The 114,673-nt window shown below is 44.2% G+C and carries 125 protein-coding genes and 4 tRNA genes (1 of these 129 cut by a window edge); 57 read left to right on the top strand and 72 right to left on the bottom strand.

Features of this window, described 5'->3' with window-relative positions:
• Positions 1-463, top strand: partial view of an ATP-dependent DNA ligase gene (locus tag NWE95_06625; protein ID MCW4003567.1) — the 3' end only. Its footprint begins 1,310 nt before the window's first position; the window shows 463 of its 1,773 coding nt (coding positions 1,311-1,773); its start codon lies off the left edge, out of view; the stop codon is at positions 461-463.
• A 56-nt stretch (positions 464-519) separates the two neighbouring features.
• Positions 520-1,137, top strand: coding sequence for a hypothetical protein (locus tag NWE95_06620; GenBank protein ID MCW4003566.1), 618 nt, complete (start codon positions 520-522; stop codon positions 1,135-1,137).
• A 2-nt stretch (positions 1,138-1,139) separates the two neighbouring features.
• Here NWE95_06620 and trxA read toward each other — a convergent pair whose 3' ends face one another.
• The 3 genes from trxA to NWE95_06605 all read right to left on the bottom strand — a co-directional run bounded on the left by trxA (position 1,140) and on the right by NWE95_06605 (position 2,603).
• Positions 1,140-1,463, bottom strand: coding sequence for a thioredoxin (gene trxA, locus NWE95_06615; GenBank protein MCW4003565.1), 324 nt, complete (start codon positions 1,461-1,463; stop codon positions 1,140-1,142).
• A 104-nt stretch (positions 1,464-1,567) separates the two neighbouring features.
• Positions 1,568-2,068 carry a hypothetical protein gene (locus NWE95_06610; GenBank protein ID MCW4003564.1) on the bottom strand — a complete coding sequence of 167 codons (501 nt, stop codon included), beginning with the start codon at positions 2,066-2,068 and terminating at the stop codon, positions 1,568-1,570.
• A gap of 94 nt (positions 2,069-2,162) precedes the next feature.
• Complete coding sequence (locus NWE95_06605) at positions 2,163-2,603, bottom strand: ribbon-helix-helix domain-containing protein (GenBank protein MCW4003563.1); 441 nt, start codon at positions 2,601-2,603, stop codon at positions 2,163-2,165.
• Between the two features lie 84 nt (positions 2,604-2,687).
• Between NWE95_06605 and NWE95_06600 the strand changes: the two genes are divergently transcribed.
• Positions 2,688-2,915 carry a hypothetical protein gene (locus NWE95_06600; GenBank protein ID MCW4003562.1) on the top strand — a complete coding sequence of 76 codons (228 nt, stop codon included), beginning with the start codon at positions 2,688-2,690 and terminating at the stop codon, positions 2,913-2,915.
• Here the strand turns inward: NWE95_06600 and NWE95_06595 are convergent.
• Complete coding sequence (locus tag NWE95_06595) at positions 2,912-3,292, bottom strand: MscL family protein (GenBank protein ID MCW4003561.1); 381 nt, start codon at positions 3,290-3,292, stop codon at positions 2,912-2,914. The genes NWE95_06600 and NWE95_06595 overlap by 4 nt on opposite strands.
• A gap of 164 nt (positions 3,293-3,456) precedes the next feature.
• Here NWE95_06595 and NWE95_06590 point away from each other — a divergent pair, with 164 nt between their 5' ends.
• Positions 3,457-4,584 (top strand): YihY/virulence factor BrkB family protein, encoded by a 1,128-nt coding sequence (locus NWE95_06590; protein ID MCW4003560.1) that lies wholly within the window; start codon positions 3,457-3,459, stop codon positions 4,582-4,584.
• A 214-nt stretch (positions 4,585-4,798) separates the two neighbouring features.
• Here NWE95_06590 and NWE95_06585 read toward each other — a convergent pair.
• Positions 4,799-4,876: transfer RNA gene (locus tag NWE95_06585), tRNA-Ile, on the bottom strand.
• Between the two features lie 98 nt (positions 4,877-4,974).
• On the opposite strand from NWE95_06585, the gene NWE95_06580 reads away from it, so the two are divergent.
• The 3 genes from NWE95_06580 (at position 4,975) to NWE95_06570 (ending at position 9,744) form a co-directional block, all read left to right on the top strand.
• A tRNA-Arg gene (locus NWE95_06580) sits at positions 4,975-5,050 on the top strand.
• A gap of 284 nt (positions 5,051-5,334) precedes the next feature.
• On the top strand, positions 5,335-6,861 hold the full coding sequence (locus tag NWE95_06575; GenBank protein MCW4003559.1) for a hypothetical protein: 1,527 nt from the start codon (positions 5,335-5,337) through the stop codon (positions 6,859-6,861).
• Between the two features lie 165 nt (positions 6,862-7,026).
• Positions 7,027-9,744, top strand: a complete 2,718-nt coding sequence (locus NWE95_06570; GenBank protein ID MCW4003558.1) for an HAD-IC family P-type ATPase — start codon at positions 7,027-7,029, stop codon at positions 9,742-9,744.
• Here the strand turns inward: NWE95_06570 and NWE95_06565 are convergent, their stop codons facing one another.
• From NWE95_06565 to NWE95_06520, 10 genes are all read right to left on the bottom strand, one after another.
• Positions 9,745-10,152 carry an NUDIX hydrolase gene (locus NWE95_06565; protein ID MCW4003557.1) on the bottom strand — a complete coding sequence of 136 codons (408 nt, stop codon included), beginning with the start codon at positions 10,150-10,152 and terminating at the stop codon, positions 9,745-9,747.
• 14 nt (positions 10,153-10,166) lie between these two features.
• Positions 10,167-10,976 (bottom strand): metal ABC transporter permease, encoded by an 810-nt coding sequence (locus NWE95_06560; protein MCW4003556.1) that lies wholly within the window; start codon positions 10,974-10,976, stop codon positions 10,167-10,169.
• Positions 10,951-11,655, bottom strand: a complete 705-nt coding sequence (locus NWE95_06555; GenBank protein MCW4003555.1) for a metal ABC transporter ATP-binding protein — start codon at positions 11,653-11,655, stop codon at positions 10,951-10,953. The genes NWE95_06560 and NWE95_06555 overlap by 26 nt, the downstream gene beginning before the upstream one ends.
• Positions 11,656-11,745: 90 nt before the next feature.
• A complete protein-coding gene (locus NWE95_06550) occupies positions 11,746-13,383 on the bottom strand; it encodes a hypothetical protein (protein ID MCW4003554.1) in 1,638 nt (545 codons plus the stop codon).
• Between the two features lie 51 nt (positions 13,384-13,434).
• Positions 13,435-14,775, bottom strand: a complete 1,341-nt coding sequence (locus NWE95_06545) for an Nre family DNA repair protein (GenBank protein MCW4003553.1) — start codon at positions 14,773-14,775, stop codon at positions 13,435-13,437.
• 139 nt (positions 14,776-14,914) lie between these two features.
• Entirely contained in the window at positions 14,915-15,115 is a 201-nt protein-coding gene (locus NWE95_06540) for a hypothetical protein (GenBank protein MCW4003552.1), read from the bottom strand.
• A gap of 98 nt (positions 15,116-15,213) precedes the next feature.
• Positions 15,214-15,291 (bottom strand) — tRNA-Asp (locus tag NWE95_06535).
• Between the two features lie 105 nt (positions 15,292-15,396).
• Entirely contained in the window at positions 15,397-16,641 is a 1,245-nt protein-coding gene (locus NWE95_06530; GenBank protein MCW4003551.1) for a DUF4407 domain-containing protein, read from the bottom strand.
• A gap of 39 nt (positions 16,642-16,680) precedes the next feature.
• On the bottom strand, positions 16,681-17,169 hold the full coding sequence (locus tag NWE95_06525) for a pyridoxamine 5'-phosphate oxidase family protein (protein MCW4003550.1): 489 nt from the start codon (positions 17,167-17,169) through the stop codon (positions 16,681-16,683).
• Positions 17,170-17,203: 34 nt separating this feature from the next.
• Entirely contained in the window at positions 17,204-17,731 is a 528-nt protein-coding gene (locus tag NWE95_06520) for a hypothetical protein (GenBank protein ID MCW4003549.1), read from the bottom strand.
• Here NWE95_06520 and NWE95_06515 point away from each other — a divergent pair.
• The 3 genes from NWE95_06515 to NWE95_06505 all read left to right on the top strand — a co-directional run bounded on the left by NWE95_06515 (position 17,715) and on the right by NWE95_06505 (position 20,150).
• The gene (locus tag NWE95_06515) at positions 17,715-17,993 is read left to right on the top strand and encodes a hypothetical protein (GenBank protein MCW4003548.1); all 279 of its coding nucleotides are present in this window, start codon (positions 17,715-17,717) and stop codon (positions 17,991-17,993) included. The two genes, NWE95_06520 and NWE95_06515, sit on opposite strands and share 17 nt — an antisense overlap.
• A gap of 85 nt (positions 17,994-18,078) precedes the next feature.
• Positions 18,079-19,092 carry a hypothetical protein gene (locus tag NWE95_06510; GenBank protein ID MCW4003547.1) on the top strand — a complete coding sequence of 338 codons (1,014 nt, stop codon included), beginning with the start codon at positions 18,079-18,081 and terminating at the stop codon, positions 19,090-19,092.
• A complete protein-coding gene (locus tag NWE95_06505) occupies positions 19,080-20,150 on the top strand; it encodes a nucleotidyltransferase domain-containing protein (GenBank protein ID MCW4003546.1) in 1,071 nt (356 codons plus the stop codon). Before NWE95_06510 ends, NWE95_06505 begins: the two co-directional genes overlap by 13 nt.
• Here NWE95_06505 and NWE95_06500 read toward each other — a convergent pair.
• Positions 20,147-21,169, bottom strand: coding sequence for a hypothetical protein (locus tag NWE95_06500; GenBank protein MCW4003545.1), 1,023 nt, complete (start codon positions 21,167-21,169; stop codon positions 20,147-20,149). The genes NWE95_06505 and NWE95_06500 overlap by 4 nt on opposite strands.
• Before the next feature lie 117 nt (positions 21,170-21,286).
• Here NWE95_06500 and NWE95_06495 point away from each other — a divergent pair, with 117 nt between their 5' ends.
• The 3 genes from NWE95_06495 to dnaK all read left to right on the top strand — a co-directional run bounded on the left by NWE95_06495 (position 21,287) and on the right by dnaK (position 24,740).
• Complete coding sequence (locus NWE95_06495) at positions 21,287-22,189, top strand: triphosphoribosyl-dephospho-CoA synthase (GenBank protein MCW4003544.1); 903 nt, start codon at positions 21,287-21,289, stop codon at positions 22,187-22,189.
• A gap of 120 nt (positions 22,190-22,309) precedes the next feature.
• Positions 22,310-22,858 (top strand): nucleotide exchange factor GrpE, encoded by a 549-nt coding sequence (locus NWE95_06490; protein ID MCW4003543.1) that lies wholly within the window; start codon positions 22,310-22,312, stop codon positions 22,856-22,858.
• Positions 22,851-24,740, top strand: a complete 1,890-nt coding sequence (dnaK, locus tag NWE95_06485) for a molecular chaperone DnaK (GenBank protein ID MCW4003542.1) — start codon at positions 22,851-22,853, stop codon at positions 24,738-24,740. Before NWE95_06490 ends, dnaK begins: the two co-directional genes overlap by 8 nt.
• A gap of 474 nt (positions 24,741-25,214) precedes the next feature.
• On the opposite strand, the gene NWE95_06480 is transcribed toward dnaK, so the two are convergent.
• Entirely contained in the window at positions 25,215-26,969 is a 1,755-nt protein-coding gene (locus NWE95_06480) for an ATP-binding protein (GenBank protein ID MCW4003541.1), read from the bottom strand.
• A gap of 262 nt (positions 26,970-27,231) precedes the next feature.
• Between NWE95_06480 and NWE95_06475 the strand changes: the two genes are divergently transcribed.
• Positions 27,232-28,761, top strand: a complete 1,530-nt coding sequence (locus NWE95_06475) for a phenylalanine--tRNA ligase subunit alpha (GenBank protein ID MCW4003540.1) — start codon at positions 27,232-27,234, stop codon at positions 28,759-28,761.
• A 1-nt stretch (position 28,762) separates the two neighbouring features.
• Complete coding sequence (gene pheT, locus NWE95_06470) at positions 28,763-30,484, top strand: phenylalanine--tRNA ligase subunit beta (protein MCW4003539.1); 1,722 nt, start codon at positions 28,763-28,765, stop codon at positions 30,482-30,484.
• Between the two features lie 3 nt (positions 30,485-30,487).
• Here the strand turns inward: pheT and NWE95_06465 are convergent, their stop codons facing one another.
• Complete coding sequence (locus NWE95_06465) at positions 30,488-30,673, bottom strand: hypothetical protein (protein MCW4003538.1); 186 nt, start codon at positions 30,671-30,673, stop codon at positions 30,488-30,490.
• Between the two features lie 304 nt (positions 30,674-30,977).
• Here NWE95_06465 and nadA point away from each other — a divergent pair, with 304 nt between their 5' ends.
• Positions 30,978-31,883: a quinolinate synthase NadA gene (gene nadA / locus NWE95_06460; protein MCW4003537.1), complete on the top strand. Its 906-nt coding sequence runs from the start codon at positions 30,978-30,980 to the stop codon at positions 31,881-31,883.
• Here the strand turns inward: nadA and nikR are convergent.
• Positions 31,880-32,287 (bottom strand): nickel-responsive transcriptional regulator NikR, encoded by a 408-nt coding sequence (gene nikR, locus NWE95_06455; GenBank protein ID MCW4003536.1) that lies wholly within the window; start codon positions 32,285-32,287, stop codon positions 31,880-31,882. The genes nadA and nikR overlap by 4 nt on opposite strands.
• 134 nt (positions 32,288-32,421) lie before the next feature.
• Here nikR and NWE95_06450 point away from each other — a divergent pair, with 134 nt between their 5' ends.
• The 3 genes from NWE95_06450 to glnA all read left to right on the top strand — a co-directional run bounded on the left by NWE95_06450 (position 32,422) and on the right by glnA (position 35,359).
• Positions 32,422-33,309 (top strand): RsmB/NOP family class I SAM-dependent RNA methyltransferase, encoded by an 888-nt coding sequence (locus NWE95_06450; protein ID MCW4003535.1) that lies wholly within the window; start codon positions 32,422-32,424, stop codon positions 33,307-33,309.
• On the top strand, positions 33,306-33,779 hold the full coding sequence (locus NWE95_06445) for a hypothetical protein (GenBank protein ID MCW4003534.1): 474 nt from the start codon (positions 33,306-33,308) through the stop codon (positions 33,777-33,779). The genes NWE95_06450 and NWE95_06445 overlap by 4 nt, the downstream gene beginning before the upstream one ends.
• A gap of 215 nt (positions 33,780-33,994) precedes the next feature.
• The gene (glnA, locus tag NWE95_06440) at positions 33,995-35,359 is read left to right on the top strand and encodes a type I glutamate--ammonia ligase (protein MCW4003533.1); all 1,365 of its coding nucleotides are present in this window, start codon (positions 33,995-33,997) and stop codon (positions 35,357-35,359) included.
• Positions 35,360-35,404: 45 nt separating this feature from the next.
• On the opposite strand, the gene hisS is transcribed toward glnA, so the two are convergent.
• Positions 35,405-36,679: a histidine--tRNA ligase gene (gene hisS, locus NWE95_06435; GenBank protein ID MCW4003532.1), complete on the bottom strand. Its 1,275-nt coding sequence runs from the start codon at positions 36,677-36,679 to the stop codon at positions 35,405-35,407.
• 182 nt (positions 36,680-36,861) lie between these two features.
• Here hisS and NWE95_06430 point away from each other — a divergent pair, with 182 nt between their 5' ends.
• Positions 36,862-37,968 carry a tryptophan--tRNA ligase gene (locus NWE95_06430; GenBank protein MCW4003531.1) on the top strand — a complete coding sequence of 369 codons (1,107 nt, stop codon included), beginning with the start codon at positions 36,862-36,864 and terminating at the stop codon, positions 37,966-37,968.
• Positions 37,969-37,979: 11 nt separating this feature from the next.
• Here the strand turns inward: NWE95_06430 and NWE95_06425 are convergent, their stop codons facing one another.
• The 3 genes from NWE95_06425 to NWE95_06415 all read right to left on the bottom strand — a co-directional run bounded on the left by NWE95_06425 (position 37,980) and on the right by NWE95_06415 (position 39,065).
• Complete coding sequence (locus NWE95_06425; GenBank protein MCW4003530.1) at positions 37,980-38,540, bottom strand: hypothetical protein; 561 nt, start codon at positions 38,538-38,540, stop codon at positions 37,980-37,982.
• A gap of 71 nt (positions 38,541-38,611) precedes the next feature.
• Positions 38,612-38,842: a hypothetical protein gene (locus tag NWE95_06420; protein ID MCW4003529.1), complete on the bottom strand. Its 231-nt coding sequence runs from the start codon at positions 38,840-38,842 to the stop codon at positions 38,612-38,614.
• A gap of 40 nt (positions 38,843-38,882) precedes the next feature.
• Positions 38,883-39,065 carry a hypothetical protein gene (locus NWE95_06415; GenBank protein MCW4003528.1) on the bottom strand — a complete coding sequence of 61 codons (183 nt, stop codon included), beginning with the start codon at positions 39,063-39,065 and terminating at the stop codon, positions 38,883-38,885.
• A 612-nt stretch (positions 39,066-39,677) separates the two neighbouring features.
• Here NWE95_06415 and NWE95_06410 point away from each other — a divergent pair.
• Positions 39,678-40,196, top strand: coding sequence for a hypothetical protein (locus NWE95_06410; protein ID MCW4003527.1), 519 nt, complete (start codon positions 39,678-39,680; stop codon positions 40,194-40,196).
• Between the two features lie 69 nt (positions 40,197-40,265).
• On the opposite strand, the gene NWE95_06405 is transcribed toward NWE95_06410, so the two are convergent.
• Entirely contained in the window at positions 40,266-41,099 is an 834-nt protein-coding gene (locus NWE95_06405) for a winged helix-turn-helix transcriptional regulator (GenBank protein ID MCW4003526.1), read from the bottom strand.
• An 80-nt stretch (positions 41,100-41,179) separates the two neighbouring features.
• Here NWE95_06405 and NWE95_06400 point away from each other — a divergent pair, with 80 nt between their 5' ends.
• From NWE95_06400 to NWE95_06365, 8 genes are all read left to right on the top strand, one after another.
• Complete coding sequence (locus tag NWE95_06400) at positions 41,180-42,160, top strand: cobalamin-binding protein (GenBank protein ID MCW4003525.1); 981 nt, start codon at positions 41,180-41,182, stop codon at positions 42,158-42,160.
• A gap of 10 nt (positions 42,161-42,170) precedes the next feature.
• Positions 42,171-43,250 carry an iron chelate uptake ABC transporter family permease subunit gene (locus NWE95_06395; GenBank protein MCW4003524.1) on the top strand — a complete coding sequence of 360 codons (1,080 nt, stop codon included), beginning with the start codon at positions 42,171-42,173 and terminating at the stop codon, positions 43,248-43,250.
• A 9-nt stretch (positions 43,251-43,259) separates the two neighbouring features.
• Positions 43,260-44,615 carry an ABC transporter ATP-binding protein gene (locus NWE95_06390; protein ID MCW4003523.1) on the top strand — a complete coding sequence of 452 codons (1,356 nt, stop codon included), beginning with the start codon at positions 43,260-43,262 and terminating at the stop codon, positions 44,613-44,615.
• A gap of 98 nt (positions 44,616-44,713) precedes the next feature.
• A complete protein-coding gene (locus tag NWE95_06385; protein MCW4003522.1) occupies positions 44,714-45,403 on the top strand; it encodes an energy-coupling factor ABC transporter permease in 690 nt (229 codons plus the stop codon).
• A complete protein-coding gene (locus NWE95_06380; protein MCW4003521.1) occupies positions 45,400-45,690 on the top strand; it encodes an energy-coupling factor ABC transporter substrate-binding protein in 291 nt (96 codons plus the stop codon). The genes NWE95_06385 and NWE95_06380 overlap by 4 nt, the downstream gene beginning before the upstream one ends.
• A 24-nt stretch (positions 45,691-45,714) precedes the next feature.
• Positions 45,715-46,515: a cobalt ECF transporter T component CbiQ gene (cbiQ, locus tag NWE95_06375; GenBank protein MCW4003520.1), complete on the top strand. Its 801-nt coding sequence runs from the start codon at positions 45,715-45,717 to the stop codon at positions 46,513-46,515.
• 4 nt (positions 46,516-46,519) lie between these two features.
• Entirely contained in the window at positions 46,520-47,362 is an 843-nt protein-coding gene (locus NWE95_06370) for an ATP-binding cassette domain-containing protein (protein ID MCW4003519.1), read from the top strand.
• 3 nt (positions 47,363-47,365) lie between these two features.
• Positions 47,366-48,073, top strand: coding sequence for a nickel/cobalt transporter (locus NWE95_06365; protein MCW4003518.1), 708 nt, complete (start codon positions 47,366-47,368; stop codon positions 48,071-48,073).
• Between the two features lie 12 nt (positions 48,074-48,085).
• Here NWE95_06365 and cobJ read toward each other — a convergent pair whose 3' ends face one another.
• The 9 genes from cobJ to hemA are packed head-to-tail and all read right to left on the bottom strand — an operon-like array spanning position 48,086 to position 56,181.
• On the bottom strand, positions 48,086-48,817 hold the full coding sequence (gene cobJ / locus NWE95_06360; protein MCW4003517.1) for a precorrin-3B C(17)-methyltransferase: 732 nt from the start codon (positions 48,815-48,817) through the stop codon (positions 48,086-48,088).
• Entirely contained in the window at positions 48,814-49,899 is a 1,086-nt protein-coding gene (locus tag NWE95_06355) for a cobalt-precorrin 5A hydrolase (GenBank protein MCW4003516.1), read from the bottom strand. Before NWE95_06355 ends, cobJ begins: the two co-directional genes overlap by 4 nt.
• Positions 49,889-50,665 (bottom strand): precorrin-4 C(11)-methyltransferase, encoded by a 777-nt coding sequence (cobM, locus tag NWE95_06350; protein ID MCW4003515.1) that lies wholly within the window; start codon positions 50,663-50,665, stop codon positions 49,889-49,891. The genes NWE95_06355 and cobM overlap by 11 nt, the downstream gene beginning before the upstream one ends.
• Entirely contained in the window at positions 50,662-51,432 is a 771-nt protein-coding gene (gene cobI / locus NWE95_06345) for a precorrin-2 C(20)-methyltransferase (protein ID MCW4003514.1), read from the bottom strand. Before cobI ends, cobM begins: the two co-directional genes overlap by 4 nt.
• 1 nt (position 51,433) lies before the next feature.
• Complete coding sequence (cbiT, locus tag NWE95_06340; protein MCW4003513.1) at positions 51,434-52,051, bottom strand: precorrin-6Y C5,15-methyltransferase (decarboxylating) subunit CbiT; 618 nt, start codon at positions 52,049-52,051, stop codon at positions 51,434-51,436.
• Between the two features lie 7 nt (positions 52,052-52,058).
• Entirely contained in the window at positions 52,059-52,727 is a 669-nt protein-coding gene (gene cbiE / locus NWE95_06335; GenBank protein ID MCW4003512.1) for a precorrin-6y C5,15-methyltransferase (decarboxylating) subunit CbiE, read from the bottom strand.
• Positions 52,709-53,809, bottom strand: coding sequence for a cobalt-precorrin-5B (C(1))-methyltransferase CbiD (gene cbiD / locus NWE95_06330; GenBank protein MCW4003511.1), 1,101 nt, complete (start codon positions 53,807-53,809; stop codon positions 52,709-52,711). Before cbiD ends, cbiE begins: the two co-directional genes overlap by 19 nt.
• Positions 53,810-53,821: 12 nt before the next feature.
• Complete coding sequence (gene cfbA / locus NWE95_06325) at positions 53,822-54,895, bottom strand: sirohydrochlorin nickelochelatase (GenBank protein ID MCW4003510.1); 1,074 nt, start codon at positions 54,893-54,895, stop codon at positions 53,822-53,824.
• Complete coding sequence (gene hemA, locus NWE95_06320) at positions 54,883-56,181, bottom strand: glutamyl-tRNA reductase (GenBank protein MCW4003509.1); 1,299 nt, start codon at positions 56,179-56,181, stop codon at positions 54,883-54,885. The genes cfbA and hemA overlap by 13 nt, the downstream gene beginning before the upstream one ends.
• Before the next feature lie 63 nt (positions 56,182-56,244).
• Between hemA and NWE95_06315 the strand changes: the two genes are divergently transcribed.
• The 7 genes from NWE95_06315 to NWE95_06285 are packed head-to-tail and all read left to right on the top strand — an operon-like array spanning position 56,245 to position 63,218.
• Positions 56,245-57,813: an AAA family ATPase gene (locus NWE95_06315; protein MCW4003508.1), complete on the top strand. Its 1,569-nt coding sequence runs from the start codon at positions 56,245-56,247 to the stop codon at positions 57,811-57,813.
• Positions 57,804-58,460 carry a bifunctional precorrin-2 dehydrogenase/sirohydrochlorin ferrochelatase gene (locus NWE95_06310; GenBank protein ID MCW4003507.1) on the top strand — a complete coding sequence of 219 codons (657 nt, stop codon included), beginning with the start codon at positions 57,804-57,806 and terminating at the stop codon, positions 58,458-58,460. Before NWE95_06315 ends, NWE95_06310 begins: the two co-directional genes overlap by 10 nt.
• The gene (hemB, locus tag NWE95_06305; GenBank protein MCW4003506.1) at positions 58,457-59,437 is read left to right on the top strand and encodes a porphobilinogen synthase; all 981 of its coding nucleotides are present in this window, start codon (positions 58,457-58,459) and stop codon (positions 59,435-59,437) included. Before NWE95_06310 ends, hemB begins: the two co-directional genes overlap by 4 nt.
• Entirely contained in the window at positions 59,419-60,726 is a 1,308-nt protein-coding gene (gene hemL, locus NWE95_06300; protein ID MCW4003505.1) for a glutamate-1-semialdehyde 2,1-aminomutase, read from the top strand. The genes hemB and hemL overlap by 19 nt, the downstream gene beginning before the upstream one ends.
• Positions 60,727-60,737: 11 nt before the next feature.
• Positions 60,738-61,667, top strand: a complete 930-nt coding sequence (gene hemC, locus NWE95_06295; protein ID MCW4003504.1) for a hydroxymethylbilane synthase — start codon at positions 60,738-60,740, stop codon at positions 61,665-61,667.
• Positions 61,654-62,409 carry a uroporphyrinogen-III C-methyltransferase gene (cobA, locus tag NWE95_06290; protein ID MCW4003503.1) on the top strand — a complete coding sequence of 252 codons (756 nt, stop codon included), beginning with the start codon at positions 61,654-61,656 and terminating at the stop codon, positions 62,407-62,409. Before hemC ends, cobA begins: the two co-directional genes overlap by 14 nt.
• Complete coding sequence (locus NWE95_06285; protein ID MCW4003502.1) at positions 62,385-63,218, top strand: uroporphyrinogen-III synthase; 834 nt, start codon at positions 62,385-62,387, stop codon at positions 63,216-63,218. Before cobA ends, NWE95_06285 begins: the two co-directional genes overlap by 25 nt.
• On the opposite strand, the gene NWE95_06280 is transcribed toward NWE95_06285, so the two are convergent.
• Positions 63,215-63,988: a hypothetical protein gene (locus NWE95_06280; GenBank protein ID MCW4003501.1), complete on the bottom strand. Its 774-nt coding sequence runs from the start codon at positions 63,986-63,988 to the stop codon at positions 63,215-63,217. The genes NWE95_06285 and NWE95_06280 overlap by 4 nt on opposite strands.
• A 199-nt stretch (positions 63,989-64,187) precedes the next feature.
• Here NWE95_06280 and rnhB point away from each other — a divergent pair, with 199 nt between their 5' ends.
• The 5 genes from rnhB (at position 64,188) to NWE95_06255 (ending at position 70,363) form a co-directional block, all read left to right on the top strand.
• Complete coding sequence (rnhB, locus tag NWE95_06275; protein ID MCW4003500.1) at positions 64,188-64,850, top strand: ribonuclease HII; 663 nt, start codon at positions 64,188-64,190, stop codon at positions 64,848-64,850.
• Positions 64,851-64,951: 101 nt separating this feature from the next.
• Positions 64,952-66,634, top strand: a complete 1,683-nt coding sequence (locus NWE95_06270; GenBank protein MCW4003499.1) for a CBS domain-containing protein — start codon at positions 64,952-64,954, stop codon at positions 66,632-66,634.
• Between the two features lie 81 nt (positions 66,635-66,715).
• Positions 66,716-67,396, top strand: a complete 681-nt coding sequence (gene tpiA / locus NWE95_06265; protein ID MCW4003498.1) for a triose-phosphate isomerase — start codon at positions 66,716-66,718, stop codon at positions 67,394-67,396.
• A gap of 13 nt (positions 67,397-67,409) precedes the next feature.
• Positions 67,410-68,291, top strand: a complete 882-nt coding sequence (locus tag NWE95_06260) for an ARMT1-like domain-containing protein (protein MCW4003497.1) — start codon at positions 67,410-67,412, stop codon at positions 68,289-68,291.
• Positions 68,288-70,363 (top strand): glycogen debranching enzyme N-terminal domain-containing protein, encoded by a 2,076-nt coding sequence (locus NWE95_06255; GenBank protein MCW4003496.1) that lies wholly within the window; start codon positions 68,288-68,290, stop codon positions 70,361-70,363. Before NWE95_06260 ends, NWE95_06255 begins: the two co-directional genes overlap by 4 nt.
• On the opposite strand, the gene galT is transcribed toward NWE95_06255, so the two are convergent.
• Entirely contained in the window at positions 70,360-71,400 is a 1,041-nt protein-coding gene (gene galT, locus NWE95_06250) for a galactose-1-phosphate uridylyltransferase (GenBank protein MCW4003495.1), read from the bottom strand. The two genes, NWE95_06255 and galT, sit on opposite strands and share 4 nt — an antisense overlap.
• 144 nt (positions 71,401-71,544) lie before the next feature.
• On the opposite strand from galT, the gene NWE95_06245 reads away from it, so the two are divergent.
• Positions 71,545-73,152, top strand: a complete 1,608-nt coding sequence (locus NWE95_06245; protein MCW4003494.1) for a glycosyltransferase family 39 protein — start codon at positions 71,545-71,547, stop codon at positions 73,150-73,152.
• A 141-nt stretch (positions 73,153-73,293) separates the two neighbouring features.
• Here the strand turns inward: NWE95_06245 and NWE95_06240 are convergent, their stop codons facing one another.
• From NWE95_06240 to NWE95_06190, 11 genes are all read right to left on the bottom strand, one after another.
• Positions 73,294-73,470, bottom strand: a complete 177-nt coding sequence (locus NWE95_06240) for a hypothetical protein (protein ID MCW4003493.1) — start codon at positions 73,468-73,470, stop codon at positions 73,294-73,296.
• Positions 73,471-73,479: 9 nt separating this feature from the next.
• Entirely contained in the window at positions 73,480-76,512 is a 3,033-nt protein-coding gene (gene ileS, locus NWE95_06235) for an isoleucine--tRNA ligase (protein MCW4003492.1), read from the bottom strand.
• An 822-nt stretch (positions 76,513-77,334) separates the two neighbouring features.
• A complete protein-coding gene (locus tag NWE95_06230) occupies positions 77,335-77,511 on the bottom strand; it encodes a hypothetical protein (protein ID MCW4003491.1) in 177 nt (58 codons plus the stop codon).
• The gene (locus NWE95_06225) at positions 77,508-77,843 is read right to left on the bottom strand and encodes a ribbon-helix-helix domain-containing protein (protein ID MCW4003490.1); all 336 of its coding nucleotides are present in this window, start codon (positions 77,841-77,843) and stop codon (positions 77,508-77,510) included. The genes NWE95_06230 and NWE95_06225 overlap by 4 nt, the downstream gene beginning before the upstream one ends.
• Positions 77,844-78,769: 926 nt before the next feature.
• A complete protein-coding gene (locus NWE95_06220; protein ID MCW4003489.1) occupies positions 78,770-79,969 on the bottom strand; it encodes a hypothetical protein in 1,200 nt (399 codons plus the stop codon).
• 4 nt (positions 79,970-79,973) lie between these two features.
• Positions 79,974-81,248, bottom strand: a complete 1,275-nt coding sequence (locus NWE95_06215; GenBank protein ID MCW4003488.1) for a hypothetical protein — start codon at positions 81,246-81,248, stop codon at positions 79,974-79,976.
• A 91-nt stretch (positions 81,249-81,339) separates the two neighbouring features.
• Positions 81,340-81,522, bottom strand: a complete 183-nt coding sequence (locus NWE95_06210) for a hypothetical protein (GenBank protein MCW4003487.1) — start codon at positions 81,520-81,522, stop codon at positions 81,340-81,342.
• Between the two features lie 75 nt (positions 81,523-81,597).
• Entirely contained in the window at positions 81,598-81,768 is a 171-nt protein-coding gene (locus NWE95_06205; protein MCW4003486.1) for a hypothetical protein, read from the bottom strand.
• Positions 81,759-82,331 (bottom strand): hypothetical protein, encoded by a 573-nt coding sequence (locus NWE95_06200; protein MCW4003485.1) that lies wholly within the window; start codon positions 82,329-82,331, stop codon positions 81,759-81,761. Before NWE95_06200 ends, NWE95_06205 begins: the two co-directional genes overlap by 10 nt.
• Positions 82,332-82,352: 21 nt before the next feature.
• Positions 82,353-83,030 carry a cohesin domain-containing protein gene (locus NWE95_06195; GenBank protein MCW4003484.1) on the bottom strand — a complete coding sequence of 226 codons (678 nt, stop codon included), beginning with the start codon at positions 83,028-83,030 and terminating at the stop codon, positions 82,353-82,355.
• Entirely contained in the window at positions 83,027-83,950 is a 924-nt protein-coding gene (locus tag NWE95_06190) for a hypothetical protein (GenBank protein ID MCW4003483.1), read from the bottom strand. The genes NWE95_06195 and NWE95_06190 overlap by 4 nt, the downstream gene beginning before the upstream one ends.
• Before the next feature lie 300 nt (positions 83,951-84,250).
• Between NWE95_06190 and NWE95_06185 the strand changes: the two genes are divergently transcribed.
• From NWE95_06185 to NWE95_06165, 5 genes are all read left to right on the top strand, one after another.
• Positions 84,251-85,051: a hypothetical protein gene (locus NWE95_06185; protein MCW4003482.1), complete on the top strand. Its 801-nt coding sequence runs from the start codon at positions 84,251-84,253 to the stop codon at positions 85,049-85,051.
• Positions 85,052-85,083: 32 nt separating this feature from the next.
• Positions 85,084-85,311: a hypothetical protein gene (locus tag NWE95_06180; protein MCW4003481.1), complete on the top strand. Its 228-nt coding sequence runs from the start codon at positions 85,084-85,086 to the stop codon at positions 85,309-85,311.
• 91 nt (positions 85,312-85,402) lie between these two features.
• Complete coding sequence (locus NWE95_06175; protein ID MCW4003480.1) at positions 85,403-86,479, top strand: flippase-like domain-containing protein; 1,077 nt, start codon at positions 85,403-85,405, stop codon at positions 86,477-86,479.
• A gap of 211 nt (positions 86,480-86,690) precedes the next feature.
• Positions 86,691-86,939 (top strand): hypothetical protein, encoded by a 249-nt coding sequence (locus tag NWE95_06170; GenBank protein MCW4003479.1) that lies wholly within the window; start codon positions 86,691-86,693, stop codon positions 86,937-86,939.
• Positions 86,936-87,403 carry a hypothetical protein gene (locus NWE95_06165; protein MCW4003478.1) on the top strand — a complete coding sequence of 156 codons (468 nt, stop codon included), beginning with the start codon at positions 86,936-86,938 and terminating at the stop codon, positions 87,401-87,403. The genes NWE95_06170 and NWE95_06165 overlap by 4 nt, the downstream gene beginning before the upstream one ends.
• Before the next feature lie 121 nt (positions 87,404-87,524).
• Here NWE95_06165 and NWE95_06160 read toward each other — a convergent pair.
• Positions 87,525-87,678 (bottom strand) — tRNA-Tyr (locus tag NWE95_06160).
• 135 nt (positions 87,679-87,813) lie between these two features.
• Between NWE95_06160 and NWE95_06155 the strand changes: the two genes are divergently transcribed.
• A complete protein-coding gene (locus tag NWE95_06155; GenBank protein ID MCW4003477.1) occupies positions 87,814-88,770 on the top strand; it encodes a 6-phosphofructokinase in 957 nt (318 codons plus the stop codon).
• A 21-nt stretch (positions 88,771-88,791) separates the two neighbouring features.
• Here the strand turns inward: NWE95_06155 and NWE95_06150 are convergent, their stop codons facing one another.
• Positions 88,792-90,030, bottom strand: coding sequence for a glycosyltransferase family 4 protein (locus NWE95_06150; GenBank protein ID MCW4003476.1), 1,239 nt, complete (start codon positions 90,028-90,030; stop codon positions 88,792-88,794).
• A gap of 123 nt (positions 90,031-90,153) precedes the next feature.
• On the opposite strand from NWE95_06150, the gene NWE95_06145 reads away from it, so the two are divergent.
• Positions 90,154-90,432: a hypothetical protein gene (locus NWE95_06145; protein ID MCW4003475.1), complete on the top strand. Its 279-nt coding sequence runs from the start codon at positions 90,154-90,156 to the stop codon at positions 90,430-90,432.
• A 100-nt stretch (positions 90,433-90,532) separates the two neighbouring features.
• Here the strand turns inward: NWE95_06145 and NWE95_06140 are convergent, their stop codons facing one another.
• From NWE95_06140 to NWE95_06125, 4 genes are all read right to left on the bottom strand, one after another.
• Positions 90,533-90,880, bottom strand: coding sequence for a zinc-ribbon domain-containing protein (locus NWE95_06140; GenBank protein ID MCW4003474.1), 348 nt, complete (start codon positions 90,878-90,880; stop codon positions 90,533-90,535).
• 181 nt (positions 90,881-91,061) lie between these two features.
• Positions 91,062-91,487: a type II toxin-antitoxin system VapC family toxin gene (locus tag NWE95_06135; protein ID MCW4003473.1), complete on the bottom strand. Its 426-nt coding sequence runs from the start codon at positions 91,485-91,487 to the stop codon at positions 91,062-91,064.
• On the bottom strand, positions 91,488-91,721 hold the full coding sequence (locus NWE95_06130) for an AbrB/MazE/SpoVT family DNA-binding domain-containing protein (GenBank protein MCW4003472.1): 234 nt from the start codon (positions 91,719-91,721) through the stop codon (positions 91,488-91,490).
• A gap of 135 nt (positions 91,722-91,856) precedes the next feature.
• Complete coding sequence (locus tag NWE95_06125) at positions 91,857-93,218, bottom strand: NAD(P)/FAD-dependent oxidoreductase (protein ID MCW4003471.1); 1,362 nt, start codon at positions 93,216-93,218, stop codon at positions 91,857-91,859.
• A gap of 104 nt (positions 93,219-93,322) precedes the next feature.
• On the opposite strand from NWE95_06125, the gene NWE95_06120 reads away from it, so the two are divergent.
• Complete coding sequence (locus NWE95_06120) at positions 93,323-93,751, top strand: helix-turn-helix transcriptional regulator (protein MCW4003470.1); 429 nt, start codon at positions 93,323-93,325, stop codon at positions 93,749-93,751.
• 3 nt (positions 93,752-93,754) lie between these two features.
• Here the strand turns inward: NWE95_06120 and NWE95_06115 are convergent, their stop codons facing one another.
• On the bottom strand, positions 93,755-94,264 hold the full coding sequence (locus NWE95_06115; GenBank protein MCW4003469.1) for an Lrp/AsnC family transcriptional regulator: 510 nt from the start codon (positions 94,262-94,264) through the stop codon (positions 93,755-93,757).
• A 121-nt stretch (positions 94,265-94,385) separates the two neighbouring features.
• On the opposite strand from NWE95_06115, the gene NWE95_06110 reads away from it, so the two are divergent.
• The 4 genes from NWE95_06110 (at position 94,386) to NWE95_06095 (ending at position 98,417) form a co-directional block, all read left to right on the top strand.
• On the top strand, positions 94,386-95,363 hold the full coding sequence (locus NWE95_06110) for an asparagine synthetase A (protein ID MCW4003468.1): 978 nt from the start codon (positions 94,386-94,388) through the stop codon (positions 95,361-95,363).
• Between the two features lie 17 nt (positions 95,364-95,380).
• Positions 95,381-97,276 carry a phosphoenolpyruvate carboxykinase (GTP) gene (locus tag NWE95_06105; protein ID MCW4003467.1) on the top strand — a complete coding sequence of 632 codons (1,896 nt, stop codon included), beginning with the start codon at positions 95,381-95,383 and terminating at the stop codon, positions 97,274-97,276.
• A 139-nt stretch (positions 97,277-97,415) separates the two neighbouring features.
• Complete coding sequence (locus NWE95_06100) at positions 97,416-97,655, top strand: hypothetical protein (protein MCW4003466.1); 240 nt, start codon at positions 97,416-97,418, stop codon at positions 97,653-97,655.
• A gap of 81 nt (positions 97,656-97,736) precedes the next feature.
• Positions 97,737-98,417 carry an MBL fold metallo-hydrolase gene (locus NWE95_06095; protein MCW4003465.1) on the top strand — a complete coding sequence of 227 codons (681 nt, stop codon included), beginning with the start codon at positions 97,737-97,739 and terminating at the stop codon, positions 98,415-98,417.
• On the opposite strand, the gene NWE95_06090 is transcribed toward NWE95_06095, so the two are convergent.
• Complete coding sequence (locus NWE95_06090) at positions 98,418-99,407, bottom strand: zinc metalloprotease HtpX (protein ID MCW4003464.1); 990 nt, start codon at positions 99,405-99,407, stop codon at positions 98,418-98,420. It lies immediately after the preceding gene.
• A 74-nt stretch (positions 99,408-99,481) separates the two neighbouring features.
• A complete protein-coding gene (locus NWE95_06085) occupies positions 99,482-100,267 on the bottom strand; it encodes a class I SAM-dependent methyltransferase (protein MCW4003463.1) in 786 nt (261 codons plus the stop codon).
• A 666-nt stretch (positions 100,268-100,933) separates the two neighbouring features.
• Here NWE95_06085 and NWE95_06080 point away from each other — a divergent pair.
• Positions 100,934-101,623 carry a DUF120 domain-containing protein gene (locus tag NWE95_06080; protein ID MCW4003462.1) on the top strand — a complete coding sequence of 230 codons (690 nt, stop codon included), beginning with the start codon at positions 100,934-100,936 and terminating at the stop codon, positions 101,621-101,623.
• Here NWE95_06080 and NWE95_06075 read toward each other — a convergent pair whose 3' ends face one another.
• Genes NWE95_06075 through dph5 form a run of 4 tightly spaced genes read right to left on the bottom strand, consistent with a single transcriptional unit; the run spans position 101,624 to position 103,739 of the window.
• Entirely contained in the window at positions 101,624-102,229 is a 606-nt protein-coding gene (locus NWE95_06075) for a rhomboid family intramembrane serine protease (protein MCW4003461.1), read from the bottom strand. It lies immediately after the preceding gene.
• Positions 102,230-102,241: 12 nt separating this feature from the next.
• On the bottom strand, positions 102,242-102,694 hold the full coding sequence (locus NWE95_06070; GenBank protein ID MCW4003460.1) for an FAD synthase: 453 nt from the start codon (positions 102,692-102,694) through the stop codon (positions 102,242-102,244).
• On the bottom strand, positions 102,673-102,945 hold the full coding sequence (locus NWE95_06065; GenBank protein MCW4003459.1) for a DUF357 domain-containing protein: 273 nt from the start codon (positions 102,943-102,945) through the stop codon (positions 102,673-102,675). The genes NWE95_06070 and NWE95_06065 overlap by 22 nt, the downstream gene beginning before the upstream one ends.
• Positions 102,942-103,739: a diphthine synthase gene (gene dph5, locus NWE95_06060; protein ID MCW4003458.1), complete on the bottom strand. Its 798-nt coding sequence runs from the start codon at positions 103,737-103,739 to the stop codon at positions 102,942-102,944. Before dph5 ends, NWE95_06065 begins: the two co-directional genes overlap by 4 nt.
• Before the next feature lie 91 nt (positions 103,740-103,830).
• On the opposite strand from dph5, the gene NWE95_06055 reads away from it, so the two are divergent.
• Positions 103,831-104,847, top strand: a complete 1,017-nt coding sequence (locus tag NWE95_06055; protein ID MCW4003457.1) for an ABC transporter ATP-binding protein — start codon at positions 103,831-103,833, stop codon at positions 104,845-104,847.
• 4 nt (positions 104,848-104,851) lie between these two features.
• Positions 104,852-105,646: an ABC transporter permease gene (locus tag NWE95_06050; GenBank protein ID MCW4003456.1), complete on the top strand. Its 795-nt coding sequence runs from the start codon at positions 104,852-104,854 to the stop codon at positions 105,644-105,646.
• Positions 105,647-106,042: 396 nt separating this feature from the next.
• Here NWE95_06050 and NWE95_06045 read toward each other — a convergent pair whose 3' ends face one another.
• The 13 genes from NWE95_06045 to NWE95_05985 form a co-directional block, all read right to left on the bottom strand.
• On the bottom strand, positions 106,043-106,357 hold the full coding sequence (locus NWE95_06045) for a hypothetical protein (GenBank protein MCW4003455.1): 315 nt from the start codon (positions 106,355-106,357) through the stop codon (positions 106,043-106,045).
• A gap of 39 nt (positions 106,358-106,396) precedes the next feature.
• Positions 106,397-107,050 carry a hypothetical protein gene (locus tag NWE95_06040; GenBank protein ID MCW4003454.1) on the bottom strand — a complete coding sequence of 218 codons (654 nt, stop codon included), beginning with the start codon at positions 107,048-107,050 and terminating at the stop codon, positions 106,397-106,399.
• Between the two features lie 87 nt (positions 107,051-107,137).
• Positions 107,138-107,305, bottom strand: coding sequence for a hypothetical protein (locus NWE95_06035; protein ID MCW4003453.1), 168 nt, complete (start codon positions 107,303-107,305; stop codon positions 107,138-107,140).
• 12 nt (positions 107,306-107,317) lie between these two features.
• Positions 107,318-108,904, bottom strand: a complete 1,587-nt coding sequence (locus tag NWE95_06030) for a hypothetical protein (GenBank protein ID MCW4003452.1) — start codon at positions 108,902-108,904, stop codon at positions 107,318-107,320.
• A gap of 1 nt (position 108,905) precedes the next feature.
• A complete protein-coding gene (locus NWE95_06025; protein MCW4003451.1) occupies positions 108,906-109,448 on the bottom strand; it encodes a hypothetical protein in 543 nt (180 codons plus the stop codon).
• Positions 109,445-109,813 carry an HK97 gp10 family phage protein gene (locus tag NWE95_06020; protein ID MCW4003450.1) on the bottom strand — a complete coding sequence of 123 codons (369 nt, stop codon included), beginning with the start codon at positions 109,811-109,813 and terminating at the stop codon, positions 109,445-109,447. The genes NWE95_06025 and NWE95_06020 overlap by 4 nt, the downstream gene beginning before the upstream one ends.
• 51 nt (positions 109,814-109,864) lie before the next feature.
• Positions 109,865-110,338: a hypothetical protein gene (locus NWE95_06015; protein ID MCW4003449.1), complete on the bottom strand. Its 474-nt coding sequence runs from the start codon at positions 110,336-110,338 to the stop codon at positions 109,865-109,867.
• Complete coding sequence (locus NWE95_06010; protein ID MCW4003448.1) at positions 110,319-110,513, bottom strand: hypothetical protein; 195 nt, start codon at positions 110,511-110,513, stop codon at positions 110,319-110,321. Before NWE95_06010 ends, NWE95_06015 begins: the two co-directional genes overlap by 20 nt.
• Positions 110,514-110,525: 12 nt before the next feature.
• Complete coding sequence (locus NWE95_06005; GenBank protein ID MCW4003447.1) at positions 110,526-111,383, bottom strand: phage tail tube protein; 858 nt, start codon at positions 111,381-111,383, stop codon at positions 110,526-110,528.
• A 5-nt stretch (positions 111,384-111,388) separates the two neighbouring features.
• Complete coding sequence (locus NWE95_06000) at positions 111,389-112,360, bottom strand: hypothetical protein (GenBank protein MCW4003446.1); 972 nt, start codon at positions 112,358-112,360, stop codon at positions 111,389-111,391.
• Entirely contained in the window at positions 112,357-113,772 is a 1,416-nt protein-coding gene (locus NWE95_05995) for a hypothetical protein (protein MCW4003445.1), read from the bottom strand. The genes NWE95_06000 and NWE95_05995 overlap by 4 nt, the downstream gene beginning before the upstream one ends.
• 3 nt (positions 113,773-113,775) lie before the next feature.
• Positions 113,776-114,129, bottom strand: a complete 354-nt coding sequence (locus tag NWE95_05990) for a hypothetical protein (protein ID MCW4003444.1) — start codon at positions 114,127-114,129, stop codon at positions 113,776-113,778.
• Between the two features lie 164 nt (positions 114,130-114,293).
• Positions 114,294-114,485, bottom strand: a complete 192-nt coding sequence (locus tag NWE95_05985; GenBank protein ID MCW4003443.1) for a hypothetical protein — start codon at positions 114,483-114,485, stop codon at positions 114,294-114,296.
• Positions 114,486-114,673: the final 188 nt, after the last annotated feature.

Raw genomic sequence — 114,673 nt, 5'->3', positions numbered from 1 at the left:
CGTAGACTTGGTCGTAGTCGGAGCTTTCCACGGCAGAGGCAAACGTGCAGGAGCATACGGCGCCTTACTGTTGGCAACTTATAATGATGAAGCAGACACGTTTGAAACCGTAACCAAATGCGGCACAGGCTTCACCGACAAAGACTTAGCAACACTCTACGAAATGCTACAAAAGCATGTGGTTCCACGAAAAAACAGTCGGGTAAAATCAACGCTGGAAGCAGACGTATGGTTCGAGCCAGCCGTGGTCTTGGAGATTCTTGGCGCAGAAGTAACCTTAAGTCCCATCCACATGAGCGCCATGGACTCCATCCGCAAGGGAAGCGGCTTAGCAATACGTTTCCCACGTTTCACAGGCAAATACCGTACCGATAAAGCACCTGAAGATGCAACTACATCAAAAGAAATAGTCGAAATGTACCGTGGGCAACTAAAGAAAATCGGCGAATCACCAACGGCGTAAGGAAAAGCTAAAACTGATAAATACCAACTGCCTAAGTAAATGGCGGGTGCGATTGCTTGGCTCAAGACTCAGAAAAAATGAAATCAATCATAGCCTTCAAGAAACGTCTCGAAGAACAACTCGAAAAATTAACTACAGAAACCAAGGACGTTCAAGCTTCTCTTGATGTTGTTAACGCTATTTTGCTAGAAAAGGGCTTCAAACGCGGAGACATAAAAGAAATCCCTGAGGAAGCGCCAGTTCCCAAGGAGGTCGTATTGCCCAAACCGACGCCTGAACCGCCCAAGCCAGCTATTGTGCAACCGCATGTACCTGAATATGACAGCATCATACCACTCAAAACCATGAGCGATGAGCCCCTAGCGATTATGTACTTTGATAAGCAGTCTATACACGTATTGCCTGACGAGACCAAAAACTTCAACGTAAACACACCGCCCTTCAGCAATTTTTTGGTTGAGAAAGTCTTCGCTAAAATGCAGGAAAAAGACGCTGAACTAGTCCGCATGGGACAGCTGTCAACGGAAAAGATGTTTTCTTACAGCATCGTCCGAGAAGCCGACCATATAAGAGAAATAGTCATAAAAAACGTAGATGAAGAACGCCTGAAGGAACTCAAATCAAGCATACGCTGGACATTAGAGAAGATGTATGAAAAAATGAAAAGCGCATAAGCTTACTCATGCTTCTTTAAGGTCTCGATGATTCTGCCTTTGGCGCACAAACCCACAAGTCTTTCGGCTTCTTGTCCATCTTTGAAAATTATCATCGTTGGTATGCTAAAGACTTGAAATCGCTCAGCAGCCTCAGGGTTCTCGTCAACATCAAGCTTGCCGACTAAGACTCTTCCGTTTAACTCTTTTGCTAATTCCTCAATGGTTGGCGCAAGCGCTCTGCATGGACCACACCAGCCAGCCCAAAAATCAACCAAAACTAGCTTGTTTTTCTGAATTGTTTCATCGAAATTTGAATCGGTTACATGAAAAGGTTGGATACTCATACTATAATTGTCTCCTTATTGACGATATATTAGGTTAATTTTGCTCTGATATAAAGTGTTCGAGAAAATAGCGAACATGCACTTGTACCATTCGCTTACTTGTTTTAGGATTGTGTTTTCTTTTTTCTTACGTAAACAACAGCTACCATAGTTAAAGCAACCATGAGCACAACAAGAACGGTCACTGTGAGTTCAGGGATAACAATTTGAGTGTTTCCACGCATCGTTGCAGCATGAAAACTACAGTAGTAAGTGAATTGTCCTGTTCTGTCAGGAGTAAACTGGTAAGTAACTGTTGAAGTGAACGTGGGCGAACGCGGCTCACCACTATCTATTGCGCCGTTGCCATTGTAATCTACGTAGAAATCATGAACATTGCCATCAACACTAATCAAAGTAAGGCTTACGGGCACGCCTTGTGTAAAGGTAATCTGTGGACCTGGAATACTCATCGACTGCTGAGTGAGCCCCCAACCTTGAGTAGCCGAACCATACAGAGTGATATTTTGCGTTTGACCCCCTTGCGCAGCAACACAACCAAGTGAAGCCAAACAAACAGCAAACAACAAAACAACTATACAAACAGATAACAATTTAACCGACAAACTTCAAATCTCCCTAACAAAAAATTAGGTCACTGAGCATTTAACCTTTGTGATTATCTAAGTGAAGTAACTAGACCTTTAATTTTTGCACCAGCTATTTATGGCGTGCTTTTCTTTCATAATCTTCTTTCTGCTTAAGCAGTTCCTGATGCTTCTGCAACAAATTGCGAATTTGCTGATTAATGAAGTCATCAACACTCAAAAACTCGGTGCCTAAATCGTTTAGTGCTTGCTGAAGCCTGTCGTATTCCTCCTTTGGGATTTCCACGTAGACGTACTGGTCTTTTACAAAGCGCAGCTGTGTGCGGATTGCATCGCGTATGAATTCTTCGCGGCTTGTATAGCCTAGATGACGGTTTGCTTCAACAAAATTCTGAGTTTCATTCAAAAGTTCAGGAGGCAAAGAAATGCTTGTGGAAAGCAGATTTTCAATTGCATCGGTGTATGTTTGCATTTTCATGGTTTGCGCGGTTATTTCGCCCAGCATAGCGGTTAGTTTTTGGTGCGCATCATCCGAAATGCGGAGGGTTTTCATGAGTTAACGACCGTTATTTACTGTGTATAGCAAAGCTAATAAAGCTTTTCTGTATAACAAATATACACAGCATAAGAGGTTTACATGATGAAGCACAACATAAGCATAACCATGGACCAAAAACTCTTCCGAGAACTAGAAAACATACGCGGCAGAGAAAAACGAAGCACCTTCATCGAGCACCTAATCATTTTAGGCTTAAGAAACTACGCTAACGCAAACCAGAAAAAAACAGTGAGGACCACCGAGACAGCAGCAACGATGTTGCCCTTAGCCTCAGCAGTCCAGAGCCGTGAATCTGTGAATTCTTAGTCGAGCTTCCACCTTTTAGCAACTTTTACAACAAGGAACATTACGAGAGCCACTATGAGGAATGTCACCAGTGCTACTAGAAAGTCTCCTATACCAAACACTTGCTCCATCACTGTCACTGAGTAAGTGGCGAGGTCTGACATGCCGGGAATCGCTAAGCCTATGAGCGGCATAATGAAGTCTTTGACAAGTGCCTGAACTAGCGCGCCGAGGTACAAGCCTAAGACGAATGCGATGGCTAAGCCCAGAATCTTGTATTTGGATAAGAAGTCTTTGAATTCGTTCCATAACCCCTGCGGCGGTTGTGGCGGTGGTGCTTTCTCTACGGCTTCCCTAATTTTCCTAAGTTCTTCTAACATCTCATCTTCTTTAGTCATTTGAAAACCCCAAGTATCTAATTTCAAGCCATCAGCTTATAAGCATATGGTTGCATAGTAATCGTGGGCTCTTCTAGAGTTTATGTTTGCTCGTTTGACAAAAACAAGCCATATTGAAAAACATCAAAACTAACTTTAAACCTCTAAACGACAGCGGGATCTGAATGAACAAAAGAGAACTCTATACCCTTTTCAAAACATCCTTAAAGGAATGGCAAGAAGACAACGCAGTTTTAAGAGCTGGCGCTCTAACGTTTTTCATAATCTTACCTCTGCCTACCTTACTGCTACTGGTTATAGGCATATTTGCCCAGTTTTACGGTGAAGCACAAGCAATACAAATCATTGTTCAACAAATAGCCGCCGTCGCAGGACCAGCCGTCGCAGACTTATTTCGCGAACTAATCACAAGCACAGGATCACCCTTCACTTCCGTTTTCTCATCAATAGTTGTTATCGGGTTTTCTATTGGAGGAGCGATTGGCGCATTTTCAGTTTTACGCGATACGATGGATCGCATATGGGACGTAAGAGCCCCCAAAGGCTTATCATTGTGGACTAGGATAAGACAGAAAATTTTTCCATTCATCATTGTTTCCGCACTTGGGTTAATTGTGATTGCTTGGACTGGGATTGCTAGTCGATTGTTTAATTTGATAACATTGTATTCAATCAATGATACTCTGACGATAGTAGCGCTAACTGTAGCTGAGGCTCTTCTGTCGTTTGGTGTTTCCACGCTTTTATTGGCGATAATTTACAAGATGATTCCGCAAGCAACAGTTCACTGGCATGACGTAGGAGTAGCCGCTGTTGTGACTGGTATCGCATTTACAGTTGCCAACTACATCTTTGGAAGTTACATTCAAACTTTCCCAATCACAACCGTCGCAGGCGCCGCTGGCTCATTGCTGATAATTCTGCTTTGGATTTTTGTTCTAAACCAGATAGTGCTCTTTGGAGCTGAAGTGTCGAAAACTTATGCAACAACAGCTGGTGTTCATGCAAAGCAGCACTTACCTTCTGCTGTCAAGAACATAATTGAGCCAATAACAAGAGCAGGGCAAGCAATTGAGCAAGCAACAAAGGGTCCAGTTGAGTCGACCACGAAATCCGAGGACAAAAAAGAAACATCAGAGCAAGTTTTGCCTGCACCTGAAACTCCAGCGAGCGAAGAAGCAAAACAAGAACCACAATCACCGCCAGAACACCCTGAAGACCATCAACATGGAAGCGTTGAGGTAAAAATCAAGGTTAAACTTCCCCCAAAGGAGCAACCAGAAGAAGAATAAGATGGTATGCAAGCCGGATTTGAAACGGCGACCTTTGGCGCGTCAAACTTAAAACCTTAAGCGCTTTCTGCTGCTTGTACTGCTTCCACAACCAACAAGCAACCCGTCGCAGGCGCAGACACAAAAAAGCAACGCCCAAAAAACCCCGCTGGAAGATGATGAGCAAGGGAGCCACTTTCTTCTTCTACTACTAGAAAAAACAAAACCAAAACAATGGTGGGCCGAGCCGGATTTGAACCGGCGACCTTTCGATTATCAGTCGAACGCTCCAGCCGTGCTGAGCTACCGGCCCACGTTATAGGACACAACACTAATATTATGTTGCTTTATAAGAATTTTCATAAATCCTTTAATGCAACACCATTGTTTGTGTTGTCAAGAGTTGGAATTGGGCTCGTAGCCTAGCACGGATTAAGGTGTCGGCCTTCGGAGCCGGAGATCGTGGGTTCAAATCCCACCGGGCCCGCTTAATTACCAAAATATGTGCTTAGGGTTCTATGTTCTAAATTTTTAGACCGGGAACAAAATGATTAAACTTTAACTATGCAAAATTGTGTTCGCTCTTGTTATCTTTGCTTCGCTTGCCTGATTTTTGGTCTTGGAAAAATATGTTAATTTGCCTTCTCAAAAATGCTTATCTTCAAAGCAAGCCCTAATTGACAGGTGAGGTATAACTCGTTATGCAACTTTTGACGTTGCCTTGCGGCTTTGCTCCGTATGTATTAACGAAGGTTAAAGGGTGACTGACGGATGGTAACGCTTCTTGAGTTAGTGGCTCCTTTGTTCATGGTATCAATCGGCATCTTACTAGGCGCAATATTCAAATCGTTGCCGTTAAAATCGCTTAAATTAAGAACTATCGCCCTCGCCGTTTTTGCCGCAATCGCGGGAGTTGGGCTTGCCATTCCAGCTTTTGTCTTCAGTAACAGTCTCACTTACATTTTATTCTTCGATGATTTTTCTTTGGGGCTTCAAAGTCTGCCCTTTTTCAACACTTTGGGCGCTGGCGCTCCGTTTGCAGCAGCCACAATTTTGATTGCTCTTTTCGAGGTGGATTTAGCTTTAGGTTTTGGATTGGCAGTAAAGATTGATGAATTTAAAATTAAACGGCTAAAGAAAAAGGAACTAGAACCAGTGGAACCCACCAAGGAAAAAGTTGTTGGCGTAATTTCAAGCAACGGCAGTAGTCAACTGAGGAATGTTCTTGTGTCAGCAAAAAGTATAGACTTGGAAACAGCAGTTTTCGCTGACGAGCAAGTCTTACGTAAAGATGAACAGAGCATGATGGAACTGTTCCTTTACGGAAAAATCAGTGAAATCGTGCCCATAGTTGACTCCGCAAGACCCGAAGGGTACTTCTTTGACGGCATCCCACAACTTGATTGGGACACAAAACGGTCAAGACAAGCACTCGACTCCCTTGTTCGAAAAGGCTATCTTAAAGCTGAACTCGTGGACAAAATTATCGTTTGCATGGCATGCAACTCAGCGAATGTCAGAATCAAAAAACTATGCCCAGAATGCCTCTCACTTAGACTTCGCAAAGAAGGACTCATAGAACACTTCACCTGCGGAACAGTAGATAGGCAAGCAGCCTTTGAAACCGTAAACGGCGACTTGGCATGTCCAAAATGCAAGGCTAAACTCCAACTTGTCGGGTCAGATTACCGCATATTGCCGCCTGCTTATGCTTGTCTAGCATGCAATGTTCGAAGCAATGAACCGTTGCTTGTCGTTAAATGCGACGACTGTGGTGCAACAGCTCAACTCGACGAAGAACCAGAAGTGCTCCTCTACAAATATGTCAGTAACCCTGATTTGCCAATGCAAGAAGTGCAACAAATAAAGCCTGTAGAGGTCTGCGCTAACTTCTTTAAATCATTAGGATACACCATTGTTGCACCAGCATTCGTAAGCGGACGGTCAGGAAACCAGCACCTATTTGACATCCTAATCTTGGGAAGAGTCGGATGGATAGAACCCTACGACCCCACCGCCGCCAAAACTGCCATACGCAAAGACAACGGCACGACGGTTGCTCAAATATTGATTTCAAGCAAACCAATTGATGTCGAAGAAATAACCCGAATTTACGGCATGATCAATGACATTGACTGTGACGCACTAATATTTGCCATCCCAGGCGTGACTGAAAACGCAAGAAATTATGCGTCAACTTACAACATGAAGATAAGCGAAGGGAAAACTATCGAGGAGGCTCTGGCAAACTCCAAAATACCTAAGGAGACACCCAGAGCCAGTGACAAAAAAGCTTAACGCCTCCCTTTTGGTTTGGGTAGCAAACTATGTGTGCATGTACCTACACAATTTTTCTATTACAAACTAAAAATCACTAAAGTCAAGTGTGTTTGAAAGCCACTCTATATATTGGATGAGCGCATACTTTCTGTAGTCAAATATTAGAAAAAGTTGGGTTAGATTTTGAGCGAAAACTCATGGCATAGTCAAGATGCTGAAGAAGTTTTCAAGCGTCTAGGTACAAGTCCAGACGGCTTAGAAAAATCTCAGGCAGCTGAACGATTAAGAGACTATGGCTTGAATGAGTTAGAAGCAGAAAAGAAAACAAGCAAATTGGCTCTGCTTGCTCAAAAAATTAAAAATCCAATAATTTTAGTTTTAATAGTTGCAGCTGTTATTTCTTTAGCGATTGAGCATTACTACGATGCACTGGTCATTCTTATTGTTATCATTGTTGACATGACTATTGGTTTTATCCAAGAATTCAAAGCCGAGGCGGCATTGGAAGCTTTAAAATCAATATCTGCTCCCGAAGCCGACGTTATTCGAGACGGCAGTGAGTTAAGAGTAAAAGCCAAGGAGATAGTTCCAGGCGATATCATACTGATAGATGCTGGAACCAAGGTTCCAGCGGATGCTCGTCTCTTTGAGAGTGTAAATCTTGAAACTGATGAATCAATGCTCACTGGTGAGTCGACTACTGTTACGAAAACAAGCAGTAGGCTCGATAAGGATTTGCCTATTGAAGATAGGAGCAACATGGTCTTCTCTGGGACTCTTGTTACGCATGGCAGAGGCAAGGCAGTTGTTGTTTCTACTGGGATGAAAACACAAATTGGAAAAATCGCTACTTTACTCAAGGAGACGGAAAAATCGCAAACGCCGATTCAACGAAGAACTTTGGATTTAGGCAAGAAACTGACTCTCATAGCTATTGGAGCCAGTGCTTTTACGTTTATTTTCGGAGTTATTAGGGGTTTTAGCTTTATTGAGACTTTTTTGTTTGTTTTAGCCACGGCAGTGTCAGCCATTCCTCAAGGATTGCCAATTGTTGTTACGATAACTCTAGCTATTGGTGTTCGTCGGATGGCTAAACGCAACGCTATAATTAGGAAGCTACAAGCTGTGGATACTTTAGGTTCAGCCACGGTTATATGCACTGACAAAACAGGAACTTTAACAACTAATCAAATGACCGTGCGAAAGATACTGCAAGATGACAGTATTCTGGAAGTGACGGGGGCTGGTTTTAATCCTGAAGGCGAAATTCGTTTAAACAATTCACCAGTAAATGTAGCAGAAGATAACACGCTCAAGTTACTGCTCCAAGCAGCCACACTGTGTAATGACGCTAGATTAAGACACTATGAAAGCAACGGTGAAAAAAGGTGGGAAATATTTGGCGACCCAACTGAAGGCGCACTGATTGTAGCATCAGCAAAAGTAAACATGCACAAAGAAGCGCTTGAGGAAGAACAACCACGAATAGACGAGATACCGTTTGATGCAAAAGAAAGATACATGGCAACTTTTCATCAAGCAAAAGAGGGCAAAGTAAAAGTCTATGTTAAGGGTGCACCAGAAACCATCTTAGAATTATGTTCAGAAACACTCCAAAAAGATGGGAGCACTAAAAAATTACAAGATAAGGAGAAAGTTATAGAAGTAAATAAGCAGATGGCAAGCGAAGCGCTCCGTGTTTTGGCGTTAGCTTACCAAAGTATACAACCTGAAAAAATTGAAAACACCAAACAAAAAATAAAGAATAAGTCAGCAAAACTGGTTTTTCTAGGCCTCATGGGCATGATAGACCCGCCGAGACCTGAAGCCAAGATAGCGGTGCAACTTTGTAAGAGAGCAGGCATCAGGGTTGTTATGGCTACAGGAGACCAAAAGCTTACCGCCCAAGCCATAGCCAAAGAACTCGGTATTCTGGAAAAAGATGAAAAAGTGCTTACAGGCACTGAGTTAGATGCCCTTAGTGATGAAGAGCTAGACAAAATTATTGACGTAACCGCGGTTTTCTCAAGGGTCTCTCCCAGCCACAAACACAGAATAGTGGAGGCTCTAAAGCGTAACGGGCATATTGTTGCAATGACTGGCGATGGAGTTAATGATGCTCCTGCTTTAAAAGCGGCAGAAATTGGTATAGCAATGGGCATCACGGGTACTGATGTGACTAAAGAAACAGCTGACATGATTTTAACAGATGATAATTTCGCAAGTATAGTTAACGCTGTTGAAGAAGGGCGCGTGGTTTTTGAGAACATTAGAAAAGTAGTGAAGTACCTAGTTTCCACAAGTGCTGGAGAAATCTTGACGATTCTTGGTGCACTGATATTTTTGCCAGGTGCACCTTTAATTTTCACGCCAGTCCAGATATTGTGGGTAAACCTTGTGACCGATGGCCTACTAGACAAAGTTCTAGCTATGGAACCAAAAGAAGAAGACGTCATGGATGAACCCCCAAGAAATCCTAACGAAAAAATCATTAACCGTGAAATAATGATAAACACAATTTATGTTGGCGTTTTAATGGCAGTGGGAACCCTGTGGGTTTTCTCCACAGCGTTAAGTAGTGGCGAGTTTGCAAGGGCTCAAACATTAGCATTCACAACTATTGCTATGTTTCAGGTATTTAACGCCATCAATTGCAGGTCGAGAGGAAAATCAGTCTTTACAATCGGTCTGTTTACAAACAAATACCTTATAGTCTCAATTACCGTATCGGTGGCTTTGCAAGTGCTCGCAACAATCTTGCCCCCGTTACAGATTGCCTTAGGTACGGTACCTCTTTCAATTTGGGACTGGTTAATAATACTCTTGGTTTCAAGCTCGATTTTTATCGGTGATGAAATTAGAAAACTAGTTCAGAGAAAATATAAAGCGATGAGAGCATGATTAGCTTTTCAGGTAATCACGAATCATTTGGTCATGTTCAAAAGCCAAGGGCGTCGGCAACTCGTTTAAGCTAAAGAGCTTGATTTCCAAGATTTCGCCCTCTTGTTTTTTGATGTCTCCACCCACAGGTTTAACCAAAAAGCATTTTGGGTAATACTCGTATTCCACCTCATCTTTAACGCCCTTCTCAACGTATTCGCCGATTTTGCGCACGATGGCAACATCAAGACCCGTCTCCTCCTTGACCTCTCTGATGATGGTTTGTTCAATAGTTTCGCCTGGGTCCATTCTGCCGCCAGGCAGAGCCCAGTACCCCTTGAAGGGTATGGTGTTTCGTTTAATTAGCAGAATCTTGTTTTTATCAAAAGGTATTATGGCGGTTGATGTTTTACCCGTGTACCTCTTCATTTGCCATGGCACCTTCAGGTTGATAGTTTCTTTCTCCAATTTATTAATACTGTGACTGCAAAAATGCCTATGCCTACAAAAACTACAATCGGACCTGGAAGCTGGCCAAGATAGCTTGATAATAGTATACCTGTGACTGCGGCAACCAACCCCAAAACTGCGCTCAATAAGGCGTATCTTTGCATGTTAGTGCTCAGGTTCTTGGCAGCTATGGCTGGAACTATGACAAGAAAGCCTACAAGTAATGTTCCAACAATTTGGATGCCTACAGCAACAACCAATGACACAAGAAAAAGGTAAAGAAGATTGGTTTTGGCAACGCTTATGCCTTTTGAAACTGCAAGGTCTTCAGAAATCATCGCCAGCACTAATTTCTTGTAAATAAGTTTGGTTAACAGAATCGCTACTATAGAGATTACCACCGCAGCTATAGCATGCGCAAACGTGACTTGAGTGATGTCTCCGAAAAGTGCCTCTTCTAAAGCGTCAAGGTTGTCCCCCATCAACAATATACCCATTGCTAAAGCAAACGTGAACAGTGCACCAACTAAGGCTTCAAAAGAAATTTTTGTCACTCTCTGCAAATGCCAAATTAAAACCGCTGAAGCAAACAGAAAAGCAAACGCGCCGACTAGTGGGTCAAAGTTAAAGATGATTCCGATGGCAAGGCCTGGCAAAGCGACGTGAGAGAGTGCATCGCCGACTAGCGCCATTTTTTCAAGAACCATAAGTGAGCCCAGATACCCTGCTGAGATGCCTACGAAAACAGCCGTTACCAAACTAAAAACTACTGAAATGTTACGTTCCTCCTTCCAGTGTCTCAACGCACATAGGTTCGCCGTAAATCATTTTTTGAGTATCGGCTTTTGCAATTTCTGAAGATTTGCCGCAAAAGGTTACACACTTGTTTAGGGCAAGCAAGTCATCAGTATATTCTTCAACGATGTGGATGTTGTGTGTGATGAGGAGAATTGTGATTTTTTCTGTTTTCTTGATTTCGTTTAGCATTAGGTAGATTGGTTCTTCGCTGTCCATGTCGATGCCTGTTGTTGGCTCATCCAAAAGCAATACATTGGGATTATCATTGAGCGCCCAAGCAATCAAAACACGCCTCAACTGCCCGCCTGAGACTACGCCTAACCGCTTATTTAAGACACCTTTATCCTTTAATCGTACAAGCTCAAGAGACCTTTCAGGATCAGCGTTGCCATTCCCGATTGAAAGGAACTCTTTCACGGACATGGGCATGTCTGAAACTGAGACGTACTGTGGAACATAACCAACCTTAACCTTTCCGTTCCACTCTACAAGACCGCTGTATGGAACCATGTTAAGCAATGTTCGAAAAAGAATTGACTTGCCCGCGCCGTTTGGTCCAAGCACAGCCAAGGTCGTTCCTCTTTTGACATTAAAACTAATGTTATCAAGCAAGATTTGGTTCTGCAGTTTTACGTTTAACTTAGAAACTTTAAGAATGTAATCGCTTAAATCCGCCACAACCATCACTGCCTCCGCTTTGACTAAAGGCGTTCAGCAGTAATATTAACAATGTGAAGAATGCAATAAGTATTTTTAAAAAACCAGCTTTCGTTGTTAAGCATGCGGCAAACTTTGGCTCAACTCATCATACTCTTTATCGGAAAGCCAGCCACCGCGTTTAAGATAATTTAATCCCTTAGATGCATTCTCAAGAAACATGCTGTTCTTTAAGAGATTGTTTCTTTCACATACGTCTTTGAGTTGGCTCTCGAATGCTGTGTTCTCTTTTGTAAGCCGCTCAACCTTGCTGATCAGCGTTGCAATAGAATTAAAACGGGGAGACAGGAGACCTTTGGCTTTTGACATACCTAAAAAGGCTTTAAGTTTGGTTGAAAAATCAGCACTGCCAAGCGTTGAGGGAGGCAGAATGATGTATCGTCTAGTTAAGCCTATTTCATAGCAAATGCTGTAGAACGGAACATAGAATAAGCTTGAATTCTTGAGCTGTTGGTCTTTGATACCTAGCAACTCAAACTTGCTGGTGATTATCTCTAAAAGTTCCATGTTTTCATTTAACCCGTTAATCACTGGCTTTTCTAAGTTAATGAGCTTCTCCGTCTCCTGCTTGAATACTTGTAATTTAGCATCACGAGCAGTTTCAAGCTCCACTATTGGTTGCCGAGCTAACTTGACTTCAGCGTCAAGCTCAAGATTTAATCTTGTTATTTCACTTATCTTTTGTTTATTTAGGTTTGAATAGTTTTTTTCGATGTTTTTGAGTTCTTTTTTAAAAGCGTCTATTTCTTTTTTGGTTTCTTTGATTTTTTCTTTCCATCTTTTCTCGTAGATTTCATGATTTTTTTCTGCTTGGATTTTTGCTTTACGTTGGTACTGTTTGATTTTTTCTTCATTGCTTTCTATGGATTTTTGGGTTTTTACTTTTAGTTTCTGGAGGTTTTCAAGTTCTTGGTCAAAGTTATCGGTAGTAGTCTTTATTTTTCGTTTGTATTCATTGTTGATGGCGGCTATTTTTGGGTTTATAATTTCTTGTTGAGCTCTGATTTTTGCTTCCGCTTCTTCTTTAACTGCAGCTGCTTGGTAATCAATTTCTGTTATGTACTGGCTTGTCGCTTTGTTAACTATCCTTATGCAGTCTGGAATTTGCTGCGTATCCTCTTTTATGAATAATTTAACTTTTTCAAAGTCCGATAACATCAAAGAAATTGATGGTTCATCTATGGTTGGCGGTAGCAGAACAGGCGCTGAAGTTGCAAACGCTTGATCGGTTGCTTCCATTGCTTCTTTGCGGTATATGTTTAACTCAGTTTTGAATTGGCCGTCTGTTAGCAAGCTTCGGAAAATGAATGTTCTTTCTTTTCTTTTTTGGAAATACTGTGCTTCATCAGATAGAAAGCGCATGTAGCTTTCTCGTGTGGTCGAATTTCTATTGAGACTTTCTATGAACGCTTTAACTGGGGCTATCTCAGGATAAGAAACATTAAAAGTGGAATCGTCCAATCCATCGAAGATAAAAACTGCATCATTCTTTGGATACAACCACAGCGGATAACCCATTTTAGCAATAAAAGCGAGCTTTTCTTCAGGTTTTTTAACGATTAAGCCGCCGCCTTTGCTTCTTTCAAGCTCTGCAACAGCAAAAACGGTTCCCGCTTCAATCTTTGAGCCCCATGCTTCTCTTGTTTTCTCTCCTGAAAAGGGCAGAATGAACCTTTTGGTTGCAGAGGTTAGCATTGAACATCAAGCAAGTTATAAAGCGGTTAGTTATTTTAAAATTTGCCCAATTTAGCCCTTAAAGAAGTCGGTTATCTTTTTCTGGAATAGCGCTCTTTTTAAGAGTTCACTCTGTAATATCCATCGTTGCAGAGGAATCTCAAACCTACTGCTGATAAATTGCAATGACTCAGCGAGGCTCTTGAACATGTATGGTTTTTGACGCATGGCGTTTCGAACGTTCTCACGGACTTGCCACACGCCGATAGGCATGATATAGCCAGGTCTTGCTTCGCGTAGGACAATAACTGTTGCTTGCCGCCTCTCTCTTTGGAGTTGCTCACAGACGGCTAAGCGTGCGGAGTAGTAGCAGCCGCCTATCGCAGCGTAGGTTGTGCGTCCACTGTTGCCCTCCCAATCTGAGAAGATGGCTATGCTTTTTCCGTTAGGGTTCCAAACAGTGCCTGGGTACCATGCTTCCATTGATTCATAGCTCCACTGGGCAGGAATCATGAGAATTTCAAACACGTTATCTAAGTAAATCGATTCATAAACTCTGTACTCGTTTATTTCAGGAAAAGTTTTAACCTTCTCCACCAAGCTTTTGGAGATGATGTCATCAACTGCTGTTATGCTCCAGCGTGTGGGAACAAGGCGTCTTTTCTTTTCAATGCCGAATGCGCCTACGCTGAAGGCCTTCTGAATTTTAGTCACCATGACGCCTCGATTGTAGAGCTCTACCACGGCATTTGTAGCTCGCAAGTCCGTGTCATAATAGGCTTTCTCAATCTTGTCATCGTAACGTGCGTTGCCCACTCGCAGGTCTCGAATTGGCGCAGAAGGCCCAAACGGCTGAATGTCATCATCAAGATATATTGAGCCTCTGGGCTTCTTGGTAAGGTTGAGCTCCATGTCAACGCTTGTGTCAGCTAGAGCTAATTCACGTGTCTGATCCATTATTTTGCCAGCTTCGGTAAATTTTTGGACGTTAACTAGGTGCTTGCCACGTACAAGCAAACTGCGGAAACCCACAATTTCATCCATAGATTTGCCGAACCAACGCTCGGGTAAATCATAAATACTTGTGTCTTCATGCACTGGCGGCACCAGTGGCCCCACGTAGACGTTTGGGTAGCCGATTCTGCCGATGAAAACGCTTGGTGGCGACATCCCTGCTATGTCTTCAGTTTCCATGAGGGGCACGCTCTTGAGGAAATAGTTGACTTTAACCATTATGGGGCAACGTGTTTTCCCACAGAGGAATCGTGCGCCTTTGCAGAGAACGCAGAGGCTGTTGCTTGAGCGGGTGACAACCTGTTGCTCTACGGCACTACTGTTAACTTTTTTTATGACATCAACTAACCAATTATCGGGATTTCGGATGTGGACTTTTGGTTTTTGGGTGAGAGTCATCTTCTTGTTGATAGTAGCTGTGTTGATGTATATCTTTTCTGCACACGTTTGATTAAAACGCCAAAAAACCTCAGTCCTAAACTATGCAAGGATGATAATAAAGCTAATAGAATCAAAAAATGCTGAAAAATATGTTATTTTAGACTACGTATTTGATTGCGATTTCTGGAAGACGCACCTGCAATTGTACGGTCTCCTTGCGTAATTGCGGAGCATTTGCAAACAGCCATGTAGTAAGTTCTTTGCAGTCGTCTGGGTTGCAGGAAAATTTTTTCTGTTTACTATTCCATGACTGGCAAGATGTGCAGGGGATTTCGGCTTGCTTTTTCATATCGACCATAATATCGGTTATCTTAAGATATTATTTATTGCTTATGGACAGACAATCTTTAGTGACCATATGTATTCAAAATCCTCTCAAGCAAAATAACAGAGAAGTGGCGCCCAGGCCGGGATTTGGACCCGGGTCCTGCGGGCGACAGCCGCATATACTAGACCTGACTATACTACCTGGGCATAAGCGCCGAACAATACACTATATTTTAGCTAATTAAGCTTTCCCGCTTTTGGCTTAAAGATTTGTTAGGAATCAGCTGTTGTTAACTCTGCCGCAGCTTGGGGTTAAACTAGAACTTGTGCGTCGGGGAACTTGTTAATCGCGACCACACCCCAAAGGTTCACGATTATTCCAAGAATGATTAGGAGTTTGTGGTACCATTTGAGGTTTGCCCCCATTCCGCGGACTGTAAGAATGAAGAGGAACGGGTAGAAGTCCATGGCGTAGCGGTATCCAAAGCCCCAGCCCGTCGCGGCATTCGTGAATATCACTGACGCAATGTAAAATATGGCAACCCAACTCCATTGATTAACGCGGTCTTTTAACTTAGCCTTTAAGGCAAAAACAAAAGCGGGCGTGGTAAACCATATTGCCATTCCACTCATAGGAAATTGCAAGTATGGAGCAGTTGACGTTAATATCGGCAATCCCGTCAGGAACGGTAGCAGGTTGTCGGGTATGTTAAGGAGGCTGAAGTGTCCATGGCGGAACCATGGCTCGTCGAGGACGCCTGGAATTAGCCAGTAGCCGACATCAAAGATTGTGCCGAAACGAAGATAATTATAAACAAAATTAGCAATTACAAAGACACCCACGCCGATTGCCATTTTTATAAGTGCTGGCAGGGCTGACTTGAATTTCCCCATCCACTTTGCGTTTTGTTGTTTAGTGATGGCAAGTCCTGCAAAAAAGAAAATGCCAAGTATCGTTGGGAGCCTGCACCAGTATGATGCGCCCACAAGCAAGCCGATTAGAAGGGGGCGGTTCTTGTTGAAGGATTCATGCAACGCCAAAAACATGAAGAATGTTGCCATGACTTGTGCAATGAGCCATACTGAACCTAAACTTGCAAGATACCAGAATAGGGTGCCAAAACCGAAGAGTGATGCAAACCAAATGTACGTTGTTTTCTTGACGGGGGCTATATCGGTTGGTTTGTGGGTTACGTCTCTGGCGACGAGAAAGGCAAGAGGAACCGTGGCGGCAGCAAAAAATAATCCTACTAACGTTTGGTTTAGGTCTGTCCCAAACAGGGCAACAAGGGGCGTCATGATGAACGCAGGCAGGGGTGGATAAACAACGTAGAATCCTGGGCCTGAAGGGTTAGGTATGAGCTCGTTTAGCCAACTGGGGTTGTCTAGCAGGTAGAGGCGCCCGTGAAGGAAAGCATCGGCTAAACGTACATAGTAGTTGTACCATGTTGGGTGTCCTTCGCCAGTTGCCCAGTAAACTAAGAAAGCCACTATGAAGAGAATCAAGAGGATGAGGGCTGTTTTGGTTAGTTTAGAGGACAGTTTCATGTTCAGCATAATATTTTCCAGACCGCTACTCTATGATACTGCTTTTAATCATTTTTGGGTTTCTGGCGCTTGATGTTTTTTGCCGCTCATGTATGTGATGTCGATTCTGCCCATGGTTGTGCGTTGAAGTTTTTCAGGTTTGACTTTGGCTAGTTTTTCTTCAGGAGTGTTGGAGGTTTGGTATACTAGTGTTTTGAGGGCATGCCATTTCTCCTCTAAATCATCGATTAAAACAAGTTTGCCGCTGAAGTGGACCGACGTATATGCATAATCACATTCGTCAGTAACCCCGTAATCAAGCACCGCTTGCCCCCACACTTGCGGGTTAGCTTTAGCGTAGACGAGCTTTTTGCCTTCTGGTGCACAGTGAAAATAGAGGCAGTTTTTAGTCTGGTCGTAACCATGACTGAGTGCGACAAGGTAGGGGGTGTCATCCATGCAGAGGGCTATTGTGACGTATTTTGTGGTTTTTAGGACTTGGCGCATCTCTTCTGGGTCTGTGATTTCTCGGTCTTTGCGTCTAACATGAAAGGACATGCTTCCACTTTAAGCTCCTATAGCCATATTAACTTTAACACTCTTTGTTGCGCCTAAGCCTGTGGTAGGCTTTTGCTGTTTTATTCTTGACGAAGCCGACCACATCAGGGGTGAAGACTGAAAGCGCAGCCAAGCCGAAGTTCAGGGGGTAAATTGAAGGGTACTCAAAGAGGTTGCCGCCATACGTGCTTATGATGTTTTGCGCGTTACCCCAGTATTGAAATAACGTCCATGCTGTTACCCAAAGCATGGCGCCGCCCAGTCGTGCAAGATACTTCTTTTTTCTGGTAACGGGTTCGCCATACTTGTTTGTGTAGAAAACTTCTCCTGCAATTGCTCCTGCACCGCCGGGGAAAAATGCGTTAACCAAAATTTTCTCCACCAAGTTGGCTGGTACGTAGTGTCCAATCCAAGGGGTAGCAAACAGGCTTAGGAACGGCAAAACAGAATCTCCTGTTGCAATCCGAATAGTCGCTGGGATAGCGTAGATTATGGCACCGCTGATTTGCCAAATCCAAAACCGTCTGGAATTTAGTGTGCTTGCAATGGCTTTCAAGTACATTGAAAATAAACTTACTGGGCATGTTAAAAGTCTTTTGAAAATCAACTGCTATTGTGGCTACAGCTTGTTTACAACAAAAATTGATATTTTTCCTGTTAACGTACCTAATATTGAGGGTACCCAATTAGGAACCGCAATAATTGGCATGGCATGGCTATGGCAACATAGTGTTTTCATGGCATGCGTAGCCAAGGAAACTGAGAATGTAAGCGGGCATCCGTTGGGTACCCTCGAATTTTGTAGTCAGTCCAGCACTCGCTAACTATGAATTATGTGCAATAACTTTTTTAATTAACAAATTACAGTATTTCGCGGTGTAACGCACGGAATCAGAAATTTGGGCGCCGATGGATGGAGACACATTCGTCACGCAGGATGGCTTCATCTTTAACACGTTTGGTTATGAACACCCTGAAGACCGAGTTTTTGCTTTTCTTAAATATATCCCAGCGAAATACAAAGACCTCTTTAACGTACAAATGCTCACGCGCACATGGAAATTCGGCTCAGACCCACTAACCAGCCAATTGTTCAGAGCAGAAAAACTCTACACCGCCAAAAACTACCAAACGTTCACTGAGGCATTCCGTAAAAACTTTCCTGACTACCTCTTCTTTGATGAAACACGAGGAAAAGAGCTCATAACTGCGCCGCTGGAAAAAATAAGGCAAGTTTTTGTTCCAAAAGACCGTCTTGTTTGGCTCCAAAACCTGCCCAAACATGACGCGTTACAAAAAACAGCGCTTGAGCTCGTTAACCTTGTTTCTAAAGAGTCAAGCGTGGATTTAACTGATTTAGGTATGCATGGTTCAATTGCGCTTGATATGCATTCTCAAGAGTCAGACATGGATTTTGTTGTCTACGGCACAGAAAACTTTCGCAGTGTAGAAGACGCCATTCAACGACTCGTAAACGAGGGGAAACTCTCTTACATCGCTGGTAACCGCATAGAAGCCGCAAGGAAGTTTGTTGGAAAATATAAGGGCAAAATTTGGATGTACAACGCAACCAGAAAACCCCATGAAATCACCACCCATTACGGCGATTGCACTTATACGCCGCTGGAACCAGTCCGTTTCACGGCAACAATTTGTGACGACACACAAACCATGTACCGCCCAGCAACATACAAGATCACCAACTACCAGCCTCAAGATAACCAATCAGAACTAGACATAGACAAAATACCTGCTACGGTAATCTCAAACATAGGTTGTTACCGCAACGTCGCCCGAACAGGACAAAAAATAAAAGTTGCAGGCAAAATAGAGAAAGTCAAATCTACACGTGACGGTAGTGTGTTTTATCAAGTGGTAGTCGGAACAGCCACTTCAGAGGAAGAATACATATGGCCAATATAAAACTGCGTGACCGAGACGCCATCCAAACAGTTGAAGGCTTAATCTTTCGAGTCTTCGGCTATAGCCACCCAAATGACGCCTACATCTGCGATGCAGAATACGCCTCACAGAACATATTCAAGTCAACCGACCCCAGAGCGCCAAGAACCGCGCCCAACCAAACTTTCTACAAATTCTATAATGATGAAGGTATGAAGCTTGTTTCTACTCAATTCCAAAAATATGCGATTTACCATGAGATGCTTCGCCAAAAAGTCGTTGGTGTCCATCTGGATGATATCTACCGCGTAAGAAAACCCGAAGAGCGCCTCCAAGAACTCATCCACGCCCCGCCTAAAGATGAACTTGTAGAAGCCACTTTGAATGTGCTGAAGGTAGTTACGGGAAAATCGGGATTAAAGGCGAGGAACTTTGGCGTTTTCGGTTCAATGCTGCATAATTTTCACCACCCAAAATACTCAGACATAGACCTAACCGTGTATGGTAAAAAAGAAAATAAAAAAATCCGAAAAACCCTCCAAGCTCTCTACAAAGAAAAAAACTCTCACTTCCACAACGAATTTGAATCTGTCAAAGTTATGGCGGGCAAGCAATGGCGTTTCAAAAATTTTACCGTGAAAGACTTTGTTTGGCATCAGCGCCGAAAACAAATTTACGGGTTATACGATGACGAAGCCTCTGGGAGAACTATAAAGACTGAGTTTGAACCTGTTAAGGCTTGGGATGAAATCAAGTCCGAATATGACCCGCAAACCACGATTAAGCGTAAAGGTTGGGTTAAACTAAAAGCGCGTGTCAAAGCAGATGACGAAGCGCCGTTCATTCCATCAATCTATGGTATCGAGCCGCTGAAAGTTTTAGACGGCCCAAAAGAAGCGCTTGAGGCTAAGCGGATTTTCTCTTTTATGGAAGAGTTCCGCTTGCAAGCAGAAAAGGATGAAACTGTCATTGTTGAAGGCAATCTTGAAGAGGTGGCTTCGCCGAAAAGCATTTTCTTGCAAGTTACGTTAACGTATTGTCCTCGGTACTATGATCAAGTGCTAAAAGTGATACATTAGCGCTTGAGTACCATGTAATCCGAGGGCTTATTGCCCAATATAAGGCGGTAGTGCTCATTTTTGCTTTTATTATCGGTAACAAGCTCGATTTTGCCCTGCGCTTCAACTGTTTCCCCGACTGTTGCTTGCTGGCAGAACCGGCCGCGAAACGATGAGATTTCGGTTATTGGCTCGAGTTTTGGTCCATCCACAACTTGAACGTCTCGCAACTTGTATGTGCAGGGCGTGAACAGCGCATCCGAGGTGCCAGCTATGTTGGCTACTATTTTTATGTAGCCGCTGTTCTTGTAGTGCACATCACCGTATTGCTCGGTGATTTCATGGTAATCTTTCACGAATCGGACAAAGAAGTCGGTGCCCATGAACATGCCTTGGAAGGCTTTGCGGCTTTCGATTGAAACAAAATCCTCGAAGCTCATGTGGGTGTCTTTCGAACGGAAGTCGAAGAGGATTTGGAGCTCTTGTTTTGTATACGGTTTGAATTGGCTGTTCTCATCTTGAAGAAGGTCTTGCAGGGCACCGTAGGCTTTTCTGCAGTTTTCCACGCCGGAAACAATAGGGTCGATGTCTGATTTTTCTGTAGTTAAGCCTGCCATAATGGAGCCTGAAATGCCGATGCTACTCCATGGTATGTCTGCCTTTTCTTTTAGTGCTGTGGCAAGTTGGAGTGCCTTGTTTTCTAATGCGGTGAGGCGCTTGGATGTACGTAGTGAGGCGAGTTTTTCTGTGGGCTGGTAGTGCTCGGAGATTTGCTCTGCTGGGACTTCGCAGAGGGTTTCGCCGAAAACGGGGTCGAAAACTATGAGATCCGGGTGGTTTTCTTGTAGGTAGCGGAATCTGTCGCTTAGGCTGTAGACTTTGCCGTAGGTTGCGTCCTTGTCTTTTCTTGTGCCTTCTGGTTGAGGGATGAAACGGGGGAACGCGATGACTTTGTCTTTTGGGTGAACTGTGCCTTTAACGTCGAAGATTACGTTGCTTTTGGTTTTAATTAGGTCTCCTTCTCGTGCCCTCAGAGCCATCGCCTTTACGGGTTTATTTTTTTCAAAAGTTTAATAAAGCTTCACTTTGAACCAGTAATGTCGGTGCATCCATTGGGCGACTGTGAAAAAGCACAGCATATTTCGAAGTGTTTGCAATTGGCGATGCTTCTTGAGGTGGGCGCTGAAAAACCAGGCAACGTGAGTTTAACGTCAAGTTTTGAGCGCACTAGAGTGGAGCATTTTTTTGCTTCCGCTGTCGCTGTGGGGTCAACGCTTGAGGAGGCGGCTTACCGCGGTGTTTCTGTGGCTAAGGGGAAATTTGAGGCTGGCAAGGTTGGCGTAGGCGAGTTGATTAAGACTTGTGCTTTGAATGTTGCGGCTTGGCAGAGAGGCGGAAACACGATTTTGGGCACACTGATGCTGTTTGTTCCCATTGCTGTTGCTGCTGGAATGACGCCAACAAAGAAGGCTTACCAGTTTGATTTCAGAGTTCTGCGCAAAAACATTGATTCTGTGGTTAGGGCGGCTAGCGCATGGGATTCTGTTCACCTCTACGAGGCGGTGGATATTGCTTGTCCAAGCGGGCTTGGCGGCGCACCTGATTTGGATGTTACTGACCCGCATTCGAAGGAGCGGTTACTTAAAGAGAATGTTGGGTTGTTTGAGGTTTTCAAGATTGCCCAAAGTTATGATGACATATGCTATGAATGGGTAAACAATTATCCGATAACGTTTGATTTGGCTTACCCGTACCTTACAAGCCAACTTGAAAGCAAACCGCTCACCACTGCTGTGGTGCATACTTTCTTAAAAATCCTCTCAGAGCGCGCTGACACTTTTATTGCTCGTAAAGTCGGTAAACAGAAAGCTCAAGAAGTGTCCGCTGAAGCTAAAGCAATACTTGAACTTGACGGATTAGAGACTGTTGAAGGAAAAAATCGCTTAGCAGAGTTTGATAGGCGCTTGCGGCTTAGTGGGAACTCTTGTAATCCCGGGACTACAGCTGATTTAACGGCTGCGGCTTTGGCGCTTTGCACTTTGGGCGGTTTTAGACCTTAAGAATGCTTGGATTATTTGCTGATGTTACGTTTTTCGTGTAGTTTATGCTTTGTTTAAGCGAAATATTTTTCTATTCCTGCTTTTGAATTGTTTGGTACTTGTGGTAGAGGGATACGTTCAATGGTTGATGACCAAGAGCCTCAGCCAGTTGATTTTGAACAGCTTCTTGAGTGTGAAAAGAAGCGTTCTGAAGAATACTTGAATAGGCTCAAGTACTTGCAGGCTGACTTTGAGAATCAAAAGAAACGGTTTGATAGGGAAACCCAGCAAATCAAGGATTACTGCAACGAGCGGATAATCGTTGGGTTATTGGACGTTATGGATGAGTTAGAGTTGGCGGTTAAAGCAGGCAAGTCAGCAGAGAAATCGCAAAAAAGCTTAGTTGAAGGCGTTGAAATGACCTTAAAGAAGTTAAGAAAAGTTCTTGAGCAAGAAGGCGTCTCTCCAATAGAGTGCGTCAAAGGCAAGGTATTTGACCCTACGTGCCATAACGCTATTGTCGCTGTCGAGCAGGACGGCATCGATGGTTGCATGATAGTAGAAGAAATAAGAAAAGGCTACATGATGAGGGGTAAAGTGTTAAGACCAAGCATCGTGAAAGTAGCCGTTAAGCCATCAAAGTCATCGGATAACAAAAGTAATCAAACGGAGGAAAAAGTAAATGAGTAATCAAAAAACCAATCAAAAAGTGTTAGGTATAGATTTGGGAACAACCAATTCAGCAGCTGCCATCTATGAAGGTGGACATGCAACGGTCATTCCCAGCGCGGAAGGACCAACAATGGCTGGAAAAATGTTCCCGTCAGTTGTTGCATTCACTAAGGATGGACAGCTGTTGGTTGGTGAACCCGCAAAACGCCAAGCCACAACCAACCCTGAAGGAACCGTATTTGAAATAAAACGTAAAATGGGCACAGACTACAAAGCCCACATCTACGGCAAAGAGTACAGCCCGCAGCAGCTCTCAGCGTTCATTCTGCAGAAAATCAAGAAGGATGCAGAAACCTACTTGGGCGGTAGCATAAACAAGGCAGTCATTACTGTCCCAGCTCACTTTGACGACAACCAGCGCCAAGCCACCAAAGACGCAGGAGAAATCGCAGGCTTCCAAGTGATGCGCATCATCAACGAACCCACAGCCGCATGCCTTGCGTACGGCATCGACAAGCTTGAGCATGAAATGAAAATCCTTGTTTTCAGTTTCGGCGGAGGAACCCATGACGTAACAATCATGGATTTTGGTAAAGGTGTCTTCCAAGTACTCAGCACAAGCGGCGATACACAGTTGGGCGGCACAGATGTTGACAAAGCAGTTATGGGCTATATCCTTGACGAATTCAAGCGTCAAACAGGCATTGATGTTAGTGGCGATAAGATGGCTATGTCTCGGCTCAAAGACGCTGCAGAGAAAGCCAAGATTGAACTGTCCACACTCATGAGTACGGACATTGACTTGCCATTTCTCACAGCAGACGCTTCAGGACCAAAACACCTGCACATGACCCTGACAAGAACCAAACTTGAATCGCTCGCGCAACCCATAGTTGAGCGAACAAGACCCACACTGCTCAAGGCTCTGGAGGATGCTAAACTAACGCCTCAGCAGGTTGACAAAATCATTCTAATCGGCGGCATGACCCGTATGCCTTTAGTGCAGAGGTTTGTTGAGCAAATCTTGGGCAAGGCACCTGAACGTGGGGTTGACCCCATGGAATGCGTTGCCATCGGTGCTGCTATTCAGGCAGGAGTCATCACTGGCGAAGTCACCGACCTGCTACTGCTCGATGTTACCCCTCTTTCGCTAGGGGTTGAAACCATGGGTGGTGTCTTCACAAAAGTCTTAGAAAAGAATACAACAATCCCCACTAAACGTAGCCAAATCTTTACGACAGCCGCAGACTTCCAGACCGCAGTTACTATACACGTGCTCCAAGGCGAACGCGCCATGGCATCCGATAATGTCTCGCTTGGCATGTTTAACCTTGTAGATTTGCCGCCAGCACCCCGAGGCGTCCCACAAATCGAAGTAACCTTTGACATCGACGCTAACGGCATCCTAAACGTAACTGCCAAAGACCTCGGAACAGGGAAACAATCCAAAATCACAATCACAGCATCAACAAAGCTATCCAAAGAAGAAAAAGAACGCTTAATCAAAGAGGCAGAACAGTTCGCCGAACAAGACAGAAAGAAGAAGGAAGAAGCCGAAACACGCAACACCGCCGACAGCCTCGTTTATACTGCTGAACGCACCAAGACTGACCTTGCAGGCAAACTCTCAGCTGAAGAAACAGGCAAAATCGACGCAGCTGTAACAGACCTCAAAAACGCGCTTGCCAGCAACGACATGGCACAAATCAAAGCAAAATCAGACGCGCTACAGAAGGTGCTCCAAGAAGTCGGAACCAAAGTCTACCAGCAAGCAGCACAAGAATACGCCAAACAGCAAGGACAACAGACAGGTGCAGGACCACAGCCACCACCAAGCGGCGGAACTCAAGGTCCACAAGGCGAACGTGTAGTCGACTCAGAAGACTACAAAGTAAAATAAAATAAGCTCTGGCGCTTTTTCTTTTTTCCTTTATTATTTTTCACTTGTTTTTCGCATGGCATATTAGACACTATTGGGGTTCTAAATTGAAACCTAAGAGGCAGGTGCTTTGGCGATTTTTTGAGCCAGAGACATGTTGAAAAATCAGCCCTTTATATAGGGGGAGGGGGTCTATGGCAGAGCAACAAACTTTTCGCAACATCAAATGTCATGGGTTTGTTGAAAAAGATATTCTATCAAACAGAAGTTAAACGCTCCAATGGTTGGCTGTTTCTTTGAGAAAAACTTTTACACACAACCGCCAATAAGAATGCAAAGGAGGTTTATGGTTGGATAAGAAATGTCAAGTGTGCAAGAAACCTTTCACGACGTTTGATGCGAAAGTTAAGTACTGCAGTACTGCTTGCGCCAAAAAAGCTGGCAAATCCAAATAACCTCAAATTAGATTTCGTTTCTTTTTTAATATATTCTCAATCAAGACTTGAGGTTAAGCGGCAACTTCACTGTTATGGTTGTCCCCTTCCCCAAAACGCTTTCCACATCAATTTTTCCGCCATGCGCCGTGATGTTCCTTTTGCAGATGATCATGCCAAAGCCCATACCTTTGGCTTTAGTGGTGAACAGGGGCGTCCAGAGTTTTTCGATGGTTTCTTTAGTCATGCCGCAACCGCTGTCTTTGAATGTGAATGTAACTTTATCAGCTTTAACTTCACTTGTTACTCTCACTTCACCTCCGTTTGGCATGGCATCGAAAGCGTTTTTGAGGATGTTGATGAAGCTACGGCAAATCTTTACTTCGTCAACGTAAAATTGTGGCGAATCCGCAGTTTCATCCAGTAACTTGATGTTCTTAGGTTGCACTGAAAGCGTCTGTGCAACTTTAACTAAGGATTTAGGTGTAACCTGAGATAGTTCCAATTTGACTTCGTCGGAGCAGCAGCTTGCATAGTCCAGTAGGTCGTTGATGATTTTGTTTGAGTAATCTATACTTTTGTCTATACTTTCAAACATGGCCTTTTCTTGAGTGTCAAGTTTACCTTTGAGTTTTCGTTGCAGATAGAAATTTGCGCCACTGATGCCTGATAGCGGATTTCTCAAATCATGCCCCAACATGCCTGCCAACTCTCCAATCGATGCGAACCTCTCAGCTTTAAGCAGTTTCTGCTCAATAGCCCGCCGTTCAGTGAAATCACGCAAAACAAATGCTACACCAACATCTTTCCCACCATTATCAGATACCACAGAGCAGGATACTGTGACTATTCGTTTTTCCCCAGTTTTAGTGGTGAAAGATAATTCATAGTTCTTTATTTCTCGTATACTGCGCAGGTTTTCAATAATTTTGGCCGGGTTGTTCTCCTGATTCAAGACGTTTGCCATACGTAACAGTTCGTTTATTGTTTTTCCGATAACTTCTTTTTCGCTGTATCCTGTCAAATCCTTGAAGGCTTGGTTGACTTTCATGATTTTTCCGTCAAGGGTTAATAGGATAACTGAGTCTGACATTGTGGCGAAAATGTTTTCTGTTGCGATTTCAGGTCTAAAGCTGAACAACTCATACTTGAGCATGCCATAGGCTACAAAAAATGTAGTTATGCTACAGGATATTGCACCTAACCCTGGGAAGTCTATTCCTGCAAAAGGAAACAGTGAATCTGTGATTAACGCTAAAATTATGGGGATTGTGAATGCTACAGCGACAATTTTAGCTTGCTGTTTCCTAGTTTTTTCCTTCAAACTATTATGATACCTAACAAAGAAAACAACTGATAAAACAGCAAATGAGCACGCCCAAATGTTATCGAGCCAGCACAGCAAAGAATTGTTAGGTAATGTATTTTGGTAACCCCAGAATTTCAAAATAGGTGTTGTACTAATCACGTTTGGGTTAGTTAAATCGGTTAGCGAAAAGAATAACGCAGGAAAGTATAAGGCGACATAAATGAATTTGTTTTTTAAAAGATTGCTTTCTGTGTAGGCTAACGTAAAGTGCAAAAGAAGCGACATAATAAATGGCCAGAGAAAAAGGACTTTTTGCCAAAAAAGAGCGCCCGCCAGAGAAGTGGACTGAGACATCATGAATAGGCAGAACGCCCAATATGAGTTAAAAATCATCATGACCATGAAAAGTCTGTTTAGTTTTGCAGTTCTGTTTAGAAAAAATACGCTTATACCTAAGGTTATGGAGATAGTGCTTGCAAATAAAGACAATATAGCGTATAGGTTCATCCGTGAATCATCTATAGTCGGAGAGTTTAATTTTAAACATATGCGTTCTTATGAGTCATTACAGCAACACGTGTGACTATGAAATAAAAAAATTTGTGCGCATACGTAGTGAATAACATTTTTAACGTTATCCATTAATAATGTGGATAATAACGTTGGCTCTTGGCACATGCTCGCTGAAATGAATCAACATGCTTTTATTTGAGGCGAAAGAACTACTGTTAAATAATAACACACTTTGCCAAAACAAGGTTGCGTATGTATGGTTGAACTCAGAGCGCAGGAACAACAAGTCCTCTCCGCAATAGACAAACAAGGAGGAAAAGCCTCAGTAGAACAACTCGTCGAAGCCTGCGGTTTCCCAGACGCCGCCGTTATGCGCTCCGCATTAGCCCTGCAAGAAAAAAACTTGCTAACCATACAGGCAATTACCCAAAACATCATAAAACTCACAGCCGAAGGCAAAACCTACGCCCAAAATGGCTTACCAGAACGAAAACTGATCCACGCTGTTGCAGAGATGGGCGGCAAAGCTGAGTTGCGTGAAGCAGCTAAAAAAGCTGGGCTTGAACAGCAATTCGTTCAGATCGCGCAAGGGTGGGTTATTCGAAAGAAATGGGCAATCTACTCCTCACATGACAACACACTGAACATTTCTGAAACGTTATTGCATCAGGCGTTTATTCCAGAGGGATGTGACGAAACACTCCTAAAATATATGAGAAGCAAAGAGCAAGTGGTGCTTGACGAGTTAAGCGATGTCCTCAAAGAGGCAGCTGAACAGCTAAAGAAACGTAAACTTGCCACTATTGAACCTAAAACAACCCGTATCCTCAAAATCACTGAAGAGGGAAAAAAGGCCGCAGCTGAAGCCATCAGCCAAACTCCAGAAGTCACAAAACTCAGCCCTGAACTTATAATCACAGGTAAATGGCGTGAAGTCAAACTTCAAAAATATAACATAGAAGCGCCCGTGGCGAAAACTTGGCCCGGCAAAAAACATCCATACCTACAATTCCTCGACGAAGTCAGAGCAAAACTAGTCCAGCTGGGCTTCCAAGAAATGACTGGCACAGCCGTGGAAACAAGCTTCTTTAACTTCGACGCACTCTACGTGCCACAGGACCACCCAGCACGCGAACCAAGCGACATCTACTACATAAAAGAACCACAATACGGCGGCACCACAAAACACCAAACAGCCCTACGTCAAGTCAAAGAAACACATGAAAACGGCTGGATAACAGGCTCAACAGGATGGGGATATAAATACTCACTCAAAGAAGCACAACGGTTAATTCTCCGTGGGCACGGCACATGCCTTAGCGCCCGAACACTCGAAGCAAAAAATTACCAAGTGCCAAGCAAACATTTCTCCATTGCGCGCGTTTACCGTCCAGAGATAACCGACAAAACTCATCTATCAGAATTCAACCAAGTGGAAGGCATCATAATCGATCAAAACCTCACCCTAAAAGACCTGCTTGGAGTTTTAGGCAAATTCGCCATGGAAATCGCAGGAGCAGAAAAAGTCAAGTACAAACCTGACTACTTCCCCTTCACTGAACCCAGCGTGGAACTCAGCGCTTACAAGGAAGGATACGGCTGGATAGAATTCGGTGGCTCAGGGATCTTCCGTCCAGAAGTTACCTTGCCCTTAGGCGTAAAAGAGCCAGTTATCGCTTGGGGACTGGGTGTTGACCGCTTGTTTATGATGCGTGCAGGTATAGATGATATTCGCATGATTTTTAGCCAAGACCTAGCTTGGCTGAGAAGGAAACAGGTGACATAAAATGCCTACAATTGACGTAGACTACAATGAGCTTGAACGTTTACTAAACATTCATTTCAACGGCGACATGGAAAAGTTAGATGACATACTTGCTTACGTTAAAGCAGAGGTAAAACAATACAACCAAAAAGAAGCAACTCTCAGCATTGAAATGAAAGACACCAATCGCCCTGACCTCTGGAGCATAGAAGGCTTAACACGCGCATTACGCGGCTATCTAAATCAAGAAAAGGGAATAAAACGTTATTCGGCTGGCAAATCAATTATAGAAGTCAACGTTAATGCTAAATTGTGGGATATTCGACCCTACATTTGTTGCTCAATAATCAAAGGCATTCACCTCTCAGACGATATTATCAAGGGAATCATGCACCTGCAAGACAAACTCGACCAAACCTACGGCAGAAACCGACAAAAAACATCCATCGGAATTTACAACTTTGACTTAATCAAGCCACCAATTGAATATACCGCTGTTAAACCAGCAGACGTGAGTTTCGTTCCTTTAGGTTTCACAGAAAGGATGAATTTGGATGAGATTTTGGAGCGTCATCCAAAAGGCGTTGAGTATGCCCACATCGTTAAGAAGAATCCGCTTTATCCGATGCTGTTTGACAGCGAAGGCAAAGTGCTCTCGTTCCCGCCGATCATAAATTCCAACGATTTAGGCAAAATCACCGAGGACTCTCGGAACCTGCTTGTTGAAGTGACAGGTACTCAGCACAGCACGGTTTTGAATACTTTGAATTTGGTTACTTTGGCTTTGATTGACCGTGGAGGAACCGCGTATGGGGCTACAGTGAATTATCCTGAAAAATCAAATTATTCACAAAAAATGGTTGTTACACCAGACTTTAATGATAAGCGCTTTGAGTTAAGTGTAGAGTACACAAATCGTCTATTGGGCTTAAACGTATCTGCAAAGGAAATTCCTAGCTTGTTGCAGACTGCGGGGTTGGGTGTTGAAAAAGTAAGCGGTGAAAGCGTGACGGCTCTGGTTCCATGTTATCGTGTGGATGTGATGCATCAAGTTGACATAATCGAAGACATCGCTATCGCATATGGTTATAATAATATTGAGCCGTTGTGGCGTGAGTTGCCGACAACAGGTCAGCCCAACCCTGATCAGCGTCTAATTAATCTTGCGCGTGAATTAATGGTTGGTTTTGGTTACCAAGAAATTCTCAATTATACACTAACAAGCCCAGAGAATCTGTTTGATAAGATGAAGATAGAAAAAAGCGTGGTGGTGGAGCTTGCTAACCCCAAAGTTGTTACCATGACATGTATGCGTAACTGGCTCTTGCCGAGTGTTATGGAGTTTTTGAGTAAAAACCAGTCCGTTGAGTCTCCGCAAAAAATTTTCGAGTTGAGTAAGGTTACTTTGCTTGATGAGTCTTGTGAGACAAAAACACGTGATGAGGATTGGCTTGTGGCTGTTACCGCTCATGCTGTTGCGAACTTTTCGGAGATAAAGTCTGTGTTGGATGCTTTTTTGACTAATTTTGGGGTTGCGTGGGAAATAGAAGAAACCAGTCATCCAAGTTTTATTGAGGGCAGGGTCGGCAAAATAATGGTAGACGGCTTTGAGGTTGGCGTTGTGGGGGAAGTTAATCCGCTGGTGCTTGAGGCGTGGAAGCTTGAGAATCCGGTAGCTGCTTTTGAACTTGAATTTCAAAGAGTAGCCAGTGGCAAACTAAAGAAGCGTCGAAGTAAGCTGTAGATGTTACATTACGCTTGCGATTAGGTTTGCTTCTACTTTTTTGATTACTTTTTCGTTTAGACCGATTTCTTTGAGCATTTTGGTCAGTAGTCTTGTGTCGACGTGTCGGCAGTTTGGGTTTTTGCAGATGTAGACTTCGGTTGAGAATTTGTACGTGTCAGAGTGACAATCTGGGCATTTAGAATACATGGTTTTTCACTAGTAATTTTCTATTCATCAAATTAATGCTTTTTGGCTAAACCAGCACTTTTAGGGGTTGCCGTTTGGGGCTGGGGCAATTGTGGAACAGGTTGGGATAGTTGTGGCTTTTTTCTTTAGCCTCCCCTTATAGGGGAGGGGGAGTTGCAGATACAGGAAAAGTCACTTGTTTCTCAATTTCAAGGACTTTGATATATCAGGGGGTAATTAAGTTAAAACTTTTGTTTGTTAAGGTAAAAATATATATCTGTTAACTTGTCCGTTAGTTTTAAGCTAATTTAAACTAGGCGAAAACATGGATTTGAAAGAAAAAATCCTAAAGCTCAAGAAAGAAAAGAAAGCAATCATACTTGCTCACAATTATCAGCGTCCAGAAATTCAGGACTTAGCGGATTACATCGGCGACAGCATCGAGTTAAGCCGCAAAGCCGCGGAGGAAAAGGATGCTGAAATGATAGTTTTCTCTGCCGTGGACTTCATGGCTGAATCCGCGGCTATAATGAACCCTGAAAAAAAGGTTCTGTTGCCATGTTTAGGTGCACGTTGCCCCATGGCGCAGATGCTAACTGTTGATGAGATAAAACGTGCTAAAGCGTTCTATCCAGACGCGCCAGTTGTGCTGTATGTAAATACGTTAGCCACCTCAAAAGCATACTGTGATATATGCTGTACCAGTGCTAACGCTGTAGAGGTCATAAAATCGCTTGACGCTGACACAATAATTTTTGGTCCAGACAAAAACCTCGCTGAATATGTCTCGCAACAAACAGGAAAAACCCTCATCCCCATCCCAGAAAACGGTTTCTGCCCAACTCACCTGCTGTTTCAGCCTGAAGATGTTAAAGTCCTCAAAATGCAGCACCCAAACGCAATAGTTATGGTTCATCCAGAATGCAGTTCGGAAATGCGGAAAGTCGCCGACTTTATTGGTAGCACATCAAAAATGTGCCGCTACGCCCAAGAATCTCATGCCAAAGACTTCATCGTCGGCACTGAAGATGGCATCCTGCACCGTTTGCGCAAAGAAAACCCAACTAAAAACTTTTATTTGGCTTACGAAGGCGCCATCTGCCCAAACATGAAGTTGACAACGCTTGATAGGCTTTATGCTTCGCTAAAAGAGGAAAAGCACGTAGTTAAAGTTCCTGAAGCAGTCGCCAAGAAAGCTCGTGCTTCATTGGAGCGTATGTTTCAAGTCTAAACTGAAACAATCATAGGCTTGAGGATTTTTACTCCTCTTCTTGTTGCCAGCTCATCGCTCAATGCGCGTATTTCTGAGCCTTTGCCTTTAACAGCGATGGCTTCTAAACAGTCGCGCTCACTGATATGAATGTGCAAGGTTGATGATATCAGTTTTGAGTGTTGATGTTGGGATTCTGTTAAGTTACTCTCTAATCCTCTCGTATCATGGTCGTAAACCATGAGAATAACGCCTGTTTGTTCTGCATCTGCTTCTTTGAGCCATTTGCGCTCAGAAACATAAAGCCTTACAGCGTCTTGAATGGCTTTTGAGCGGCTTTCATACCCCATTTTGTTGATGATTTCATCGAAGTCTTTGAGAAGTTCAGGTGGGAAAGTTACGCCAACTCGTACAATTTTTGACATACGCTTCACACATGCCCTTAAGATGCATTTCTGCCTAAAAGCTTTTTTATATGGCAAAGTGGGAGAACAACAAAATGGGTTTGTTAACCTAATGTTTGAAAAGTTTTTAACTGTGACTCAGTAATCTTGGGGTGATGTCGGACAAAGAGTTCTTCTTGAGCCGTTATGAACGGTTGGGTTGGAAATTTCGGGACGTATCGTTACGTCAAGCCATCCGAATAAACAACAATAATGCCAAAGGGAAAAATCTCACAGATCGGCTGGCGGACTTAGGCGTAAATACTGAGAAAATCTCTTTCTTACAATCTGGCTATTGGATAAAAAAGTCAAAAGTTTCCGCTGGTGCGACAGCCGAATACCTCTTAGGCTACTATTCCATTCAAGAAGCAGCCGCCCAAATCCCAGCAACACTTTTCACAAGTCTTAAAGGCAAAAAGGTTCTCGATGCAGCCGCGGCACCTGGTGGAAAAACTGTGCAGTTGGCTGATTTGATGGAGAACAGTGGTGTTTTGGTGGCACTGGATGTGGATAAGCGAAGGCTCAACGCATTGTCTAATCATCTGGAGCGCTGCAATGTTAGCAATACTGTGGTTTATTTGTTGGATGCAAGGCAAGCAACGCAGCTAAAATTTAAGTTTAATAGGATTTTATTGGATGTTCCTTGCTCTGGGAACTTTGCTTCAGACAAAGAATGGTTTAAACACAGAACCCTCAAAGATGTTGAGAAAAACGCGCAAGTTCAAAGAGAAATACTCTCTAAGGCCGCAGAGTGCCTAAGTGATGATGGCGAAATTGTTTATTCTACATGTTCTCTTGAGCCAGAAGAAGACGAACTAAACATGGATTGGGCAGTACGCCATCTGGATTTGCAAATACAAGAAATTGATTGTTATGGTCAGAACGGTTTAACCAACATATTTGGCAACCAACTTGACCCTTCAGTGGCGCGGTGCAAAAGAATCTGGCCTGGCGAAACTCAGGGTTTCTTTGTCTGTAAACTAAAAAGAGGTAACAACGCATGAAGGTAAAGGCAATAACAAATTTTGCCGCACAATTCGGCGTAGAAATTACCTTGAATACAGATTTTGTCGTTGAAAAGAACGGGCGATTTTTCTTAGTAAACAAGCATTTAAAACCGTTCACTAGCAGGAATTTCTATTATGCTGGTGTGTACTTGGGTAAAGTTAAGGGCGGCAGGTTCTTTCCAAGCTTTAACCTGCTAAGCATGCTGGCAAAAAAAGATGCCAACCATGTTGTGATTGATGGGAAAGCTACTTGGCTTTTTATCTGCGGCAGAGATGTGTTGGGAAAAAGTATTCTACAGTCTTATGGTTCAAACAGAAAAATTACACATACTCTAGTGCTTAACGAATTTGGCGAATGTTTAGGTTTTGGTCGAATTGTTGGAAAATTGAGCGGTTTATCAACTGAGAATGAACTTTCAGTTAAGAATGTTTCTGATATTGGCGATTTCTTGCGGCGAGAACGCTAAGGCAGGAATTTCTAGTCATTTGGCTAGAAATAAAGAGTTTTTTGCCATTTTTTATCACGCCAAATTAAGCGAGTGCTTAATACAACTTTCCACTCATTTTTAGAAAAAATGAACATTTATCAACAATATTAAAGCGATAAACTTATATATGTTTACTCTTAATGTGGTTACATTAACATCTGACAAGACCATCACCAGAAAAGGAGATTAAAAATATGAAAAATTTCAAAAATGCGGCTTGGAAAGAAAGCGTAACAAAAGTCATCCAAACAGTCCAAGAAAAAGAAATAAAATTTGTAAGACTACAATTCACCGACATAAACGGAATGCTAAAGAACCTAGCGGTAAGTTCAAAGAACCTTGAATCCATGTTTGAAAACGGTCAACCTTTTGACGGCTCATCCATCACTGGCTACCGACCAATCGAAGAATCAGACATGGTGCTCTACCCCGACCCAACAACATTTGCTATTTTGCCATGGCGTCCTGTCGAGAAATCATCTTGCCGGCTAATATGCGACGTTTACACCCCACAGAACAAGCGTTTTGAAGGCGACCCCCGCTACATTCTCGAACGCGCCATAGAAAAAGCTGCCAAAGCTGGCTACACTTACGTTTGTGCACCCGAACTTGAATTCTTCATAGTTAAAGAAAGCGAAAATGGCGGTTTACCAACTCCCATTGACTTAGCAGGATACTTTGATTCCCATCCTGGAGATTTAACTGATGATTTACGCCGAGACATATGTGACATGGCAGAAGCATTCGGTATAGAGATAGAGATTAGTCACCACGAGGTTGCGTTGGGACAGAACGAAATTGACTTCAAGTACGGCGAAGCCTTAGAAACCGCTGACCGCGCGATAACCATGAAAATGTGCGGAAAAGTAGTGGCAGCAAGAAACGGTTATGTTACTACGTACATGCCTAAACCCTTCCAAGGCATCAACGGTAGCGGTATGCACACACACCAAAGCTTATGGAACAGAGACGTAACCAAGAACCTATTCTACGCAGATGACTCCAAGAACGGTTACCTATCAGACCTTGCACGCAACTTCATCGGCGGACAACTAGCTCACGGGCGTAAGATGGCTGCAGTGCTAAACTCGTGGCCAAACAGCTACAAACGCTTAGTCCCAGGTTACGAAGCCCCAGTTTACCTTGCATGGGCACACAAAAACCGCTCACCCCTAATCCGCGTACCGAACTTTGGAGGCAGAAAGAACGCGGCAAGATGTGAAATCCGATGCCCAGACGGCGCTGGAAACCCCTACTTGCAGTTTGCAGTGCTCTTAGCCACAGGTTTAGACGGTATCAAGAACAAAATTGACCCCGGCGAAGCAGTTGAACTAAACGTTTATCACATGAGCTATGAAGAACGCAAGCAAAAAGGCATAGTATCACTTCCAGAATCACTCAAAGAAGCACTTGACGAGTTGGAAACCAGCGATTTGATGCGTGAAACCCTTGGTCCAGTAACGTTCGAGAACTTCCTTAAAGAGAAACGCCACGAATGGGACCTCTACAGAACACAGGTAACTGAGTGGGAAGTCAACCGCTACATCAAACGACTCTAAACACAGAAAAGGAAGCCTTTTTGGCTTACCCAAATTTTTTCTTTTTTAACCCTTAATTTTCTCAACCAAATCCTTGATGGCGACGGTGTTTTGGGTTCGGTTCGCTAGGTCTTTTAGCATGACTGCGTCTTCTTTTAGTTCACGCTCTCCGACGATGACTGCGTAGTTGATTTTCCGTTTGTCTGCATCTTCGAGGGCTTTTGCCATTTTTCTGCCCATGACCTCGAACTCCGCTACGATGCCTGCGTTGCGTAGTTGTTGGGCGATTTTTAGGGCTTGTGCTTTTAGTGCCTCAGTGATTGGGATTACTACGACCTTTTTGCCTGTTTTTTCTTCGAGGACTGTTTTTTGTGTTTGTAGTGCTATGGCGACTCTGTCGATTCCATGTGCACAGCCAACTGCTGGTGTGGGTTCGCCGCCGAAGGTTTCGATTAGCCGGTCGTATCTTCCGCCGCCGCCCAGTGCAATTTCGAGTTCGGGTATGTATACTTCAAAAATCATGCCTGTGTAGTATTCTAAGCCGCGGGCAAACGCGGGTTCCACTGTGATGGTTAGGTTTGCGCTCTCAGTGACGAGCTTGAGCGTTTCGGCGAGGTTGTCTGCTGCTTCTTCAGCCTTTTCATAGCCTGCCACGTAGGTTTTGATTTGTTCTACTGTGTCTTGCCAGTTTTTGCCTTTGATTTGTGTTAAGCCCTCTATCATTTGGCGGGCTTTCTGTGAGTCCAAAAGTTTGAGTGCGGCGTCGGTTTCTTTTTTGTCTAGGCGCTGGAAGACTGCATTTTGCGTCTTGTCGTCGATGCCTTCTTGGGTTAGGATGCCTCGCAGGATGCCGATGTTCCCGATTTTGAAGGCAAACCCCTGCAGACCAAGCGCTGTCATTAGTGTGTTTGTTAGCAGGATGATTTCTGCGTCTGCTTCAGGTTTTGCTGAGCCCATGATTTCGTAGTTTGATTGCCAAAACTCTCTGTACCTGCCCTTCTGCGGTTCATCATAACGGTAAACTGTGCCCACCGAGAACAATCTGAGCGGTTTAGGTTCGTTTCTCAGCGTTGTGGTTACTAGGCGTGCGATAGATGCTGTGAATTCTGGGCGTAGTGCTACTTGGCGTTCGCCTAGGTCTTTGAATATGAACATGCGTTGGCGGATTTCTTCGCCTGATTTGGCGCTGAGCAACTCCAGCGGCTCAACATGCGGAGTGATGACTTCTTTGTAGCCGTAGAGGGTGGCGGTTTTTCTGGCGTTCGCTATGATGTTGGTGAAGATTTGGGCTTCTTGTCCTGTCAGGTCTCGCATTCCGCGGACGGGTTGGAAAGTTGGCATATGTTACCTTGCTCTTTGAGCTTTGCTTTTAAAGTTGTTGTGTTATTCTTTTAAACTCTCGCTCCAAGAAAGCCTCAAACAGCGCGAAAAAACATATATCACCAAACGCAACCTTACACTCTCTAAAAGAGTGCTGGTGAAACCAAACGACAAGCCCCCCAGAAAACAACAACAATAATGAAATGGTCGTTACACCTTGGGAAGTTAAAGGCAAAGTAGACTATGAACGCTTAATCCGAGAGTTCGGCACGCAACCGTTGACGCCGCAGTTGCTTGAGCGCGTGGAGAAGCACACTGATGGGTTGCATTTGCAGTTGGAGCGGCAGATTTTCTTTAGCCACCGCGACCTCGACACTGTTTTGGACCTCTACGATAAGGGCACAAAGTTCGTGCTGTATACTGGTCGTGGTCCTTCAGGTCCTGTGCATATTGGGCATCTTGTCCCGTGGATTTTCACGCTTCACATTCAGCAGAAGTTTAAGACACGTTTGTATTTTCAGATTACTGATGATGAGAAATTTTTGATTGATGATGAGGCTAATTTGGCGGAGACACGGAAGTGGGCTTATGAGAATGCTCTTGACCTCATCGCCGTTGGTTTCAAGCCTGAGGACACTTTCATTATTTATGATACGCAGGACATTGACTTGCTCTACGACATCACATTGGAGGTGGCTAAGCACATAACGTACAGCACTGCCAAGAGCAGTTTTGGCTTCCAAGACAGCACCAACATCGGCTGGATTTTCTGGCCAGCCATACAAGCCGCGCCATGCTTCATACACAAAAAACTCACAGGCGAGAACGTGCCCGCATTGATTCCTGCCGCTATTGACCAAGACCCCTACTGGCGTGTCACGCGAGATGTAGCGCAAAAGCTCGGGTACTATAAGCCAGCTCAGATTCACTGCCGTTTTCTGCCCGGCTTAGGCGCGGGTGGAAAAATGAGCGCCAGCATGCCTGAAACCAGCATCTTCACCATGGATGAGCCTGAGGTTGTGAAGAAGAAAGTTTGGAACGCTTTCACGGGCGGCAAGGGCACAGCGGCGGAACAGCGCAAGACGGGCGGTGACCCCGCGGTCTGCAGTATTTTTCAGTATTACTTCTTCCTCTTTGAGGAGAACAAGTCAAAGCTTTTGGAGCGCGAGCGCAGGTGCAGGGGCGGAGAAATTTTGTGCGGCGAATGCAAAAAAGACATCGCTGAAAAACTCAACCGCTTCCTAGAGGGGCATCGTGAACGCCGTGAAAAAGCCAAAGACGTAATCGAGCAATATCACGTTAAACGCTGAAGGACTTTGTCTTAGCATTTCCAGTAAGCAAAGCTTATGCAGATGAACTCTGGGTTGTTGGAAAAGTTTTCTATCCGGTAGCCCTGTTGAAGAAATTTATCTCTGAGTTGTAAGCCGTGAACTTCGATGACGGCTGGTTGCTCTAAGACAGTGTCGAGGAGGGCTTCTTCGTAGCCTTCGATGTCAACTTTGAGGAATTGGAAGTCGTGGGTTTTGAGGTCGTTTAGTTCGAATTTTTTGCGGATGGGAACTATTTGCGGGTGGTTTTTTGCGTTTTGGCTTAAAAGATTGAAAGCCTGTTCGTCTGGTTCGATGCAGATTACTTTTTTTGCTCCGTGTTCAAGGAAGAATTTTGCTGTTTCGCCTTCTCCTGCTCCTATGTCGAGGACGGTTTTGTCTTTTAAGGGCACTGGCTGATAACGGATATCCCATAAATCTCTCTCGCCTAGTATTAGGCTGATGCGGAAGTCAGAGAACGTCCAAGCTTTAGCTTTTAGTTCTCTTTGGAGGGCTTTTCGGTTAACGTAGTCGGTAACCATTTTTTTGAGGGTTCGGCTGGCTGGTATGTGCATAAGAAACAGTGATGATTGTGTCGATGAGATATTTTAATTATTTGTTTATAGTGTTGGGAATTCTTTTTGTGTTATTTTGACCGCATGCGCTTCTCGACGAGTTCAGTAAGGCGTTTGATGTGGTCTTTTTTATCCTTTTCTAAGTAGTTCCAGAATTCCTCAGCCTCGGCGTCGCCTTGCGAGTCTTTTTTGTAGTTGTTTTTTATGCGCCAAAGACTCTGGTTTTCCTCTAAAAGCTGGGTCATTAAGTCGTAGGTGCTGTTGCTGAGCATGCCTTCTTGGGCTGGTTCTTTGCGTTCCAAAAAAAAATTCACCTCCAAAAAACGTGATAAATATCGTGTGTTACAAAAACGCCTCAAGCATTTTAGTGTTAGTGCTTACGCCAAGACAACCACAAAAGGTTAGGTGAGCTCTTGTAGCGGCAACTAAACCTGTCAAGCCAAGCTTAACAAGCGTCATTGTTGCGCGCCGTCCGCACTCAAGATCCACATCATCCATCTGTGTCTGCGGGGCCAGACTCGTCATCGCCCACCCAACAACAAAACAGCCCCTGCAACCATTAAAATGTTTCAGGTAACTTTCTGGCTTTGGTGAAAACACGGCATTACTGGAGCAACCGCATTTTACTATATTCCCCTGAATGTAATTGTATTATTGTATTCTGTTTTTTATTGCCAAAATTCCTGTTGTGCTTGTTTGGGCGGTCCTTTGGTTTGGTTCTGGGTAATTCTTGTAAACCCAATTCATCGGCAACACGGCGCTACCCCAATTGCGTGGCTCACCAACCTATTTGGCGTCTATTAGTATCCTATTTGGATGCTATTAGAAATTCTATGCAGAAACTATAGAGGGGTAGGTGAAATTACCGCTTTTCAAGCCAAAAGCATGCTGAAAATTCCGCCTTCATATAGGGGGATAGGGTCTACCGCAAAACAGCAAAAACTGCCTTGCAACAAAACGCCAAACCGTCCATAAATAAAAGGCGCTTTAGACCTATGTGAGCCTCCGCGACCTCACAGAACATGATTGAGCGATCCGCTGAGAACATTCTAACTCGCTTGCTTTTTCAATTTTCTTGACACTTGGAAAAGCTTATATTAAATTAGCGCTAAAAAGGAACGCAGAATCGGTGATCCGATGAATAAAAAGACAATATACATCATTGTTGCGGTTTTAGTTGTTGTCATTGTAGTTGCAGGCGCTGCGATTCTTTTAATGAACGGTGGTTTCGGTGGAGAGCCAACTGCGACTCCTACACCTACTCCAACAAGTGTGGTGGGAGCGACAACTTTGCAGTTCACTGTTGAAGAAACTACTAATGGAGCTGTAGTAATCTACGACTATGCAGTCAAGAATGTGAACGCTTCAAACGAAATTATCCGCGTAGACATACCAGCGGGTAATGCCAGTTATATTATTAACCTAGGTGAATCAAAATCCTTCGTAAGCATGGATAATGGTGCCACCTGGTCTGCAAGTGATTTTGCAACTGACTCGAATTTTGCAGTAATTTTCAACGACTACCTAACTAACCTTGTAAACTGGAATGGACACGACGCAACTTACTCATTCACCGCACAAGGCGGTGCTTCAGTTGTCATCTCAGCTATACATGTGAATCCTCCACTCGAAGATTCCATGTTCGCCACGAGTTAAACAACCGCGTTGTTGGTTTATACCAACCTATCCCCTTTTTTATTGACACATAAGAAAACAAAGGCAGTGTTAAGTAATTTGGGCATCTTTTATTTCGTAGATTATGTTGTCTGCGGTTTTCATATTGATCTGGTCTATTTCCTGTATCATGCGGTTAACCATTCTGCCAACAACCAAGACCAAAACGTTCAGGCCTCTTGATGCGGCGATGGCTGCTGAGCGGCTGATTCCAAATTCTATGTTCGCCTTTAGCCCTAACTTGTTTAGAACTGCTCTGCCCACAGCACCCATCACGCCTACTCTGTCGGGGTTGAACTCGTTGTAGAGCGCTTTGATTTTCTCTAGGTCTGTTGCTCTTGAACCACCTTTACGTATGCTAGGCAGTTTAACGATGAGGATTTTTCCTTTTTTTACTTTCACCTTGCCGTGAAGGTCTCTTAAGCCCAAATCGTCACCCGGATTGGCATCGACAAGCGCTATCCCTTTGGCTTCTGCAAGAGGACTCCCCAGTGGCACAGTGTACATGACCCCTTCTTTCATGATTAAACCGATTTCTTGCCCTGCCTTGACGGGTTGAGTGGCAATTGCTGGCCAAGCATGTTCTATTTTTAAGTCATGCTTAAGGTCGTTGATGTAAGCTTCGAGGTTACGCATGTCTTCTCGAAGCTTCGTTACACCTTTGGGTGTTAAGTGGTAATCTGCGCGTTCTGAGCCTGCTTCAAGTAGTCCTTCTCTAGTGAGTTTCTTGAAGTATTTCGAAATGGCTTGAATGGTTATGCCGAGCTTGTCGCTTATGTCTTTTTGTTTGATGTGTGGTTGGTTACGCATTATTTCGAAGAGAATTTGAAATTTGGTGAATTCCCCTTTGTCTTTTAAGAGGAGACTTTGATGTTGCTTAGCCATTCACTCAACCCGATTTAACGTTTATTAAACAAAAGTTAATAAGGCTTAGGTCGGATAAACCATCCTATAAGGTGAATTAAATGAACACAAAACACATACTCTACGCACTAATACTCGTAGTTGTTTTGGTTTCTTCAGTAGCAATTGTCTACATTTACTATTTCAGCCAACAATCAGCCACTCAAGGACCCATAACTATAACAGACGACTTGGGCTATGTAACCACATTGGATACTGTGCCGCAACGCATTGTATCTATGGCACCAGCAAACACTCAATTTATCTTCGCTTTAGGCGTTGGAGACAAAGTTGTCGGTGTAACTCAATATGATGATTACCCCTATGATTTCTCTGCATGGTTTGAAGCAGGCAACATGACTAACATAGGCGGCTTTTCGACACCCAATATTGAAACAATAGTTTCTTTAGAACCTGATTTGATTTTGGCAACAACAATACATGAAGGAAAAATTACACCCAATCTGCGAAGCATGGGCTATAAGGTGATTACAACAAACCCCAACAGCATTAACGACATCTACAAAGACATAACAATGCTTGGAAAAGCCACAGGAGCACAAGATAAAGCAAACGAGCTAATTAACCAAATAAGCAGCCAAATCAGCGATATTCAATCAAAAATCGCAGCCGCAAACATTGCTGACAAACCAACCGTTTACTACGAAGTTTACTTTGACGAGTCAGGAATCATGACTGCAGGTTCTACCTCTTGGATAAACGATGTAATAGCAAAAGCAGGAGGAATCAATATTTTCGCTGACTTAGAAGGCCAATACCCAACTACAAGTTCAGAAGTAATAGTTCAACGCAACCCAAGCGTAATACTGCTACCAACAAACATGGGAACTGGAACACCATCTTATGGCAGTGTAGATGACGTGAAAGCAAGGTCAGGATGGAACACTATTGATGCAATAGTGAACAACAGACTATTTGTTGTTGAACAAGACCTCTTTAATCAGCCAGGTCCGCGAGTTGGTGACCAGGTCCAAGCAGTTGCAGCGTGTCTGTACCCAACACTTATAACTCCTCCAGAGTAAGTAGTGAAAAATGGCACAAACTAATGTCGAAAATACCTATCAGCAGCGTTCAAAGCGGTGGAAAGTAACTCTACTACTGCTTATTGCGGCGCTTGTGATAACAGTCATAGTGGCTTTAGACATTGGTTTTGCACCTATTTCTTTTTCTGAAATTCTCAATATCATCGGCAATCAAATTCCGTTCTTAAACGGAAGCATTGACCCTTCCTCATTTAGCACAGTTAATCAAGCTATTATTATGCAAATTCGCTTTCCAAGAATATTGGCTGGTGCAATCATCGGCGCTGGATTAGCAGCTTCAGGAGTGCTTTATCAAGGAGTTTTCAAAAATCCAATGGCTGACCCCTTTGTGCTAGGCGTTTCTTCTGGTTCAGTATTGGGAGCTGGATTAGCCATCGTTTTCGGTTCAAGTATTATCTTGCTTGGTCTACCTATTGTTCAGATTTCTGCTTTCGTAGGAGGCTTAATCACTATTTTCATCGTCTATAATATTGCAAGAGTTAGTAGCAGAGTTTCAGACATGACCTTGCTACTTTCAGGAATAGCCGTCACCATTTTTCTCTCTGCAATATTTCACATCCTGCAAGTAACAAGCCAAAACGCCAAACTTCACGCTCTTGTTTTTTGGCTGATAGGTGGAATATCAAACATTACTTGGTCAGACATTTTTGCGATTTTCCCATTTATCTTTGTTGGAATAATTTTATCTTACTTTTACAGCAGAGAACTAAACATGATTGCTTTAGGCGAAGACACAGCTCAACACTTAGGCGTGAACACAGCCCGAACCAAAAAAATTATTTTAGCTTTAGGTTCAATGATGACTGCTGCGGCGGTATCGATAAGTGGGCTTATTGGTTTTGTAGGCTTAATGATTCCACACATAACACGACTTGCTGTTGGACCTGACCACAGAATTCTCTTGCCCACGTCAGTAATCATTGGCGCCATCTTCCTTGTAATCTGCGATTCAATAGCCCGAGTTATAACGGGAGCCTCGGAATTACCAGTAGGAGTAATAACTGCTCTTGCAGGCGGGCCATTCTTCATTTTCCTTTTGAGAAGAAAGAGATTAAGCTATAAGATGTAGGCAAAAATCATGGTAACTCTTAACGTAAATGGAATAGATTGCCGTTACGGCTCAATAAAAGTTCTTTCAGACGTAACCCTGCAAGTAAAGCCTGGCGATTTCGTGGGAATTTTAGGTCCCAATGGTTCGGGAAAAACGACATTACTAAAAAGTATAAGTAGAGTGCTAAAGCCTCACGGCGGGTCGATACTACTTGATAAATCCGATATTTATTCTCTAAAACCCGTGGATGTTGCCAAGACAATGGCTGTTGTTCCACAAGAAAGCGCTGTCGGCTTTAACTTCTCCGTTTTGGATGTTGTCTTGATGGGTCGCAACCCTCACATGGGACCATTTCAAATGGAATCCCCCAAAGACGTCCAAATTGCAAGAAAAGCAATGGAACTAACTAACACATGGAACTTAGCTAACAGACCCATACATGAACTGAGCGGCGGAGAACGCCAAAGAGTTATCATTGCCCGCGCATTGGCGCAGGAACCAAAAATCCTGCTCTTAGACGAACCTATGACTCACCTAGACATAATTAATCAACTTGAGGTTATGGACCTCATAAAAAGCCTCTGCGTCAAGGATAACTTGATTGTTATAGCAGTCTTCCACGACCTAAACATGGCAGCACGATACTGTAACACAGCCATCATGCTCAAGAACGGAAAAATTTACGCCTCAGGCAAAATTGGAGATGTTCTCACAACCGAGAACATACGCGAAGTCTTTCAGGTTGATGCGATTGTCAGGGAGAATTTTGTTACCAATTCACTCTATGTCATTCCCATCTCGCCCAAAAAGTCATCAATAGCAACGAAATGCGCTATACACGTAATTTGCGGTGCTGGAACAGGAACACTTGTTATGAAAGCTCTCGTTGATGAAGGCTATGTTGTCACAGCAGGCGTCTTAAACTTGTTAGATTCCGATTATGACACCTGCGAATTGTTAAAAATACCTGCAGTTACTGAAGCGCCCTTTTCTCCGATAACTGATAAAGCTCACGCAGCAAATATAGAAATGATAAAAAATGCAAGCATAGTTGTTATTACTTCTGTTCCGTTTGGTTTAGGCAACCTCAGGAACTTGGAAGCGGCAAGAGAAGCACTCAAACAGGGTATCCCAACATATGTCATTGACGAGGTTCCAATCGAAAGCCGAGACTTTACAGATGGAAAAGCCACGCAACTTATGCTTGAGTTGAAAGCGGAAGGCGCCATTTTCGTTAAGCAACAATCTGACTTGCCATCCTTGCTTAATATTTCAAAAGAAAAAACGCAATTGCCACAAAAGACCCAAACGGCAACAGGTCACTTAAAAACACCCGAAGAAAAACCATTCAAATGTAAACCCGCTAAACAGAAAAAGTCGTAAATTACCTAAATTGCAATTCAACCTAAGCTTAACCTTAGTTAAACGAATATTTATAAGTTAACAGGTTGGATTATCCAGCAAAGGGGTAAAGGAAACAAATGCATATAATGGAAGGCTTTCTGCCGCATCCTTGGTGGGAAATTTGGTTTATAATTGCAATACCTATCGTGGCATATGGAGTTTACCGTTTAACCAAGGTCACTAAAAAAATCCCTGAATCAAAACCTCTGCTTGCCCTCATGGGCGCATTCATATTTGTTCTCTCTGCCTTAAAACTGCCATCTGTAACTGGAAGTTGTTCTCACCCAACTGGCGCAGGCTTATCCGCAGTAATCGTGGGGCCAGGAATAACTTCTGTACTTTCATTAATTGTACTTGTTTTTCAAGCCTTACTTTTAGCACATGGAGGCTTAACTACTCTTGGAGCCAACGTTTTCTCAATGGGTATTGCAGGACCCTTTTTGGCATATGGTATATGGGTAGTTTGTAAGAAAGCAAATCTTCCAAGACCAGTTGGAATATTTCTTGCTGCAACATTAGGCGACCTGTTCACTTATGTCACTACCTCAGTTCAACTGGCTGTAGCGTTTCCAACGGCCGCTGGATTCTTTGATGCTTTCCTGAAATTCGGCAGCATCTTTGCTATCACTCAGATTCCATTGGCGATTGGCGAAGGTATACTGGCAGTTATACTCTTTGACTTCTTAGCTAAGTACAAAGGTCAACTGTTGGCTGCTTTGAAAGTGATAAAGTTACCTGGAACAGGAGCAACGGAGGGCATGCAATGAAAAGCAAATACTACATTGTACTAATAGCCATCGTAGTGGTGCTCTTTGCGGCACCCTTGCTTCTTTTGCCAAACGCAGAGTTTGGTGGAGCGGACGCCGGCGCTGAAGACGCAATTTCTGATACAGGATACGAACCATGGTTTAGCCCCATTTGGGAGCCGCCAAGCGGCGAGATTGAAAGTTTACTGTTTGCTTTGCAAGCAGCCATCGGAGCTGTAATCATCGGCTACTTCGTGGGCTATGAACGGGGAAAACGAGCGAAAAAAGAAATAAAGAGCACTACGTAGTGAGTAGTTGGTTGAAAAAGTCGGATGTCTCACAGTGACTTCTATGCGCAAATCGACAGGTACGCATACACAAACAAACTTGCAAAATGTAGCCCGATAACCAAGGCTTTTTTTGCTCTTGCCACATTAGTAGTTACTGTTTGTGCTCAATCAATCGTTGTGCCCCTCTTCGTTTTTGCCTTAACCACTACGATGCTGTTGGGCTTCGTGAAAGTAAAAGCCCGTTTTTACCTTCATCTGCTTGCGTATCCAACATTCATGCTTGTTTTAACGTGCCTCTTGTTAGCTCTGTTCTGGGGAAACGGTGAATCTATGGTTGAGATACCTTTTCTATGGTTCACCCTATCTCTCTTTAAAGCAGAAGGTATAATCCTTAGCATCAACACCTTCTGCAGAGTTGAAGGCGCCCTTTCTTGCTTATTCTTCTTAGTCTTAACCACAAACATAACAGACCTTGGTTTAATCCTGCGGCGTGCTCATGTTCCAAAAGTATTAGTGGAGCTGGCGATGCTAGTCTACCGCTACATATTTGTATTCTTAGAGGTCACAGAGCAAATGACTATTGCGCAAAAACTCCGACTTGGCGCAGGCGGTTGGATGAAGAAAATCCGCGGTTTAGCATTACTCGCAGGCAACCTGTTCATAAGAACACTTGAGCAGGGAGAACGCACCTTTATTGCCATGAGCGCAAGAGGCTACGATGGCGAAATACGTGTTCTCGAAGACATCCCCAAGCCAAGAAAAACGATGCTTGCAGCGATATTACTGTTTGAAATCTGTCTTGTAGCTACAATATTTTTAACCTTAAACATTGGAGTCATATAGCAATATGTTGTTTAGAGTAGAGAACCTCGTATATCAATATTCAGATGGAACAGTAGCTTTGGATAATGTTTCGTTAGGCTTCGATAGAGGTGACCGAATCGCTCTACTGGGCACAAACGGGTCGGGAAAAACAACGCTTCTGAACCATTTAAACGGAATTCTTAAACCCACCTCAGGTAAAATTTACTTTGAAGATAAACCCTTAGAGTACAGTGGGAAAGCCTTACTTGAACTTAGACGACGAGTGGGCTTTGTCTTTCAAGACCCAAACGACCAGCTCTTCGCACCCACAGTAAAGCAAGATGTGGCTTTTGGACCATTAAATCTTGGGCAATCAGCAGAGCAGGTAAAAAAAATAGTTGATGAAGCGTTAGAAACCGTTGGCATGATTGAATCGAAGGAGAAGCCACCTCATTTCTTGAGTCTGGGGCAAAAAAAACGGGTTGCGCTTGCAGGCGTATTGGCCATGCAACCTGAAGTTATAATCATGGATGAACCTACATCTAATCTTGACCCGCGAGCCACCAGCGAAATTTTGCATTTGCTTTTAAAGTTGAACAGGGAAAAAGGCATAACTCTGTTGTTAGCAACCCATGATGTTGACATGGTACCATTGTTTGCCAACAAACTCTATATTCTCAATAAAGGTAAACTTGTTTCGGAAGGAGCACCTAAAGACATATTTTCAGACACAGAGCTCATCCGCAAAGTGAACTTGCGCGCGCCGAGGTTGACACATCTTTTCGAAGTACTAAAGAAAGAGGACGGTCTACCTGTAGAAGAGAAACTGCCCCTTACAATCGGTGAAGCTAGAAAAGAAATTCTGCGCCTACTGAGGAACGGTTGAACAATGAGTGCCATAGACGCATCCATCATAGGTGTAGTCGTCATCGGTTTGTTACATGGCTTAGAACCTGGACACGGCTGGCCTTTGGCGCTGCTTTATTCAGCTAAAACTACGCGACCTACTTTCTACGCGTTTGTGAGTTCAGGCATCATTTCGGCGGCACATTTTTTTTCATCCATTATGGTGGTTTTAATCTACGTGTTAGTGAGCGCATTCTATGATTTTTCCAGCCCAATCTTAACCTACATAGCCGTCGTGGTGTTGGTTATACTGGCAATAAAGTTGTTTACAGAAAAAGTTCATTCGGATTTAGATGAGCAACATGGGCACTTCCATGACAACGCCACCGACCTAACTCATACTCATGAACATGAACACAAAGAAGAAGGCTTCCATACACATGAGCATCTGCACCCTAAAAGGTTAAACATGTCGTTGTGGAAACTTGCGAGTTGCGCTTTTGTTTTAGGCTTTGCGCACGAGGAAGAATTTGCATTGTTGGCTTTAGCTGTCGGAGGCATCAGCCCGCTTTTGTTGATGGTTTCGTATGGCTTAGCGGTGGCTGTTGGGCTTATAGGCGTAACTCTTTTGGGCGTGAAAATGTACGAACACGTGAAAAACCGAATCGCCCGCTACGAGAAATATATCCCTAAAATTAGCGGAGCGATTTTGTTGGCAATGGCAGTAGCATTACTTTTTGGAGTCCTCTAAAAGCTGAAAAGGTTATTCTTTGAGGTCATAGCCTCTTGACGTAACCATCTTGCCGTTAATGACTTTAGTTGCGGAGTTCCCGACAACAATTGTTGTCACCATATCAATTTGTGCGTTCAGCATTTCCCTGAGCGTTGTTATGGTTACCGTCTCCCCTTCGCGCCCAACCTGCCGAACAATACCCACGGGCGTGTCAGGCTTAATATGTTTGAGCATTATTTCGTAAGCTTTTGTCAAAGGTTCGATGCGCCCTTGGCTTTGCGGGTTATAGAGAACGATTGAAAAGTCTGCTACCGCTGCAGCTTCGAGTCGGCGCTTAATCTTCTCCCAAGGTGTCAACAAGTCACTGAGACTTATTATTGCAAAGTCACTAATCAGAGGTGCGCCGAGTATTGAGGCTGCAGCTGTAGCCGCGGTAACTCCTGGAACAATCTCGATAGGTATGTGTGTTTTTTCTTGTGCGGCAGCTTCCAAGACTACGCCTGCCATGCCGTAGACGCCTGGGTCACCGCTACTTACCATAACCACGCGCTTGCCTTCTAGGGCTTTTGAGACTGCAATTTTTGCGCGTTCCACTTCTTTGCCCATGGTTCCAGAGAGCACTTCGGCGTCATGGCGGATTAGGGATTGGATTAATTTAATGTAGGTTCCGTAACCTACTACAACGTCTGCTTCTTCAATCTCTTTTCTAGCTTTAGGCGTTAGGTGTTCAAGGCTGCCGGGTCCTATGCCGACGACGCTTATTCTGCCTCGGCTATCGCAACTGTGACGCCGTTTAGTTTGGTTTTTTTCAGTATTAATTTTGCGTTCTCTCCCGCTATCTTTAAAGCTGCACGTTCACATACCCCTCCGACGCCGATTTTTTTCTCAACCATCTCTGAGTCAGGCGACAAATCCTTGTGTTTCACTAGTCGCAGTTCATCGACACTTAAGAACTCAAGCGGTGCGCCTAATCGTTCTGCGGCTTGTATCATTGCTGGCGAGTTACGTTTAATATCGACGGTTGCAAAGCGGTTAACTGTGGCAAGTGAAATGTGAACCTTCTCCAGAGCAATATCAACTGCTTCGATGATGCTGTCTGCGCTTGCGTCTTTTCTTGCGCCCAACCCCACAACGATGTCCTTGGTTTTTAGTATTGTGATTGGCTTTGCGAACTTTTTAATCGCCAAAGGTTCACGTGTGACTATTACTCCTGCATCATAGTCGTTAACGATTTTTAGCGCTTGCACGCCATTTTTAGCCTTTTTGACTTCATAACTACTAATTAAAGTGGTTGGGACTTTAACATCTCCCGTTAAAACAAGAACTACTCGTCCGCCATCAACGATGGCAGAGTTAACAGCGGCAAGGCTCTTTGGATTTTGGATTGTTAGATGCAACGTTTTTGCTAGTTCATCAACGCTCTGCCTTCCAATCACATCAGACGCCGTGGTTATCACTGCTGTTGCGCCTATGCCATCGGCGATTAGTTTGGTTAACGCGTTTGCGCCGCCATAGTGCCCCGAGAGCAAACTGATAACAAATTTTCCAGCGACATCAACACCTATGACGGCAGGGTCAGTTAGTTTGCTTTCAAGGTAGGGTGCGACTGCGCGGATTGTGATACCTGTCGCCATAACGCCGACTATAGCGTCCACCGCGTTGTAAGTGTCCTTGATGACCTGAGGTATTTTCTTTTCAAAGGGCATAACGCCATTTTGATTATACTTTTTCGGAGCATAAACTGTGGAATTCAAGCCTGCCTTGTCGAGGGCTCTTTTAATTTTCAGTGCGGTTTCTACACCCCGCCTCGTGATTGTAATTATGGCGATGCCTTTATCGTACATTTGATTCTTCGCCTTTACGGAATCCCGTGGTGAATTTGGGGTCATAAAGCTTGGATAAGTCATACTCTTTTGGGTCAAGCGCTCTGCCCACGAAAATCAGTGCTGTCTCGGTGATTCCTGCCGCCTTTACTTTTTCAACGATATCTGCAAGTGTGCCTTTGACGATTTTTTGCTCTGGCCACGTAGCCTTATACACAACTTGCACGGGTGTATCTTTGGGGTAACCGCCCTTCTGGAGGTCTTCAATCACGCGAGCGATGTGCGGGGTGCCCAAAAAAATGACCATTGTGGCTTGGTGAGCGGCAAGTTTTTGGATGCTCTCAGCTTCTGGCACTGGCGTTCTTCCCTCTGGGCGAGTAATTATGACTGTTTGGGAAATGTTCGGCAGAGTTAACTCGCGATTCAACGTAGCGGCACCTCCTTGTAGGCAGCTTACGCCAGGAATGCGAAAATACTCAATACCTTCCTTGTCTAGAAAACTCATCTGCTCCTGAATGGCACCATAGAAGCTTGGGTCGCCGTCGTGGACTCGCGCAACAAGTTTGCCTGCCTTAACGGCTTCAGCCATGACTTTTTGGACTTCTGGTAGGCTCATTTTGGCGCTGTCATATAGCTCGGCGCCTTTTTTGCAGTATTTTAGGTACTCTGGGTTTAGTAAGCTCCCAGCGTAGATGACCACGTCAGCTTGCTCGAGCCATTTCTTTCCTTTGAGAGTTATAAGTTCTGGGTCGCCAGGACCTGCGCCGATGAAGACAACTTTTTTCATTTTTTGTCACCGTTTCCGTTTTTTTTCCAGTGAATTGGCACTGGACTTTTCTTGATGATGGCTACTGAGAAGTAGTCCTCAATTATGTCCCAACCATCCACATCGACTAATTTGCCAACGAGAACTTTTTCTTCGGGCAATGTGCATCGCTTAACCAAAGCAATTGTTGAGTTTTTGGTAAAGCCTGACTTCAACAGAAGGGGGATTAAATCCCTGATACGGTGTGCACATTTCATGAACACCAATGTATCGGCATGTTTAGCCGTTTCTTCTATATGCGCTTGGCGAAGGTCAGAGGGCATAATTGAAACTACCTCATCTTTCTCAGCCAAAGGCAATTGGGCACTGGCTGCCGCTGCAGTCACAGAAGTAACGCCAGGTATGATTTCCAACTTAATTTCCGGATAAGTTTCTTTGACGCATTCATAGAGGTAAAGAAACGTGCTATAGAGCATGGGGTCGCCTAAGGTGATGAATGCGACATCGCCTTTTTTTGCTTTTGAGGCTACTGTGGCTGCGTTTTCTACCCATAATCTGCGGTTGTTAAGTTCATCTTTACTCATGGGGAAGACAAGTTCAAGAATCTCCGCAGGGTTCTTGCGCTCATTTAGGATTTGTTTAATCATGCTAAGAGCCATGCTCGGTTTGCAAGCATGAGATTTAGGCACGCAGATAACATCAGCTGACTTGAGGGCTTTTGCTGCTTTTAAAGTGATGAGTTCAGGGTCGCCAGGACCAACACCGATACCTATGAATGTTCCAGCCAAATCAGTTGTCCTCCTCCGACGGTTTTGTCGCTGAGATGATTGTGATGGGGTTTCTCGCAATCATCATAGTGCCACTGGTCACTTGTTTGCCTTTAGCAACAAAAAGTTGCGTGACATCGATATCTGCAAAACCCAACCTTTTTAGCTCACCTATTGCGGTTGTTGCGGTTTCCAAAAGGATTGCGTTAACAACTACTCTGCCATTGGATTTGAGTTTGTCTTTGGATGTACGTAGTACTTCCCGTAAAGAGGAACTCCCGCCGATTATAATGGCATCAGCACGAGGGAGATTTTGCAAGGCATCTGGCGCTCTACCGCGTACAACCATAACGTTTTTTTCAACGCCAAACTTCTCCGCGTTACTCATAGTTAACTTAATTGCCGTCTCATATTCATCGATGGCGTAGACTTTGCCTTTTGGAGAAACCTGCAATGCGGCTTCAACCGTCAAGCCGCCCGTGCCACAACCAACATCAATGACAACGTCGCCTTCTCGCAACCGTGCTTTAGATATGGTGACAACTCTGATTTCCTCTTTAGTCGGTCCTGGAACTCCCTCGCTTTGATTGAAACTATCGTCTGGGATTCCAGGTGTCTTGTAAACCCACTTTTTAGCCATTTTTATTTCAACTTTTTTCTTTGCTGTTTGGTTTGATGACCATTATAGTCAAAGACTCTGATTTAGTGCCTAAAGAATCCAATGTTCCCATGGAAATGTGTTCGTTGGTGAGCGTTAAATTCTCGCATAGCCACACTTTGGTTTTTTTATCTATTCCTTCACTGATTAAGTACTCGGCTATTTCTTTTGGAGAAAACGCCTTTGGTTCAGGCAGCAACATAACGGTTACTCCAGCCTTAACCGTTAGTGCCAACTCCTCTTTTTTCTCGGCTGGTGCGCCTTCATGGAAACTAAACAAGCGTACGTTATCCCAACACATTCCCAAACGGGCAGCGCACACTTGCAGCGAACTCACACCTGCAACAACGTTTATTTCATCAGCTTTAATTAAGTCCCTGTCAAGAACTGATTTGAGTAAGCCCGAAAAGCCCGGGTCACCAGTGCACACCAAGACCACATTTTTGCCTTTTTTAGCTAATTCGACAGCTGATTTTAATTCTTTGTCCATATTTTTAGCTGTCAAAACTACAGGTTTGCCTTTAATATCCATGCGAAAAAGGTTTAGGTTCCTTTGAGCGCCACAAACGACGTCGGCGGTTTGCACGGCTTTTCTTGCCACTGGCGTAACGTAATCTGGCGAACCTGGTCCAGCGCCAACTATGTTAAGTTTAGCCAAGGTTTGTTACTCCTCGCGTTTTCGTCCATTCCAAGGACTTTGCCATCCATTGAAATAATTATAACGTTTATCTTAATTTTATCTTGCACTCTATCGCTTACGCGCTGGTGAACCCGCTTGGCAATTCGGTCATACGTAGCCTCTAGCAAACCCGCCTTTTGCAGTATTTCTGAGGCTTCATCAGAAGTGTTTGCAACCAACAATGCGCTGATGGTTGCAGTATCGGCTCCAGCGGCGCCAGCGTAAGAGGCGATGACCTCGTTTCGTGCATCACCCACCTTGTGATGCGTGTTGAAGATGTTCGCTGCCAACTTCACCAGCTTTCCTGAGTGCCCCAGGAGAATGATTTCTTTGACGCCTTTTTCAACGGCTTTGTCTAGCATGTAACCGACGAAATCACCCGTTTGAACAATGGCATCCTCAGGCGCATTGTACTGTTGCTTAGCAATTCGCTCGCCGATGTTTCCGGGCACAAAGAACACGCGTTTGTAGCCTTTGGCTAGGGCAACGTCGATTTGGGGAACCAGCGAACGCCGGCATGCCTCAAGCGACAAGGGTTTAACAACACCTGTAGTGCCTAAAATGGAGACGCCGCCAGTTATGCCCAGCTTAGCGTTAGTGGTCTTCTTTGCGATTATTTCTCCTTCAGGCGCACTAATCGTGACTTCGGAGCCCCTGCCAGAGGGCAAGGCTTCTTTGACAGCTTGAATAATCATGGTCTTGGGCACTGGGTTGATTGCGCCTTCACCTATTGGAACCTGCAGACCTGCCTTAGTGACTTTGCCGATGCCTTTGCCGCTTTTCACTGTGATTTTGCCGTCACTTGTTAATTTTACAGTAGCAATTATTTCCATCTGGTCTGTAACGTCAATGTCATCGCCGGCATCCTTAACGACAACTGCCTCTGCCAAATCATCAGCGAGTTTTCGGCTAGATTTTACGGGTATCTCAAACCGCAATCCGATGGGGGTTGGAATAACCACTCGGTCAACCGGCTCCTTGATTATGGCTGTTAATGCGGCTTTGGCTGCCGCTGCCGCAGTTGCGCCCGTGCTTATGCCGTATTTTAGAAACTTCGCCATCGTTGGCACCGTCTAACCGTAAGCCCTGCCCTCCGCCATGGAGAGCAAAGCGTTGAAAATGGCAACAGCGATTGGGCTACCGCCCTTTGGACCCTTAGTAATTATGTATGGTACAGGTAGTTTTGCAACCGCCTCTTTGGATTCAGCTGCGCCCACAAAACCGACAGGCACAGCAACAATCAACGCAGGTTTAACCAGTCCCTTTTGAATTTGCTCTGCTAACTCAAAGGCTGCAGTGGGGGCGTTCCCAATGAGTACAATAGCGCCGTCTAACCCGTCCTTTATAGCTAAACGCATCGCCGCAGCCGCGCGTGTTAAGGATTCTTTTTTCGCCAATTCCATTACGCGTTGGTCGTTGATGTACGTGGTAATTTTGCCACCGAACCTCTTGAGGCGCGTTTCATTGATGCCTGACCGAATCATCTTCACGTCAGTTACCACTTTGGCGCCCGCCTTAATCGCAGAGATGCCTGCATTCACGGCGTCATTGCTTATGGCTAGCAGTTTGGCGAATTCAGGGTCAGCAGTCGTGTGAACAACTCTCTCGATAATTGGGACTTGCTCTTTTGACGCTTTTGCCAGTTCATCTGCAATGGCTTCACGGATAAGTTTCATGCTTTTGTTAACAATTTTGCCTGACTCAGCAACGGAATAAGCATCAAGGATTTCGCCATCTTTTTTGACTTCTTGCCCCAAAGCTTTCAGAGCCTTCTCTTCGAGGATTTCTGCTATGCGTTCATCGCTCCCCAGCGGTTCGCCATAAACCAATTTGATTCCGCGCTCCTTTAGCAAAGGCTCTTTCTCTTTAACATCAATTAACTCAGGAATCTCCTGTGTAGTGTGAACACCAGGAGCAAGGAAAGCTGGAACAAGAACAATTTTTGAAACGCCGCTTTGTGCAATTGAGTCGATGGCTTGTGCAATAGTTGGTGTATCTCTAATCATGAAAGCAATCTGTATAATCGTGAATTTAGAGCGCTGACGCAAAATATCGGCTAATTTTTCGAGGTTCTCTCGGTTATGCGGCATTTTACTTCCATGCCCGATTAAGATTAAACCGACCTTTTCCGATGCTAAGCTCGGCAACTTTGGTCCTCCAACTTATCAAACAATTTACTGGCTACATCGATAATTTCTTTATCACCATTCTTGGCGGCTAACCTCAAATTCTCCACAATAGGAATAAACGTTTGCTTAAGTAAAATAAACGTTAAGTCATCCAAAATCTTTTTCTCTCTATCGTCAACTTCTCCTAACATGCCCAGAGCGGTGGCGAGCTCTTTCTTTCTGACTTTTTCAGCATGAGAAAGCAAGGACGAAACAATTAAGCGAACCGAGAGGCTTTTCATGTCAGCATTAAGAGTAACAAGTTCTTCCTCTATGATTTTGAGAGCTTTCTCGATTTTTTTCTTTCTGCTTTGCTTGTTTTTTTCAGCGATTAATTGTAGGTCATCAATATTGTAAAGTTGTACGCCGTGAATTTCTTCAACGGATTTTTCTACGTTGCGTGGATTGGAAATATCTATAATTATTATGCCATTCTTGTTTGTCCGATTTACCATTAATGGGGAAAGCATGTTTTTTGTTAAGAGGTAGTGCGGCGCCGAAGTTGAACAGATCACTACATCAGCGTTAACTAAGACTTCGTTAAACTGGTCAAACTTCACCGCTTTGCCTGAAAGCTCGTCGGCTAACTTTGCCGCTCGGTCGTAAGTTCTGTTAGCTATGAAAATCGGGCTAAGGCAGCGTCTCGCTAAGGCTTTAGCGACCAGGGTGCCAATCTCGCCCGCACCCATAACCAGAATTTTCTTATCCTCAAGATTGCCCAGCAAATCCACGGCTAACTCGACCGCCGCAGAACCGATAGAAACAGCACCTTTATTGATACCCGTCTCGTTTCTCACACGCTTGCCAACACTCACGGCGCGGTTAAAGAGAAGTTTAAGGATTGGTCCAGCAGTTTTGGCTTTTTCAGCTTCTAAGTAGGCATCCCAGACTTGGTTGAGAACTTGGTCTTCCCCGATAACCATGGATTCCAAACCTGAAGTAACTCTCAACAGGTGACCAAAGGCATCGTTATCCAGAGACGTTTCTATGGCTTTCTGGGCTTCCTCAACGCTGGACATGGCTCTTTTAGCTAAAAAATCCTTAATCAAGACAGCTGTTTCAGACGGCACTTCACTTACAACATAAAGTTCAATACGATTACAAGTCTGCAAAACCAGACACTCTTCAACATTCTCAAAAGAACAAAGCTCAAAGAGCGCCTTTTCCTTATCACTAAACGCCACAGCCTCTATCAACGGCACACGCGCCGTCTTATGCGTAATTCTAACATTGATAACGTGGTCCGTTTTTACTGAGGCGCACATGGTTGGATAAACCGACCAGCTTAAATATAAGGCTTACCGTAAACTACCCTTCTGGGAAACCTAATGCAATTACGACATAGAGTTGGCTTGGTTTATTTGCCTGGGGCTCTTCCATGTTTTGAGGATTTCGGAAATCTGCCAACCGACCTAGTTAGGGCTGATGGACTCGTCGATGGCAAGCCTGCTTCTGAAGTTTTGGATCTGCTGATAATTCCAGGCGGAAGTCTTGTTGAATCCCAGAGTGTAAACGATAAAGTTAGCCGTGAAATCATTAGGATGGCAGATTCGGGCAAGTTTGTGCTTGGCATCTGCTCAGGCTTTCAGATCCTAGCTAAAGAAACTGATGTCGGGCGCCTATCCACTATTCCAATTACTAGGCAAGGGCTTGGCTTGTTGAGCGCGGAGTTCAAGCCGTTGATATGCACAGACCGCGTGCAAGCCACCATAGTTGACAGAAGTTTCTTAACACAAGAAGTCGGTAAAGAAGTCTCGGGCTTTCATTGTCACACCTACGGAAAAATTATCCTGCATAAAGAAGCTAAACCCATCTTAGTTACTCACGCCCAACATATTGATTACAAGAAAAACCCCCAAGATCTAATTTCAGGTGTCGCTAACAAACAAGGCAACGTAGTCGGTATATTTATCCATGCGCTCTTAGACGAGAACCCAATCATCATACAAAGCATCACAAAGTCACTTGACATAAACCAAGACGAATTACAAACGATAAGGCAAGCTAACGCGAAACTCTTAGAACAAATCAAGAGCGAAATCGGAGTTGCAACTAACATTCACCAGCAAACAACCATTAGCCAAAAGGAGCCGCGGTTGCTTCTGGTTACCGCGAACGGTAGCGGCTCAGGGAAAACCTTTGTTGTGACCGGCATAGCTGGCGCATTAAAGAAAAAAGGGTTCAAGATTGGTGTGATAAAGGTCGGAGGAGATATTCGTGACGCTGTGCCTTCCCTCTACCTAATCAAAGAGCCCATTAAAGAGTATTCTTCAATTAAAGTTAGCGGAAGTGGATGGATGCCAGTCGAGCAAGCTATAGAGCAGGCGAGCAGAAAGTACGATTTCTTGCTTGTTGAAGGAGCCATGAGCGCTTTCACTGGGTTGCTCAATGAAAAATATAAACGGCCAATGTCCACTGTTGAGGTTGCCGCGGCTTTGGGCGCATCAACCGTTCTTGTGGTGGGTTGTGATATGGAAGGCATCGAGGGCGCACTTATTAATACCCTAAATCACGTGAGCATCCTAAAACATTTAGGCGTAAACGTAACAGGCGTCATCCTAAACAAGCTATACATCAGCTACTTAACAGACGAAATAAAACAAACCATGCAACAAGCATTCAAGAATGCAGGCGTTGAATTGTTAGGGATGGTGCCGCGTTTGAATTTGCAATCCAGAGGCATGATTCCGGAAATTGAAATTCGATATGACGATTTTGGCGCTCAAGCCATTAGCGCTGTTGAAAGTAGCATTGATTTGGATTTGCTTGTGAAGATTGCCTCACCACCGATGCAGGTTAAAGTTGACTACGACTTGCTTACGGAAAAATTCAAAAATCTACTAACCGACTATGGGCTTAACGCTTCTGAAGGTGGTAAAAACCAAAGTTGCTCATAGACCTTAAGCTTGATGGTAAAACCGTTATGGTAATCGGTGGAGGCTCGGAGGCTTACCGCAAAACCCAGAGCGCTCTTGATTCAGGCGCAAAAATCTGGGTTATCAGCAGGGACTTTTCAGAAGATATGCAGAGGCTTGAGGCAGAAGGAAAGGTGGCCCTTCTAAAAACAGAAATCAAGGACGCTAAGGCTTTCGTTGACAGCTTAAACCCCAAGCCTGACATTCTCTTGGCAACCACTGACAACAGCAAACTTAACCTTGAACTGATTAAAACCGCAAAGTCTTATGGTTGCATGGTTTACTCAGTTGATAACCCTGTCCTTAGCGATTTCATTCTTCCCGCGGTGGCACATATTAGCGACGTAAAAGTTGCCATTTCCACGGGAGGCAGAAGCCCAGCCATGGCACGAGTGCTAAGGGAGCGGATTGAGAAGTTTATTACAATTCAGGATTTGGCCGAGATAGATCTCCAGGATGAGCTACGTCGTATACTCAAAGAGCGGTTCTCTGACCCGAAGGTTAGGCGTAACCTGTTATTCGAGATACTTAATAACGAAGCCATCAAAGACGCTTTAGTCGAAGGTAAATTTGACGTGGCACAGCAGTTATCCATGAAAATCATAGAAAGAGGAGAAATCAAGGAATGAGTTTTCCAACTGTACGTATGAGAAGACTGCGCAAAACAAAAGCAATACGCGACATGCTAAACCAAGTGTCCATACAACCAAGCAACCTAATCCACCCTATCTTTGTGGACGAAAACATCAAAAAATCCGTACCTATCGAATCCATGCCTGGCTACAGTCGCCTGCCAATTGCACAAGTGGCCAATGAGGGGAAGCATGCGCTTGAACAGGGAATAAAAGGAGTCATTCTCTTCGGAGTACCAGCTAAAAAGGACGAAGTTGGCACCAGCGCGTTTGCCAAAGACGGCGTCATCCAAAAAGTTGCGCGCGAATTGAAAAAAGCCCTTGGAGATGAGCTTGTGGTTATAGGGGATGTTTGCCTGTGCGAGTACATGAGTCACGGACACTGTGGCTTAATCAAAGACGGCGAGGCCCTAAACGACCAGACTCTCGATGTGCTCGGTAAGGTTGCGGTTAGCCAAGCTGAGGCAGGTGTGGACATTGTTGCGCCTTCAGCTATGATGGATGGCCAAGTCGGCGCCATCCGCGAGGCGTTAGATGATGCAGGTTTTGAGCAAGTGGCGATTATGGCTTATTCTGCAAAGTACGCGTCTGGCTTTTATGGTCCGTTTAGAGAAGCAGCAGAGTCAACGCCCCAGTTTGGAAACCGCCGAAGCTATCAGATGAGCCAAAGTAGTCAAAAAGAGGCATTGCGAGAAATAGAGCTCGACATCAGTGAGGGTGCAGATATGGTTATGGTTAAGCCAGCTTTAGCTTACTTAGACATCATTGCTCTTGCGAAAGCGAACTTTAACGTGCCCGTGGTTGCCTACAACGTGAGTGGCGAATACGCGATGGTTAAAGCCGCCGCACAGAACGGCTGGATAGACGAGAAAACCATCATTCAAGAGATATTATCAAGCATAAAACGCGCAGGCGCAGACCTAATCATTACCTATCACGCTAAAGATGTTAAATCGTGGTTGAATCAGACTTGAAAGAAAGCAAATCACAAGCTCTCTTTGAAAGGGCAAAAAATATTCTGCCGGGCGGTGTAAACAGTCCTGTTAGAGCTTTTGAGCCTTACCCCTTCTTTGTTGAGTACGCTCAAGGAGCAAAAATGTACGATGCTGACGGCAAAGCATACGTTGATTACTGCATGGCTTATGGGGCTTTGCTTTTTGGGCACGCTTACCCAGAAATCATGGAAGCAGTAAAAAGCCAACTCGCCAAAGGCTCACTTTACGGAGCTCCCACAGAACGCGAGGTTGAATTTGCCGAATTAATCCAGAAAGCTTCACCCTGTATGGAGATGCTTCGGCTTGTTAGCTCTGGCACTGAAGCTACAATGCATGCTGTCCGAACCGCTAGAGGTTACACGGGTCGAAAAAAAATCGTGAAGTTTGAGGGATGCTTCCATGGCGCCCACGATAACGTGCTCGTGAAGGCGGGTTCGGGTGCTACAACTTTTGGCACGCCCACATCGCTGGGTGTCCCCGAGGACACAACCAAGAACACACTCGTATTACCTTACAACGATGTTGAAGCCATAGAAGCCACGTTTAAGCGTGAAGGCAACGAAATTGCAGCACTCATCATTGAGCCTGTTATGGGCAACGCTGGCTTGATTCTTCCCAAGGGCAACTATTTAAATTCCGTAAGGAAATTTACAAGCGATTACGGCATAGTTCTGATTTTTGACGAAATAATTACTGGCTTCCGTTTGGCTTTTGGCGGCGCACAAGAATACTTTAACGTGAAACCTGACATGGCAACGCTTGGCAAGGTGCTCGGCGGCGGCTTTCCGCTGGCAGCCTTTGGCGGCAAGAAGGAAATTATGCAGAATGTTTCGCCAGTCGGTAAAGTGTATCAGGCGGGCACGTTTAGCGGCAACCCAGTTTCAGCAACCGCTGGCTTCACCAGCCTCAAAATCCTAAGCAAAAAGAAAAGTGAAATTTACCCTAAACTGGAGAGAAACTGCCAAGAACTAAAAAAAGCCTTAATTGACCTGTCCGCAGGGCACAAGCTTGCAGCGCAAGTTTACAGCATCGCATCCATGTTCCAGATATTCTTCAGCAAAGAGCCGGTTACTGACTATGTAAGTGCCAAAAAATCTGACACACAAACGTTTACTACGTACTTCCAAGAGCTGTTGCGGCAGGGCGTGTTTATCCCACCAGCACAATTCGAAACATGCTTTGTTTCCGCCGCACATTCACAAGAAGAAATAAAACACACGATAAACGCTTTTGATATAGCCCTCAAAGCGGCGTCAAAGAAGAGGTAATTTCCGTGATTTTGACTGTTGGCACTCGAGGAAGCAAACTTGCAATAGTCCAGACTGAGCGTGTCTTAGAAAAAATTAAGCAGACTTGCCCAAACATCGATTTTAAGCTTAAAATAATCAAAACTACAGGCGACAAAGAACACGGTAAACCACTTTTTGCCATCGATTGCAAAGGCATTTTCGAGAAAGAAATTGACCAACAAGTAGTCAGCGGCGAAGTTGACTTTGCGGTTCACAGCTTAAAGGATGTGCCTATCGTTGAGCGGCAGACTGGCACTGTTTTAGCTTCGATTCCCAAGAGGGATTCACAACGTGATGTTTTCATTTCTAAAGGTAAAATTCCGCTTAACGCTTTGCCTCACGGCGCAGTCGTTGGCACGGGTAGCCTGCGGAGACTTGCGGAAATCAAGTTCTTGCGTCCAGACTTAGAAGTCCAACCCATCAGGGGTAACGTTGACACAAGAATCAGAAAGGTTGGGACGGGCGAGCTGGCAGGGATTGTAATTGCTGAAGCAGGGTTAGAACGCATGAACATAACAAGCGAAATAACCGAACGCTTACCACTGGACCAGTTTCCTTCGGCAGCGGGACAGGGAGCCTTGGCGATTGTTGCAAAAGAAGGCAATACAAATGTTATAGAAATCTTGCAGAGGGTGGAAGATAAGGCGACACGCGCCGAGATTACAGCTGAACGCAGTCTCGTCCTTAGCCTCGAAGGCGGTTGCCGTGTTCCAATAGGCGCTGTCGGGCACGCCACTGGCGATTCGTTGTCACTTTTTGGCTGCATCTTCGCGCTCAACAGAGGCGAGAAAATCAGTGCGTCAGCAGAGGGCACTTTGGCTCAAGCTGAAGAGTTAGGCAGAAGAGTCGGTGAAGCACTGATTAGGCAAGGTGCTAAAGAGTTCGAGAAGGAGTGGAGGGAAAAGTATGGTGTTTGGTAGAGTTTACCTTGTGGGCGCTGGACCAGGCGACCCAAAACTGCTCACTGTTAAAGCAGTTGAACTCATCAAAGAAGCCGATGTCATAATCTATGATAGACTGGTCGGCGAAGAAACCCTTAATTTGGCACCTAAAAAAGCCGAGAAAATCTATGTGGGCAAGCGCACAGGTAAGCATGAAGTTCCACAAGACAAGATTACTGAACTTATAATCGAGAAAGCTCAAAAGGGTGGCAAAGTTGTGCGATTAAAAGGTGGCGACCCATTCATTTTCGGGAGAGGTGGCGAAGAAGCGGAAGCGCTCGCCGAGAAGGGCATCGAGTTTGAGGTTGTGCCAGGTGTTAGCTCTGCAGTTGTGGCTCCTGCTTACGCTGGCATACCGTTAACACACCGCGATTACGCTTCTTCAGTGGCGATTATTACGGGTCACCGAGCTGGTGATGCTGAGCGCGTGATTGATTGGGCAAAAATCGCTGACGCAGTTGACACGATGGTTATCTTGATGGGTGTTGAATCGTTAGATGACATCGTGAGCAAGTTGCTTGAGGGCGGAGTGCGCCCAGATAAGCCGGTGGCAATTGTCGAGTCAGGAACCTATCCGCAGCAAAGAACTCTGATAAGTACTCTGAAAGCTGTCGTTGCCGAGGCAGAAGTAAAGCAAATCAAGCCGCCATCTGTCATCGTGATTGGTGACGTTGCAAACTTAGGTAGGAAACTGGCATGGTTCAAAAAGCCCCTAGCTTGAAAGGTAGGACCGTTGCTATAACTCGTCCCGCTGGGCAGGCCGAAGAAGCAGGCGAATTAATCAAGGCAAAAGGCGGTATACCTTACTACATTCCTGCCATTGAGATTAAGGGTTTAAGCAATTTGTCTGCTGTAGAGAAATTTATTGCTGAGTTGCAAAGCGGACAGGTTGATTATGTTATTTTAATGAGCACTAATGGCATAAAATACCTATTCGAAGCGGCAGAAACACTAAATCAAGTTGACAAATTGCAACAAGGTTTGGTTAAAGCGTTTGTTATTGCGGTTGGTCCACGAACAGCAGAGGCACTGAAAGATTACCACGTACATGTGGATTTGGTGCCGATAAAATACAGTTCAGAAGGCTTAATCGAGAGCTTGCAAAGAAGAGCCATTCATAACAAACGTATAAGAATTCCTCGAACCAGCAACGCTGCACCGACCCTAATGCAAAAGCTAAAAAAAATGGGTGCAGACGTAGAGGAAATTTATGTTTACGAATCAGGACTACCCGTGGACGATGAATTGAGACAAAAATTCTTTGATGACCTAAACCAGCAGAGAATTGATGCTATAGTTTTCGGCAGCGGGTTAAGCGCCAAGAACATCTTTAAAATGCTCTCGGAAAAAGCATCTATGGAAACCTTACGTGGTATGATAAACGGCAAAGTGACAACGGTTGCTATTGGACCCACCACAGCTCAAGCGTTGAAGGAAATGGGCATACAAGTTGACGTAATGCCTGAGGATTACTTGTTTGAAAAGGCTCTATCAGCGCTGGCAGAATACTGGAGCAAAGAGCAACTCTAAAGGTCATCTAAGCTGAAGGCTGGCTCATTAGCCACTGAATTGTAAACCGCTTCAACCGCGGCTTCTTGCTCTTTTGAGCCGTAAACCTCTATCCAACATGAGCCTTCTGCGCCGTTGACGCCGCCTGCCGCAATCAACTCAGCTTCAACTCCGCAAAGAAGCTTTAGTGCATCAAGTTCTGTGAATACTTCGCCTGGTAGCGGCAAGAAGCGGTAGCCATCTGCTCCTGGCTCGTTTAGCCTCATAGCTATAGCGTTTAAGTCGCCGTTTACGCGTTTCTCAAGCCCGACTGCAACAATAAGTTTTACACGACGCCCAACAACCGCTGGCAAAGATAACCCAGCAGTTCCCGCTTTAGGATGCCCAATAAGCAATGCTGCCTGTTTATGCGTTAAATCCACAGCGTTCGCACCTTTAACGATAACGTCGCCTTTCTTTAATGAATCCACAATGTCAGCTATTGTTTTGCCTTTCTGCCACTTGCCCTTAACGATTACGACGTCTCCAGGAAACTGGCTCTCATCTGCCAAGCGCCCCTCTTTAGTCACTGGTTTGTTGGGGGGCATGGTTAAGCCTCGGAAGAAGCGTTTTCTTGAGAAGCCCTTTGCTCCAATCGAGTTTAGAATTTCTTCGGCTAAGTAACCGTTTGTGGTTCCAGCTATGATAACGAGCGTGCTATTTCTTAACGCATTCTGGATTGTTGGGTGGGTTGCCAGCGCTTTTGCGATTAAGCGTTTGCCTGCTGATGGGGTTATGAGGAATTGCTTCAATTAGCGATAACTCCTTGGCACATTGTTAAATTAACGATGACTTAATAATAATTTATGGTTAAGATTTTGGGTTCAGCAAAACAATGGATAGTTGCATCTTCGAACCAGCAAGTTGTACATACTTGTGTAGAACTGGATGTTTTAGAAAAACATTATAGCCTACAAGTCTAACCCATTCAACTAAGGACGAAGTGAGAAGATGCTGGTGGCAGGTGTTGATGAAGCTGGTCGAGGGTGCGTTATTGGTCCCTTAGTAGTCGCTGGCATCGCCATGAAAAGTGAGAACCTGCACTTTCTTACTGAACTCGGTGTTAAAGATTCAAAACTTCTCACATCTAAGAAGAGAGAAGCATTGTATCCTGAAATTATCGAACTGGCAGAAAGCCATCACATAATCAAAGTTGCCCCCAGCCAAATTGACAAGGTGGTGCAAAGTACCCGAAGGCTTCACAAACTCAACCGTCTGGAAGCGCAAGTGATGGCGCAAGTAATCCAAGCCCTAAAACCCGACGAGGTATATGTTGATGCAGCTGACGTGCTTGAAGACAGGTTCAAAAATCATATCCGCGAGTGCCTCACCATCAAAACTAAAATTACTTCCAAGCATAAAGCCGATTTGACTTATCCGGTTGTCTCTGCAGCCTCCATCATCGCTAAAGTGGAGCGCGATAAAGAAATTGCAAACTTGCAAGTACAGTATGGCGATTTCGGCAGCGGATATTTGACGGATGATAGGACAGTAGATTTTCTTAAGCGCTTGCTTAATGAATTTGGTGATTATCCAAGTTGTGTTCGGCAGTCATGGAAAACAGCTAAAAAAGCAAAAATCGACAATGATGCCTCACAAAAGAAGCTGGCTTGATTGCATTATTGTGTTTTGTAGTGTCAAAAAAGATACAATTTATTAATGCGTATAACACTGTTTCAATACAGCAAATTGCGGGTTTTGTATGGCGAGTGCTCATGAGCGAAAAAGACGTCACGCGCTTTCTACAAGTCCTCGGATTGTCTAAAAGAGAAATCCAAGTTTACATGTTCCTCGCCAAAAGCGGAGTGCAATCAACTAGTTTCGTTGCGAAAAGGCTCAAGATGGAGCGAGTTCAAGCTTACCGTACATTCAAGAAACTGCAAGAAAAAGGTTTCATTGAAGCAACCCTAGAAAGACCAACCAGATTCACGATTGTTCCCTTTGAGACTTTAGTTGATAATTTTATTAACACTAAAAAGAATGAGGTTGCCAGCCTTAGTGAACAAAAGCAGAATCTTTTAACTGCATGGCAATCCATCAGTGCGCCTGAGTCTGAGTATCCAGTAGCAAAATTCTCTATAATTACGGGCAAGAAGAAGATTCATTCTAAAATGCTCAGTATGATTGAGGAATCAAAATCAGAAGTAATCTTTTTAACAACCTCGCTGGGGCTAATCCAAGAAGACATCGCGGGAATCTTTGATGCAACTGTCATACCCTCACGAGAACGCAACGTACAATTCCAAATAATAACAGACATTTCCTTAGAAAACCTCAAAGTAGTAGAGCGAATTGACCGAAATATTTCAGAAGAAAAATTAAATTTTAAACTTCGGCACGTCGGAATGAGCCCCAAGTTTTTCCCACGCTTTCTAATAAAAGATGAGGAAGAAGCTATCTTGTATGCACCGTTCGGAAACGAAGCCTCAGTGCTTAACCTTGAAGATGAAGGCTTATGGATAAACGATAAAATGTTTATCTCAGTTTTGAAGGCTTTTTTTGTGCAGATGTGGCAGAGCGGCGTTGATGCCTCAAGACGCATAGATGAGCTAAAAAGCGGGATTCCTATTGGCGAAACTGTGGTTATAAAAGGTGCTGAAGAAGCTTGGTCGAAAGTAACTAAAGTTTTAGAGTCTGCCAAGAAGGAAGTTGTCATAATTACCTCCTCACAGAGTATCAACAGACTGGCCGAAAATGACCCACTAAGCAAATTCTTCGGAAAGGATTTACGGGTTCGCATAATGGCATCTATTGACCTTGATAACCTCGAGCCAGCACAGAAACTTTCACAGTACTATGAAATCAAACACGTACCCATAAGCTACTTGACCATGATGCTTGTTGACGACAACCACCTGTTCATGTTTAAGATGCCGCCATTAAGCGATTTCGGCACCGAATCTGCCTTCTATTTAGAAGACACATTCTATTCCAGTGATGCTAGTCAAATTGAACGTGTCAGTGAGATGCTAAACGATATATGGAAAAGAGGCATCGACATAACGGAGATAAGCAGTCAAGCAGGCACTAAACTTCCAGCTGTTACCGCATCAACATCGGAGACTGTAGCGGAACTGGTCGGTAAAATGCTTCAAAATGGTGTGACTTCTGTCTTAATTACCGAGCGCAACAGAGCTGTCGGAGTGATCAACGACCGAGATGTGCTTACAGAGATTGTGAAAGCACAAAAGAGCCCGACGAGCACTCTTGCAAGGGACCTCAAGTACACGCCTCTGATTAATCTGCAAGGAGACGAATCAATGATTACCGCTATGAAAGTTATGGAGCAGAAGGGTTACAGCAGGGCGGCTGTGGTTAAAAACGGGCGACTCATTGGTATGTTAACTGAAGCCACAGCTAAAAGGGCTCCTTTAGACATGAAAGCGTCTGTTTCGTAGGCAAGCATGTAAGCTTTTTCTGTGGGGGAAGGCAAATGATATTAACACTTTCCCTTTAATTTTTTAAGCGAGGAAAAACCGTTGAAGTTACAAACGCCTATCATTATCGTGAATTTTAAGACCTACCTTGAATCAACAGGTAAAAGAGCCGTTGAACTTGCACAGAAAGCCGAAAAAGTACACAAAGAAACAGGCGTCAGCATAGTAGTTGCGCCTCAACTTGCTGACCTCGCAAAGGTTGCTCAAGCGGTTGAAATTCCAGTTTTCGCTCAGCACATTGACCCGATTCAACCGGGCAGCAACACTGGGCATGTCCTTGTAGAATCCGTTCAAGAGGCAGGTGCTGTGGGTACTTTGATTAATCACTCTGAGAGGCAGCTTAAACTTGCAGATATTGATACAATAATAAAGTTAACACAGGAGAAGGGTCTTGTTTCTTGTGTTTGTGCTAACAACCCCGCGGTGAGCGCTTCTATTGCAGCATTAAAATCGGACATTGTTTCTATTGAACCGCCTGAATTGATTGGGACAGGCATTCCAGTGTCAAAAGCGCAACCTCAAGTAGTTACCAACACGGTTGACCTTGTACGAAAAATCGAGCCGAACATGATAATTTTGTGTGGCGCAGGGATTAGCCAAGGTGAAGACGTGTCAGTATCATTAAAGCTTGGAACACAGGGTGTTTTGGTTGCGAGCGGAATTGTGAAAGCGAAAGACCCATATAGTGTGATGCGTGCATTTGCCGACGCAACAAAGCAATAACGCGTGAATACCCTTGAAAGTAGAACCGGAATGCGAATCCTGCCTTCTTGCACGGGCGCAAGTGCAAACGTACCAAGCCACAACAAATCCAGCTCTGCGTTTTAGGTGTTTGGCTGAAGTCACTAAGCTACTGAATCGTGAATTCAAGCCGACCTCAGTGGCAGCAGATTTGGGAACCAAACGAGACCGCATAATCAGAGAGCTAACAGGCAACAACGACCCATACAAATACAACAAAAAATTGGCGAATGCCACAGCACTCAGGATGTTGCCCCAACTAAAGAAAATGGTTGAAGCAGGCTACAATCAGCAAGAACGGTTCAAGAAGGCTTGCCTGTGCGCTATTGTGGGCAACATTATGGAGTTTGACATTCCAGGCCACAAGTTTGCACTAAAAAACCTGGCCGCTTGCATGAGGCAAGCCGCTAAAGATTTAGTTATTGACGATATTGACAAGGCTTATGAGTTGGCAAAAAAAGCTAACAGTGTCTTGTTCTTAGCGGATAATGCTGGCGAAATTGTTTTTGACACCTTGTTGGTTGAGCAATTAAAGAACATGGGTTTGAAAGTCACATACGTAGTTAAAGGTGGACCAGTGATTAATGATGCAACAATGGAGGATGTGAAGATTTCAGGCATGGATAAGCTTGCTGACGAAGTTATAACCACCGGCACTGACGCTGTTGGCTTACTTAAAAAAGAGGTTTCGCCTGAATTCCTCAAAGTCTATGATACCGCAGAACTGGTTTTTGCGAAGGGCATGGGCTACGCTGAAACACTAACGGAATATAAACTTACAAAGCCGCATTTCTTGATGTTTCGCACAAAATGTGTTCCAGTGGCGAACTATTTTATGGCTCCGCGTGACAAAAATATTGCAAAGCTGATGCCATGAAAACGCCGGCCATAATCCTTACAAACGAAAGCTTGTCACGTTTTAATGATGTAATAAACAAAGAATGGCTCATAACGAACGGCTTAGGAAGCTACGCCTCCTCAACTATACCGGGAATAAACACGCGTAAGTATCATGGTTTGCTTGTTGCCGCGTTGAATCCTCCACATAACCGTACAGTGTGCCTCTCAAAGCTTGACGAGGACATAATCGTGGACAAAACCACGTATCGGTTGGGCTCTAACGAGTTCGGTAACGCAATGTTCCCTCATGGCTATAAGTTGATTGAGCAGTTCTCGATTGCCCCCTACCCAACTTACAAGTATGACTGCGGCAAGGTTGCTTTGAGCAAAACGGTTTTTTTGCCACAAAAGAAGAATGCCGTCGTAATTAATTACCACATTTTCAACAGCAATACATCGGACATTTTAGTTAAGGTTTACCCGCTATTGACATGCCGCTACTACCACACAGTCGTCGACCGAAAGCGAGCTCCTCTGGGCTTTACCCAAAAAAGCGCAGCTAAAGAGTTCCAAGTAGATTTTGAGCGGCAACGAGCAACTATGGTTTGTCGTTCAACAGACGGCGAATTCAGGGCTGGAGTGAACTGGGTCGAGCGCCTGCATTACCGTGAAGAGGCGTTACGGGGCGAAGCAGAGTTTGATGATTTGTTCCAACCAGGATACTTTGAGTTGCAGGTGCCGCCTAAAACTGGAAAAGAGTTTGCGATAACATGCACTGTTAGCAGTGACCGCCAAGAAGCAAGGGCTGTTTTGGATTCTGTTGGTGATACAATCAAAAAAATTACCAAAACTTACACTGAAGAGCTAAACCAAAAACTTGAATTGATGGCTAAATTTTACTACGACCATACAGAAGCGCCGATGAGCGATTGGCTAAACTGGCTTCTGCTTGCAGCTGATTCTTTTTTGGTTCAGAACAGCAAGGGCAGAAAAGCTGTCATTGCAGGGTACCACTGGTTTGAACCGTGGGGGAGAGACACCTTTATCTCGCTTCCGGGGTTACTGCTGGTGACTGGAAAGTTCAACGAAGCTAAGGATATCCTGCAAGACTTCATGCGTTATCTAAAAGGTGGTGTTATTCCTAATTTTGTTGCAGACAAGACTGGTGAGCCAGTTTACAACACTGTTGACGGAACGCTTTGGTATGTTAACGCAGTGTTGCAATATCTAAAATACACGGGTGACTTTGATTTTGCTAAAGAGCAGTTATGGGAAAAACTGCAGCAAATAATTGAGAGCCATCAGAGGGGGACAATGTTTGGTATACGCTTAGACGACGATGGCTTGCTGATGCATGGTCCGAGACTTACTTGGATGGATGCGGTAGTGGGAGAGGACATTATTACGCCTAGAGCTGGAAAAGCGGTAGAAATCCAAGCATTATGGTATAATGCGTTGCGTACGATGGAGCTTTTAGCAAACAAATTTGGCGAGAAAAATTTGGCTGAGCAATATGCTTTGATGGCAAGTCAGGCGCGTAAGAGTTTCAATGAGGAATTCTGGAACGCAAAAAAAGGGTGTCTTTTTGATGTTCTTGAAGCAAAAGAGACGGATACGTCGCTTCGTCCCAACCAAATATTCGCCGTTTCACTTGATTTCACTATGCTTGATAAGGACAGAAGCATGAAAGTTGTTGATGTGGTGAGCCGTGAACTTGCGACTCCTTACGGCTTAAGAACCTTGTCTTTGGATGACCCAAAGTTTGTCGGCAAATGCGTTGGTGACAGGCGAAGCAGAGACACAGCATATCACAATGGTACGATTTGGCCTTGGTTGTTAGGACCATACGTAACTGCTTTCCTCAAAGTTAACGATTACACCTCAAAAGCACGCAAATATATGCTGAATACCTTTGTTTTGCCCTTATTCACAATCGGGATTCATCAGGGCGGTTTAGGCACAATAAGTGAAATTTACGATTGTGATGCCCCAAATCTGCCTAGAGGCTGCATTTCACAGGCTTGGAGCGTCGGTGAGCCTCTGCGTGCATACGTGGAAGACGTTTTAGGGATAAAACCAAATCACTTGCGAGAAATTGCCCTAGTTTAGAGTTTGATTGCATTCCTGAGGCTTTCTGCCGCCGTTTCGGGCGTGACTGTGTTGATGTAGATTCCTGTGCTCTTTTCAAAACCAGCCCAGATGGCAAGTTTAGGATAAACCTCCAAGTGCCAATGGTAACTGTCATGTTTTTGAGTATTGATAGACAGGTGAAAGCCAAAGTTGTATGGAGGGTCATTGACTAATTCCTTTAGCGCTTTGAGGCTTACTTTAAGGGTTCCCGCGAAGGCTGAAACCTCCGCTTCAGTCAAGTTCAGGAAGTTTACCGCGTGTTTTTTTGGAACAATCCAAAACTCCATAGGGTTTACGCTGGCATAAGGACAGAAAACTACAAAATCACTGTTCTCTAAGATAAGCCGTGGACTCTTGGTTTCTTTCTCAATTATATCACAGTAAAAACATTTGCCGTGTTGGTCGTAGTAATCCTCGCTGGCTTTTAGCTCTTCTTGGATAGTATTTGGCACCATGGGTGTTGCGATAATTTGACTGTGAGCATGAGATAAGGATGCCCCAGCTTCCAATCCATAATTTCTAAAAACCGAGACATACTTAACATACGGTTTCGCGCTTAATTCTTTTAGCCTATCGATGTAGGCGTTTATGACAAGTTCAAGCTGGGATAACTCAGCTTCTGCTGGCTCATCATTATGTTTGGGGGACTCAACTATAACTTCGTGGTGACCGACCGCGTCACAGAGGGTATAACTCTCCTGGACTCTACATAGCTCGCCATGGTCTCTGGGCGGAGTGAACGCGGGGTAAAGGTTTGGAATGACGCGGACAAGCCAGTTTTTAGGGCGCTCACCAACAAGCTGATCTTGACTTTTCTTTATTTCGCCGTTCTCTTTAAGATAAAGCATTACGGCTGGCGGTGTCATGTGCTCATTGCCAACGCATAGAGGGCAAACTGTTGTTTTTGGCGAGGAAAGTCTGGGTTTGGCAAAATCGGTCGGTCGGCGACTGCGTTCTTTGGCGATTACGACCCAGCGGTCAAGCAGGTAATCCTTTCTTAATTCATTGTAGGACATAGGGCGGTCGAAAACACAAGGTACGCTGAAACATTTTAGCGTTTCTCATCACACTGGTAAGAGAAGGTTAATTCCTGAGGATTTGCAAGGTTTTATATCATTATCTATTAATTGATTAGTGACTGGCTTTAAAGCGTTGAGAACATGATTAGTCAATCAAGTTCAAAACTGCGTTTCAACACGCTAAAGACAGGATTAAACAATTGGCGGATAGCCTTTCTAATTTTTGCTTTATCCTACGGAGTTATCACTTTTTTTGCTTTAAGAACCACACCTATGGAATGGGATGAAGTAGCCCACCTAAACGGCGGTTCATTCCTATTATGGGGAGAATACGACAGGTTCACCGCTAACGCGTTTTATCCGCCGCTCTTTGACATAATTACTTTCCTCTTTTTCAAGTTGCTTGGAGTAACATTGGTTGCCGCGAGATTGGTTTCTTTAATGTTCTCTCTTCTCGCATTATGGGCGGTCTTCGAATTAGCATATGGTTTTTATGGCGGAAAAGTTGCTTTACTGTCCGCTGTCCTTTTAGGTGTTATGCCGGGTTACTTTTGGCTCTCGCGGCTAGCTCTTTTAGAAACTATGCTTGTATTTTTCTTAACTTTGGCTCTTTTTTTCTTCTTTCGCTGGCTTAAAAATCGCCAAGATAAGAATCTTGTTTTATCAGGTATAGCAATTGGACTTGGCTTTCTAGCAAAATACCAAATTCTTGTTGCTTTCGCTATATTTGTTGTGAGCATCCTGTTTTTGGCTCGAAATCAGTTAAAGCAATCTCTAAAAAAATTTTCAATACTGGTTGTTTCAGCGTTCTTGGTTGTTTTGCCTTGGTTGGTAATTGCTTACCAAATTTACGCAACTAAAATCTTTGGCGAATGGATATACGCTGTGCAAGTAGGCAACCCTGAAAGATCAATTTACAGTGGACGCTACCCGGCGCCAATATTTTATTTTATAGAGATGGTGTGGTCTTATAATGAAATTCACCCTATCTCCATTTTCCTCTATGTTGCAGGGCTTTTAGGTCTGGTTTTTCTCGCATGGCGCAGAAGACCCGAGGATAAATATGTCCTAATATGGTTTGCCGTTGTCTTCGTTTTTTTCACTCTTATCGTGAATAAACATTGGCGTTACGTGCTTCCACTGTTTCCAACATTAGCAATATCCGCTTCAGTGCTAATTCTGTACGCGCTGAGTAGATTGCAAAATTCTTGGAAGTCAACAAGTAACGTAAAAAGAAAACATCAAACAAAGTTTGCAGCGGTCTTGCTGATAGTTTGCGTGGCAGGCGCAGTTGCTTACAGCATAAACGACGCCTATTCCAATCTCACAGCATACCAAATTAACATTGACATTGAAGGAGCAACAAAATACGCTATCGCTCGCATGAACAGTAACGAATCGATAATGGTTTTGTGTCCGTTTAATTTTTTTAGCAGAGATATGGTGCGGTTTTATCTTTGGGCTGATGGAGATAACGAGATTCGCGTTTTTCAGTATCCACGCTTACCCGTTGATTCTTATACGCCAAACTTCAACATTACCGAGTTAATTGCCATATGCAAGCGTGCAAATGTAAAGTACTTATTTACATACGAGTTTGGAGGCACAGTACCATACTACAACACAACACTCAACCTCCAACAAATCTACATGCAACTATACGCCTCTGGTAACTTTTCCAAAATTTCCGATGAAGCCACGTTTGGAACAAACCCTAGAAGGATTTTTCTCTTGACTTTCATCGGATAGATATTGATTTCCCTTGCTAAGCGGGTCACAAGAGCTTAACATTACGCTAAAACGCCTTTTTATAGGGGGATAGGGTAGCTGGAAAAGCAACAAACGCGGCCATTTAGAGTATAAATAAGGGGGGGCTAAAGAAAAAGAGAGCTACTCTTCGCCATAACCGTGTTCTAGTCTGCCGTGCGTTTTCTTGTAAGAATACTCATGCTGTTCGTGATTGCTGCCAAAACGTGCAAGATGCTTTTGCAGGTCAGCTTGGGTGAAAAAAATGCAGGTACAGTGAGGACACTTGTGGTAGTGGTTGTTGTTTTTTTCTTGTTCCAAATTGGTGCCTCAGTGGATGTTTATGAAGATTTTTTTGCCATCAAGCTCTGACTGCTGCCAGTCAGCTTCAACTTCACTTTGGCTAACATGTAAATACACTTTTCGAGCGCGCACTAACCCTGCCATCTCATCCAAATAGGGCTCCAAGAGCTCTATGCTCTCAGCATCCAATTCAGCAATGTGCACCGATTCTAAAACGTCTGTTGGCACAAAGCCCATCTCCTTGCGTAAAGCTTGCACACGACGCGCCAAGTCACGCATTATGCCCTCACCCAACAATGTTTCATCCCGCTGTGCGCTAACAAACACGTTTATGTCGTCTTCTTGAGCACTTACCCAATTCTCGCTTTCAACGTACTCGGGAGTCTGTGTCATGTAATCAGCAGATTTAACATTGATCTGTTCTAAGAACAAACTCTCAAGACTCTTTAGCGCATCCAGAACGATTTTTGGGGCAACCACAATTGCCTTAGCAAGAGGCCATCTGCGCTTGAGTTTGCCCTGTTGCCTAGCAGCATACGCTATCGAAACTACTTTTAACAGAATATCAAATTGTTCCTCTAAGGCTTTATTGCGGAACCTTTCATCTGCAGTTGGCCAAACAGCAAAATTCACTGATTCAGGCAACTCTGGCTCAAGTTGCCTGTAAACCTTCTGGAATAAGGCTTCACTAAGATACGGCGTAACAGGGTTAAACAGCAACGTTACTGTCTTTAGGGTGTGATGTAGCAATGCGTAGATGGTTTGTCGGCGCTCGTAAGTTTCGGGTTCATCGGTCCAGAGTTCTTTGCGAATCATGGGTACGTAAAGTCTGCTTAACGTTTCAATAACGAAATCATCCAAAACAGCCACAGCGGCATTAAATTCGCATCGTTCAAGCTTGTTTGTGTAATCTTCAATTTTGTCCTGCAACTTGGACAGAAGCCAACAGTCAGCTGTCTGAAGCTTCTTTGTCTCTAGCGCCCAATCTAAATTGAACTTTTTGGGATTGAATTCGTCAAAGGTTGCGTTCTGCATAAAGAACCTGCTTAAGTGGTAAAGTGTTGAGAGCACTTGGTATGATCTGCGGTTGAGTTCTTGCATGTCAAAGTTCATGAAATCAATCGGTGAACACTTGCGTATCATGTAGAAGCGGCACAGGTCTGCGCTGTTTTTCTCAAGCAGCTTGTTGGTTTCCACCACGTTGCCCAAGCTTTTGCTCATCTTTCTGCCTTTTGCATCCTGCGTTAACCCTTGAAACAGAAACGCCTTGTATGGCGCTTGAGCTTTTCCAGTCAAGATAACATTCTCGAGAAGCAGCGAGTTTGCCCAACCGCGAGTTTGGTCGATGCCTTCTGTTAAGAAATCTGCTGGGATAAACTTCTCATACTCATTGTCGCTGAATCGTGCGTACGGTGAAGCGCCACTATTGTGCCATGTGTCAAGCACGAAGTCTTCTCGGCGCATAATTCCGCCGCACTTCTCGCATTTTAGCGTAACTCGGTCAACCCATGGTTTATGTAGCTCAAAGTCGTTTGGAATTGGCTCTTGTGCGCTTTCGATTAGTTCTTTTTTGCTTCCCACAAGGCGCTGGTTGCCGCATTTTTCGCATGTCCACATTGGCAAGGGTGTGCCCCAGATGCGTTCGCGGCTGATGCACCATGGTTTGCCCTCTTTTAAGAATGCTAAGAAGCGGTTTTTTGGTTCATCAAAGTAGTATTCAACTTTGTTTGCTGCCTCAAGCACCTTGCTGTTTATTTTGTCGGTGCGTAAAAAGTATTCTTTGCGTGCTAGCCAAACCAGTTTGTGGTGTGAACGCCAGCAGGTTGGATATTCATGTTTTAGTTTTTTGACTTTAACAAAGGCGTTACGGTTGCGCAGCTCTTCAACCACGAGCATGTCTGCGTCGCGGGCAAACACTCCTGCGAAGGCTCCTGCGTCTTTGGTAAATTTGACTTCATCATCGAACGGTGCGTAGATTGGGACTCCTCTGCGTTGCGCAGCCCAGAAATCGTCTTCGCCGTTGCCAGGCGAAAGATGTACTACGCCTGTGGCTGTGTTGACGTCGACGAAGTCTTCGCCTATGACTTTGTGGACTAAGGGGTGTTTGGTTTCGTTTTCTGCCTGTTTTGGGATTATGTCTTTGAGTGGGTAATCGTATGCTGTGCCTTCTAGGCTGGTGCCTGGCATGGTTTCTTTGGTTTGGTATTTGGTGATTTCTAACTCAGCCATAACTGGTTCTACGCGTTGTTTGACCATTATCCAGATTTCGTCGCCGACTTGGACTTTTACGTATTCAGCGTTTGGCTGAACTGCGAGCATGGTGTCGGTGATGATGGTGAAGGGCATTGTTGTCCAGACTAGGAAATATTCGTTTTTTGTGCCTGCAACCTTGAACTTGAAATAAAGTGATGGATCCTCAACCTCTTTGTAGCTGCCTTCGTAGCCGACTTCGGCGCTGCTGAGGCTGGTTTGGCATCCTGGACAGTAAGCAACAACATAATGACCTTCCTCAAGCAGGTTTTGTTCCCATGCGCGTTTTAGGATGTGCCATTCGCGTTCGATGTATGGGTCTTTGTATGTCCAGTAGGCTTTTTCTTGGTTTATGGCTATGGCGAGTTTGTTGTCGGCTTGTAGCCACATTTGGTGGTAGCGCATGATGGCTTTTTTGCATTCCTCGATGAAGCGTTCCATGCCGAATTTTTCTATGGATTCGCGTTTGTTGCGGACTCCGAGGATTTTTTCGACTTCTAGTTCTACGGGTAAGCCTTGGCAGTCCCATCCTGCCCAAAACGGCATGTAGTAGCCTTGCATTGTTTTGTATCGGTAGCGGATGTCTTTCATTATGCGTCCGCGTGCGTGTCCGATGTGTGGGATGCCGTTTAGGGTTGGTGGTCCTTCCACGTAGCCCAAGTTGCCTTTTGGGTTTTTTTTGGTTTCTAGTTTTTGGCGGATTTGGTTTTTTGTCCAGAATTCTCTGATTTCTTTTTCTAGCTCAAGTGGTGTGTAGTTTGTTGGTAGGCTTTGGTTTGTTTCTGTTTGGGCTTGGTTTTGGGCTGTCACGTTGTATCCCGTACCGCAAAAGTATGTTAAAAGAGTATATAAAGTATAAAGACTGTGAGTTTGGTTGTTGTTTGTGGTGGTTTATTTTTTACTAGTTAGATGAAGAGAGTGTTTGCTTAGTACATCATCAAGTGGTGGATTGCGCTGAAATGTTGCTTTTGTGTTTCTGTTTGTGGTTTGGGTTGCTTTTTGGTTGTAGAGGGTTTACAAGCGGTGCAACGTTCTGGCAGCGCGGTGATTGGGGATAGCTGGATTTTTTCTATACCCCCTATTATATAGGCGTTTGAGTTGCGAAGGTTTGTTGCTCTCCACCTACCCTATCCCCCTATATAAAAGCGGGGATTTTCAGGGCTTTTCAACATATGTTTGGAGCGTTTTTGCGCCAATAGGATAGACCCCTCTTAGGGATTTTTTGCGCGTGTCGTTGTTGCGTTTAACGCACTGTTTTGCCGTGCAGTGACCTACCCACTATAGGTTTCAATATACCTCTGATATTAGTATCCTAATATGTTGGTGGAAAGCGCACCACAAGAGAGGTTTTCCGTGACAGCGATTGCGTTTTCAGCACTGAGAAGCAGTGATTAGCACAATGCAGTCGGGCACTAGCATAGCCCATTTTGGCAAGCAAAAGCCATCTCTCACTTCCAAGCAAAACAACAGCCAGCCGTCGCCTAATAAGCAATTTTGCCACTCAAAAAGCAGTTCAGAATAGAGCATATTAGAGTGGCTAAAATGAGAGGGTTTGCTTAGGCTCTGGACAGAATCTTTAAGGAGAAAAAGCAAATTCTTAAAATAACAGCTCTAAAGGTCGCTTGAGGGACACTACTCATTCAGTCGCCACTTTTTTGAGACTATCGCAATTGCAGGTAATCCCTCTAAGACGTATCTTTGGGCTCTATGCCGTGAGCCTTTATGGATTAAAACAGGACCTCTTGCTCTGCGACATTCGCAGATGATTTGTTCAGCTTTGAGTTGGTCTCCGACTTCTTTTCCTATCAACTAACTTTTCCCTCTTCCCATAGCTGTTTTAGAACTTTAACAGTTAGTTCTAAGTCAAGTCTTAGGTCGTTGGCGATGTCGAAGGTTTCGGCTTCTTTATGCTCTTGCAGATAAGCTAAGATATCGGCTTTGGCTTGCTCTGCGGTGACGTTTTCTCTTATTTCGATGACTTTTAGGGCGCCAACTTCTTGGATGTATCTTTCGGTTGCTTCTCTTATGAAAGCGCTCCTAGATTTTGCCCCTGCACGGTTTACTGCTTCATCTATTTTTTTAAGTTCCTGCTTATGAAAGCGTACAGGAACAATTGTTTCTTTATCTACCACTTGCTGCATTGGAACACCCATCTATACGTGTAATACATTTTATACAAAACATTATTTAAGCTTTCAGCTTTCTTCTTCCTTAAAACTATTTTTATATTTACATATATTTCAAGTCTGAGTTTCCAAGAGAAGGTTTACTGAGGCTTCTGGATGATTATTTTTTTTAGGAGAAAAGAAAAAAACAATATTGGCAATAGCTTAGTAATGGTCGCAGTAAAAAGTCAACATGCTTTTCAAGCGCTTTTTCGCCATTCCAGCCCATTTTAAACGCATAAAAGCTACATAAGGCGCTTTTTTCCAAGTTATTACGTAATGAAATAAAAGTTTTTGTTTGGAGCAATTACTTTTTGGGATGAATGAAAATCGTTCAGCGGAATAAATGAAGAATACCTTTTAACCCCTAACTAATGCTTTTTTTCGCTCCGCTATCAAAGTGGGCTGGGCTGAAAATGAATTAAGAACTTGAGCCTTGAAAAAATTCAGGGCTTGGAAAAAACGTTGATTTTAGCAGGGATAGGGGGCTTGTTTAATCGCCAGATTTTTTACCCTTCAATCGCCCAAACAAAAGAAATAAAACAACTATTCCCAATGAAAACATCGTTAAATTCGAGGTCCATTCATCATTTCCCAGTTGGGATGAGAAAGCTAAGAACAAGGCTAAACCCGCAACACCCAAAACTCCATATAAGATAATCAATGTTAATAGCCATTTTGTTACCCATTCCCTTCTTTGTTTGAGCAATGTTAAGATTTTCACATAGATTTTTACGAAGACTTGACAGCTGGGTAAGTTAGCTGTTTTGTCCTGCTCTTTCGCTGTCTTCGCTGTTGCTCAACATAGCGTTAAATTATAGCTGAGCATAGAAAATTAAACAAATCTCCACAACCTGTACTTTGGTTATGACTCCTGGTTTCTTAAAAAGAGAAGGGGGTTGTTATTTGCTTTTGCGCTTTTTAATGACTATAGCAATAGTGAAGACTGAGAGCAAAATTGCTAAGACAATAGTAGTCACAACGACTGTTGAAGTTGTAAGGGAGTTGGTTTTCGCTTGGTTTCCATTTGTATTATCAAGTGGCAATGTTTCAGATTGCCCTATATCGATAGTCGAGTTGCCGGGGTCTGGACCGCCATAACCCATTGCCTTGCAGTATAATACTTGTCCGTCATCAGCCCATATCTTTACTTGAATGTAGTAGATTGAACCAGGATAAACAGTGTTTAATGGTAAATCGATAGTCCAACATGGGTAATATTCAGATGGATTGTACCTGACATTAGCCTTCAGTTCGGCTTTTATCTTGTCTTCTACGATCGTTAAGTTTTCAACTATTACGCCATTGTAAGAGTAGGAAAAACCGTCAGCTTGCTTTAACGCTAAGTTTATTGCTTGTTCTTTTGAAATGTTCACTTCTGAGTCGCCAATTGTGATATAGCTTCTGCTGTCGAAGAAATCAAGGAAGGTTCCGTTTTTAAAATTCAAGACTAACTGGCTGTAATCTACGCCGTTTTGGGTCCTCACCCATCGAATAGAAGTTAGATCGGAATCAACTTTGACTTCAAGTTTTAAATTGCTGCTTGTCTTGCTTTGGTTAGTATTCAAATCAACAGCTGTCAACATGCTTATCATGTTGTTCAATTCTGTGTCTGCTGAAAAAGAGTTATACCTTTCAAGGAAGTTGCCTGCTGCTTCAGATAAATCAGATGACAGCGGTTTACTGCTGTAAGCTAAGCCTGATTCGACCTTTAAGCTACAGGATCTGAGCGTTGAGTTAATGTAACTGAAGGAAACTCTTAGATCGCTGTACATCTCTGTTTTCATGTCCCAGTTGACTAATTCGTATACTTCGTTTGTCTGGATGTAACCTAGGTTTCCGATTGGATTATTGTCAGTTGTGTAGTCGCGAACTTTAGAAGAGATTAATGTCACATCATACTTGTCTACGTCAAGTCCGACGACATCTTGTAGAAAGATCATAGCCCTGTTATCGGTAAAAGTATTTGCGGGAGGTGTTGGGTTGCTGGTTGCGGTGGAATTTGACGTGGATGCCGATACTTGTGCAATTAACGATATTAGGAATATCGAAGTAGTAAGCAAAGCAAGGGTATACTTGTTTTTTATGTTTTTTGTCATCATCCTTTCACCTTGGTATTTGATAGCTCCAGTCGCCGTATACACGCATTCTTGAATTAGAATAATCGCCAATCTGTGGATTCCAAACGAGTACATTGTTTCTTAATTCAGAAGATAAATAGCTACAGCCATTAGCATCCCACGATGCATCATTGAGAGCTTCTTCGATTGTGTATCCTGGTGTTAGTGCATAATCCCAGAACCAATATATGAAATGGCCATAATTAAATGGTGACTGTTCTGCATCTTGAGTGTACCATGGAGAAACGTAGTCAAATCCAATGAAAACATGGTCTGCCCCTGCACTGCCTTCTAATCCTAAATTACTACTAGCATCTTCAATGTCCATCCAAGAGCTAGCCAAACCCCAACTGTGGTCTTCAATATCGCCGAGCCAAGAAGAGTCACCATGCATGCATGCCCAAAGAAAGACGAAATCATGTGTTCCTCGCCATTTATTGCCATCATCTTTTCCTTCATTGACATAATAATGTAGCCAATAATCCATTATGACTCCAACTGGTTGAACACTGTATCCTTCATTGTCGACAACACCTCTATGATAGAAAGTACAAGTGGGGTTGCCGCAGATTCCCTGTTGACCAGTTAGCCAAAAATGTCCTTTGTAGAAAATTATCGAGTAATCATAGTAGGTCTCACTATATTGAGCGCTGCTATAAACATCGTTGGGTTGTGTACTATCCCAATAGTTCTCTAGATAAGGATATTTGTTTGTGGCAGAGAATAGGTCGCAAATGTAGTCAGAGATAGCACCTGATGCCCACCATTCGTCATAACCGCCAGAATCGTCTAGGTAGTCTTGGGTGCCCCAGTGTACAAAGGATGGTTTTCTAAGTAAACCGTAGTCATAGTAGCCGCTTGTCTTTTCCATGAAAACATTCTCATAATATGTAAAATCGTAAGTATGTAGCACGTTATTGTTTGAGTCTAACACTTTGATATAGTCGACCTCTAGGCCAGTTGTATCTGCAATCCAATAGTCAACCGCTCTGATCATTACGGTGACAACGTTGCTGGAAAAACTTGACAGGCTTAAGGTTGATGAAGTGTCCGTTCTCCAATCTATCCAACTACCGTTACATATAGCGCCGTAGCTACAAGCGGGAATGTAATTATAGTCGGTAACTGGATGTTGAGCGTCACTTTGCGTTCTAAATTCACCAGAATTCTCTAAACGCCTGTTGTGCTCGTGATCAACAACGTATAACTCCGCGAGAGTGTAATAATTATTGCTCCAGTCGAGGTACCAACGCCAGGACACTTTTGGAGTTTTTTGCCATTTAGGTAGTCTCTTTCAAAGGGTATCATTATGTACGCATTTCCATTACCATTATCGTTTGACATTAGTCTGACTACGAGCTAGAGGATTTACTGGCAGTGTATGCTGGGTTATAGGCACTCCATTGTTTGTATTCTTTGATTGCACCGACATCATACAGAGTCGTGGGCGAAGCCTTAGCAGGTAAGATGGTGATGGAAAGCAATGTGAGAAAAAGCGAAAGCATTAGCAGACTTGTTATAAGTCGCTTGTGCAATAAATTCATCTCCAATTTTTATAGAGCTAAGGTTATAGCTCACAACAATAGGTTGATTGTGTATCCTTATAAAATTTACGAATTAGGGCAAGAATTAAAGCGGCTGATAAAATCGGAGACTACAGCATAGATGCTCCTACGCCCTTCTTCGGTTTCAACATCAATTACTATTTTCCGCTCAATTTCTTGAGAACTTGCTGTGACAAGTTTAGCGGCGATTTTGTAAGCTATTTTATTTAAATCCATCTCTTCCAATCTCTCACTTCCATTACCCTGAAAAACCAAACTATCTCCAGCCGAAACCAGTTTGGGTGGATTCTAAGCCAATCAGCAACCGTATTGGGTTGCCACTTCTCCCTAAGGAAAAGAATCGATTGGCAACGCTCCAAAGAAGGTTCAGCGCGGGTCTTAGCCATCACCGCTAAAACACCATTCGCCTGATCTAGCCAAACAACCCTAAAACGCTCCGCAAAAAACAAGCTCGAATCCTGAAAAAACCCTAAAATGTACTCTCCATGCATCTGAGCTTCCAACTGCTCAAGAGCACGAGCATTCACAACAGCATCCGCCCTATCACCGCAAGATGTGCAAACGCTTATCAAAAACTCCCTGACCACCACAAAAACACACTGCAACGGCCCCAAAAGCTCCTTAACATTCAACTTTACCTTTCCATTAGAGCGGTGATGCTGATCCTTGAGATGTTCGAACACTTGAGTTTTAACCTCAAAACTTTCAACAATCTGCTCCACCGGAACAATGCGAGTCAATGGGTCTGCATAAGAGAGAAGAACCGTTACCTCTTTCACTTGGATACCCTATACAGATTTTCACTGTTTTACAAGCTGAATCGTTTCATTGCAGGATTGTCTGGTTTTTAGCTTTTTTGTGGAAACAATGATTGCAACGGTTGCGAGAGCCATTAACGCCAAGACCGCGATTGTTGAAAATTCGGGAACCACCGCCGTTACTGAGTCCACAGTGGCAGTGTGATTAATTAGGTTTGAGTGTCCATCTGAGGCTGGTTTGTCTGAGAGCTCTGTTTCCAAGGATAAGCCGCTATCTCCAATGTCGGTAACGTTGAATGTTACTGTTGCGATGGTTCCGCTTCCACTGAAGGCGGGTGCTGAGCCAGTTGATGTAGCCATCAGGTGATACTGACCTAACGATTGTGAAGCGTTGTTATCTAAAACTTCTATGGGGTAACCTGCTACTTCATGGAGCACTCCTTCTGGATACGATTCTACCCCCAAATATGCTTCTGCGCTGATAACTTTGAGCACGAATGTGTTCCAGCTAAGCGTAACGTCCACACCGAACAGGTTCTCCACATTGACAATTTTTATGTTGACCGTTAATGTTTCTCCCAAACGGGGCTGGCTTGAGGAAGCCTCCGCCTTCACGGTGGTGTCCTGCGCCAAAACCGTACAGAAGAGACCAAACGAAAGTAAAACACATACTAAAATTGCTACAATTTGTTTGCTTCTCAAGTTAACGGGGCTTTTCATGATGATTCACCTTTCACCCGCTCTTTCAGAGTGACTATTTTATCTCTACCCTTCTTATACCTTGTTATAACACCGCTATTTTCTAGGGCAGACAAAAGTTGGCTTGTTTTAGCCTTAGAAAACCTGCACCGCTCCGTAATTTCTGATTGACGCATACTACCACCTGACGATTTTAGAACTTTTAGGATTTTGTCTTCTTCGCTCTCAATAGGCGATGCGTCCATAACAGTGGTCGAGGCGTTTTCACCCTTATTTCTGCGCCTTTTAACAGCAAAGAAACCCAACAACGAAACAGTTACTCCAACAGCCAAAGCCACCACTATAAGTCCATACTGCGAAATATTATCGCTAAAGCCATTTGAGGGAGCACGGGTTAAAATTACACTAACACCACTGGCTAAATCATGAGTTCTTGCCCACCTTAACGTTTGTGTGGAGTCTTGTCGTTCGTTAGGTGGTGGAGAAACCGACTTAACCCTGAAGTCTGAAGGGTAGCTTAACTCTAGTGCCGCATCACCATAAAGTTGACCAAAGAAATTCTCCACTTGAAAAACATCCCCAAACCTCAATTCACTATCATTCACTATGCTGAAGTTTTGCCAAATAAAAGAGTACTCAGTTATCTTTGACGCCGAAGAGATTGTAGTGTTAATTTGCAACGACTCCTCACTAATCTCCATTCCCCTCTCAGTCAAATTTGACGCTGCATCAACAAGAGTGAAAATTTTCTCTTGAAAACCCTGCCACGTATCCACAGGCGAGTCAACATTAGAAAACTGAGTTATCGTCCAAACAGCAGAGCCATCATTGTTCACTTGTATATGGTATTCAAAGTAATTCTGAGCACCTGCTTTAGGGAACAAAAATAACAAAAGCAACATACCGATGACAAGGCAGACTATTTTGTGATGCTCTCTCATGCAAGGTCTCATCTAAAAGAATGCTTGAACAATATTTAAAACTATAATAATCGAACTCTCAGTGTTCCCCCGCAGAACAAACATACAGAATAACGGGGCAGAGTTTTGCCGAAACCTAAACTGTCAATCAGAACCAACGTTTTAATGTTATTAACGCTATTTGCCGTTACTGAATTGAATTAGTCTTAAATGAACGATTATAAACAAAAATGAACTATTAAAACGCTTATTCAGTTAAAATAGGCTTAGAAACGCTTTTATTTTTAAACAAAGCAACGATAACTAAAGAAGTGATAACAAATGAAAAATAAAAAAACACTTACCTTTGCAATAGTTGCTATCATTCTATTAAGCACTTTAGGATTGGCACTTGATCTCGCCGCTGCCTCACAAACTAAAGCCTCTGGCGTTGTAAATAGGCCACTTCAAAAAAGCTGGATAAGAATCAACGGCATCATAGAAGAATGGGGGACAACGGAAGTAAGAGGAACTCTTCAAACACAAACTAGAACATCCTTGCTTCAATCTGAGGATACACGAAAGTCAGCTGGCGCCACTGCTATATGGACAACCAATATTACCCGAGCAATTCAAGCGATCAGAGCAAAAGAGAACTTCACTTACGTTTTCTATACTGCAAGATTACTAAATGGCTCAGTGACGACATTGAGCGCAAGTTCTCCAGACACCGACTACGTCATCAGTGGCACATGGAACCTCGCGACTGTAACGTCTACCACAACCGTCATCACAAACGCTGAGGGAGAAATAACTAAAGTTCTAAGAAACCAAGAAGTCTTACCATCCAAGGCTTATGGGGAATTGACAGTTACAGATAACTGGAGCAAATTTACCCTCGCCATAGACGGTATAGACCCCTTGACAGGTTCAGTGTTCCGCTCAATGATGAGGTCATGGTTTAACCCATTCAAAATAACAGATGATTCCACAAGCAGCATAATCACGAAGTCAGATATAGGTGAAGTAGGCAAATGCTACGGCGCAATGCCAGGCTGGGGCAGCTACGACACAAGAATGGACTTCAACAACAACTATCGAATAGACATCGCAGACATTTCAACAGTAGCAGCAAAAATCTAAAGTCCCCAACTTTTTCTTTTTATTAATCCACAATGGTTAACTTAAATACGGTAATCTACAATAACAACAATTTGATTGCCATGGCAGAGACCAAAAAGAACATCGAAAACAACACATCAAAAGAAGTAAGGTTGCCATGCGGCTGCATCTACCAAGACAAAGGATGGATGCTCACACGAGTCACCGAATTCGAATACCATCACCGCAAAAGAACAACCAAACGCCCATACAGGCCAAAAGCAGAATGCGTACGACCATAACAGTGAAAGCAAAATATCTGCAAAGTAGTCTTTTAGTCTTTGCAGTGACTTTCCGTAATCCATTTAACCTGCAAAGCAGACTTGTAACGTCATGGCGTTACCTGAATCACCATACAAGTCCAACCCGAAAGAACAAAAACCTTCTAGAAAATTCCTAAAAATCTTTCTGCAAATAGTCCTTATGATTGCAATTTTCGGCGCGCTATTATGGTACGTCGGGCTCGGCTCACTCTACGAAGCATTACTAAACATAAAGATAGAATACCTTGCCCTCGCGTTTACAATGTACTTTGGAATTAACCTGCTCTTCACGATAAGACTTAAAAGAGTTCTAGCCAAAGACGGCGTGAAAACCTCCTTTGGCAAAACACTCCTCGCCCAATACGCAGGAATGCTCACAAGCGATGTGACACCAGGACGCTCAGGCTACATCCTCACACCAGTTTACCTTCGAGACCAAAACGTGCCCTCATCAAAAAGCCTCTCAAGCATCTTAGGAATCCAAACAATCGAGTTCTTGATTAAAGTCATAGGCGGAATAGGAGCCGTGCTTTTCCTCGTGAATTTTGTGCCGCCACTAAATTGGGAACGCTTCGGAACTTTCGCAGGAATAAACGTCGGCCTGTTCATCGCAGGCTTAGGTATTGCATTAATGCTCACAGGAGCAATCTTGCTAGCTGCTTTCACATGGTCTCACCGTGCAATCTCAATTTTTGACCGCATAGCCAAATCCCGCTTCCTAAAAAGATTCACAGGGGGATTGATGGGAAAACTCGAGGAATACAAGGACAGCGCGAACAAAACACGTAGTGCAATCCCCGAAATAATCGCGTTAACCATGGCTTGCTGGATTCTGAAAGGGTTTGAATGGTACTTTTTAGGTTTAGCCTTAGGAATCACACAAATCCCGTTCTTAGGCTACTTCCTCATTCACCCCTTAGTAACCGCATTAGGCTTCGTGCCGATTACACCAGCAGGAACAGGCATACAAGAATTCGGCATCATCGGCATCTTCACCATTCTAATAGGCATACCCGTGGCTCCAGCCACAGCATTTGCACTGCTATCGCGTGGATTATTAATCATTCAAGACCTAGTTGGAGTGCCACAAATTGTAAAATCAACAAGTCTTATCTTTTCAGGCAAAAAATCGCCAGAAACACCTTAAATACGAAATCGTAAGATAATTGGCGCGCGCCGCTTATCTATGTAAGTTCAGCCTGCTAATTTATGGAAAAAAGGGGATTTTTGTTTGTTAAAAAGCCTTTTTTATGATGTTTTTTGCTGATTTTAAATATAGATTGGAAATGTTTATTAAGACTTAATACATACTATAATACGCTTCGCCTAAGCGAAGAATCGAATGAGGGATAGATAGAATGAAGAGAAGTGGAACCAAATCAGGCTCTGCTGAGCCATATTTTTACATCGCATTAGTGCTCAAAGGGTCAGAAAAGCAGTACCTTAACCTGTTGAAGTATGTTAACGGTCGCAACGGTGCCCAAGTCATCTATCAATGCAAGTCCTTGACATATCTTAGAGTCACCCGAGACAGCGGTTCTAAACGCAAAACGGTCAGAGATATGCCTTCGATTGAGCTGGAAATGCAAGAGGCGGAAACGGCATGACAAAATTTGACCTAAGAAGAATCCTCAATAATAAACGTGCTTTAGGAGCACCAGTCGGCAACCTAATCATCATCATTGCTGCAGTTGCTCTTTCGACCACCGTCGTGTTATACGCTGTCAACGTCACCGCCAACCAAGTTCAAAAAGAAAGCCTCTACATCGCAGGAGCAACTTTGACGACAGAAAAAGCTGAAATCAACGTTGTGAATACAGGCCCCACGTCAATCAGAGTCAGCCAAATAACCATCAAAGGTGAAAAGTTCAGTAACTATACAAGTTCACCTGAAATTGGAACTGGTCTGGCAAGAGGAAATTCCACAACGTTGACCGTGGAATTAGTTGAAAACTTGATTACCCAAAATGACGTAGGTCGACCAATCACCATAGTAGTCTCCACAACCCAGAACGTGTACTTCACAGAAACTCTAGTGCAAGCGTCATTTACTGAGTCAGGGTCTGCTTAAGTAGAAAACTCGGGCAAACAGCAAGCCGCACAGAGTGCTGATGCAAACACTAAGCTGTACCCATACTTTTTATTTTTTAATCTTTTAGTTTTGTTTAATTGATACTTTGTCGGGAAAAGTTTGGTCGGGAGAGCAGGATTTGAACCTGCGACAGCTCGGTATCTGTGGCCTGTGCAGGCTAGAATGAAGCCCACCATGGGTAGACCTCTACAGCTTCTCCGTCCGCTGACGATGCCAACGGGCTCGAGAGCTCTGCCAGGCTGAGCTACCTCCCGGGACAACACTGGAAATCATAAGGATTAGATGAATGAATTTATGCTTTTTGGCAATTTTGACGCTGATGCGTCATAGTAAACATTTTAATCCTCAGTTAAGTGTGAAATAGTGTTAAGGTGTGTTAATTGGCGAAAGTGATTGGTATTGTGACTTCTGGCGGCGATGCGCCTGGAATGAACGCGGCGATTCGTGCGGTTACACGGGTTGCCTGCTCGAAAGGCTTTAGTGTGGTTGGTTTTGAAAGGGGCTGGGATGGATTATTAAACAATACGTATAGAAAGTTAACGCCTCGCAGTGTCGGCGGCATAATTCAACTTGGCGGCACCATACTTCACACTTTGCGATGTCCTGCTTTTGAGGAACCAGGTGGCGTTGAGCGGGCTGCGGAAACATTGAGTTTGCATGATGTGGATGGTTTGGTTGTCATTGGCGGGGATGGCTCTTTTCGAGGCGCTTTAGATTTAAGTCGTGTAAGCGAGGCTTTGATGATTGGGGTTCCTGCGACCATTGATAATGATGTTTTTGGTACGGATGAGACGATTGGGTTTGATACTGCTGTTAACACGGCTGTGGGAGCCATTGACAAAATTCGTGATACCGCGATTTCGCATGAACGCATTTTTATCGTGGAGGTTATGGGTCGAAAGCGCGGGTTTTTGGCGCTTGAGGTCGGGATTTGCGCGGGTGCCGAAGTAATTTCGATTCCTGAAAAGCCGATTACCCTTGATAGTTTGATGAAGGTAATGGAGGCAAATTCTAAGAAAGGCAAACGAGCAGGAGTTATTGTTGTGGCAGAAGGCGTGGGTGACACAAGCAAGTTGGCAAAGGAGATTCAGATGCAGACTGAATCAGAGGTCAGGTTATCTATTTTGGGTTATGCACAGCGAGGCGGAAGCCCTACTGCACGAAGCAGGTTTTTGGCAAGTTTATTTGCTGAAAAAGCAGTGGAATTAATTGTGAGCGGCGAAGGCAATCGTGCTGTGGGACTGCAGAATGGCGAAATCGGAAGCGTTGATTTGAAGAAAGCTGCTAAGGGGTATAAACCGATTAATTTACGATTGCTTCATGTCGCCGACATGCTGGCAACTTAAACCGCCAGTTTACCGCCTTTCTTATGTTAGCGATTCGTAAATTTTGCTGGTCTCTTCAGCGACTTTGCGCCAAGTAAAGTATTCCAGCACTCTTTTTCTGCCGTTTTCGCCCCAGTTCTTGGCTTTTTCAGGATTTTTCAAGGTTTCTTTTATGCCCCACGCTATGTCCGCAGGGTCTTCTCCGTTTATGTGGACGCCGTTTTGGTCTGGACCGCTGTTTATGATTTGTTCTTTAAAGCCTACAACTCCGCGTGCGCCAACGACTATGGGCTTTTCCATTGCCATAGCTTCTAAACTTACGATTCCGAATGGCTCGTATGTTGAAGGGAAGACGCAGAGGTCTGCGGCGGCGTAATGTAAGATGCGTTCTTTTTCTGAAACAAAGTCGAAGCGGTAGACAACATTGGCTTGTATGTTTAGTCTTTCTGCTGTTTCCACTATGTCGACTTGCTCCTCACCTTTACCTAAAATAACCAGTTTAGTATTTGGGTACTCTTGTAGAATAAGCGGCATTGCTTGTAACAGGTTGCGGACGCCTTTGACCCATGTTAACCTGCCTACGAAGAGTATCATATTCCAGTCGGCTGGAATGCCGTATTTCTGTCGAATTTGCTGGATGTCTTGTTTTTGAACGCTTGCAGGGTCATATCGTTCTGGGTCTACGCCGTTCCAGACTACGCTGATTTTTGAGGCCTGCCACCCGTGCTTTATGAGGTCTTCCTGCATAGCGTAACTGACGGTTATTATCTTGTTTGAGTTTTGTGCCATGGCACGTTCAAGATAGGAAACAACTTCTGAGCCCTGTCCTCCGCTTCTTCCCCATTCAGTGCTGTGGACGTGGAATACAACTGGGATTTTGGTTTCGTTTTTTATAACAAGCCCCGCTATGCTGCTTAGCCAGTCGTGCACGCAGACGACGTCGAAAGTGTATTTTTCTTTTTTTATTAAGCCATTGATGAATTTCGTGGCGCTTAAGATGTTGTAGATGAAGATGTCGTTGAAGAGTTTTATGTTGGTGCCCCATTTTTTGAGGTCGTCCACAACGAAGAAGGGCCATATGTTGCTGGCGTCTGCGATTTGTGGTCTGTGCACCTCGACGCCCTTGATGATTTCTCGCGTTTTTAGCCCGTTGTTGTTTAATGTAAAGACTGAGACGTCGTGTCCGATGTCTACAAACTGGTGCGTTATGTTTTCTGCATAAGTTCCTAATCCGCCGACTAGTTTCGGCGGGTATTCCCAGACGAAAAAGCCGATTCTCAAGAAAGCTTCGCCCTGCTTGCAGTATCTAGTGCTTGCAGGTTATTTATATCTTAAAGTTGCGGGTTGAATGACAATAGGCTTTTATTTTCTGCTTGACTTAGATGATAAGGATAAGGTGTGTGTATGGTTAAGTCTGTTTTATTGCCTTTGCGCGTTTACAATGATTTAGTTGCGGTGTCTGGAGAGTTGACGTTGATGGCTAAGAAGCCTGTTTCAATGTCGATGGCTGTGGATTTGCTTATGGAAGTTTACCATGCCCACATGAATAATCCGTGCGCGTTGGATGCGTTTAGTCAGCAACTTGCGAGTTTGAATATGATGTCGCCGCAAGATTTTGACCGATACTGGGATGAAACCACAGAAACTAAGCCGACGCGAAGGACTAAAATAAAGAAGAAATAGAATTTTTGCTCTTGCAAGGTGCCCCTCTCTCCCTATTTTAAGCAGAGAAAGGTGTTTTTACGAAGAGAAAAGCAGCTTTTCAAATGTTGTTAGTAACTGATTATTCCATCGGTGCTATTCTGGTTCCGCAGTTATTGCAGAAAATCGAATCGGACAAATTCTTAGTTCCACATTTGGGGCAAGCAACAGTGTCTTCCTGAGCGGTTGTGGCAGATTCAGGTTTCTGCTGCATGTTTTCTTTGGCTCTTTTAATTGCCGCACGAGTTTCTCTTGCTGCAATTGTGAATGCTTTCTCAAGCTCGATTCCGACCCTGTAAAACGCATCCCTTATCTCGTCGGAAGGATAAGGCACGTTTGCTTCTTTGCCTTTTGGGGTTTTTGTGCCGCATTTAGAGCAAAAGAAAGCTTCGTCATCAATTTTGGCGCCACAGTTACTGCAATAAACCATTGTTTTTCACCAAGTTATGCATGGGGCAATCAGAATTTAAACTTTACAAGTTAGCCTGTGTGTATTGGAAGTGGGATTTAGGTCTTTTCTAGGCTTTTTTAGCTTTTTCAAGTTGTGTCGTCTTTAACCCGTGCGAAAAAAGTCGCTGAGTATTTACTTGGTTGTTTCGCAAGCACAGCTTTTATTCGATAATGCGTCGAATGCCAGTGAAAATGTCAAAGTCCCTGTCAAAAGAGTAGATTGCCGATATGTCTTCTTTTTTCATCAGTATGTACGCTAAGGCATCATTGATGCCCACATGATAATCTTCTACTATGGATATGGCTTTGAGGTAATCTTCCTGTGTAACTTCACAGATTAAGAGGTTTTCTCGAAACAGCAGTCCCCTCTCCAAAACAACCGCTTCCTCAAACGGCAGATAATCTTCTAAAATGTTGCAGACTTCACTAAAATGAACAACGGAAGTCGCCACTTTTTCTCCTGCGCTGATTCGGGCGACGATTTTTTTGGCTGCTTCCTTCATTTTCAACTCGTTGGTTTGCAGTTGCCTCTTGGTTTTCAAGAATGCGTAGATGAAAACGTTAGCGTCCACAAATACGGGTTGCATTTATTTGCCTCTTAGTTCTTTGCGGACTTTATGCCAGTCAGAGAGGTCCGCTTTTACGTCTACCTCAATTTTGTCAAAGTATTTAGTTAGATCGACTGCAGTGAATGGTTTAATCTCGATGGTGTCGCCTTTGGCTGAGATGATTGCTTTTTTGTTTTTGAGGTATTTTTCTCGCCAAGTTTTAGGCAGAATGATTCGACCCTGCTCATCAACCACTTTAACTTCCACTTCCATAATCGGTCACCAGAAGATTAATGGTTCTGGAGAAATAAATTACTTATGGTGATTCTGCGATTTGGTGGGGCTCTAGGCACATCATCTATTGAAATTTTTTAAGAAATTACGCAAAAATGAAAAGAGTTTGATTTTTTAGAGGAGTTTTTGTCTGCCTTCCTCAATCAACCGTACCGTTTCTGCACGCCAAACATCGAAGCCGTCTGGTGTGGTTGGGTAGGCGTTGTAGTGTGCGCGGAGTTGCCTCATCATTACTACGGTTAGGCGGAGTTTGTTTAGGAATCCGACTCGTCTGATGCCGCGGAAGACTCGTTTGGCTGTCTCAGTGATGTTTAGGTGGAAGTCATCGCCCATGCCTGCTTTGAGCACGTCGTCTTCAGTCATGAGTTTCTCGTTCATGCCATAGTTTAGGTCCTCGTCGCTGCAACTGAGAAGGAACATCTTGAAAATGTCTAGGGCGCCTTGTTTTTTGCCGTAGGTGTCGATGTAGCGTTTGTTGTAGCCCCAAAGCGCCTCGCGTGTGGGTTCACCTTTTTCGAGCGCTTGAACGATTTGTTGTCCTGCAAAGTAACCGCTAAGCATGCTAGGTCCGATGCCGCCGCCGTGAATCGGGTTAACCAAGGATGCCGCGTCGCCGACCAGTACGATGCCATTGCCAACCATGTTGTCTAAGGGTCTGCGGACAGGGTCAAACCATGCGCCCCCCGTTAAAACCACCGAGCCATCAAACATCGGCTTGTTAAAAGCGGTTTTGTAGAGTTGCTCTTTGGGGTTAGGGTAGCCAGTTTTGCGCATGCAGGTGCCGATGCCGACGTTTACCCGCGCGCCACCTTTGGGAAAAATCCATATGTAGCCGCCTGGTGAAGCTTTTTGGTTTAGGTAGATTTCGCAGAAGCGTGTGTCTTTGGTTTCTTGTTTGAGCTGACGGATTTCGCGGTAGCATGCTTCAACATCTTCGTTTGCTATGTCACGGTCTATGCCCATTTCAGCGGGCAGTTGCTTGCGAACCATGCCAAAATAGCCCGTGGCGTCCACCACAACTTTGCTTCGCATCTCTGCGACTTTGCCTGTCTTCATGTTCTTTGCAGTAATGCCTACAACTGCGCCTTTCTCGATTATGGGCGAGCGGAAATTCATTTTGTCTTGGAGGACTGCACCATTGTCAGTGGCTTTTTTGAGTAGCCATTGACCGAATAAGCGCCTGTTTAATATGTAGCCGATGAAGTCTTTGTCGGCAATTGTGAAGATGGTGTTTTCGTCAGGCGAGAAGATTTTTATTCCATCAATCTTGGCTTCTAACTCTCCGCCTGTGGGTTTTTCTAAGCCTAAAAATGTTAAGTGATGCTCACCGAGGGCGTCGCCACAGATTTTTTCGCCGATTTCTTCTCGTGTCTTTTTTTCAACCAAGCATACGTTTAGGCCTTTTTCAGCCATGGTTTTCGCTGCAAGACAGCCTGCTGTTCCTGCGCCAACGACTATGGCGTCATATTTTTCCAAGAGATTTGTTCCTCCAGTTAGTTTGCTTTACTTTGTATACCTTGTTGTATATGTAAAGCTTAATAAATTATGAAGTGAGCTAAACACAACCGAGTGTAGAGTACATGAGTGCCCCCTTAACGTTAAGCGCAGAGTTCCGCAGAATTGTCGAAGCCCGCATGGAACAGGTCCTAAAAGGCATAGAAGAAGTGTTTGATGAAATAATAGAGAAACAAAAAATCACACCAAACGAACTAAAAGATGAAGTTGAAAGCCTACAAGAAACCTTCAACCTGCTTTTCCAGAAATGGAGTCTAGAAATCCTCTACACGCTGATGCTTAAAGACGCCATCGGTTTTGGCGGCATAAAGAAAATCTTAACCGTTAACTCGCGAACGCTCTCTGATAAGCTCAAAATGCTGCAGAAACACGGTTACATAACACGAAATGTTAACGCTGGACCCCCGCTACGAGTGGAGTACGCTCTGACCTCTAAGGGAAAGAACACTGTGCTTCTTGCCTTGCCACTGCTCTACTATTCCAGTTCAGCTTAAGCGCTACGGTTTGGGATGACTTCGCCGTATCATCTGGGGAAGGCTTGTGGTTTCTTTCACCGTTTCAAACACCATGCACGTTAGCGTCTTCTCTAAGCCCTTAATCAAACGTAACTTATCAACCACAAACTTGCCCACTGCATCTACATTCTCAGCGCGGAGTTTCACAAGCAAATCCCAGTCACCAGTTATTATGTGCACTTCTTGCACCTCGGGGAAACGGGCAATCTCTTCTGCAACTGACCTTTGGGAGACAGGGGTTTCATCCTTATACTTTGCACTGTACGAGACGGAAGCTAAAATGAAGGCGGCAGTGCCCAAGTCGAGTTTTTCAGCTGACAGGATGGCTCTGTACTGCGTTATTATGCCCATTTCTTCCATCCGTTTGATTTTTGCAAAAACGGTGGTTATCGGCGCGTTGATTTTTTTAGCAATCTGGTTGGCTGTTTGTTTACTGTTTTCCTGAATCAGGGTGAGTATGGCTAAGTCTTTTTCATCTAATTTTGCGCTCATATGTAAATATTACAAATAAGTAGTATAAAAGCGTGTAGGAATTGTAATTTATTTATGGTTTATAGTAAAAAATTTATTAGCTCCTATGTACACTTTACTCGAAAGTTTAGAAGTGTTCAAAATGACCATCCAACAAACAATACCAGCAATAGAAATTCCCAAACCGTTAGACCAGCTAACGGAAAGTGAAATAGAGCGAAAAGCCTGCATAGGCAAAATAATGACTTACACATTAACAAGTTTAACAAAAACGTTCGTAAGCAAAGGGTTCCAATGGTTACTGCCTGTAGCGCTAAGCCAAAGCACTGACCCACTCTGGCCAGACCCAGGCGCATCCATCGAAAAACGCATCGAAGTAGACATCTACGGCAAACCAGTCCGCACCACAGCCAGCATGATTATTCATAAACTTGTCGCCGCCTCAACAGCGTACCCCAAGCTGTTTGTACTTTCACCTAACATACGCATTGAAAAGGCTGAACGCGCCAAAACAGGCAAACACATTTATGAATTTACCCAACTTGACTTCGAAATACGCAACGCAAGTTCGAAAGATGTTTTTGCGTTAATCGAAGATGCCATTTGCACCCTCATTAAAGACTTAAAGAAGGACATGAAAAGCGAATTAACAACCCTTTGCCGCTGTGATGTACTGAAAGTCCCAAGGGTTCCCTTCAAAGTGTATGACCGAATAGAGTTAGAAGCCAAATACGGTAAAGACAGCTGGGAAGAAGGCATCTCTAAAGATATAACAGAACCAGTCTGGGTTACCAACATCCCCCGTGAATTCTACGATTATGAGGATTTCAAGACTGGCAAATGGGACAACTACGACCTGTTCATGCCTCAATTTGGCGAAATTCTCTCAGGAGCCAAACGCGAGTACGAATACAAAAAAATATCAGCAAAAATCGAGCGCGACCAAGTTAAAAAAGAAAACTACACCTTGGTCCTAAAGATGGCAAAGGAAGGCAGATTAAAACCGACAGCGGGCGGAGGCATCGGAGTGGAACGCTTGGTCGGCTGGATCTCTGGTGTCAAACACATAGCTGAATGCCAACCCTTCCCAAGAGTACCTGGAACTGTGCATGAACTCTAAAAGAATTGATGAACACAATGAATCCGTATCTTGAGGTATTGCAACCTAAACTCAGCGCTAAAGACTTCCAAAAACTAAGCGCAATCAATAACCCCATCGTTCACGAATTCATAGCGAAAGAAAGCGACCTGTGCCATCCCGAAAAAATCTTCATCTGCAGTGACTCAGCCGAAGACATTGCCTACGTGCGAAAACAAGCCATCGCTACTGGAGAAGAACAGGCAATCCTAACGATACCAGGACACACGGTACATTTTGACGGTGAACATGACCAAGGAAGAGACCGGCAAGCAACCAAGTACCTTGTGCCTAAAGGTCTTACACTCAGCAAAGCGCTCAACCAGATTGACCGCCAAGAAGGCCTAGCAGAAGTTAGAGGTTTACTGCGGGATTCGATGGTTGGCAAAACAATGATTGTCCGCTTCATTTCTTTAGGTCCAAAGGGCTCAAAATTCACAATTCTAGGGTTACAATGTACTGATTCGTGGTATGTAGCCCACACTGAAGACCTGCTTTATCGCCCAGGTTATGAAGAGTTTGTAAAGGCAGGAATAAAAAGCGACTTTTTACGCGTGGTGCATTCAGCTGGAAAGTTAACCGCCGACATGGTTAGCCAAGAACACGAAAACAAGCGCATCTACATCGACCACATGGACAACACTATCTACAGCGTCAACACCCAATACGCGGGCAACTCTGTGGGTTTCAAAAAACTAGCCTTCCGCTTGGCAATACGCAAAGCCAGCAGTGAAGGATGGTTAGCTGAGCACATGTTGCTCATGGGTGTCTTTGGACCAAACGGACGCAAAACTTACTTTGCAGGTGCCTTCCCAAGCGCATGTGGAAAAACCTCTACGGCCATGCTTCCAGGCGAGACAATCCTTGGTGACGACATTGCGTATATTCGTGATGTTGATTCAACAGCGCGTGCAGTAAACGTTGAATCAGGAATTTTCGGCATCATTAAAGACGTTAATCCAGAAGATGACGCTTTAATTTACAAGGTACTCACGAGTCCAGGCGAAATCGTCTTCTCTAACGTTCTAGTAAAGGATGGCAAGCCGTATTGGCTTGGCATGGGGCAAGAGCTTCCTAAAGAAGGCTTAAACTATAGTGGAGCCTGGTTTGAAGGCAAAAAGGACGAGAACGGTGAGGAAATTCCAGCTGCGCATAAGAACGCGCGCTACGCTGTTGCTCTTAAAGCACTGGAAAACTGTGACCCAGAACTTGAAAATCCTGAGGGCGTTGAGTTAGGCGGCATAATGTATGGCGGACGGGATGCCAAGGCTTATGTGCCTGTGCAACAAAGTTTCAGCTGGGAACACGGCATCGTTGCTTACGGTGCTTCACTTGAGACAGAAACAACCTTTGCTACAATCGGCGCTGAGGGTGTTCCCGAAATTAACATGATGAGCATTCAAGACTTCATCTCAATTCCGCTCGGCAAAAACGTTCAAAACAACCTTGATTTTGGGCGCAAACTCAAAAAACAACCCGTTATCTTTGGTGTTAATTACTTCTTAAAAGAAGTCGGCAACGGCAAATACCTCAACAGCCCAAAGGATAAGCATGTTTGGATAAAATGGATGGAACAACGCGTTCACAACGAAGTTGACGCCATAAAAACTCCGACAGGTTACATCCCCAAGTACGAGGATTTACGCAAGCTGTTCAAACAAGTATTAGGCAAAAATTATGCGAAAGAAGACTACATTAAACAATTCACCATTCGTGTTCCAGAAAACCTATCGAAGATTGAGCGTGTTCAGCGGTTCTACCAAGAAAACGTCACGGACACACCCTTAGAGTTATTCGGCATACTCTACATGCAACGCCAGCGATTGGTTGAAGCACAAAGAAAATATGGCGACTACATTTCTCCTGAAAACTTTGAGAAAGAAGCAGGAGTATAGCGCATTGACGGCAATACATTATTATTTCTCCTTTTTTTGGGTCAAACTTTTAAATATCCTGCATACTGACTAGAAATTCATAATCGTTAATTAAGTAATAACCCCTCAATAAAAAATCAAAGCAAAAGAAGCGAATAACATGATGATGAAAAGACTCGACAAAGACGAACCTGAATACACGGTTAACATAGCGGCTATTGAAGGCGACGGCTCCTTCCCATGCCCAAAATGCGGAAGGTCAATCTCGCCCGACGATGAGACAGAAGAAAACTACCAAATCTTAGACACAAAAGTCGTCAACGATGAACTTGCAGAGTTAATCATTAGCTGTGGCAAATGCAAAAGCACCATAAAGCTGACTGGATTCCAGGGGATTTGACGCGTAATACAAGGCTCTGCACATTTAGGTTATTTATAATTTAACTTTTTATTAACTGCCCAGAAGTATTAGCTTTGCAAGTTGCCCGCTGAAGGAAATCCTTTATTTTCATCCAGAGCCATTGTTATATTGATTCGGATGCTGATTGAGACCTTCACTGTCGGCATGCTAGCAACCAACTGTTACATCGCCAGTTGCAAACAGACAAAAGAAGCCATCATAATTGACCCTGGCTTGGACCTTTCCGCCGAAGCGGAACCAATCATGGAGTACATAACTGAAGCTAAGCTCAAAGTGAAGTTTATCGTTAACACTCATGGGCACTCAGACCACGTTAAAGGCAACGCCATCTTTCAAGAAAAGTACGGCGTTCCCATATACATTCATACTCTTGACGCGCCGTGTATAGCAAGCAAAGAAACCACCAACGCTCCTGCTAATGTTCTCTTAGAAGAGGGCAGCCTAATCACCTTCGGGACAGAAACTCTTAGAGTTATGCATACGCCTGGTCACACGCCAGGCAGCATAAGCCTTGTCGGCGATAAACTGGTTTTTACAGGTGACACTTTATTTGCTGGTGGAATCGGCAGAACAGATTTTGCGGAGGGTTCGATGAGTGATATGCGGCTGTCTTTGCAGAAGCTGGTGTGTTTGCCTGATTACCTTTTGGTGTATCCTGGGCACGGCGAGACCACAATGATTGGCGAGGAAAAAAGGGTTAACCCTTTTCTGAACAACAGAAGCGAAAGTGTCTTTTTTTAATTAGGCGTTTGCGTTTTGGCTGAGTTCTTGTAGTGCCCGCAAGCGTTTAATGATGTTTGGGTGAGTTGAGAAGATTTCAACAAAGTTGTCTGCTGACGTAGGTTGCCTTGCGAGTGCTTCTTTTAGCAGTTCTTGTTTGCTTGTGGCATTTGTTGCGTGAAGCTCTGCGGAGTCAGCGGTTGCGCGGTCGGGGTCAGAGATGAATAGTGCTTTGAAGGCGTTGTTGTTTTTCTGTTGCTCGTTTCTTGGTCTGCCAGCACGGCGGCTTTCTTCAACGATTGTTACCAAGCCTGTTGAAAGTTTTTCTGCGCCGTTATCAACCACTGAGACACTGTGTCTATCAGCGAAATATTCTCGGAGTCTGCTTAAGTAAAGCGTGAATAATGTTAGCACCCAAGAGAAAGCCATGAAAGCAATGCCAAACAATGCGTTGTATCCGCTGCCCTCGTTTCTGCGTCCGCCTCCAAACATGCCTGAGAGCATAAGCGAGTACCCAATGTAATAGAACAATGCAGGCAAAAAGGAAACCACCATCATGACTTGCACATCGCGGTGTTTAAGATGGCCAAGTTCGTGTCCGAGGACAGCTTCGACTTCGCCATCATCTAGAGACTTTAAAAGACCCTGAGTAACAGCTACCCGATTGCCTGTTAAGGGCGAACCATAAGCAAAGGCATTGGGTAACGAAATTTGCGAAAGCATGAGCTTGGGTTTGGAGATTTTGCTTTTTCGACTAAGCTCTTCAACCATTTGGTGAAGTTTGGGGTTCTCGCTCTGGGACAGCTCTTTGACTTTATAAATTGCGCCTATAAGGTAAGGTGACAGCAACCATTGGGCAACGTTGAGTATGACGACTAGGACACCTATGGTTAATAGGTTTAAGCCTATTCCAGCCAATGTTAGGGCGACTGTGAATACGAGTGTTGTTAGCCCAAAAATTATGGCTAGAGTGGCAACCATCGAAAGCTTAAGCTTCCAGGCCCCGTTCATGAAATTCACCTAGCTAAAATAATTTTTTTCGGCAACTTATATCTTTTCCGCGAAGAAAACACCAAAAACGCTTATCACTTTGCAGTGGCTAATAAAATAAGCCTCGACGAATCAGCACCAAAAGCTTCCCTCTTATAACCCCCATAAAGCTGTTGAACCATAAAGCCTGACTTCGCAAGCAAATCCTGCAGTTGATTGAGCGTATACAACCGAACGGAATGCTCGTAAATCACCAGTTGGCTGGTTGCCTTGTCATAAATTACCCATAAATCACTCAAACACTCGCCACCCTTGCTCACCGTTCGCTTCTGCAACAGCCAAAAGCTCGGATACTCCCGCCACTTAAAGAACCTACAAAGTAGCCACCGATTAGGTAATTTAAGGAGAAACGGTAAAAGCGCCCATTTGAAACGCGGCTTGCGGCTGTATTTTGAGATTAGTTGCTCACGGTTGAAAACGTCCACAATCAAAACACCCCTTGGATTGAGCGCTTGTCGAAGTTCACTTAGACTTTGCGAGCCATCCTGCTCGGTTGGCAAATAACCGAAACTTGTATCCATGCTTATGGCAGCCGTAAAGGCTTCGTGTGTGAAGGGCAAAAACCGCATGTCACCCCTAACAAGCTGAATCTGACTGTAGCGTTTCTTGGCTATACTCAGAAGAGTTCGGGAAATATCCAAACCAACCACACAATAGCCATCTTTAGTTAGGGGAATCGCGTGGCGTCCTGTTCCGCAAGCAAGGTCCAAAACGTAGCCGCTGGTTTTTAGGGTTGCTTTGAGGAATTGGATTTGCTGTTCGGGTTTGTTTTTGTCAGCTATCTCTGCCCAGTAAATGCCCATTGCATCAAAAACGTTCATCTTGCCAGTTTCGCTCCGATGTTGCCTTAGCCTATTTAATAAAATGGGCGTGTGCTCTAATTAAGTGAACGCTAATCTTTGAATATTGAGCTTAGTTCGTAATCTTCAACTCGCTTAAAATTACAATGAATATAACCTGACTTGCTTAAGCCAAATTCCATCAAATTATACGTTTTAGGACCATAACTAAACTCTTGATTGGACATTTTAAAAGCAGTGTACAAGTTGTCGATTGCTATATGGAATAACCACTCAATAACGGCTTTTTCCCCTAAGCCGACTTTTTTTGAATCCCAGTATTCTTTATCCTCTCCTTGTCAGCTTCATTATAGTGATGTCTTTTTTTCTCTGTGATTAAATCCCAGTTCTTCTGTTGGCGCGTCAATCCATCTATGAAGATCTTCAAAAGTTTGTCCCGTTCTTTTTTTACTAATAGCACAATGCACTCTTAGCGATGGCATAAATCACTATTATATTGAATAATATAAATAATATTTGAACCCACGCGAGCGACTGATGGCACTCGTTAATGGCTTCATGACTCATCAGTTTAGCGTGTGAAAAGTATGCAAAAACTAAGCGGTTCGGATAAAAAAGCCTCGATTCGCTTTCGAGCCGCTTAAATATCCAGCCGCACATTCTTCTAAGCTATTGGAGATCCGCTCTTTGACTGAAAAGCAGGAATGGCACCACCTCTACATGCTCCTAAAACTCGCCGAGATGGGTGCTTACCGTCGAACCGCCAAAATCTCAACCGAATACTTAGCTAACAAGCTTGGTTTTTCTCAGCAAACTGCATCCCGATATTTAATAGAGCTTGAACGGAAAGGGTGGATTCAGCGAAACATTACTCCAGACGGTAGCCTCATAAAAATAGAAGAGCAAGGAACCAGAGAACTCCAAAAACTCTACTCCAACCTCAAAGTTTTGATTGAAAAAACTTACCCGCCGTCAGTCACGCTGGAAGGACTTGTCTTCACGGGTTTAGGCGAGGGCGCATACTACATAGCCAAGGAGCGGTATCGTAAGCAGTTCACTGAAAAGCTTGGCTTTGAACCCTACCCAGGCACGCTTAACCTCAAGCTTTCAACTGACTATGACATTAAAACGCGCATGGAACTTGACGCTTTCCCCGCTGTTGAGGTCGAGGGCTTCAAAAATGAAGACCGCACATTTGGCTTAGTGAAATGTTACCCTGCGCTTATCGGCAACAAAATTAAAGGCGCACTAATAACGGCGCTCCGAAGCCATTACGACGCCTCAGTTCTGGAGATTATTGCTCCTGTGTGCCTGCGAAAGCACCTCAACCTCAAAGATGGACACAAAGTCAAGGTTGAAGTTTACACTCAACTTTAGCTAAATCGGCATGGCGTTATACGAGTACCTAACAGTGTAGGCATCGCTTGGTTTACGCATTTTAGAAAGCAAATAGCCAGCGAGCAGACCAAAGAGCAGCCCGCCTAAATGCGCCAAGATGTTGACGCCTTCGCCTGTGCTTATGAAGAATAGGAAGAACGCATAAACCAGTGCTCCAAGAATCGACTGCCGCATGTGTCCTCTTCTGTAAATGACGCAGGCGCCAAACAGCGAGAAGATGGCGCCTGAAGCCCCAACCGAGATAAACAATGGACCAAATACTAAGGATGCAAGGTTTCCTACTAAACCGCCGACTAAGTATATTGTTAGGTATTCTAGTAGTGAGAACATTTCTTCGCCGCGCAAGCCGAATATGAGTAGAAAAAGCATGTTTCCAGCAAGGTGAAAGATGGTGGCGTGCACAAATATTGAAGTAAAGACCTGGTAGTATGCGCCCGCAAAAACGTAAAGGTTCACTTGCCCCCACTGGTAAACGACGCTGTCTGGTGTTACTAGAAGGTTCCCGCCTACGATTACTCCGTAGATGTAGATAGCCACGTTTATGGCGATTAGAATGTATGTGGGCTTGTACTTCTCGCAACCCATGCTAAACCAACGCTACTTCGAGTGTTTTTCGATTATTTTCTGTCTAATCTTCGATGAGCTATCTAAACTATTCTCTCCAAACTTGCCAATCCTAACAATGCGAACAGGCAGTTTGTGAGATTCAACGTATCGTTTAACCTGATTTTCCATTTCAGCTTGGTCGTAGCCCAGCGCGATAACGTCTGGTTTGAACTTGGCCACGACTTCACCGATGTCTAAGCCCTCAAAACCAAGCACTGCTTCATCCACCACTTTCAACGATTCAACAAGTGCACGCCGCTGGTCCTCAGACATTATGGGTTTTCTGCCCTTCATTTTTTCCACCGTGCTGTCACGTGCGATGATAACTATTAGTTTAGCTTTTTTGCCTCCTGCCTTTTTGGCGTCCTCCAAAAAACGCACGTGACCTAGATGGAGCAGGTCGAAGACGCCTGAGGCTACGACTATTGCTTTTTTGTTGGCCATTCGAAGTTCACCGCACCTAACAATCTAAGGGCATCAAGTAGCCCTTCGCAGTAGGATACTGAGGTTAAGCTTGTTTCAAGCTTGCCTTGCGCCTTATAATACTTTGCATCCTCTAAATAATCAGTTGCCCAACACAGAACAGCAGAGACCGACTCCTCTGTTAAACTGATTGGAGTTTGCGCCCGCTGGAGTTGTTTTAGGACTAATTCAGCTGAGGCAATGTATTTTGTTGCGAGTGTTTCCAGGCTCATTTGACAAGCCTCCTAATTGTGGCTGGTGCAGACGCGAGAGCAATCAGAGCATCAGCCTCCATAAAATGCAAGTCGCCAACCACGATTAGGCTGTAGGGTGGCTTACCAAAGTCAAAATCGGCTAAGTTTTTGATAAAGTCGGCTTTTAGGGTGGGGTTGTTGCTGCCCGCTCTTGCGATTCCAAGTGCAACCGTGTCATCGCTGATTGTGTTGTTTTTCTTTTTTCCTTCAACCTCAAGAAGCATTTTGATGGCTTGATTTATTGAGAGGTACTGGTTTTCGGCTGCTTTGAGGTCTAAAAGGCACAGCGTATGCAAGCCCAACTGTTTGTTTTGTGTAATGACGTTGTAGGGGGTTTCTGAAAAGTTCTCTGCAAAAGGTATTGTCACGGTTTTTCCAAACTTGTAATTATGCAAACCTGACAAGCTAACAATGGCGGACATGATGGATGTTCCGTGTACCACGCGTGTTTTTATGCCCTGCTTTTCCGCGTCAATCCGCAGTGTAACGTGCGTGGTGGCGATGAAGGGGTCGCCTGGAACTAGGAACACTGTTTTGGCTTTTTTTGCGGCTTTTAGGATTTTGGTTCCGTTTTCTTCTTCTAGTTGGCGTCTTGACACTGCTTGGATTTTTTTCCCGCATAGCTCTTCGAAGCGTTGCAAGCTGAAGTCTGGCATGAGGCTGGTGTAAGTTTCCATGAAAACATGCTCTGCCGTTTTGGTTTCCTCTAAGCCTTTTAGGCTGATGCCTTTCTCATCGTTTAATCCTAAGCCTACAAAGATTAACTCAGTCATGTTAGAGCCCTCTTTAGTAATTGAGCGTTTAAACTTAAACCTTATTTCTTACACTCCCAAAGATAATACAGCCCAACTGAGGATTTTACGGTTGCAAAGCGAGTACGCCATCCAAACAACAAATCTGACAAAAACGTTCAAGTACAAAAACCAGACAGTCGAGGGTGGATTGTTCAAGCGCAAAAAAACAGTTACTGTAAACGCCATAGACAACCTGAACCTCAACATAAAGCAAGGCGAACTCTTTGGGTTGTTGGGGCCAAACGGCGCGGGCAAAACAACTCTGGTTAAGATGCTCTGCACTCTGCTTCCGCCGACCAAAGGAACCGCACTGGTCAACGGGTACGACATAATCAAGCAGCAGATGCAGGTTAAACGCTCATTGGGGACGCTGTTTAGTGTTGGGGAGCGAGGATTCTTTTGGAGGCTAAACGGCTACCGCAACCTCGAATTCTACGCCGCAATCTACAACGTCCCAAGACAAAAACGTCACCAGCGCATATTAGAAGTCATCAATCTTGTCGGATTGGCGGGCAACGCTCAAGACCTCTACCAAAAATATTCAGGCGGCATGAAACGCAAACTCGCATTGGCAAGAACGCTCCTGCCAGACCCACCCATCCTGCTCTTAGACGAGCCGACAGTTGGCTTGGACGTGATTTCTTCGCGGAACATACGAGAATTCGTCAAGAACACGGTAAGCAAGGAGTCAGGCAAAACGGTGCTTTACACTACGCATTATATTGAGGAGGCAGCGCAGATTTGTGATAGAATCGGCATCCTTAGCCATGGCAAGCTCATTGCTCTAGGTACGCCTGACGCCTTGAGGGATAAAATAAAGAAAGAAGAACAAATTTACCTTGTCCTGGAAGACATAAACCAGAGCCAAATTGAAGATTTACGTTCCTTGCAGGGCGTTATTAGTTTGACTGAGAAAAGCGAGGATTTAATGCCTAACCAAACAGGCTTGTGCATACAGCTAAAAAACGTTGACCAGCTTCCATCCATCTTTGACTTCCTCTTCAAACAAAAAATCAAACTTGTAAATTTCAAGCGTGAAGAACCAACCCTTGAGGACGCGTTTATTGAATTAACTAAGAGAGCGTAGCTTTATGTGGCTGGATGAGCTGGAAAAAATCTATTACTTCATGAAGCGCGACATCATCAGCTTCTCAACCTACAAAACAAACATTGCCATACTAGTGTTGACGGCACTGTTTGGCGCGTTATCTTTTGCCTATCTTGGCTCAAACGCCACAATGCAAAGCGTTCTACAAATGTACAACATGGACTTGACTACGTACTTGATTATTGGGTTAGCGTTTAACACGTATCTTGCTCAGAGCCTCACGCTTGTGCAGAAAACGATTAATCCGTGGGCACTCGAAGAGGTACTAGTATCGCCAACTGAACTTAGAACTTTTATTGTGGGCAGTTCGCTTTGGGGCTTCATCTGGAGCACCATAGTGGTGGTAATTTACCTTGCCATCGGTGTGTTCATCTTCGGAATCAATCTAAGCATTAACATTGCAGGAACAGTCCTCGTTTTGGCGCTGGGCATCGGAACATTCATCGGTTTCAGCATGATTGGCGCAGGAATCCTCATCCTAACCAAGCAAGGCGACCCAGTAACCGCACTAATCACCATAGCAACAAGCCTCTTTGGTAACGTGCTTTTCCCCCCACAAGTCATGCCCCTTGCCCTGCAAGCAATCTCGTATGTGATTCCCCAATACTACTTCTTCACATCCATCCGCCTCATGCTCACAGGCTGGACCATACCTATGATACTGCCACAAATCCTAATACTATCGCTTATGTGCGCAATAATCGTGCCGCTGGGCTACGCGGTTTACTCTTGGTGCCTCAAGACAGCAAGAAAGAACGGAACGCTCTCATGGTTCTAAACCATAAGAAGCGCTAACCTCCTCCATTTGAAAAGGCGCTTTTTGTAAGCCTGATTCACCAGCAAGGAGCGTACCCAAAAATGCGTAGCTCACCAACCTATTAGCAGCCTATTAGAAGCCTATTTGGATGCAAATAGCAATTCTATGCACAAACCTATAGGGGGTAGGTCGTATTGGCGATTTCCAGCGCTAAAGCATGTTGAAATCAGTGCTTTAAATAGGGGGATATGGTAGGTGGCAGAGCAACAAACCTTTCTGCAACATTGTACCTATTGTAGCAAATAAGGGGGAAAATTTGCAACTAATTTTACGTTTCATCCGTATGCGCTGTTTTGGCTAATTGCACACAACCAGTCTGAAACAAAACGAAACAAACAGCAAAACGCAACAAGCTACCTAAACAACAGGCTTACGAATTAGCAAGCCCTCAATTGAGCGAAGCAATTGATAACCAAACAGTATCGCAGCAAAATATGTGGGCCACAAGATCACAGGCCAATTACCAGGCGTGTAATTCCACAAGCCAGTGGAAACAGCAAAAAACTCCATAAGCGCCAAAGAAAACATGCCGCCCAGCGCCAAGAACATTTGCTCCTTAACCTCCTGCTTCGCTTGCCATTTACGCCGGGCAACCAGCAAAACTGCCCACGCCGCCAAGAAAGCAAGCAAGAGTATGTACCAGCTTGAGTTGAAATCAAATATTACATTCATGCTCTGCACAATAATCTGCATCATATTAAAGGGTTATTCTTAGCGAGAGGCTTTTTTCCTTCTTTTTCGAGGCTTATGGTTAGACCAACACTTGTCACAATAAACAGGCTTATCTGCATGGGGTTGAAACGGAACCTCACATTCAGCTCCACATTTACTGCAGACAGCACGGTAAACGGGCTCCTGATGAAACTTCTTAAACAACTGATAGTTTTTCAGGTTAGGCCACCCAGTTTTTGCGTATCTAAGCATTTCTGGGTTAGCTTTTAGCCAACGCATCATATGAAAGAAGCTTTTGCCTCTTTTCTCTTCACGCTCAGCCATTGGCTCATAACCTAAATTGCGGATTTCATCCAGATACGCAATTTCCACAAGTCGTTGAGCCTCACCAACCACTCTTATGCGCTTCACACGGTCCTCGCCGTAAATCTTCTGCAACTCCGCAGCAGCAACATCAAAAATACAGCCTTGACAAATGTGAATTTCCTCATCAGGCTGAAGATTAAAATGCGATACAAGCTTAGAAACAACACGCGAAGACTCCTGCAGGTACTCCTTCTCACGAAAGATATCCTGATAGAATCGAACATCAATCAAGTCATACTTGAACTCGCCAGTTTCTTCATGATAGGCACCGACTACAACGCCAAACAGCAAATCTCCGCTTCCAGCGTCATCAACAATGAGAGTCAATCAACGTGTTCCTCTTATTCTTCCACTCAAATACTTTATTCATCTATAAAAAATTGACTAACCACAACTCCATAAAAACAGGCAAAACTAAACTTTTAAACGCTTTAGCAAATTCTTAACCAACTCCTCATTCGACAAGTAATCCTCAAGAATAGCGTTTGTTACAACGTAAACCTTCAAATCATTCATCACTGCCAACTTGCGAAGTTCCTTATGCAAATCCCTGCGCACCTCAACAACCACGCGCTTACTCATCGCTTTGCACCTTTAGCGTTGGGCTGTTTTGTATCTGCTTAAATGGTCAGTTCGACTGCGAAGGGCATAGACATAGTCCGCCAGCAAGGGCTTCTCCCGTCCAAGCTCCAACGTTGTTAGAAGCGTCTGGGTTTTAGCGTCAACACTGTATTCTGCGCTTAATACTCTAAAATCGCTGTTTATGCCCTCGTTAGGCGAATCAACGTGGATTTTATCTCCTGCTAAAATTGGCGAAGAGCCATAATCAAAGACACTGCTTTGTACTGTCAGGGATTCCGCTGGGTCTTTAAGGTTAGCCAGCAGCGCTTTTGCGTGCGATTCGCATTCCAAATCACTGCACAACTCCTCGCTAACCTCAACTAGTTCACGTAGCCCAATACTGTTTTGACTTGCCGTGTCTTCTTGCATGCTACTGTAACGGCGACCGCCAAAAAACAAGCCGTCAACCCAAAAACTACCTGAACTCACGTTGTCAAACCAGCAAGCAACATTTATCCTCTTGACCTGCCCCCAATTAAAACCCGTTTGCACCTGCCACAAATCAGCGTTTGCAGAGCCCACTCCGATTTGGGTTTGAAACCATTTATCCGTGCCGACAGAGATGTCACGTTCTGCAGCATTGTTGCCCGTGTCAAAAAGCGTCAATGTTACGTTGCCATTGAAGCTGGCTTCACGGCTAAGCCACAAACTCATTGCGGGATACAGTTCAGTGTCTACTTCTTTGCCGCTGTCAAGCGTTAGTTGGCATGCCGCATAATAGAGGTTTGTAGCTGTCGTTTTTATGCTGTTTGAGCCTTTGACCTTAAAGGTGTTGTCCAAACTGATTGTGCCAGAAGTTGCTATCCATTCTCCATCATCATGGGATAGACTTTCTGTCCACAGGTCCTTATCCGCTGGTGTGCTCTTGTCGGCAATGCCGTAGACGGATATTTTGTTTCGAACTCTGGTAACATCTTTGGTGTATTCACTGCTTTCGATTCGCTCCGTTAGACTAACTTGGGATGTTTTGCTGTTTTTGGGAAAGAACTCAAACTTACCATCAGGTGCGACACGGAAATCAAAGCCTATAACTCCTTCTTTATCGGAGCTGTTAGCGATTTCACGTATAATGTCTATAACTGGCGTGTCACGATATTCTAGCCGCGTGTACGTGGTATCAGTAGTTTCAACCAATTCAACCGCACCACGTACATGGCTTAAACCAACATAGTAATCCAGCAAATCCTTGATTATGTCTTCGCCTTTCTGGTTCTCATACATCTTAGTGATTACACGGCGAAACAATCGTTCTCCCCAGCAACGTCCAGTGACCGTGACATAACTCTCAGCAGGTGACGATTGATACTTGACGCTCTCTACCCTGCAAGTTAAAAGAAGCGGGCAGTTCGCGCCCCTGCCGACACTTAAGCTGCCGTCCGAGCCCACGATTATCGGGTAAGCGCCGTTTGGACTGTACTTGCCATTCCAATTCTGCAACACAACCTCATAACTACTGACTTCTCTTGTGCAGCCAAAATGTATTCTCAGCGAGATAACGTCGCCTTGCGGCGGAGTAACAGAGCCAAAAACTATGGCTACTGAAGGCGCATCAACACTCAAGCTACTCTACTCCACGACGGTACAACTCGTCTTCGCCTGAGCGCATTATGCTTCTACTACGAATGGGGGTTTCAGCCGCGGAAGCATTGAAGCTTTGGACGCTTGCGGTTGCCGAATTCATGCTGTTGGCGAAGCTGTACATGGCGGTTGCGGCAGCAATAATCACTGCAATTCCGACGCCCGTTAGGGCTAGGAACGTTGCGAAGCTGATGTTTAGGCTGTTTTGAACCAATGTGGCAAATGCTGTTGCAGCAGCATAAACTTTCTGAGCAACTGCGACTCCAGCGCTTGTCCGCATGAACATACCCATTACTGAAACTACCGTCATGCCGCTTGTGAAAACTTTTGTTTGCGAATCATCCAGCAAACCGAATTGGTTAGCGATGTACCCTATGGCTGTCCCAGTCGCACCAATGCCTGCGATTGCAGAACCTAAACTCTTCACTTTCACTGCTAAGCTTTCAGCATCGGTCTGTATCCTGCTAAATTCAGCGCTTGCACGATTAACAGCTCTAACTGTAATTGCTATTTCCCGAAAACTCAAAGTTGTGCCTCCAATTTAGCTGATTCAACTGCATCAAGCAATATGCGCTCAAGGCTTGGCAAATACGTCTCAACTGCAGGTTGCAAGAAAGGCTTAGCCTGAGCGTTCTTTGTGCCAAATTCCAAAGCGGCAGCGTAAGAAGCTTGTGCGCCCACTTCTATTTGCCACTGTTGACTTTTAGCATAAATTGTGCTTTGCAAATAACCTGTCCGAACAGGCACCAACCGCTCAGCATCAGCCTTCACGTTTTCACCCCAACCTGCTAATTGCTCTTGCACGCGGCTTCTCATTGACGAATCAAACCGCTCGATGGCGTTTGTGAATTCCTCTACACCTGAAACGTTCACGTTAATGGTTACGCTCATGTTTTTTTGCCTCTTTTTCTGCCTTTTTTCTTTCTTCCTCGGTTTGTTGGTCTATCTCGTTGAGGATAACTGTGTACTGCTGGATGACTCTGGCGGGTTGTTTGGCGAGTTCGGTTGGCGTCCAGCCGAATTCTTTGCATAATCGGAAGTCGGTGATGGCTGGGTGGGGTTTTTGGCGTCTGATGGCTCGGATAAAAAAGCAGTTTCCTCCCGTGTCAACGCGCACAAACCGTTAACCACTTGGGACAGCAATTCGCCGAGTGGGATTGGTATGCCGTTTTCTTCGCCCAGCAACTTCTCAAGAGTTAATGGGTTTCCCTGCGGCTGTTCTTTTAGTGCAGCCCAGATGGTTTCAGCTTGTATGGCTATGAAGTCGCTTGTTTGCACTTGCCCTGAGATAGGGTGATATTTGGTGTGTTTTTGGATTATGCGGCTGCGTTTTGCCCAAGTGATTTCTTGGAAAACGTACTTGCCAGCGTATTCTACGCCGTATTCGTTGCCGATGTTAACTGTTTGTTTGCGCATTGTGTATCAACTCCATTACAGCGATACGGTTTGAAACTGTAGTGTTTATGTCGTCTAAGAGTATGGTCTGCATCCATTCGGGCAGATCGAGTACACGCTCACTTACTTTATCCCATGTTCTGAGCCATTTTTGGCGCAGTTGCACCAGTCTGGCATACCTTTGTGCTTCACTCATCTTGTTTTCTCCTTAGCTTAGCGTGAAGGTTTTTGCTACAAACGTTGCCTTGAGACTGACGAGTTCTTCGATGTGTGTTGGTGCTGAGGTGTTTTCCCATTTGCAGTTGCTAAAAACAGCCTTGTTTGCTCCGCCTAAGCCGAATTCTAACGTGAAGTCTCTATCGTTGATTACGTCGTCGAATTCTTCTTTGCTTTCAAACTCAAAAACCACTTCACCTGTTAAGTCGCGATGGCGATTTGGCAGGTACTTGAGGATGTTGCCGTTGGGGTTGCGAATCACTGGGATTTGTTTTAGGTTGTTTTCAATTGTGAATTTCCAATCGGTGACGCGTTCAAGGGTGGTTGTGTCTTTTTTGATGTAACTTTCATAGAAGGGCACCGCTCCAGCGTGGTCAGCATAGGTGGCGTTTGACAGTTTGGTGGTTCCAGTTGTAAGGTTTTGGCTTAGGATGTCTACGTTTGCTCTTATCACATCTTCAATACTGCATTCAACCGTTGCCCGCTCAAACTTGCAGCCGCTATAAAGTAGCGAAATTATGTCGGTTGCAGATTCGAAGGCGCCTTTGTAGTAGAGTACTTGGATGCTTAGCGATTTGGCTAGCTCTACTTTAGCGTACTGTAGAAAGTTTATGGGCGCATCACTGGGCAGTGGGAATGCAATTTTTAAGTTTGGTGCACGTAGACCTTTTTTGATGGCTTGCAGGTCAACTGAGCCGACTCCGCGAACTTTAATGTTGTTTGGGTTCACGGCGGGTTCTATGCTCTCTGCTGGAACACTAAGCATAGAGGGGGTTTGTGGTGTTTGTCCATAAGTTGATTCTTCAACATAGTAGATTTTGCTTTCATGGGAACTATATGTTTCAGTCAAATTTTTTACACTCCAATGTTCTCGAGGAACCATGATTTTATGATGAATTCCGTTCTGTAGATGAAGGGTTTAACATCGACACGGTCAAGGTTACGGTAGCCTGAGATGTCACAATAAGAGATTCCATTAACAGTAACCGTGCAAGATGCGTGGTCGCAGTACAGCGCGGCAGGTGTGATGCCATCGCTTGGGTTAACTGTTCTGGCGAGAAACCACACGTATCCTTCGTGGTCGATAAAGTCGGGCAGGCTTGTTTGCAGGGTTAATGTTAACACTTCATCAGCTTCGCCAGCCTCATTGCTTGCCACATTTTGCCAAGCGCTTGTGGTGTGATTCCAAACCTTAACAGTTACACCGTTACCACTTGGAGCTGTTCCATAACCCTCAAAACCTAACACTATTTGCTTAACGGTGCCCGCTCGGCTTTCAACTTTAAAACCAAATAATAAAACCGCAAAACCACCGCTCTCCCCACAACTTATTTGGCAACGTTGTTCGTCACTGTACCAGAGTTTCTGGTAATTAATGTCGGATAATTCTGCCCAACCAGCATTAGGTGCTGCTTCACTGTCGCCGCTAAATGCCTTTTGTCCGTCCACGCTTGGACCAGCTCCGACAAAATCGTAAACTGTCTCATTTGGTTTGTTGCAATTCCGTCGGATAACTCGGTTTATTTCTTCTATGATTTTGTAGCGTAAGGCTTTGCCGCTTTCGTTTTCGTTTATTTTGTCGGTCGTCCAAACGTTGACTCTAATAGCCGACAATCTACGTCGGATTTTGCCACTCAATTCGATTTTTTGGTCGATAGATTCAGCTAAGCCAACAGTGACTTGTCCGTCATTGTCTTTGAGTGCGTCATTGTTTTGCCATTCTCCCGACACATTTATTGCCGCTAGAACGCCATCGTCTTTGGTTACGCGCATTTTTGTTTTCAGTAATCTGGCTATTGTAATGGCTGGGTCTTCAATTTCGTTCATTGGTGTAGTCTCCTGCAGGTTGCTTTGCAGAAAATGACTTCGTCTTTAAAAGTGAAGTCTTGAATGCTGGTCACTTCGTATTCTGTGCCGTTACGTGTTATCTTGTCGTATCGGCGAAGGGGAGTAAAAACATGTAAAGAGATGTAATCGTTAACCAGAAAGCCCGGTTCAATAAGGAATTCTTCCGTTTTTGTAGGCACTACAATGGCTTTCAGCGCTACGCCTTCGCCGTATGATACCCTCTCGCCTGCTTGTGTTATTGGGTATAGTGTGAGGTTTTCTCCTTTACTGTTTAGTATCTGGGTAAATCGGGTAAGTGGAGCCTCATAGTTCAAAAGAAATTGCCCCAGCCAACAAACGGTTGCCATTGCTTGCTGGTTCTCCACGGGCTCGTAGGTTGCATGGTTGACTCCCCAAAACATGAAACGGTCTGGGTTCTTGGTGATGATTTTCCCACTAAAATCGTAAGATAGTTTGTCGTGATTTCTGCGGATTTTAGTTAGGATTCCAGCGGCAACTGTATCGTAATAGACGCATGTTGGCGTTTTGGTTTTGGTGTTGATGTATCCTGCCCAGCAAATCGCAGAATTGTACGCTGGATATTGGGGTGAAGCTTCAATTGAATTTATGGCGTTGTAGGTAGTTCGCACTGTACTGCTGTAGCCCTCAAAATCGTAAAGTCCAAGCAGGGCATACGCAATTGAATCATCATAGACCGTATCATCGCTAAGCCCAACACGGTGCCACCGTCCATCCCCACGGGGTAACGGGTCAAAATACAAGGCTAAATCTTCAATTCCGACGCGGTAAAAATTAACAGCGTCTTGAGTCATGGTTTGATAGATGCCTTTGTTGGTTGGGTCAGATTCACAAAGCATCCGAAGGGCGATTAGGCAATAGAGTGATTCAACATCCATCTGCCCTTGCCAAGTGCCAGCGGTGTCTACTGCTCTTGCGAACCCCCCATAATAGCGGTCGTGAATGCCTAACGCGGCTGGTTGTTGTTGCATGTTGATCAAGAAAGTGCTTGCGGCAAGTTTGGCGCTGTTGAGGTAATTCACCTTGGAGGTTAGCTCGTAGGCTTTCAAGAGGGCTGGCACTGTGCGTCCGATGTCCACGCTGTAGCAGATTGCACTCGTTTCTGTGCTTTTGAAGCCGCCGTACGCTTGCTTTTGTTCGTCTGTGATTTGTTGCGTTATTATCCAATCTGCAAGCTCCACAATTTTCGCCTCAATTTCACCACTTCGGTCGTCGAACTGAGCATCGAAGTAAGCTTCGTAGAGAAAATCCACTGCAAACCCAGCGGCAAAAGCAGCTTTCCCCCAACTCAAATCAGGCCCCACTTCTGGAATAACATACAGATAGGGTGCATAGTCCATCACAAACTGATAATACGCTTTAGGGGCAGTCATCGCTTAGACGCTCCTGACAATCGGCTGTTTTAAGCCGTTTAAGATGCGTTCAAGCTCCTGCTGAAGCACAGATAGAGGAGGCGCTTTATCTATAACCGTGACATCTTGGTCTCCGACACTAAAACTTAAACCAACCGCTGAACCGCCCGTCAAATAGCAAATGGCGTAAACAGCGGCAAGCAAGATTATGAATTCCTTCTCAGCATCCAAGCAATCGCTGGGGTCAATTGGTTTGTTTAGTTCAAGCGCCAGGGTGGTTGCTGCACGATTAACCATCTTTTGCAGTTTATCGTCTGGAATATCGGTTGCGCTTACATTGATTGTGTCACGCACATCGTTTAATGAAACATTCGCCAAATAGAGTCAGCCTCTTACCTGAAAAAAGTAGAACGCCTAAATTTAAACTATTTTGGCGTTAAAAAGGTCAAAATGAAGTTTAATTTTAAAAATAAGCGATTTTAATATAGATAAATTAAATTGCGTTTACATAAATGGAATATTAAAAAAGCTATTCACTGCAGTTAGTTGCCTGTGAGTTGAATGGCTAAATCGCCTAAAATCAGGAATAGCCTAGTTTTCTGTCCAGAAACTGTTTCTGAAGCAGCATTGAGGATTAACTCGCCGACTTCAGTTACTGCTTCGTTGGCGCTTTCTCCTGTTTCAGTCAGAGTGGCAACAACTATTTCGCCGTTTTCAGTTATGTGCGCAGACATTTTTCAACACTTAAACATCTAAAAATCTGAAGGTGATGGTTGTGGGGATGTCTTCTCGCCAGTAAGCTGGGTGATAAGTTGCGTCTGTGAACGCTGTGGGTGAACCGTTAGCGTTATTGTAGTCACCGTGAACCACTCGGAATAAGCCGTAATTGTTAGTTTTGCCGTTATACAATAAAGACAGCGTC

The sequence above is a fragment of the Candidatus Bathyarchaeota archaeon genome (genome assembly GCA_026014725.1).
Taxonomy (GTDB): Archaea; Thermoproteota; Bathyarchaeia; order Bathyarchaeales; family Bathycorpusculaceae; genus Bathycorpusculum.
Note: the sequence above shows the minus strand (reverse complement) of the source record. Positions and strands in the feature narration are given on the sequence as shown.

Bases quoted from the DNA above. Each gene is read 5' to 3' on its own strand.
- trxA (MCW4003565.1), bottom strand. From the start codon at position 1,463: ATGAGTATCCAACCTTTTCATGTAACCGATTCAAATTTCGATGAAACA.
- NWE95_06605 (MCW4003563.1), bottom strand. From the start codon at position 2,603: ATGAAAACCCTCCGCATTTCGGATGATGCGCACCAAAAACTAACCGCT.
- NWE95_06600 (MCW4003562.1), top strand. From the start codon at position 2,688: ATGATGAAGCACAACATAAGCATAACCATGGACCAAAAACTCTTCCGA.
- NWE95_06595 (MCW4003561.1), bottom strand. From the start codon at position 3,292: ATGACTAAAGAAGATGAGATGTTAGAAGAACTTAGGAAAATTAGGGAA.
- NWE95_06590 (MCW4003560.1), top strand. From the start codon at position 3,457: ATGAACAAAAGAGAACTCTATACCCTTTTCAAAACATCCTTAAAGGAA.
- NWE95_06575 (MCW4003559.1), top strand. From the start codon at position 5,335: ATGGTAACGCTTCTTGAGTTAGTGGCTCCTTTGTTCATGGTATCAATC.
- NWE95_06565 (MCW4003557.1), bottom strand. From the start codon at position 10,152: ATGAAGAGGTACACGGGTAAAACATCAACCGCCATAATACCTTTTGAT.
- NWE95_06555 (MCW4003555.1), bottom strand. From the start codon at position 11,655: ATGGTTGTGGCGGATTTAAGCGATTACATTCTTAAAGTTTCTAAGTTA.
- NWE95_06550 (MCW4003554.1), bottom strand. From the start codon at position 13,383: ATGCTAACCTCTGCAACCAAAAGGTTCATTCTGCCCTTTTCAGGAGAG.
- NWE95_06545 (MCW4003553.1), bottom strand. From the start codon at position 14,775: ATGACTCTCACCCAAAAACCAAAAGTCCACATCCGAAATCCCGATAAT.
- NWE95_06540 (MCW4003552.1), bottom strand. From the start codon at position 15,115: ATGGTCGATATGAAAAAGCAAGCCGAAATCCCCTGCACATCTTGCCAG.
- NWE95_06530 (MCW4003551.1), bottom strand. From the start codon at position 16,641: ATGCTGAACATGAAACTGTCCTCTAAACTAACCAAAACAGCCCTCATC.
- NWE95_06525 (MCW4003550.1), bottom strand. From the start codon at position 17,169: ATGTCCTTTCATGTTAGACGCAAAGACCGAGAAATCACAGACCCAGAA.
- NWE95_06515 (MCW4003548.1), top strand. From the start codon at position 17,715: ATGGCTTTCAAGTACATTGAAAATAAACTTACTGGGCATGTTAAAAGT.
- NWE95_06520 (MCW4003549.1), bottom strand. From the start codon at position 17,731: ATGTACTTGAAAGCCATTGCAAGCACACTAAATTCCAGACGGTTTTGG.
- NWE95_06510 (MCW4003547.1), top strand. From the start codon at position 18,079: ATGGATGGAGACACATTCGTCACGCAGGATGGCTTCATCTTTAACACG.
- NWE95_06505 (MCW4003546.1), top strand. From the start codon at position 19,080: ATGGCCAATATAAAACTGCGTGACCGAGACGCCATCCAAACAGTTGAA.
- NWE95_06500 (MCW4003545.1), bottom strand. From the start codon at position 21,169: ATGGCTCTGAGGGCACGAGAAGGAGACCTAATTAAAACCAAAAGCAAC.
- NWE95_06490 (MCW4003543.1), top strand. From the start codon at position 22,310: ATGGTTGATGACCAAGAGCCTCAGCCAGTTGATTTTGAACAGCTTCTT.
- dnaK (MCW4003542.1), top strand. From the start codon at position 22,851: ATGAGTAATCAAAAAACCAATCAAAAAGTGTTAGGTATAGATTTGGGA.
- NWE95_06480 (MCW4003541.1), bottom strand. From the start codon at position 26,969: ATGAACCTATACGCTATATTGTCTTTATTTGCAAGCACTATCTCCATA.
- NWE95_06475 (MCW4003540.1), top strand. From the start codon at position 27,232: ATGGTTGAACTCAGAGCGCAGGAACAACAAGTCCTCTCCGCAATAGAC.
- pheT (MCW4003539.1), top strand. From the start codon at position 28,763: ATGCCTACAATTGACGTAGACTACAATGAGCTTGAACGTTTACTAAAC.
- NWE95_06465 (MCW4003538.1), bottom strand. From the start codon at position 30,673: ATGTATTCTAAATGCCCAGATTGTCACTCTGACACGTACAAATTCTCA.
- nadA (MCW4003537.1), top strand. From the start codon at position 30,978: ATGGATTTGAAAGAAAAAATCCTAAAGCTCAAGAAAGAAAAGAAAGCA.
- nikR (MCW4003536.1), bottom strand. From the start codon at position 32,287: ATGTCAAAAATTGTACGAGTTGGCGTAACTTTCCCACCTGAACTTCTC.
- NWE95_06450 (MCW4003535.1), top strand. From the start codon at position 32,422: ATGTCGGACAAAGAGTTCTTCTTGAGCCGTTATGAACGGTTGGGTTGG.
- NWE95_06445 (MCW4003534.1), top strand. From the start codon at position 33,306: ATGAAGGTAAAGGCAATAACAAATTTTGCCGCACAATTCGGCGTAGAA.
- glnA (MCW4003533.1), top strand. From the start codon at position 33,995: ATGAAAAATTTCAAAAATGCGGCTTGGAAAGAAAGCGTAACAAAAGTC.
- hisS (MCW4003532.1), bottom strand. From the start codon at position 36,679: ATGCCAACTTTCCAACCCGTCCGCGGAATGCGAGACCTGACAGGACAA.
- NWE95_06430 (MCW4003531.1), top strand. From the start codon at position 36,862: ATGGTCGTTACACCTTGGGAAGTTAAAGGCAAAGTAGACTATGAACGC.
- NWE95_06425 (MCW4003530.1), bottom strand. From the start codon at position 38,540: ATGCACATACCAGCCAGCCGAACCCTCAAAAAAATGGTTACCGACTAC.
- NWE95_06415 (MCW4003528.1), bottom strand. From the start codon at position 39,065: ATGACGAGTCTGGCCCCGCAGACACAGATGGATGATGTGGATCTTGAG.
- NWE95_06410 (MCW4003527.1), top strand. From the start codon at position 39,678: ATGAATAAAAAGACAATATACATCATTGTTGCGGTTTTAGTTGTTGTC.
- NWE95_06405 (MCW4003526.1), bottom strand. From the start codon at position 41,099: ATGGCTAAGCAACATCAAAGTCTCCTCTTAAAAGACAAAGGGGAATTC.
- NWE95_06400 (MCW4003525.1), top strand. From the start codon at position 41,180: ATGAACACAAAACACATACTCTACGCACTAATACTCGTAGTTGTTTTG.
- NWE95_06395 (MCW4003524.1), top strand. From the start codon at position 42,171: ATGGCACAAACTAATGTCGAAAATACCTATCAGCAGCGTTCAAAGCGG.
- NWE95_06390 (MCW4003523.1), top strand. From the start codon at position 43,260: ATGGTAACTCTTAACGTAAATGGAATAGATTGCCGTTACGGCTCAATA.
- NWE95_06385 (MCW4003522.1), top strand. From the start codon at position 44,714: ATGCATATAATGGAAGGCTTTCTGCCGCATCCTTGGTGGGAAATTTGG.
- NWE95_06380 (MCW4003521.1), top strand. From the start codon at position 45,400: ATGAAAAGCAAATACTACATTGTACTAATAGCCATCGTAGTGGTGCTC.
- cbiQ (MCW4003520.1), top strand. From the start codon at position 45,715: ATGTCTCACAGTGACTTCTATGCGCAAATCGACAGGTACGCATACACA.
- NWE95_06370 (MCW4003519.1), top strand. From the start codon at position 46,520: ATGTTGTTTAGAGTAGAGAACCTCGTATATCAATATTCAGATGGAACA.
- NWE95_06365 (MCW4003518.1), top strand. From the start codon at position 47,366: ATGAGTGCCATAGACGCATCCATCATAGGTGTAGTCGTCATCGGTTTG.
- NWE95_06355 (MCW4003516.1), bottom strand. From the start codon at position 49,899: ATGTACGATAAAGGCATCGCCATAATTACAATCACGAGGCGGGGTGTA.
- cobM (MCW4003515.1), bottom strand. From the start codon at position 50,665: ATGAAAAAAGTTGTCTTCATCGGCGCAGGTCCTGGCGACCCAGAACTT.
- cbiT (MCW4003513.1), bottom strand. From the start codon at position 52,051: ATGGCTAAAAAGTGGGTTTACAAGACACCTGGAATCCCAGACGATAGT.
- cbiD (MCW4003511.1), bottom strand. From the start codon at position 53,809: ATGGCGAAGTTTCTAAAATACGGCATAAGCACGGGCGCAACTGCGGCA.
- hemA (MCW4003509.1), bottom strand. From the start codon at position 56,181: ATGTGCGCCTCAGTAAAAACGGACCACGTTATCAATGTTAGAATTACG.
- NWE95_06315 (MCW4003508.1), top strand. From the start codon at position 56,245: ATGCAATTACGACATAGAGTTGGCTTGGTTTATTTGCCTGGGGCTCTT.
- hemB (MCW4003506.1), top strand. From the start codon at position 58,457: ATGAGTTTTCCAACTGTACGTATGAGAAGACTGCGCAAAACAAAAGCA.
- cobA (MCW4003503.1), top strand. From the start codon at position 61,654: ATGGTGTTTGGTAGAGTTTACCTTGTGGGCGCTGGACCAGGCGACCCA.
- NWE95_06285 (MCW4003502.1), top strand. From the start codon at position 62,385: ATGGTTCAAAAAGCCCCTAGCTTGAAAGGTAGGACCGTTGCTATAACT.
- rnhB (MCW4003500.1), top strand. From the start codon at position 64,188: ATGCTGGTGGCAGGTGTTGATGAAGCTGGTCGAGGGTGCGTTATTGGT.
- NWE95_06270 (MCW4003499.1), top strand. From the start codon at position 64,952: ATGAGCGAAAAAGACGTCACGCGCTTTCTACAAGTCCTCGGATTGTCT.
- NWE95_06255 (MCW4003496.1), top strand. From the start codon at position 68,288: ATGAAAACGCCGGCCATAATCCTTACAAACGAAAGCTTGTCACGTTTT.
- galT (MCW4003495.1), bottom strand. From the start codon at position 71,400: ATGTCCTACAATGAATTAAGAAAGGATTACCTGCTTGACCGCTGGGTC.
- NWE95_06245 (MCW4003494.1), top strand. From the start codon at position 71,545: ATGATTAGTCAATCAAGTTCAAAACTGCGTTTCAACACGCTAAAGACA.
- NWE95_06225 (MCW4003490.1), bottom strand. From the start codon at position 77,843: ATGCAGCAAGTGGTAGATAAAGAAACAATTGTTCCTGTACGCTTTCAT.
- NWE95_06220 (MCW4003489.1), bottom strand. From the start codon at position 79,969: ATGATGACAAAAAACATAAAAAACAAGTATACCCTTGCTTTGCTTACT.
- NWE95_06205 (MCW4003486.1), bottom strand. From the start codon at position 81,768: ATGGATTTAAATAAAATAGCTTACAAAATCGCCGCTAAACTTGTCACA.
- NWE95_06195 (MCW4003484.1), bottom strand. From the start codon at position 83,030: ATGAAAAGCCCCGTTAACTTGAGAAGCAAACAAATTGTAGCAATTTTA.
- NWE95_06190 (MCW4003483.1), bottom strand. From the start codon at position 83,950: ATGAGAGAGCATCACAAAATAGTCTGCCTTGTCATCGGTATGTTGCTT.
- NWE95_06185 (MCW4003482.1), top strand. From the start codon at position 84,251: ATGAAAAATAAAAAAACACTTACCTTTGCAATAGTTGCTATCATTCTA.
- NWE95_06180 (MCW4003481.1), top strand. From the start codon at position 85,084: ATGGTTAACTTAAATACGGTAATCTACAATAACAACAATTTGATTGCC.
- NWE95_06175 (MCW4003480.1), top strand. From the start codon at position 85,403: ATGGCGTTACCTGAATCACCATACAAGTCCAACCCGAAAGAACAAAAA.
- NWE95_06170 (MCW4003479.1), top strand. From the start codon at position 86,691: ATGAAGAGAAGTGGAACCAAATCAGGCTCTGCTGAGCCATATTTTTAC.
- NWE95_06165 (MCW4003478.1), top strand. From the start codon at position 86,936: ATGACAAAATTTGACCTAAGAAGAATCCTCAATAATAAACGTGCTTTA.
- NWE95_06145 (MCW4003475.1), top strand. From the start codon at position 90,154: ATGGTTAAGTCTGTTTTATTGCCTTTGCGCGTTTACAATGATTTAGTT.
- NWE95_06140 (MCW4003474.1), bottom strand. From the start codon at position 90,880: ATGGTTTATTGCAGTAACTGTGGCGCCAAAATTGATGACGAAGCTTTC.
- NWE95_06135 (MCW4003473.1), bottom strand. From the start codon at position 91,487: ATGCAACCCGTATTTGTGGACGCTAACGTTTTCATCTACGCATTCTTG.
- NWE95_06130 (MCW4003472.1), bottom strand. From the start codon at position 91,721: ATGGAAGTGGAAGTTAAAGTGGTTGATGAGCAGGGTCGAATCATTCTG.
- NWE95_06120 (MCW4003470.1), top strand. From the start codon at position 93,323: ATGAGTGCCCCCTTAACGTTAAGCGCAGAGTTCCGCAGAATTGTCGAA.
- NWE95_06115 (MCW4003469.1), bottom strand. From the start codon at position 94,264: ATGAGCGCAAAATTAGATGAAAAAGACTTAGCCATACTCACCCTGATT.
- NWE95_06110 (MCW4003468.1), top strand. From the start codon at position 94,386: ATGACCATCCAACAAACAATACCAGCAATAGAAATTCCCAAACCGTTA.
- NWE95_06105 (MCW4003467.1), top strand. From the start codon at position 95,381: ATGAATCCGTATCTTGAGGTATTGCAACCTAAACTCAGCGCTAAAGAC.
- NWE95_06100 (MCW4003466.1), top strand. From the start codon at position 97,416: ATGATGATGAAAAGACTCGACAAAGACGAACCTGAATACACGGTTAAC.
- NWE95_06090 (MCW4003464.1), bottom strand. From the start codon at position 99,407: ATGAACGGGGCCTGGAAGCTTAAGCTTTCGATGGTTGCCACTCTAGCC.
- NWE95_06085 (MCW4003463.1), bottom strand. From the start codon at position 100,267: ATGAACGTTTTTGATGCAATGGGCATTTACTGGGCAGAGATAGCTGAC.
- NWE95_06075 (MCW4003461.1), bottom strand. From the start codon at position 102,229: ATGGGTTGCGAGAAGTACAAGCCCACATACATTCTAATCGCCATAAAC.
- NWE95_06070 (MCW4003460.1), bottom strand. From the start codon at position 102,694: ATGGCCAACAAAAAAGCAATAGTCGTAGCCTCAGGCGTCTTCGACCTG.
- NWE95_06065 (MCW4003459.1), bottom strand. From the start codon at position 102,945: ATGAGCCTGGAAACACTCGCAACAAAATACATTGCCTCAGCTGAATTA.
- dph5 (MCW4003458.1), bottom strand. From the start codon at position 103,739: ATGACTGAGTTAATCTTTGTAGGCTTAGGATTAAACGATGAGAAAGGC.
- NWE95_06050 (MCW4003456.1), top strand. From the start codon at position 104,852: ATGTGGCTGGATGAGCTGGAAAAAATCTATTACTTCATGAAGCGCGAC.
- NWE95_06045 (MCW4003455.1), bottom strand. From the start codon at position 106,357: ATGAATGTAATATTTGATTTCAACTCAAGCTGGTACATACTCTTGCTT.
- NWE95_06035 (MCW4003453.1), bottom strand. From the start codon at position 107,305: ATGAGTAAGCGCGTGGTTGTTGAGGTGCGCAGGGATTTGCATAAGGAA.
- NWE95_06020 (MCW4003450.1), bottom strand. From the start codon at position 109,813: ATGAGCGTAACCATTAACGTGAACGTTTCAGGTGTAGAGGAATTCACA.
- NWE95_06015 (MCW4003449.1), bottom strand. From the start codon at position 110,338: ATGCGCAAACAAACAGTTAACATCGGCAACGAATACGGCGTAGAATAC.
- NWE95_06010 (MCW4003448.1), bottom strand. From the start codon at position 110,513: ATGAGTGAAGCACAAAGGTATGCCAGACTGGTGCAACTGCGCCAAAAA.
- NWE95_06000 (MCW4003446.1), bottom strand. From the start codon at position 112,360: ATGAACGAAATTGAAGACCCAGCCATTACAATAGCCAGATTACTGAAA.
- NWE95_05995 (MCW4003445.1), bottom strand. From the start codon at position 113,772: ATGACTGCCCCTAAAGCGTATTATCAGTTTGTGATGGACTATGCACCC.
- NWE95_05985 (MCW4003443.1), bottom strand. From the start codon at position 114,485: ATGTCTGCGCACATAACTGAAAACGGCGAAATAGTTGTTGCCACTCTG.